Raw genomic sequence first — 114,106 nt, 5'->3', positions numbered from 1 at the left:
GATGGCAAACAAGATGCTGCTGACCCGGTAGAGGGCGCTGAACACCAGATCGTTGCCCGGCGTCAGGTATTGGCCGAACAGGATGCCGAGGGTGGTGAGGGCGCCGAAGCCGACCCCGGAACCGCTCGCCTCCTTCACGTGGGCATGGCTGAACAGCATGGCGCCGAGCCAGAGCATGGGGGCGACCAGCAACAGCAGTCCCGACCAGTCGTAGAGCACCAGCTGGCTGACCAGGCCAAAACTCACCCCGAGCAGAGTGCCCATGGCCCGTTTGCGGGCATAGCTCAGGGCGCCGTCCCAATGCATGGGGAAGAGCACCAGCAGGGTCGTGGCCTGGGCCGACATGGAGTCCCGCAGATCGAAGATCTGGAACACCATGAAGGAGAGGGTGGCGATGCTGGCGCCAAGCAGCGCCTCGTGCCGCATCCGGTGCGGTGCCTTGGGGGAGGGGGCCGGTTTGGGGCGCTCCTCTACGTCCGGGATCAATGCCGTCATCAGGTAGGCGATGAGCACCGACAGCACGCTGGCCCACAGGTTGCTGAAGATGAGGTCGTTGAGATCGGTCTGCGGGTAACTGGCAAAGTGCAGCATGATGCTGAGACTCAACACCCCGTTGGCACCGAACAGGAACAGGCTGCCCCGTGACATGGCGGCGAAGCGGTAGAGAAACAGCAGGAAGGCGATGGGAACCATCAGACCGGGATGGCCGCCAAACAGCCCCCCCAGCAGCCCCACTTCCAGCCCGCAGACCACGGCGGCGGCGATCAGCTGGCGGGCGGCATGGCCGTTCATCACCGGCACCATGCCCAGCAGCAGCACCGGCGTGACGGTGTAGAAGACGCCGTAGTTCCAGCCGAACAGTTTGCAGAGCAGAAAGCCGGTGGTGCTGCCAAAGGCGATGCGCAGGCATTGGCGCAGTTCGTTGGCGGTGAGGGGCCTGTGCCATAGCGTCATTGCCGTCACCTCAGTAGATGTAGTGCAGCAGGCTGAGCAGGCGGATCTGGGCGCGGGCCAGCAGTCCGGTCAGGGCGTTGTCGGGCAGCAGTTGCACGGTGGCGCGGGCACCGGCCGGCAGATGAGCGGGCAGCTGCTCCAGCGCCAGGTGCAGGCGCAGACGCTGGGCGTCGCGCACCCAGCGATCCGACTCGGTGGGGCTGGCCAGGAGGCCGTTGGCATCGAACTGGCCGGCGCTGACCCCGGCATCCAGGCTGGTGACCCGGGCCGGATAGAGGCGACCCGGCTCGCCATCGAAGGCGACCAGTGCCTGGCTGTCCTGATTGACGTGGCGCAGGCTCTTCTCGCGAAAATCGGCGATCACGTCCACCTGCTCGGAGACCAGCGCCAGCAGCGGTGCACCCGCCGCGGCGAAGCTGCCCGGCTTGAGCTGCAGGTTGGTGATGATGCCGTCCTGGCTGGCGTGCACCCGGCTGTAGGCGAGGTTGAGCTCGGCCTGGGCGAGGCGGTTGCGGGCCTGGCGCAGCAGCAGGTTGTCGTCGCCGGGCAGACCGCGGTTGACCCTGGCCTGGGTCATGCGAGCCTTGCTGGCCAGCAGGTTGGCCTGGGCGGTGCGAAACGCGCTGTCGGCGTCATCCTTCTGCTGTTCGGAGACCATGTGGCGGCGATAGAGGGCATCGATGCGCTCCGCTTCCCGCAGCTTGAGGGCCGCCTGGGTCTGCAGCGAACTGAAGTCGGCGCTGGCGGCATTGAGGGTGGCATCGAGCTGGCGATTCTGCTGTTCGGCCTGGGCCAGGGCGAGACGGGCCTGCTCCACCGCCAGCTCAAAGGGGGCGGGATCGAGCACGAACAGCAGGTCGCCCTGCTTGACGTGCTGGTTGTTGCCGACGGCCACCTCGACCACCTTGCCGCTGACCTGGGGCGCCATCTTGGTCACGACGCGGGTCGCCATGGCTTGCGGGGTGAGCGGCATCTTGAGGTCGGCCAGCAGGAAGTAGGCAAAGACCAGTACGAAGGCGCCCATGGCCCATTTTATCCAGCGTTTGAATTGTTGATCCGGGGTCATTTCACTCTCTCTCTTCACTCTGTGCACCTATCTTGCCGAGGGCATTGGCACAGATGCGGTGCACGATATCTTCAAACTGTTCCAGCTCCCGCTGGCTGATGCCGGCGAGCAACTCCCGGCGTATCTCCATGATGCGATCTTCAATCTGGTCGAGCAGCGCCTTGCCGGCCGGGGTCAGGGTGACGATGCGGGCCCGCTTGTCCTGACTGCAGCAGTGGCGCTCCACCAGTCCCTGCTCTTCCAGCTGGCCCAGGGTGCGCATCAGGGAGGGCAGTTCGATCTCCAGCGCTTCGGCCAGGGTCTTCTGGCTGAGGTGGCCACCGAGCCGGCTCAGCTTCCACAGCGCCGTCCAGCGGGGATGGGTGAGGCCGAGGGGGGCCAGCTCGAGATCGGCCACGGTGCGCCACAGCCGATGTAGCCGGCCGACCCGTTCGGCGAGGGACAGCTCGCGCAGCATTTCCAGATCCTTCATCATGAGGCTCTCCATTTACTTAGCTTGCTAAGCATTGTAGTTGTTTAGCAGGCTAAGTAAATAGTGTGATCGCGATCTTGTTTATGAAAATTGGAGGTAGGTTTCTTGTGGAGCTTGCTTGTTGGGTTTGAACGTCCTGTTGGCAGCCACCCGTGTCTGCCGTGAGCCAATTTGGGTGAATCATTCCCGCCATGGGGCGGTGAAATAACCAAATCATGTCACCCATCGTGCTGAAAATAGCCTTGGAATAGCCATGGCCGATCATGTTGGTGGCAGAAAAATATTATCTGAATTCGGCAGGCTGTTTTTTATCCACTAATATTGATGGGTCAGCTAAACAGGGAGACGATAGCTGTGGAACGATATGAATCGGGTGACCCCCATTTCTCCATCGAGAGCCTGTTGGTGGAGGTGGAATATGTTGCCGATGGCCATTATGGGCTCAGCCTGGAAAGTACCGAAACCTGTCATGAATTTGACCCTGCCAATATTCCACTGTTATTAGCCGAATAGTTTTTCGGTTGGTGTCATGAGGCCGTCATCATCATCTGACGGTCTGTTGCAGGGCCCGCTTGTATCGGCTAAAACGCTCCCCTGCGGCAGGCACGGCCTGCCATGGGCAGATCATCCTTGTGGGCCTCTGCGTGATCGCCTGTCCTCAATCTTCCAGTTGTCTCTTCCGGTTTGCGGCGGTTTATCCGATTGGGATTTACTGATCTTGAGATCGCCAGTCAATCCTTGCTTGTGATCAGTCGAAATAGCATCGAGTGGCGAAAGCATGGTTTCCCATTATTGAGAGGTGTGCCGCCCATTATTTAATCGTTATTTGATAATGGCCCCATCAAGAGCCTGTTGGCATTGAGGGATGAGGGCTCTCCGGTTTGATTGGCGCAGCACAATAGTGCGCCTGAATAATGCCAATGACAGGCTGGGCGACATCCTCTGCCAGTCATAACGTTTAAGAATTTAATGTTTTTATATGCCTTTGCAGACAGGCTAACCGACAGGGGTGAGAGAGATGGCTAGAGTGGCGCCACACCACACGCTGGAGCATAACAATGAAAAACCTCTCTACCCCACAGACCCGTATCGCGCTGTTTGGCGACCGGCAGATTGCCGGCATGCCCATGATGATCTTCCTCGGGCTTGCCACCTGCGTACTCTTCTCGGGCTGGAACGGCTCTCTGCCACTCGGCATGGTCGGTGCGCTGGCATTGATGTTCGTGCTCGGCACCCTGCTGACCGAACTGGGGGAGCGCATCACTCCCATCCGTGAATACCTGGGTGGCGGCACCATACTCGCCATCTTCGGCGGCGCCGCCCTGTTTGAATACCGGATCCTGCCCGTCGAGGCGGGCCAGGTGATCATCGGCTTCATGAAGGAGGGGGGCTTTCTCAACTTCTTCATCGCCAGCCTGGTGACCGGCTCGGTGTTCGGCATGAGCGGCGCCCTGCTGAAAAACGCCGCCATGCGCTACCTGCCGGTGATCCTGGGGGGCGTCGCGCTGGCGTTGCTCAGCGTCGGTCTGGTGGGCGCCCTGATGGGGTATGGCTTCAAGAATGCGGTGCTGCTGATCGGTCTGCCCATCATGGGTGGCGGCATGGGAGCCGGCGCCGTGCCGCTGGTGGAGATCCTCTCCGGGCCGCTGCAGATGTCGAGTGCCGATCTGCTGTCGCGCATGGTGCCGGCGGTGGTGATCGCCAACACCCTGGCCATCCTGGTGGGGACCTTGCTGGCCCGCCTCGGTCGCCGCTACCCCTCCCTGACCGGCAACGGCAAGCTGATGATAAAAGAGAGTGCCGCTGGCGTGGCCGAAGAGAAGGTGCAGGCACCGACGCTGGAGAGCCTCGGCCTCGGGCTCTTCATCAGCTCCAGCATGTTCGTGCTGGGATCATTGCTCGGCAACTTCATCCCCATGCACCCCTTCGCCCTGATGATCCTGGCGGTGGCCGTCATCAAGGTGAGCGGCCTGCTGCCCCGCCGTTACGAGCAGGCGGCGGCCGACTGGTACCAGTTCGTGGTGAGCAACCTGACGCCCTCCCTGCTGGTGGGGATCGGTGTCGCCTACACCAGCATTCCCGAGCTCATCAGCGCCTTCTCGGTCAGCTACTTCGTGCTGGTGCTGGTGACCGTGGTCGGCGGTGCCCTGGGGGCGGCGCTGGTGGGCCGAATGATCGGCTTCTACCCCATTGAGGCGGCCATCACCGGCGGCCTCTGCATGGCCAACATGGGGGGCACCGGCGACGTGGCCGTGCTCTCGGCGGCCCAGCGCATGACGCTGATGCCGTTTGCCCAGATCTCTTCTCGTCTCGGGGGCGCCGTCATGTTGATCCTGGCCACCCTGCTCATTTCGCTGCTGGCATAAGGAACAAGATAATGAACGACATCATGATGGGCACCAGCCTGCCCTATGCCGAGCGCAAGCGACAGGGACTGATGGGGCGCATGCCCCACAAGGAGGAGTCGCTGGCCCAGCAGCGGCGCCGCATCTACCGGCTGGTTTCGGCCATGCAGAGCCCGTTTGATCAGCACCTGCTGCTGCGCCAGCTGCAGGAGGACAACCCGGTGCTGTTCTACGAACTGGTGCGCCACCACCTGCCCGAGCTGTTGCCCATCATCTACACCCCGGTGGTGGGGGAGGCGTGCCAGCGCCACAGCGACCTTTATCTGCGCAGCCACGGCCTCTACCTCTCCTGGCACGACCGGGACGAGCTGGACGACATCTTCGCGGCGGTGGAGCAGGAGGTGGACGTCATCGTCATCTCCGATGGCGAGCGGGTGCTGGGGCTCGGCGATCTCGGCATCGGCGGCATGGGGATCTGCATCGGCAAGCTGGCGCTCTACTCCGCCGCCGGCGGCATCAACCCGGCGCGCACCCTGCCGCTGTGCGTCGATGTGGGCACCAACAACCCCGAGCTGCTGGAAGATGACTCCTACCTCGGCTGGCAGGCGCCGCGGGTGGATGGCGAGCCCTATTACCAGTTCATGGACAAGGTGGTGGCCGCCGTTCGCAAACGCTGGCCCCAGGTGGTGCTGCAGTTTGAAGACTTTGCCGGCAAGCATGCCGCCAATCTGCTGGCCCGCTACCGCGATGAGCTGTGCATGTTCAACGACGACATCCAGGGCACGGCGGCGGTGGCGTCGGCCTGCGTGCTGGCGGGCCTGCAGCAGGCGGGCAGTGCGCTGGCCGAGACCCCGGTGCTGATCGTCGGGGCCGGCTCGGCCGGCTGCGGTATCGCCGCCATGCTGGCCCAGCTGGCGGGCGGTACGGAGCGGGTGCAGCTGTTTGATCAGGATGGCCTGGTCTGCCTGGACCGCGCCGGGCTCACCCCGGCCCAGCAGCCGTTCGCCCGTCCGGCGGCGGAGGCGTGCAACTCCTTGGCCGCGCTCATCGAGCGGCTGCGCCCCGGGGTGCTGATCGGAGTGAGCGGTCAGGGCGGCCTGTTTGACGAGGCGGTGCTGACGGCCATGGGGGAGGTGTGCGAACGGCCGGTGATCCTGCCGCTCTCCAACCCCACCCGCAGCGCCGAAGCGACCCCGGCCCAGGTGTGGCAGGCGACCGGCGGGCGCGCTCTGCTCGCCACCGGCAGCCCCTTCCCGCCGGTGGCGGTGGACGGGGCGCCGCGAGTGGTCTCCCAGTGCAACAACGTCTATGTGTTCCCGGGCATTGGCCTCGGGGCCTGCGCGGTCAAGGCGCGGCGCATCAGCGACGGCATGCTGCGGGCGGCGGTGCAGGCGGTGGGCGCCTATCCGCTAGCCGAAGGGCGGCTGCTGCCCCCCATCGAGCAGGTGGGGGAGGTGGCCCGCACCGTGGCGAGAGCGGTGGCACTGTGTGCCCGTGCCGAGGGGCTGGCCGATTTTGCCGGCGATCCCGCACCTTTGATTGACCAGACCTGGTGGCGCCCGCACTATTGGTCCGCGTTCTGATGTTGCAAGGCTAATCGATGAAACTGCGTCACCAACTGGTCACCCTCTCTCTGGGCCTGTCACTGCTCCTGATCGTCATCCTGGGCAGCCTGCTGGCGCTCTTTATCCGCCACCTGCTGGAAGTGAACCTGGAGGAGAAGGGGGGCGATCTGGCGCGAGTGCTGGCGGCGGACCAGCGGGTAGTGCAGGCGCTGGAGTGGGGGAGCGATCCGGGTCTGCGCGACTATGTGCAGGGGATCTGCAGCCGCACCGACGCCGCCTACATGGTGGTGACCGACGAGCACGCCCGCCGGCTGAGCCACCCCTCCCCGGAGCTGGTGGGCGGCCTGTTTCGCGGCGAGGATATCTGGCCCTCCCTCAACGAGCGCAGCAGCTACTGCTCCAAGGACGTGGGCACCCTGGGGCCGGCCATTCGCTGCTTTGCCCCGGTGATCGGGGCGGACGGACGCGCCATCGGCGCCGTGGTGGTGGGCTATCTGATGCAGACGGTGGAGGGCATCTATCTGGATCGGATCGCCCTGCTCATCAGCGCCATCGGCGCCGTGCTGGGTTGCGGCCTGCTGCTGGCGCTCTGGATCCAGCATCGGCTGCGCCGCACCCTGCTGGATCTGGAGCCGGAGACCATAGTCAACCGCTTCGTGCTGCAGGAGCTGGTGCTTGAGCACATCTCGGAGGGGGTCATCGCCCTCGACAGTCACGGCCACATCCGCATGCTCAACAGCGCCGCGTTTTATCAGCTGCGTCTGCCCGGCACCGGCCGCCACTCCCTGCTCGGCCAGCCGCTGGCGGAGCTGTCGCCGCCGCTCGCTCCCGCCCTGACCCAGCTCGAGACCGAGCTCGGCTTCACCGTGCACGGCGAGTCGTTCATCGGGCGCTGGCAGGCGGTGGAGGGCAAGATCCCCGGTCGGCTGCTGATCTTCAGCCGCCCCGAGGTGACCGGCAGCCTCGGCATGCAGGTGACTCACCTGCGCCAGTATGCCGAGATGCTGCGGATGCAGACCCACGAGTTCGCCAACAAGCTCAGCAGCCTCTCCGGCCTGCTGCAGCTGGGTCACGTGGAGCAGGCGGTGGAGCTGATCCAGCAGGAGAGCGAGGCGTGTCAGACCATGCTGCACGATCTGCTGCGGGCCATCGAGGACAAGCCGGTGGCCGGGCTCATCCTTGGCAAGTTCAGCCGGGCCCGCGAGCTCGGGGTGGAACTGGTGCTGGATCCCGATTCGGCGCTGGGCGAGTATCCGGCGGCGGTGTCGGCGGATCTCATCACCCTCATCGGCAACCTGCTGGACAACGGCATCCGCGCCGCCTGGGCCCGGCGCAAGCAGTGTCCGCCACGGGTGCTCATCTCCCTCAACGACTTCGGGCGTCGGCTGGTGATCGAGGTGGAGGACAGCGGTGAGGGGGTGGACGAGGCGCTGGCGGACCATCTGTTTGATTACGGCATCAGTCGCCAGACCGGCGATCACGGTGTCGGCCTGTTCCTGGTCAAGGAGACGGTGGCCAGGCGAGGGGGTGTGATAGAATGGCGCCGCACCGCCGAACAGACGACGCTGTTCGGTATCTACTTGAATAAAAACCAATTGGTGTGATCTATGGAGCCCATTTTCACTCTGGTGATCGAGGATGACGAACGGATAGGATCCATTCTGGCCGAGTTGGTCTCCTCCACCCCCGGATTTTCCCTGCTGGGTCGGGCCGAGAGCCTGACCCAGGCCGATCTCATGATGCGCGCGGCCCAGCCACAACTGCTGCTGGTGGACATCTCGCTGCCTGACGGCTCAGGCCTGGAGTGGGTGAACCGGCTGCGCAGCCACAACCGCGAAGCCTACGTCATCATGGTGACCGCCTCCTGCGATGTGGAGACCATCCAGCAGGCCCTCAATCAGGGGGTGCAGGATTACATCATCAAGCCGCTGCGGCTGTTTCGCATCCAGCAGAGCCTGGACGAGATCCTCACCCTGCACCGGCGCATCTGTGAGCGCGGCTCCCTCGAGCAGAGCGACCTGGACCGCTTGATGGGCAAGGTGAGGCCCCAGGGGCGCGAGGTGCGCGACACCCCCAAGGGGATCGACGCCATCACCCTGCGCCAGGTGCTGGAGCTGCTGGCGGGCGAGCCGGACAGCGCCTTCTCCACCGACACGGTGGCGCTGCGCTTGTCCCTCAGCCGCACCACGGCGCGCCGCTATCTGGAGTATCTGGAGTCGGAGGACCGGGTGGACGTGGATCTCAACTACGGTCAGCGTGGCCGGCCCGAGCGCCGCTACCACTGGCGGCGGGGCAGTTGAGCCGTTTGCCGCACGCAGATCCATGCCAACAAAAAAGGGAGCCTGAGCTCCCTTTTTTGTGTCTTTTGTTGGTGTAAAAACCGGTACGGCAGGTCGCTCAGGCCTCTTCCTGCAGGGCCGGGCGGGCTTTCGGCTTGAACTGAGAGAGCATGACCCCCGCCAGGATGAGACCGCCCCCCAGCAGGTGGTAGTCGTGAATGGGCTCCCCCAGGCTGATGACGGCGATCAGCGCCGTGCACAGCGGCATCAGGTTCATGAACACCGAGGTGCGCTCCGCCCCCATGCAGGCGAGACCGCGCATCCAGCAGTAGGCGGCGAAGAGGGAGGAGGCGATGCCGGCAAACAGCACCAGGCCCCAGCCTTCGGCCGGCACCGCCAGCGACTCGGCGCAGAGGGCCACCGGGACCAGCAGCAAGACCGCCAGCAGGATCTGCAGGTAGAGGTTGAGCCAGGGGCCGAACGGTAGCTGCCAACGGCGGATCAAGAGGCCATAGAGGGCGTAGCTGGCGGAGCCGAGCAGCATCAGGCCGTCGCCCTGATTGATGCCGTCGTGCAGCAGTGCCAGCGGCTGGCCCAGGCTCAGCAGCCAGAACACCCCGAACAGGGAGATACTCATGCCGAGCAGCGCCTGTTTGCCCGGCCGCTGGCCGAAGAAGAGGGCGCTCTGCAGCAGGGTCAGCAGCGGGATGAGGGAGCCGATGACCCCCATGTTGGTGGCCGAGGTGGTGTGGGCTGCGTAGTAGGCGAGGCACTGGTAGAGCACCATGCCAAGGGCCGCCAGCACCAGCAGCTTGCCGAGCCAGGGGCGGATCTCGCCACGACGGCGCCACAGCTGCGGCAGGCAGAAGGGGGTCAGCGCCAGCGCGGCGATCACCCAGCGGTAGAAGGAGATGGCCGCGGGATCCAGCACATCGGCGGCGGCCTTGGACACCACGGTATTGGTGGCCCAGATCAGCACGGCGAGCAGCGGAAACATCAGCGGGTAGAAGATACGCATCAAAGACTCCTTATTATCGAGGTGACCAGTCTACCCTTGTCTTTCTGTTATCAAGTAACGTAAAACTGACAAATCATCCCGCGCAAAGGACAATCCGCCCGCCATGGCCATACGTCACTACCATCCGACGGACCTGCATCTGCCAGAGCCCAATCCGCTCTATCTGCGCTACCAGCAGATCCAGGCCGAGAGCGCATGTGCGCCCCACAGCCACCCCTGGGGCCAGCTCAGTCTCATCAGTCTGGGGGTGATGGAGATAGTGCTGGACGATCACCGGCTGGTGGCGCCGGCCGACTACCTCATCTGGGTGCCGGCGGATCTGGAGCACGCCTCTTACAACCAGCAGGCCCTCGACTACACCTCCATCTACGTCAATCACGCTCTGGCGGCGAGGCTGCCGGCCGAGCCCAGGCTGCTGCAGATGACCCCGCTGATCCGCGCCATCCTGGCGGATTTTTGCGATCGCAAGCTGGGCCACATGGCGGATGAGTGGGATGTGCGCCAGGCCGAGCTGCTGGTGGAGAAGCTGACCCGCACCCGCTGCCAGGACAGCTACCTGCCCATGAGCCAGGACAAGCTGTTGGCCCCCATGCTGGCGGCGCTCTACAGCGACCCCGCCGATCCGCGCACTTTGGCCCAGTGGGCCGAGCAGATGCACACCACCGAGCGCACCCTGGCCAGGCGCTGCGTGCGGGAATTGGGGATGAACTTCGGCCAGTGGCGGGCCCGGCTCAAGCTGCTCAAGGCGCTGGCCTGGCTCAAGGGGGAGCTGCCGGTGCAGGAGATTGGCTGGCGGCTCGGTTACGGCTCCACCTCGGCCTTCATCGCCATGTTCAATCGTGAGCTGGGCTGCTCCCCCCAGCGCTATCGCCAGCAGCTGGGCATCGGCGCCGGGCAGGCGGCGCTCCAGCAATGAAAAGGGCGCCCGCAGGCGCCCTTGTTGATCACGGGAGGGGTTTAGAAGAAGCCGAGGGGATTGATGTCGTGGCTCACCAGCAGGTTCTTGGTGTTCTGGTAGTGGTCCAGCATCATCTTGTGGGTCTCGCGGCCGATCCCTGACTTCTTGTAGCCGCCAAAGGCCGCGTGCGCCGGGTAGGCGTGGTAGCAGTTGACCCAGACCCGGCCGGCCTGGATGCCGCGCCCCATGCGCCAGGCCAGGTTGCTGTCGCGGGTCCACAGGCCCGCCCCCAGTCCGTACTGGGTGTCGTTGGCAATCGCCAGCGCCTCCGCCTCGTCCTTGAAGGTGGTGACCCCGAGCGCCGGCCCGAAGATCTCCTCTTGGAACACCCGCATCTTGTTCTGGCCGTGGAAGATGGTGGGCTGGATGTAGAAGCCCCCCTCCAGCCCGCTCACCCTGGCCGGGCCGCCGCCGATCAGCATCTTGGCCCCTTCGCCGCGGCCGATCTCCATGTAGCTCAGGATCTTGTCGAACTGCTCGCGCGACGCCTGGGCACCGACCTGGGTGGCGGTGTCGAGGGGGTTGCCCTGCACTATGGTGCGGGCGCGGGCCAGCACCTTGTCCATGAAGTCGTCATAGATGCTGGCCTGCACCAGCGCGCGGGAGGGGCAGGTGCACACCTCGCCCTGGTTGAAGAAAGTCATCAGCATCCCTTCCACCGCCTTGTCGATGTAGCTGCTCTCGTGCTGCATCACGTCGGCGAAGTAGATGTTGGGGGACTTGCCGCCCAGCTCCACGGTGGAGGGGATCAGCTTGTCGGCGGCGCAGCGCAGGATATGGGCGCCCACCTCGGTGGAGCCGGTGAAGGCGAGTTTCTGGATCCGGTTGCTGGTGGCGAGCGCCTGGCCCGCCTCGGCGCCAAAGCCGTTGACCACGTTGACCACCCCGGCGGGCAGGATGTCCTTGATGAGATCCATCATCAGCATGATGGTGACCGGAGTCTGCTCGGCGGGCTTGAGCACGCTGCAGCAGCCGGCCGCCAGCACCGGGGCCAGCTTCCAGGCCGCCATCAGCAGCGGGAAGTTCCACGGGATGATCTGGCCGACCACCCCGATGGGCTCCTTGAAGTGGTAGCTGACGGTGTTCTGGTCCAGCTCGGCGGCCGAGCCCTCCTGGGCGCGGATACAGCCGGCGAAGTAGCGGAAGTGATCCACCACCAGCGGCAGGTCGGCGGCCAGGGTCTCGCGCACCGCCTTGCCGTTCTCCCAGGTTTCGGCGATGGCGAGCACCTCGATGTTCTGTTCGATGCGATCGGCGATGCGCAGCAGCAGGTTGCTGCGCTCGGTGACGCTGGTCTTGCTCCAGCTGGCGAACGCCTTGTGGGCGGCGTCCAGCGCCAGCTCGATGTCGGCGGCGTCGGAGCGGGCCACTTCGCAGAACACCTTGCCGTCTACCGGCGAGATGTTTTCAAAGTAGCGGCCGGCGCGCGGCGCCACCCACTCGCCACCGATGAAGTTGTCGTAACGGGACTTGAAGCTGACCAGGGCACCTGCCTGACCGGGAGCGGTATAAATCATCTCATCATCCTTTATGTGTGTGGTCCTGACCGGGCTGGAGGGCAACCCGGTTGCTGCTATGTATCGCAAGGGGCGTGCCAGAGGGTCTGACCAGCACAGCAAAAGTTACAAAAACGTTATCAAACGGGGTGCGGCAGCGTATCTTGGTTAACCAATGACCAGCGCGAAGGTGAGGATACTGTGCCGATTCTGGACAGTGACCGTGACAGTCGTGCCGTTTGTGAACAGGAGGCGTGATGAGCGAATTATCTCAATCCAGTGCCAGCCCGATCGAGCGTTCCTGGCAGCGCTGCCTGCATCAGGGGCTGAGCCGCCGGCAGAGCGCCGAGCTGGACTTGCTGCCCCAGGGAGAGCTGTCGGCCCGTCAGGAGCAGCACAGGGTGCTGATCGCCAGCTTCCAGCGTTTCGTATTGCCGCTGTTTGGCCAGCTACTGGCAGGGCGCCCCTGTCGGTTGCTGCTGTGCGATGGCGAGGGTGCCATCCTGGCCGCCAGCGGTGACGACGGCTTCGCCCGCCACGCCGAGCGCATTTTTTTGCGCAGCGGCGCCCGCTGGGGGGAGGCGAGCAAGGGCACCAACGCCATCGGCACTGCGCTGGCCGAACAGAGCGAAGTGCAGGTGCTCGGCAATCAGCACTTCTTCGCCCAGCACAGCTTTCTCAGCTGCAGCGCCTGCCCGTTGCTCGGGCCAGACGGGCAACTGCTCGGCGTGCTCGACATCTCTACCGATGCGGCCCATCACGATGGCGACATGCTGGGCACGGTGCGGCTGTTGGCAATGACCCTGGAAAACGCGCTGCTGGCGCGCCAGCCGGGCTGGCTGGTGGATCTCGAGCCCCAGAGTCTCTGGTCCGCCCGTCTGCTGCTGGGGGAGGAGGGCGAGCTGCTCGGGGCCAACCGAGCCGGCCGGCTCTGGCTCGGCCAGCACCCCTTCGACGGCAAGCAGCTGCTGCGGGATCGACGCGGGCTGAGACTGGTGCCGGAGGCTCATCCCGTGGCGACCCTGCCCAGCCTGCCGGCCGATGCCGGCGATTCGCACGGCCGGCAGGTGCCGCTCAAGATGCTGGAGCGCGGCATCTCCCTGCTCATCGAGGGGGAGACCGGCAGCGGCAAGGAGCACCTGGTGCGGGCCCTGCACCGCCAGTCGAGTCGGCAGGACAAGCCCCTGGTGTGCGTCAACTGCGGCGCCCTGCCGGCCGATCTGGTGGAGGCCGAGCTGTTTGGCTATGTCGGCGGGGCCTTCAGCGGTGCCCGCAGCCAGGGCAGTCAGGGGTATCTGCGCGCCGCCCACGGCGGCATCCTGATGCTGGACGAGATCGGCGAGCTGCCACTGCTGGCCCAGACCCGGTTGCTGCGGGTGCTGCAGGAGCGCGCCGTCACCCCGGTTGGCAGCCACAAACCCGAGGCGGTGGATTTCTGGCTGGTCAGCGCCAGCCATCGGGATCTGGCGGCCATGGTGGCGGCCGGCACCTTTCGCGAGGATCTCTACTACCGCATCTGCGGTTGGCGCCAGCAGCTGGCGCCGCTGCGCGACTGGCTGCCCCGCGAGCGGCAGGCGCTGGTCCGGCGGCTGCTGGCCGAGATGGATCCTGCCCTGCGCCTGACCGATGAGGCCGAGCGCCAACTGCTGGCCCACCCGCTGCCCGGCAACGTGCGCCAGCTCAAGCAGGCGCTGGAAGTAGCCTGCGTGCTGGCGGAGGGGCAGGGCTGGATTGAGCCTGCCCACCTGCATCTGCCGACCGTGGCGGTGGCGCCGGTCGCCACCGCGGTGGTGGCGGGCAGCACATTGCGCGAGCAGAACCGGCAACGGGTGCAGCAGACCCTGACGGAGTGCGATGGCAACGTGAGCGAGGCGGCGCGCCGGCTCGGCATCAGCCGCACCACCCTCTATCGGGCGCTGCGGGAGGCCGGCTGAGGTGTTTGTTACCCGAGCTTTTTCGTGGTTAAGATGGGTCCACAAGAGACCCTTTGATGATTCTTTTGCATGGCATGGAGTGCTTTATGACGCGTACCCGATTTGATTGGCAAGACCCCTTCTTTCTCGACGGCCAGCTCAGCGAAGAGGAGCGGCTCATCCGCGACGCCGCCCGCGACTACTGTCAGGCGCGGCTGATGCCCAGGGTGCTGGAGGCGAACCGCCGCGAGCAGTTTGACCGCACCATCATGAACGAGCTGGGAGAGCTCGGGCTGCTCGGCGCCACCCTGCCGGAGCAGTACGGCTGCGCCGGGGTCAATCACGTGGCCTACGGCCTCATCGCCCGGGAGGTGGAGCGGGTCGACAGTGGCTACCGCTCGGCCATGAGCGTGCAGTCGTCCCTGGTGATGCACCCGATCCACGCCTATGGCGACGAGGCCCAGCGCCAGCGCTGGTTGCCGGGGTTGGCCCGGGGCGAGCTGGTGGGCTGCTTCGGCCTCACCGAGCCGGACGCGGGTTCCGACCCTGGCTCCATGAAGAGCCGCGCCGAGCGGGTTGACGGCGGCTACCTGCTGACCGGCAACAAGATGTGGATCACCAACTCCCCCATCGCCGATCTGTTCGTGGTGTGGGCCAAGCTGGATGGCGAGATCACCGGTTTCGTGCTGGAGAAGGGGATGGCCGGGCTCTCTGCCCCCAAGATTGAGGGCAAGTTCTCCCTGCGCGCCTCCATCACCGGCGAGATAGTGATGGAGCGGGTCTTCGTGCCAGAAGCGAACCGACTGGCGGGGGTGAGCGGCCTCAAGGGGCCGTTCGGCTGCCTCAACAAGGCGCGCTACGGCATCGCCTGGGGGGCGCTCGGCGCCGCCGAGTTCTGCTGGCATGCCGCCCGCCAGTACGGGCTGGATCGCCAGCAGTTCGGCCGCCCGCTGGCTGCCACCCAGTTGTTCCAGCTCAAGCTGGCCAACATGCAGACCGAGATTGCCCTAGGCCTGCAGGGCTGCCTGCAGGCCGGGCGCCTGATGGACGAGGGGCGCTGCCCGGTGGAGCTGGTGTCGCTCATCAAGCGCAACAGTTGCGGCAAGGCGCTGGAGATAGCCCGCGTTGCCCGCGACATGCACGGCGGCAACGGCATCAGCGACGAGTTTCACGTCATTCGCCACGTGATGAACCTGGAGGCGGTCAACACCTACGAGGGGACTCACGACATCCACGCCCTGATCCTGGGAAGGGCCCAGACCGATCTGCAGGCGTTTGAGTGATGGGGCCCCTAGCCGGCGTGCGCGTGCTGGATCTCAGCCGCGTGCTGGCCGGCCCCTGGGCCAGCCAGCTGCTTGCCGATCTCGGCGCCGACGTGGTCAAGGTGGAGGCCCCAGGGCGCGGTGACGACACCCGCCACTGGGGGCCGCCCGAGCTAGTGGCGGGGGAGGCGGCCTACTTTCATGCCGCCAACCGGGGCAAGCGCTCCATCGCCCTGGATCTAGCGCGCGACAGAGACACCCTGTTGGCATTGGTGGACTGTGCCGACGTGGTGATCGAAAACTTCAAGGTAGGGGGACTGGCGCGCTACGGCCTCGATTACCCGAGCCTCAAGGCCCGCCGCCCAGAGCTTATCTACTGCTCCATCACCGGTTTTGGCCAGGACGGTCCCTGGGCCCAGCGACCCGGTTACGATCTGCTGATCCAGGGGCTTGGCGGATTGATGAGCATCACCGGCCAGCCGGACGAGGCCCCCGGCGGCGGGCCGGTCAAGGTGGGGGTGGCGCTCGTCGACATCCTCACCGGCCTCTACGCCACCATCGGCATCCAGGCGGCCCTGCGCCACCGCGAGCGAACCGGGGAGGGGCAGCAGATCGATCTGGCCCTGCTCGACGTGTCGGTGGCGGTGCTGGCCAACCAGGCGATGAACTATCTCGCCACCGGTCAGGCGCCCGGGCGCCTTGGCAACGGCCACCCCAATATCGTCCCCTACGACGTCTATCCCACCCGGGATGGTCATCTGATCCTCGCGGTGGGCAACGACGGCCAGTTTGCCGCGCTGGCGGCCCTGCTGGGGGAACCCGGCTGGGCGACGGACCCGGACTTTGCCAGCAACAGTGGCCGGGTGCGCCAGCGCCACCGGCTCAATGCCCTGATCGCCGAACGGCTGCTGGCGCGCAGCAGCGCCGAGTGGAGTGCCATGCTGGAGGCGGCCGGGGTGCCGGGCGGTCCCATCCTCACCCTGGATGCGCTGTTCGCCCTCGAGCAGGGGGCGGTGCGCGGCTGGGTGCAGCAGGTGCAGCGCGGCGAGCAGCCCTTGCCCACCCTGGCCAATCCGCTGCATTTGTCGGCCACCCCGGTGCGCTACGGGCGCGCCTCGCCGGCGCTGGACGGGGACCGGGATAGCGTGCTGCGCGACTGGCTCGGGCAGGGCTGACCCGGTTGCTTTAGACGGGATGCACCCGTCTTCTGCCCTTTGTCCTCTCATCTGCCCCGGTGCTGGAGCCCGGGGCCGTCCCCCGCTATGATGCGCCCCGTCCATTCATCTGTTGAGGAACTTCCCATGGCACAACACATTGGCGCCCTGGCCCTGCTGGTGGCCGATTACGACCAGGCCATCACCTTCTTTACCCAGGGACTGGGGTTCGAGCTGCTGGAAGACACGCCCCTCGACGAGCCGGGCAAACCGGGCAAGCGCTGGGTGCGGGTTGCCCCCAAGGGGGCCCCGGGTTCCGCCCTGTTGCTGGCGCGGGCCGCCACTCCGGAGCAGCGGGCCGCCATCGGCCAGCAGGGGGGCGGGCGGGTGTTCCTGTTCCTCGAGACCGACGACTTCTGGGGCGATTACCAGCGCATGCAGGCGTACGGTGTCCACTTTTGTGAACAGCCGCGTATCGAGGCTTACGGCACAGTAGTGGTGTTCGAGGACATCAGTGGCAACCGCTGGGATCTGCTGCAACTCGCTGCTGCCAACTGAATCTGAAAACGTTTATCATCCCGCCTGTCATAAAGTCATAAAAGTGTCACAGAAAGTTCTAATAATTGGCGCACCCATCTTCACAGAGGAGAGAGAAGGGATATGGCTAAGCGAATTCTGGTGGTCGAGGACGAAGCACCGATCCGCGAAATGCTCTGCTTCGTGCTCGAGCAGAAGGGATATGAAACAGTAGAAGCTGAAGATTTTGCCGACGGATTGGCGAAGGTGCGCGAACCCTACCCCGAACTCATCGTGCTGGACTGGATGATGCCGGGCGGCAGCGGCATCCAGTTCATCAAGCAGCTCAAGCAGGATGAGGTGACCCGCCAGATCCCGGTGGTGATGCTGACCGCCCGCGGCGAGGAAGAGGACAAGGTGCGCGGGCTGGAGGCGGGGGCCGATGACTACATCACCAAGCCGTTCTCGCCCAAGGAGCTCACCGCCCGTCTGCATGCGGTGATGCGCCGCGTCTCTCCCACCTCGGTGGACGAGGTGATCGAGGTGCAGGGGCTCAAGCTGGACCCCGTCTCCCACCGGGTCAGCGCCGAGGAGAAGGCGCTCGACATGGGGCCGACCGAATTCAAGCTGCTGCACTTCTTCATGACCCACCCGGAGCGGGTCTACAGCCGCGAGCAGTTGCTCAACAATGTCTGGGGTACCAATGTGTACGTCGAGGACAGAACCGTGGATGTGCACATCCGTCGCCTGCGCAAGGCCATTGAAGAGACGGGGCACGATCGCTTGATCCAGACGGTGCGCGGCGCAGGCTATCGCTTCTCAACCCGTCTGTAGAGGAAGTTATGTTGCAACCTTATGCCTGGCGGCGCCAGTTGTGGCGAATGGCGTTCTTCTATGCGCCCTTCGCCTTGGTCGGCTGGTTGACGAATACCCTCGCCCTCTGCCTGCTGGCGGCCACCGTGCTGCACCTGGGCTGGCACTATCGCTTCCAGAAGCGGCTGTCGGACTGGCTGTGGCACGATCGCAGCCTGGTGCCCCCCAACGGCAGCGGCAGCTGGGAGTACATCTTCAACGGCATCTACAAGTTGCAGCAGCGCCACCGGGCCCGCCGCCGCGAGCTGGCGGGCCTCATCCGCCGCTTTCGGGAAGGGGCGGAGGCACTGCCCGACGCGGCCGTGGTGTTTCGCACCGACGGCAGCATCCTCTGGTGCAACCGGCTGGCCGAGCAGCTGCTCGGTTTTCGCTGGCCGGAAGACGCCGGTCAGCATATCGGCAACCTCATTCGCAATCCCGCCTTCGGCGCCTACCTCGGCAAGGGGCAGTATGACGAACCGTTCGAGATGACCTCGCCCATCAACGAGGAGAAGTTTCTCGAGTTTCGCATCATGCCCTACGCCGAGGATCAGGCCATGCTGGTGGTGCGGGACGTGACCCGGCTGCGCAGCCTGGAGAAGACCCGCAAGCACTTCGTCTCCAACGTCTCCCACGAGCTGCGCACGCCGCTCACCGTGCTCAAGGGCTATCTGGAGATGACCGAGGAGCCGCCGCCACCCGCCATGTGGGCCAAGGCGCACAAGGTGATGATGGAGCAGACCATCCGCATGGACAATCTGGTCAATCAGCTGCTCACCCTGTCGCGCATCGAGGCGGCGCCGACCGTGGATCTCTCCCACCTGGTGGACATGCCCGCCATGCTGGGGCTGCTGGAGCAGGAGGCGCGGGCGCTCTCCGGCGAGCGGGCCCACCAGATCGAGTTCATGGTGCAGCCCAATCTGTTGGTGCGTGGCGATCAGGATCAGCTGCGCAGCGCCGTCTCCAACCTGGTCTACAACGCCATCCACTACACCCCGGCGGGGCGCAAGATCACGGTGGAGTGGCGCAAGCAGGGGGCGATGGCGCTGTTTGCGGTGCAGGATGAGGGGGAGGGAATCCCGCCCGAGCACCTGGCGCGGCTCACCGAGCGCTTCTATCGGGTCGACAAGGCCCGCTCCCGTCACACCGGCGGCTCGGGGCTCGGGCTTGCCATCGTCAAGCATGCCTTGAGTCACCACGACTGCCAGCTCGATATCGAGAGCCGGGTTGGCCTCGGCAGCCGCTTCAGCTTTCTCATCCCCGGCCGCATGGTGGTGGTGAAATAGTCTTTTCCGGCAAGGGGTTGGCATCAAAAGAGGGCGGCGATGGCGGCCCTTTTTTCATTTGTTAAACAAGCCCGTCATGTCATTAAAGTGTCACATTAAATCCATAAATTTGTCACTGCCAGGTCAGATACTGGCGCCGTCTTGAGAACGGACCTGTCGCCGGTTTGGCGTAGGGAGAGTACAAAACGCGACCAGCCGATCGCAGTGCTCGGGATGTGACCACTTTCGGCCTCAGATTGACGCTTGCCTTCTGCCACCGCAGGACTGGGGGAAGAGGGCAGGAAATGACACTCAGCGCATCGTCCGGCGTGGCCGGCGGTGAGCCAAGTTAACCCGTGTTTTGATGGACTGCGTTCTGCAACCTTGGAGAGATTGGATGAAACTCAACAAACTGGCTGGTGTAATCGGATTCACCGCAGCTACCCTGTTTTCCGTCAGCACCCTGGCTGCCGGTGTGGATAAAAACCTGCCGGATTACACTCCGACCAGCGGCATCTCGGGCAACCTGTCCTCTGTCGGCTCGGACACCCTGGCCAACATGATGACCCTGTGGGCCGAAGAATTTAAGCGCATGTACCCCAACGTCAACGTGCAGATCCAGGCCGCCGGTTCTTCCACAGCGCCGACCGCACTGACCGAAGGTGTTGCCCAGTTCGGCCCCATGAGCCGCGCCATGAAATCTGGCGAGGAAGAGGCCTTCGAGAAGCGCTACGGTTACAAGCCGACAGCCATCCGCGTCGCGGTCGATGCCCTGGCGGTGTTCGTCAACAAGGACAACCCCATCAAGGGGCTGACCATGCCGCAACTGGATGCCATCTTCTCCAGCACCCTCAAGTGCGGCGAAGCCAAGGCCGCCACCAAGTGGGCTGATCTGGGTCTGGACGGCAACTGGTCTTCCAAGGATCTGCAACTGTTCGGTCGCAACTCGGTGTCCGGTACCTACGGTTACTTCAAGGAACACGCCCTGTGCAACGGTGACTTCAAGAGCGGCGTGAACGAGCAACCGGGTTCTGCCTCTGTGGTGCAGTCCGTCTCCTCCTCCCTGAACGGCATCGGCTACTCCGGCATCGGTTACGTCACCTCCGGCGTGCGCGCCGTACCGCTCTCCAAGGATGGCAAGACCTTCATCGAGGCCAGCGCCGACAACGCCATCACCGGCAAGTATCCGCTGTCGCGCTTCCTGTACGTTTACGTGAACAAGCACCCGAACAAGCCGCTCTCTCCGATGGAGCAAGAGTTCCTGAAGATGGTGCTCTCCAAGGCGGGCCAGAACATCGTTGCCAAAGATGGCTACGTCCCGGTACCGGCCAAGGTGGTCGAAGCCGACCTGAAGAAACTGGGCATCATGTAAGCCGGTTTCCTTTGCCAGACGGGCCCTGCGGGGCCCGTTTTGTTTTTTGGCCGCCATCCGATTGCGGTATGTGACCGCTTTCGCCAGACCGGGTGATTTGTCGACTTGCACCGGACGCCCGCATTTCCGAAAATAGGGCATCTTTATGGTGAAGGACACCTCCATGACATCTCCCCTGTTCAAGCTTGGCTTGGCGGCACTCTGTTCCACCCTGCTCGCCAGCTGTGCCCAGTCTCCCACCGGCCGCAGCCAGATGCTGCTGTTCTCGCCCCAGCAGATGAGCAAGCTGGGGGCCGACTCCTTCGAAGAGATGAAGAGGCAGGAGAAGGTGAGCACGGATGCGAAGATGAACGCCTATGTCTCCTGCGTGGCCAAGGCGGTGACCGCCCAGGTGCCGAGCCAGTACGGCATCACCAGCTGGGAAGTGGTGGTGTTTGACTCCAAGCAGGTCAACGCCTTCGCCCTGCCCGGCGGCAAGATCGGGGTCTACAGCGGCCTGCTCAAGGTGGCCAAGAACCAGGATCAGCTCGCCACCGTCATCGGCCACGAGCTGACCCACGTGCTGGCCCAGCACTCCAACGAGCGGCTCTCCCGCAGCCAGCTGACCGGCCTTGGGCTGGCAGCGGCCGATATCGCCATGGGCAGTAGCGAATACCGCGGTGCCACCATGGCGGCGCTGGGGCTCGGGGTGGAGGTCGGCGTCATGCTGCCCTATGGCCGCGAGCAGGAGAGCGAGGCGGACCGGCTGGGTCTGGATCTGATGGCCCGCGCCGGTTTCAATCCGGCCGAAGCCATTCCCCTGTGGCAGAACATGAGCGCGGCCGCGGGCGGCAATGCGCCGCCCCAGCTGCTCTCCACCCACCCCAGCAACGAGAACCGGATCGCCGAGCTGCAGGCCCAGCAGGCTGAAGCCGTGCCGCTCTACGAGCAGGCCCGCGCCTCCGGGCTGGTACCCCAATGCAAGGCATAAGCCTGCGCATGGCGCGGCCCGATGACGCCGCCGCCATGACGGTGATGCAGCGGGCCAGCTGGCTCGCCGCATACGGCGGCGTGCTCGGTGCCGACATGCTGGCCCAGCTGGCGGTCACCGAGCATCTGCAGATCTGGCAGCGCCGGCTGGCGGAGACGGGCCCAAGGCCCATGCTGCTGTGCCAGGACGAGGTGGTCATCGGCCTGCTCTACTGGCAGCCGGAGACGACGGGGGAGTACCCCACCGCCTGGATCCGCGCCTTTTACCTGCATCCCGACCACTGGCGTCAGGGCCACGGCAAGCGGCTGTGGCAGGCGGTGGCGATGCAGATGCGGCGCGCCGGCTGTGAAGGCGTCAGATTGTGGCTGCTCGATGGCAACCACATCGGCGAGGGGTTCTACTTGCGCCGCGGCTTCATGTTCGACGGTCAGGAGCGCACCCTGATGAGCCTCGGCCAGCCCTGCCTGCAGCGACAAATGTTTCGTTTGCTTTGATCTCTCTCCCGTTTTTCGCCTCCGGCCACTTTATTTTTTTTGCGAATTAATACAATGTCCCCCTCTGGACAGGCTGAGGTGAGGCGACTCATCGACAAGGGAGTGTGGCATGTATTACGGCTTTGATATTGGTGGCACCAAGATAGCGTTCGCTGTGTATGACGGCGCCTTGAATCTCTGTCACGAGGAGCGCATGAGCACTCCCGGCAATGATTATGAAGGGCTGCAGCAGCTCATCCGCGCGCGGGTCGAACAGGCGGATGCCCGTTTCGGCGCCCGTGGTGCGGTGGGCATCGGCTTCCCCGGCATTCTCAACCGGCACGACCACAGCATAGTGGCGGCCAATCTGCCCTCCATCAATGGCCGCCACCTGGGCGCCGATCTGGCCGAGCTGCTGGAGCGTCCGGTCAAGGTGGACAACGATGCCAACTGCTTCCTCTGGTCCGAGGTACATCAGGGGGCGGCGGCGGGAGCCGACAGCGCCCTCGGCGTCACCATCGGCACCGGCATCGGTGGCGCCGTCTATCTGGCGGGCAAACTGATCCAGGGCCGCAACTGGCTGGCGGGGGAGATAGGCCACTACCCGCTGCCGGCCACCATGCTGATGAAGTACCCCGACCTGCCTCGTCCCCGTTGCGGCTGCGGCCGTCTGGTCTGTTTTGAAACCTATGCCTCCGGCACCGGGCTGGAGCGGCTCTACCATCACTTCCACGGTCAGCGTGCCAGCGGCCACCAGATAGTGGGGCGCTTCGAGGCGCATGAGCCCCATGCGGTGGCCACGGTCGACTGCTGGCTCGAAATCATGGCCGCCGGGCTTGCCACCGCCATCTCGGTGGTCGACCCCGACGTGGTGGTGCTGGGGGGCGGCCTGAGCGGTCTGCCCGCGCTCTACGAACAGCTGCCGCTGCGCCTGCCTGGCCATCTGCTGCCCGGGGTCGCCCTGCCCGAGATCCGCGAGGCCCGCTTCGGCGGCGCCGGCGGGGTGCGCGGGGCCGCCTTGCTCAATTTATGAGATCAGATCCGGGGTCTGATCTCCCCAATAAAGGAGTCCATCATGACCTCTCTTGAAATCTGTATCGACAATCTGGAATCCCTGTTTACCGCCCAGGAGGCTGGCGCCGATCGCATCGAGCTCTGCTCTGCGCTGGGGCTGGGTGGCCTGACTCCCTCCTATGGCTTCATGCAGCTGGCGGCGCGCCATGCCACCGTGCCCGTCTACGCCATGATCCGGCCCCGGGCTGGTGACTTCTGCTTTGGCGACGGGGAGTTCGAGATGATGCTGCAGGATATCGCGGCGGCCCGTGCCGCCGGCCTGCAAGGGGTGGTGGTCGGTCTGCTGGACGAGCAGGGACGGGTGCCTGCCGCCAAGCTCACCCAGCTGGTGGAGGCGGCAGGGCCTCTTGGCGTTACCTTCCACCGCGCCATCGACCTCTCCTCCGACTGGCGGTTGGATCTGGAGACCATAGTCGCCGCCGGCTGCGAGCGCATTCTGAGCTCGGGCCACGCGCCGACCGCGCTGGCGGGCCTCGAGACCCTGCAGGCGATGCAGCAGGCGCTGGCGGGGCGTGCCAGCCTGATGCCGGGCGCCGGGGTCAATGCCGACAACGTGCGCACCATAGTGGAGTTCACCGGGGTGAACGAGGTGCACATGTCCGGCATGGGCTGGCGCGGCGGCATGGTGCCCCATGGCGTCAACATGGGTACCTCGGACGACGGCCGGGTCAATATCACCGACGGCGCCAAAGTCGCGGCGGTGCGGGCTCTGCTGGATAGGGCCTGATACGGGCCGTGCGGCGACATGGTGTCTCTTCATGGCGTCAACATGGGCACCTCGGACGATGGCCGGGTCAATATCACCGACGGCGCCAAGGTGGCGGCGGTGCGGGCTTTGCTGGACAAGGCCTGATACCGGCTCGGCGAAGGAGATAAGCCTACGAAACAGAAGGGCGCCGCATGTCGACGCCCCTCTGCCAGCTAGTGTGAACTCTCTCCCACGGTGGGGGAAATCAGGCGCCAGGCCGGCAGCACCCGGCGCAAAAGTCTGATATTATCCCGTCTCTTTTACCCTCAGGACCCGGAGCAACTTCTCAATGTCCCAATACGACTCTATCGAACAGAAGGCCAGCTATGGCATCGGCCGCAACATGGGTGATCAACTGGCGCAGCAAGCCTTCGCCGGTCTGGATATCCCGGCCCTGCAGCAAGGTCTGGCAGATGCCCTGAATGGTCTGGAGTTCGCGGTCAGCCGTGACGATATCAACGATGCCTTCCAGGTCATCACCGCCCGCATGCAGGAAGAGCAGGAAGCCGTCGCCAAGGCTGCCGCCGCCGAAGGCGAAGCCTTCCTGGCCGACAACGCCAAGCGCGCCGAAGTGAAGACCACCGAGTCCGGTCTGCAGTACGAAGTGCTGGTGGAAGGCAACGGTGCCGTACCAGTAGCCGGTCAGTCCGTCCGCGTGCACTACCACGGTACCTTCACCCACGGTGGCGTGTTCGACAGCTCCGTCGCCCGCGGCCAGCCGGCCGAATTCCCGGTGACCGGCGTGATCGCCGGCTGGGTAGAAGCGCTGCAACTGATGCCGGTTGGCTCCAAGTGGAAGCTCTACATTCCGCAGGATCTGGCCTACGGCGCACGCGGTGCCGGTTCCATCCCGCCATACTCCGCCCTGGTATTCGAAGTGGAGCTGCTGGACATCCTGTGATCCGGCTGGCTTGATTGATACGGACGGCGACCCTAGGGTCGCCGTCTGTTTTTTTGCGCCGCGCGCGGCGGGGCATGGGCAGCGTCTGCGCTTTTGGATATAGTCATGGCTCCTGCAGGGAGAGCGCCCATGGCTGCCATCATTGAAGTCGTCGATCTCGTCAAGCACTTCCCCGGCGTCAAGGCGGTGGATGGGCTCAGCTTTGCCATTCCCGCCGGCAGCTGTTTCGGCCTGCTCGGCCCGAACGGGGCGGGCAAGACCACCACCATCGAACTGCTGGAGGGGATCCTCACCCCGGACAGCGGCCAGATCCTGTTCCACGGTGCCCCCCGCGGCCCCGACTACCGCTCCCGCATCGGCATCCAGTTCCAACACACGGCGCTGCAGGATTTCCTGACGGTGCGCGATACCCTGCGACTGTTTGCCAGCCTCTACCCGGCCCCCTTGCCCCAGGCCCAGCTCATCGAACTGTGCGCCTTGGGGGAATTCATCGATCGGGACAGTCGCAAGCTCTCTGGTGGTCAGCGGCAACGGCTGCTGTTGGCGCTGGCGCTGCTCGGTGACCCCGAGCTGCTGTTTCTGGACGAGCCCACCACGGGGCTCGATCCCCAGGCCCGCCACCACTTCTGGCAGCGCATCGAGGCGATCAAGGCGCAGGGCAAGACGGTGGTGCTCACCACCCACTACATGGACGAGGCCCAGCAGCTGTGCGATCAGATTGCCATCGTCGATCACGGCCATCTGCTGAGCCTGGATACCCCGGTCGCCCTGCTGGCCCAGCATTTTGACGGCGTGCTGGTGCGCCTTGCGGCTCACCCGGCCCTCGCCAGTCTCGGCTATCCCCTGCGCCCGCTGGGCGAGCAGGTGGAGCTGAGCTGCCCCGACGTGGCCGCGCTGCTGCCTGCGCTGCTTGCGCTTGGCGTGCCGCTGACCGGCATGCAGGTGCGCTCCCCCAATCTGGAGGATCTCTTCCTCCATCTGACCGGCCACAGCCTGCGGAGCGGCGCATGAACGCGGCCCCGTGGCACCTCGCAGCGGCGCCTGCCAGCATGCCGTCCCAGCTTGCCAGCCCAAGGAGCACCAGATGACGGGATCTCTCAAGCGCATCGGGGCGCTCTTCTATGCCCGCAACCTGGAGTTTGTGCGGGATCGGGCGGCGCTTGTCTGGAACCTGGCCTTTCCGCTGTTGCTGGTGCTGGGGTTCACCCTCATCTTCTCCGGCCCGCCCAAGCCGCTGGTGCAGATGGGGGTGGTGGGGGAGCTGCCCGCGGCCTATGCCCCGCTGCGTGTCGTGCCGCTGCTCAAGATCATCCCCTATGACGAGGAGGAGAAGGGCCGGCTCAAGGTGCGCCACCATCAGCTGGATCTGCTGCTCTCGCCCGGCACGGGTCGTTACTGGATCAACCCGGACGCCCCCCAGGGAGCCATGGCCGAGTATCTGCTGCGCCAAGCCGTGCCGGCGCAGCTGGTGCGGGAGACCCTGAGCGGGCGCGCCATTCGCTACGGTGACTGGCTGCTGCCCGGGGTGATCGGCATGAACCTGATGTTCTCCGGCCTGTTCGGGGTGGGCTTCGTCATCGTCCGCTACCGCAAGAACGGGGTGCTCAAGCGGCTGCGGGCCACCCCGCTCTCGGCCGCCGAGTTTCTCTGCGCCCAGCTGCTGTCGCGCATCCTGATCACCCTGGTGGTGAGCCTGCTGGTATTTTTGGTGGCCTACGGCCTGCTTGGAGTGCCGCTGCTGGGCTCGGGCTGGCTGCTGCTGTTGATCGCCCTGCTGGGCGGGGCGTCCATGGCGTCCCTCGGTCTGCTGGTGGCGGCCCGCATCCAGAACGAGGAGCTGGCGAGCGGGCTGCTCAACGTCATCAGCATGCCGATGATGTTTCTCTCCGGCGTCTGGTTCTCGCTGGAAGGGGCCCCCGCCTGGCTGCAGCAGCTGGCGGCCTGGCTGCCGCTCAGCCAGATCATCGCGGCGGCCCGCGCCGTCATGCTGGAAGGAGCAGGCTGGGCCGAGGTGGCGGCGCCACTGGGCTGGGTCCTGTTGTTTACGCTCTGCTGCATCACCCTGGGCAGTGCCCTGTTCAAATGGAGTCACCGATGAAGTCACTACCGCTGGTTGGCGGGGCCCTGCTGGCCCTGCTGCTCTGTCTGCCGGCCAGTGCCGGCGCCATGCGCTGCAAGAATGCGCTGATCACCGAAGGGGACAGCACCGCCGAGATGCTGCTCAAGTGCGGCGAACCCATGCTGCGCGAGGAGCTGACCCGCAACGAGGAGAATCAGTTCGGCAACCTGATGCAGGTGAAGTATGGGGAGCGCTGGACCTACAACTTCGGCAAGAACGAGTTCATGCGCTTCGTCACCGTGCGCAATGGGGTGATCACCGACATCGAAAACGGCCCGCGCGGCGAGTAGCCGGCGGGCAAAGACGTGCATGGACGCAGACTACAAAACAGAAAGGACTATGGAAGTTACCCCAACAGCAGGGTGGTATGACGCAGGCCGCGAACCTCCAGATTGATCTGCCGGGCCAGACTCAGGGTCTGACGGCAGGTCAGGCTCTCCAGATTGATCTCGCCGCCGCTGAACTCGAACCGCCCGTGGGCCTCCACCATGAAGCTGCCGTGATGGAAGCTCTTGATGTAGCGGGCAATCTGGCGGGGAGACAAGTTCTTGAACACCTTCATCACAAAACACCTGTTGCGTGGACAGGGCACACTATGGCGTTGCCAGGTGACACGGATGTGACAGTTTGTGGAGGTTTGTATGAATCCAGTTTGTTCTCTGCCCGCACTGGCCGTCCATGTGGGGCGGGAGTGAAAAAAGGCTGCCATGACAAGCCGTTGCCCCGATATACTGCGGGCAGTTTAACGCCATGAACAAGAAGGGTCTGCGTGTGGAATGGGTGGATGTGGTGGATGGAAACAATCAGGTGGTCGGGGTTGCCGAGCGTGCCAAGGTACGGCGGGAGAACCTCTGCCACCGCGCCAGCTATATCCTGGTGCTCGACGAGGCTGACCGCATCCTGGTGCAGCGCCGCACCCTCAGCAAGGATTTCTGCCCCGGCATGCTGGATGCCTGCGCCGGTGGCGTGGTCACCACGGGCGAGCAGATGGAGCCCTCCGCCCGCCGCGAGCTGGCCGAGGAGCTGGGGATCCGCGATGTGCCGCTGCAGGCATTCGGTGACTTCTATGCCGAAGGGGAGGGGTATCGGGTGTGGGGCGGTCTCTTCAGTTGCCGCTATCAGGGGCCGTTGCGACTGCAGGCCGAAGAGGTGAGCGAGGTGTGCTGGATGAGCCAGGCGGAGATCGCCGCGCGGGCCGCCGAATTTACCCCCGACTCCCTGCTCGCCATCGCCACCTGGCAGGCGCGGCGCTGACGCGTACCCAGCATGTAAAACGGGCAGCCACTGGCTGCCCGTTTTGTTTGCAGGGTGGTGATGTTAGACCAGCCTGAGCCGGCGGTTGGTGCGCCCGCACGGACTGGCGCCGGCGAGCCAGTGGCCTTGCCACTCGGTGACCAGACGCAGCAGCGGGTATTCCAGATCGAGCCGGGTCACCACCAGCTGACCGACGCCATCGCCGATGACCGGCTCGCCGCTGGCCAGATCGATGATCTCGATGAGGCAGCTTTCGTTGACGATGAAGCCTTGGCCGGGCTGGCTCTCATAGGCGATCACCCCCGCATCCTGCAGCAACAGGCAGTTGAGCGCCCGGATGCCGTGCACCGCCTGCAACGGCCGGGTATCGGGGTGGGAGGATTCGCACAGCAGGGCGCAGCGCAGGCTGTCGCTCGGCACGTCGGCCCGCTCTGCCGCCTCCAGCAGATCCAGCAGCACCGCCAGCGGCCCGACGAACCCGGTCGGCTCATAGCGCTGCAGTGCCTCCAGCTGGCGCCCGGTATCGTGGGGGCCGCAGGGCACCACGGGTGCACCCAGCTGGCGGGCGCCGTTGTCGAAGATGAAGGCGGTGGGGCTGATGTGGTAGTCGTGGCCGTTGAGCAATACCTCCCCGGCCTTGAAACCGGCGGCGAACAGGGCGCGCGCCGCCCCCCACCAGTCGGCGCCGGCGTACTCGGGAATGGCCAGCTGGCCCGGACAGGCGAAGACCCGCAGCGCCTGGCTGGCGGGGCGGCCGGTGAGGCCGGCAAAGGGCGGGTGAGCCTGCTGGGCGGCGAACAGTTCGCTGGCGTTGAGCAGGGGCAGTGTGGTCAGCTCGCCCAGATCCTGCAGGCGACGCTGGCGGTAGGCACTGGAATAACCGGCGCAATACTGGCCGACATGGGTAAGCAGGTGATTGAGTTGATCCAGTTGTTGCTGCTCTCGCAAGGTGGAGGGGCGAATTTCCAGTCCATCGTAATAGTGCTGCATGAGGCCTCCTTGGTCGGCTGATCCTGCTCAAGGTTAGCCCAAAAGGCGAACGGGATCGGGGTCTGTGTCACATGGCGGGAGTGGGGTAGACTGGAGCCCCTGCCATCCAGTTGAGGACGAGAGATCATGATAGCGATTGGCCAAGCCCTGCCTGCGGGCGAATTCACCTTCATCACCGCCGAGGGCAAGCAGCAGCGGGATAGCCAAAGCCTGTTTGGCGGCAAGCGGGTGGTGCTGTTTGCGGTGCCCGGCGCCTTTACCCCCACCTGTTCCAACGCCCACCTGCCGGGTTATGTGGTGCTGGCCGACCAGTTGATGGCCAAAGGCGTCGATGCCATCTGCTGTTTGTCGGTCAACGACGCCTTCGTGATGAAGGCGTGGCAGGATGCCCAGAACGCCGAGGCTATCACCATGCTGGCCGACGGCGACGGCAGCTGGACCCGGGCACTGGGTCTGGCCAAGGAGACCGGGGCCTTTGGTGGCGTGCGCGCCCAGCGCTTTGCCCTCATCGCCAACGATGGCGTGGTCGAGCAGCTGTTCGTGGAGGCCCCCGGCAAGTTCGAGGTGTCGGATGCCCAGAGCCTGCTGGCGGCGCTGTAAAATATCAATCGTCGTTTGATTTTTCCTTGAAATGGAAAGTCGGCCCGCTACACTGGGCCCACTTCTGCAAAGAGCCGGGCCATCGCCTGGCTCTTGCGTTTGCTGGCGATGGAATGGAGATGTTATGACCCTGGCTTTTGTTGCCCTGATTGCCGGACTGGCGCTGCTGGTCTGGAGTGCGGACAAGTTTGTCGATGGCGCCGCCGCCACCGCCCGTTATGCCGGCATGCCGCCGCTGCTGATCGGCATGGTGATCATCGGCTTTGGCACCTCGGCCCCCGAGATGGTGGTCTCCGCGCTGGCGGCCTCCCAGGGCAACCCCGGCCTTGCGCTCGGCAACGCCTATGGCTCCAACATCACCAATATCGCCCTGATCCTGGGGTTGACCGCCCTGATCAGCCCCATCGCGGTGGCCTCTCAGGTGGTGCGCAAGGAGATCCCCATCCTGCTCGGCATCACCCTGCTCTCCGGCGCCCTGCTGCTGGATGGTCATCTGGACCGTACGGACGCCGTCATCCTCGGCGTGGTGTTCGTCGGCCTGATGGGCTGGTCGATCCGGGCCGGCATGCGCGGCAAGGGGGATGCGCTGGATGCGGAAACCGAGGAGAGCATCGACAGCGAGGGGATGTCTCTCAAGGCGGCCATCGGCTGGCTCATCGTGGGGCTGGTGCTGCTGATTGCGGCCTCCCGCCTGCTGGTATGGGGGGCGGTGACCATCGCCCAGGCGCTCGGCATCAGCGATCTGGTGATTGGCCTCACCATCGTCGCCGTCGGCACCTCGCTGCCGGAGCTCGCCTCTTCGCTTATCGCCATTCGCAAGAACGAGCACGATCTGGCCCTTGGCAACGTGCTCGGCTCCAACCTGTTCAACACCCTGGCGGTGGTGGGGATCGCGGCGGGGATCCACCCGCTCGACGTGGCACCGGAAGTGCTCTCTCGCGATTGGAGCGTGATGATGGGGCTGACTCTGTTGCTGCTGGTGATGTGCCTGGGCCGCAAGGGGCAGGGGCGGATCAACCGGCTGGAGGGGGGCCTGCTGCTCGCCTGCTTCGTCGGCTACACCGGCTGGTTGCTGGCCAGCCAGTTCATCTAGCCGTTTGAGCTGGATGAAACGAAAGAGGGGAAGCCATGGCTTCCCCTCTTTGCATTCGGCCTGTTGTCAGGCGACTGCCACCAGCTTCTGTCCCTTCTGGCTGCTGTCCAGAATCAGGATGCTCGCCTTGGGGAAGAAGTTGAAGGTGGAGGCCGAGGCCCAGGTGTAGGCCCCCATCACCCGGCCCACCACCAGCTCGCCGATGGCCAGATCCGGCAGCATGATGCCGTCACGGATCACGTCCACGCTGTCGCAGGTGGGGCCGGAGAGCACCGAGTTGTGCAGCTCGCCGCGAGCCAGCGGAGTGCTCACCGGGTAGGTGACGTGATCGTAGAGCTGGCCGTTGTAGCTGCCGTAGAGACCATCATCCAGGTAGTACCAGATCTTGTCGCCGCGATGGGCCTTGCCCATCACGCTGGAGACCGAGGTCATGGCCGGCGCGCTGATGAAGCGGCCCGGCTCGGCAATCTTCTGCACCGTGGCCGGCAGCTTGGCCAGCGCCTCACGGATCGGCGCGCAGAAGCCGTCGATGTCGAACTCGCCGCCCTCATAATCCACCGGGAAGCCACCGCCGATATCCAGTACCCAGGGCTTGAGACCGAGCTCCCAGGCCTGCTCCATGATCTCGCGGCAGGCGTCGATGGCCTGCACGTGGCGACGGGCGTGGGGCACCTGGGAGCCGACGTGGAACGACAGCCCCATCACCTTGATGCCCTTGGCGTGGGCCAGTTGCAGCAGCGGCAGCGCCTGCTCCGGGGTGCAGCCGAACTTCTTGGAGAGATCGACCTTGGTCTCGGGGTTGGGGAAGCTGACCCGCAGCAGCAGTTTCACTTCGTCCTTGTAGGGGATGAACTTCTCCAGCTCCAGCGGGTTGTCGTAGACAAACACGGTGCAGCCGTACTCCAGCGCATAGCGGATGTCGCTGTCGCGCTTGATGGGATGGGTATGAATGCAGCGTCCCGGGCGGACACCCTGACTGCGCACCAGATCCACTTCGCCATTGGTGGCCAGGTCGAAACAGGCCCCCTCTTCCTTCAAGACAGAGACCACTGCCTCGTGGGGCAGGGGCTTGAGTGCATAGTGCAATCGTACATCGGGCAGGGCGGCCGCCAGGGCCCGATACTGTTTGCGGACGGCTGCCTTGTCGAGCAGCAGCAGGGGGGAGCCGAACTGTTCAACCAGCTGACGGTAATCTTGTGCTACCAGGGTCTCGTTCATTCTCTTTTGGTCATCCTTAGGGGGCGTGATATGCCCAAGCCATATGGGGTTGAACCGGCGACGGCCGGCTCAGGCGAGCGGTCCGGAGGGACCAACCAGGCACATTGCATAACTCCATTGCAAAGTGCTTAGTTATGCGCGGAATTATCGGCTTATTGCGTTTGTGTGCAACCCTTTTGATTGGATATGTCGGCAAGTTTTTCTGATCGAGACGAAATATCATCTTGATATGGCGGCCGCATCGGCTAGTGAAGCTGGGCCATCTGTGGCAAGTGGGAATAACTTATTGATAGTTAACGAACAAATAACAGATGGTTCGGTACGAAAAAAAACGGCGGCCGGGGTGGCCGAATGGGAGACAGCTCACACTTTTTGGATTAACATGCCCGCTTCCTAATCCAAACTAGTTCGGATGAAGGTAGCAGGAGAGCGATGGGCAACCATCCACCGAAGAAGTGAATCTTTCAGGTACCGGGCAACCGGTGTGGACTGCTACTGGACGATACTCTGGAGAGACCCGTTGAATCGGGCGCCGAAGGAGCAAGGCACCGTGATTGCATCGCAATCTGGCGCCGGAAACTCTCAGGCAAAAGGACAGAGGGGATGGGATGGTTGTACCTGAGCTTGGAACTGTTCACGATCTGTAGCGAGAGGTCGTCAGCAAGGCAAAGAGCAGCGCAGGAACCGGAGTGTATGTAAATACATTAGGCTTCCGAGCCGCGCATGAGCCTTGATCACGGCCTCGCAGCAAGAGTGTGAACACGTTCTTTGCCTGCATCCGATCGCCTTTGGGGATCGCGACACCTATGGGAAGATCATCCTTCTCCTCCTTAATTTCTGTTTCTTAAGGAGGATGCATGTCATCAATTCAATCGGCGCTCGCCGCCATCGATAGCTTTATCTGGGGTCCACCCCTGCTGATCCTGCTGGTCGGGACCGGTATCTACCTTACCCTGCGTCTGGGTCTGCTTCAGGTGGTGCGCTTGCCGCTCGCCCTGCGGCTGGTCTTTGGCCGCGATCAGGGTCAGGGCAAGCAGGGGGATGTCTCCAGCTTCGGCGCGCTCTGCACCGCCCTCTCGGCCACCATCGGCACTGGCAATATCGTCGGGGTGGCCACCGCCATCAAGCTCGGCGGCCCGGGTGCCCTGTTCTGGATGTGGATGGCAGCCCTGTTTGGTATGGCTACCAAGTACGCCGAGTGCCTGCTGGCGGTGAAATATCGCCAGCAGGATGCCAACGGCCAGATGGCCGGCGGCCCCATGTACTATCTGGAGAAGGGGCTCGGCTCCAGGCCGCTGGCCAAGCTGTTTGCCCTGTTCGGCATCGGCGTCGCCTTCTTCGGCATCGGCACCTTCCCGCAGGTGAACGCCATCAGTGACGCCATGAGCCTCTCCTTCTCGGTACCCCGTGAAGTGACCGCCGTGGTGCTGACCCTGATCGTGGCGCTGGTGACCCTGGGGGGCATCCAGTCCATCTCCAGCGTGTCGAGCAAGGTGGTGCCCTTCATGGCCATCTTCTACATCGTCGCCTGCCTCGGTGTACTGGTGAACAATGCCGCCGCCCTGCCGGAGGCGATTGCCCTGGTGATCGGGAGTGCCTTCACCGGCCATGCGGCCACCGGCGGCTTCGTCGGTGCCGGCATCATGCTGGCGATCCAGTCCGGGGTGGCGCGCGGGGTCTTCTCCAACGAGTCGGGACTGGGTTCTGCCCCCATCGCGGCAGCTGCTGCCAAGACAGATTCGTGCGTGGAGCAGGGACTGGTCTCCATGACCGGTACCTTCATCGACACCATCATCATCTGCACCATGACCGGTCTGACCCTGGTGGTGACCGGGGTGTGGAGCGGCGATGTGAGCGGCGCGGCCATGACCAGTCTGGCCTTTGTCCAGGGGCTCGATGCCCATGTCGGCCAGTATCTGGTGAGCATCGGCCTGTTGTTCTTCGCCTTTACCACCATCCTTGGCTGGAACTACTACGGCGAGCGCTGCACCGAGTACCTGTTCGGGGTGAAGGCGATCAAACCCTACCGCCTCATCTATCTGGTGCTGGTGGCGAGCGGCGCCTTCCTGCATCTGGACCTGATCTGGCTGCTAGCCGACATCGTCAACGGCCTGATGGCGGTGCCCAACCTCATCGGTCTCATCGGCCTGCGCCACGTGGTGATCGCCGAGACCCGCGCCTACTTCAGCCGGGACCGGGATACGGAGTCCGAGCCCGAGCCGCAGACGGCCTGACGCTGCGATCATCCATTCCAACGAAAAGCCACGACCCGGGTCGTGGCTTTTTTTGTGGGCGTTTTTGATGAGGGGCAGGTTGTGGTGCCCGGCAGCAGGGCGTTGGGCTCACTCCTGGGTCAGCAGCGCGGTGAGCCGGGCGCGCACCCTCTCCACCAGTTCGCCCTCGCTCCCCTGCCAAGCTATGGCTTGCGCGATGGTGGTGGAGGTGGCGGGGAGAAAGCGCAGCTCGCCGCCCGCCAGCTCGTAGAAGCGGCTCGCCATCCGGGTGCCTTCATCCACATTGCCGGCCACCAGCAGCATGGCTTGGGCCAGCACGGCCCCTTGGTGATCCTGACCCGGTGCCAGCCAGCGCTGGGCGGTGCCGGTCACCTTGCGACCCCCGATCACCAGATTGTACTGGCCATCGCAAAACGAGCCGGGCACGAAGTCATAGCTGCCCGCGAGACCGTACTCCCCCAGCAGGGCGAGCAGCGGTGCCCCCAGCAGCCGGTAGTAATGAGCCAGATCCGTGGTGGTGCGAGGCAGCATGAGCGACAGATTGAGGATGCCGGCGCCGTGGGGCACGGCGGTGCCGCCGCTGTCGCGCATATGCACGGGCCAGCCCTCGGCGGCAAGCTGCTCGCAGGCGGCCTGGTAGCGGGGCAAACGGGTGTCCTTGCGGGTGACGATGAGGCATTGGGGCGCCTGCCAGAGGTGGGCACGGGGCTGGCGGTCATGGGCGCATTCTCGCAGCCAGCGCTGCTCCTCGGCCAGGATTTGGTCGGGTGTCTGGTGGGCGGCTGGCGGGGGCAGCAGGGTATAAGGCATGAAAGGCATCCTTTGGCAGAGGCTGCCCAGCACAGTACGCGCGGGGGCAAACAAGGTAAAGCCCCGCATGGCGGGGCTTTGGTACAAGGATGGCGGAGTGTCAGGCCTGTGCGGCGGCGCGCTTGGGCAGCAGCAGGTTCATGATGATGGCGGTGAGGCCGCCGGTGGCGACGCCGTAGGAGAGCACGCTCTTGGCCAGATCCGGCAGGTGCTGCAGCACTTCCGGCACCTGTGCCACCCCGAGGCCCATGGCCAGCGACACTGCCAGGATCATCAGGGCGCGGCGGTCGAGCTCCTCGCGGGAGATGATGCGCACGCCGGCGGCGGCGATGGTGCCGAACATCACTATGGTGGCGCCCCCCAGCACGGGCTCGGGGATCTGCTGCACCAGGCTGGCCACCGCCGGGAACAGGCCGAGCAGGGCCAGCATGGCGGCGATAAACAGGCCGACGTGGCGGCTGGCCACCCCGGTCAGCTGGATGACGCCGTTGTTCTGGGCGAAGGTGGACATGGGGAAGGTGGAGAAGACCGCCGCCAGCATGGAGTTGGCACCATCGGCCAGCACGCCGCCCTTGATCCGCTCCATGTAGACCGGCCCTTCCAGCGGCTCGCCAGAGATGTCGGAGGTGGCGGTCATGTCGCCGATAGCCTCGAGCGCCGTCACCACGAAGATGATGGCGAGCGGCACGAACAGCTGCCAGTCAAAGCCGAGCCCGTAGTGGAGCGGGATCGGCACCATCAGCAGCGGGCCGTCGAAGGTGGGGGCGTTGACCTTGCCCAGCAGCAGCGCCACCGCATAGCCCACCAGCATGGCGATCATGATGGCGGAGAGGCGCAGCCAGGGATTGCGGCTGCGCTGCAGCAGCACGATGAGACCGAGCACCAGCAGGGAGAGGAAGAGGTTGGTGTGGCTGGCGAAGCTGCCGTCTGACAGGGCGCCGTAGCCGCCCCCCATGCTGATGAGGCCCACCTTGATGAGGGTGAGACCGATGAGCAGCACCACTATGCCGGTCACCAGCGGGGTGATGATCCGTTTGACCAGGTGCAGGAAGCGGCTCATCACGACGATGGTCAGGGCGGCCGCCAGCATGGTGCCGAACAGGGTGCCCAGCAGATCCTCGGTGGGCATGGCCGCCTGCTTGAGGGCGAGGCCGGAGGCGATGATGGGGCCGAGGAAGTTGAAGCTGGTGCCCTGTACCGAGAGCAGGCCGGAACCGAGGGGGCCGAAGCGGCGGGTCTGGATGAAGGAGGCGATGCCGGACATGACCAGCGACATGGAGACGATATAGCGGGTGTCGGCGGCAGGGAGGCCGAGGGCGTTGGCGATGATGAGGGGCGGGGTGATGATGGCGACAAACATGGCGAGCATATGCTGCAGGGCGGCGAACAGGGTCTGGGGCAGGGGCGGGACATCCTCTATGCCGTAGACCAGTTCGCTGTGGGCTCGCCTGGGTGGATGGGCCTCTCGGGTTGCGCGTACGGCGGCAGCCTGTTCCATAAATACCTCGAATGTGTGGGGGAGGGGGCAGAAAATTGGGCGCTATTTTAGTGATTGAGAACGGGCTGACCAGCGCTAATTCGGGTTGCAACGGGTTTATTTTTTGATGGGTTGAAACGTTTGCGCGTGGCGTTTATGATCCGCCGGTTTGTGTGACGACGCTCGCCCGGAAATGGGACCGGTTGCATAGGATTTTGCCGCCGCACGGCGTAGAATGAGCCCTCTGTTGCGATTTGGAGGCTCTGGATGCTGAAGCTGTCGGAGTTCTGGAGTGCCCGTGCCCACTCCGAAGATTTTACCCTGACCCGCATGGGCTTTATGACGGTGCGTCTTCGGCTGCTCACCTGTCTGTTGATGGTGGGCCTGCCCGCCTGGGCGGTGGTGGACTGGCTGACCTTGCCCTCCGCCCAGTTCGATGAACTGCTTCAGGCCCGGATCTTCTGCCTGCTCGCTCTCTCCCCGCTCATCCCCTTCTCCTACCTCATCCATTTCAGACGCGAACGCATGAAGCTGGCGCTCGGCTACCTGATGGCGGTGATGATGCTTTTCTCCCTCATCTGCCTGCACAGTTTCGGCGCGGATCAGGAACTGCAGGCGGGCTACATGGCCTTCCCCTACCTGCTCATCAGCCTGTTCGCCATCTTCCCCATTCCGCTCTCCCTCGGCCTGCAGCTGGCGGGGGGCATTCTGGTCACCATGCTGGCCGGCAACTGGCTGCTGGTGGGGCAGCCGCTCTGGAGCGTGCAGACCCTCAACCAGATCTGGCTGCTGGGGCTGTTCGCCCTGGCCAGCAGCTGGGTGCAGTGCGGCCAGCTCAACATGCTGCTGCAGCTCTACCGGGAGTCCACCACCGACGAGCTGACCGGCATGATGAACCGCCGCCTGCTGATGAAACAGCTGGAGAAGGCGAGGATGAGCATGATCCGCAAGCAGGCGCCGTTCGCGGTGCTGCTGCTGGATCTGGACCGCTTCAAGCGCATCAACGACACCTTCGGCCATCTGGCGGGGGATGCGGTGCTCAAGGAGGTGGCGGCGACCCTGGCGGAGCAGCTGGAGCCCGGCATGGTGCTGGGCCGCTACGGCGGCGAGGAGTTTGCCATCCTGCTGCCCAACTGCGCCGAGTTGGCCCAGGCCAAGCGGGTGGCCGAGCGGCTGCGGGTGGCGGTGGAGGCGCGGCTGGTGAAGAGCCCCACCTCCGACGAATTGCTGGAAGTGACGGTGAGTATCGGCCTGACTCTGGCCCTGCGCGGCGAGGGGGTGGAGGATCTGCTCAACCGGGCCGACGAGTGCCTCTACATGGCCAAGATGGCCGGGCGCAACTGCGTGGTGGGGGAGCTGGGTGGCAAGCCGGCACAGCCTGCCGCCATACAGACAGATGCCGCCTGAGGGCGGCATCTTGCTTGAGCGGGCTCAGCCCAGCTGGTACTTGCCGGAGAGCTGCTGGGCCAGCAGCTTGAACATGTTGAACACCGCCATGGTCTTGCCGGTCGGAGTACCATCTTCGGCCAGGAAGAACTCCCCCTTGAACACCAGGATCTCCCCCTTCTGCTCCACCGAATCGGCACGCATGCCGTGGATGAAGTCTTCGTGTTCCTTGATGATCTTGTTGGCCATCTCCAGCAGGGCAGTCTCGGTGATCAGCTCTTTTTGTGGTTGCATGCTCGTCTCCTTAAACGACTACTGGGCAGGGGCATAATATCGGTGCACGCGGTGCGCCCTGCCTCTGATTGAAGAGGGGGCCAGCATACTGCAAACGGGGATTTTCTGTCATTGATATGACCCCGCATTTTCCCGCTTTGCTCTCTTCCCTTATCCCAGCACCAGATTTCTGAGCCAGCGGCGCTGGCGAATGCGGCGCTGCACCAGCAGTACCTTGCTGAGCTCTTCCAGCAACACCACCGCCACCACCCAGGAGAGGGGCCAGCCCAGCAGGTTGACCGCACCCCAGGCGAGCGGCAGGCCGATGCACCACATGCCGACGATGTCGATGAAGATGCTGTAGTTCACATCCCCGCCCGAGCGCAGCACCCCTATGATGCCCACCATGTTGAACACCTTGAGCAGCATGCCCAGACACATGATGGCGAGCACCTGGCCGGCTTCCGTCATCAGCTCGCCCGGCAGGTTGCCGACCCACTGCAGCAGGTGGGTCTGCAGCAGCCAGACCGCGATTCCCACCAGCAGGGCACCGATGGGGGCGAGCAGCAGGAACAGCTGGGAGTGCTGCCAGGCAACCTCGTACTCTTCCGCCCCGAGCCGGTGGCCGAGCAGGGTGGAGCAGGCCACTGCCAGTCCGAAGAAGAGGGAGATGAGGATGCTCTCCAGTGTGCCGAGGGTGGTCATGATGGCCAGCGAGTCGGTGCCAAGGTGGGCGTAAAGAAAGCCGTAGAGCAGCATGCCGAAGGCCCAGAGCCCGTCGTGGAACAGGAGCGGCAGGGCGATCAGGGTGAAGCGCACCACCTCCTTGCGCTTGAAGGCGGCCAGCCAGTCATCTTTTCGCGGGATCAGGCGTGCCTCGTAGCGTCTCACGTAGAGCAGCAGCAGGGTCGTTTGCAGCAGCCGGGAAAGGGTGGTGCCCCAGGCCGAGCCGGCCACCCCCATCGCCTCGAAGCCGAAATGGCCGAAGATGAGGGCGTAGTTGAGGATGACGTTGGCGATGATGGCGATGATGCCGATGCGGGTGGGGGCGGCGGCATTGCCGACCGAGCGCAGCGCCGATTCCAGCGGCACCACCACGGCGGTGCAGAGGATGGTGGCGCCGGTGATCATCAGAAACTGGTCGGCCAGCTCGCGCAGCGCGGGCTCCTGGCTGGCAAAACCCAGTACGCTGCCCGGTGAGAGCAGGTAGACCAGGGCAAACGGCAGGCTCACCAGCAGGGCCCCCACCAGCGCCAGCGCCAGCGAGCGGCGCACCCCGGCCATCTCGCCGTGACCGTAATATTGTGCCGCCAATACCGAGACCCCGCCCGAGAGTCCCGCTATCACCAGCAGATTGAAGAAGAAGACCCGGTTACCCAAGCCGACCGCCGCCACAGCCGTGGTGCCAAGCTGGCTCACCATCATGATGTCGATGAGGCCGAGCAGGGAGAACATCATGGATTGCAGCGAGACCGGCAGGGCCAGCCGCCACAATCGGGTCATGAACTCACGATCGGTGGTTTGTTTTAAAATCGCTTGCCAATAATTCATTTATGTTAACCGGGTAGATAAAAAGCAAGGTTTGTCATGGGTATGATAGGGGCAGTGGCGGGCGGCTTCACTGTGAGCCTCTCTCGGCTTTCTTGTGTAAAACTATCCTGTTGAGGTCTTATGCCATTTGTCAGCGAGTGTCTGGAAATCGCCCCGGCCTGCGAGGAGCGGATGCTGGGGCGCGAAGGGCTGCCGCTGCTCGGCGAGGCGGGCATCTTCCTGACCGGGCTCTCGAGCATCCGCGACCACTACCTGATCCGTCGCAACCGGCCGGAGTTTCACATCCTGATGGTGAGTCACGACGAGGGGGGCGCCCTGCTCACCGATGGTGGCGAGCAGCCCATCCCGGCCGGTTCGCTCATCTTCCTGCCGGCGGCAGTGCCCGGTGGTCTCAAGCTGGTGGGGGCGCAGTGGCGCACCAGCTGGATCCTGCTGGATGACGTGCCGCGCTGGCAGCACCTGCACCGGCTCGGCCACCGTATCTGGCAGGGGGAGGAGGGGGAGCAACTCTATCACCTGCTCAGCCTGATGCAGGGGGAGGGCACGCGTTCACCGCTGCAGCCCCAACTGCTGAGCCTGCTGCTGGCGCTCCTGGAGCGTACCTTGCAGGGGGAGGTGCGCGGCACCCCGGAGCTCAGGCTGCAGGCGCTGTTTCGGCGGGTGGAGGCACGCCTCGACGAGCCATGGAGCGTGGCGTTGCTGGCCGACCAGATGGCCTGCTCGGTGCCCCATCTGCATCGGCTCTGCCAGCAGGCGTTCGGCATGGGGCCCATGGCGAAGGTGACCGAACTCAGAATGAACAAGGCGCGCCAGCTGCTGCTCTACACCAACTGGCCTCTCGGCGAGCTGGCCGGCCGGGTCGGTTACAGCGACGGCGCCAACTTTGCCAACCGCTTTCGCCGGCTCACTGGTCTGACCCCCGGCGCCTTTCGTCGCCTGGGTCGCAAACCTTTTGCAACGGATGTGCAAACTCTTTGAAATTAATGGCGCAAGCCCATAGGATCGGCGGACTCCTTCGTCCAGGTCATCGTTTAGGTACCCGATCCATGTTTGAAGATAATAACCAGAAACGTCCCCTCTACATCCCCTATGCCGGTCCGGCCCTGCTGGAGACCCCGCTGCTCAACAAGGGCAGCGCCTTCACCAGCGAAGAGCGCAGCAACTTCAACCTCGAAGGCCTGCTGCCCCAGAATATCGAGACCATCGAAGAGCAGGCCGAGCGGGCATACCGTCAGTTCATGGCGTTCGGCAACGACATGGACAAGCACATCTACCTGCGCAACATCCAGGACACCAACGAGACGCTGTTCTACCGGCTGCTGACCAACCACCTGACCGAGATGCTGCCGGTCATCTACACCCCGACCGTCGGCAAGGCGTGCGAGGAGTTCTCCAACATCTATCGCCGCGCCCGCGGCCTCTTCATCTCCTATCCGGACAAGGACAGGATCGATGACATGCTGCAGAACGCCACCAAGCAGAACGTCAAGGTGATCGTGGTCACCGACGGTGAGCGGATCCTGGGCCTCGGCGATCAGGGCATCGGCGGCATGGGCATTCCCATCGGCAAGTTGTCGCTCTACACCGCCTGCGGTGGCATCTCACCGGCTTACTGCCTGCCGGTGGTGCTGGACGTGGGCACCAACAACCAGCAGTTGCTGAATGACCCCTTCTACATGGGCTGGCGCAATCCGCGCATCTCGGGTGAAGAGTATGCCGAGTTCGTCGACGCCTTCATTCAGGCGGTCAAACGCCGCTGGCCCGACATCCTGCTGCAGTTCGAGGACTTCGCCCAGAACAACGCCATGCCGCTGCTCAATCGCTACAAGAACGAGCTCTGCTGCTTCAACGACGACATTCAGGGCACCGCCGCCGTGACCCTCGGCAGCCTCATCGCCGCTTGCAAGGCCTCCGGCGCCAAGCTCTCCGAGAAGCGGGTCGCCTTCCTCGGCGCGGGCAGCGCCGGTTGCGGCATCGCCGAGCAGATCGTGGCGCAGATGAAAGCCGAGGGGCTGACCGATGCCCAGGCCCGCAGCCGGGTCTTCATGGTGGACCGGTTTGGCCTCATCACCGACAAGATCCCCAACCAGCTCGACTTCCAGCGCCGCCTCTCCCAGCCGGTGGAGCGTATCGCCGACTGGCCGGTGGGGGACAACATCTCCCTGCTGGAGGTGATGGAGCACGGTCGCCCGGACATCCTGATCGGGGTCTCCGGCCAGCCGGGGTTGTTCACCGAAGAGGTGGTCAAGACCATGCACAAGCACTGTGCCCGCCCCATCATCTTCCCGCTCTCCAACCCCACCTCCCGGGTCGAGGCAACCCCGGCAGACCTCATCCGCTGGACCGACGGTCAGGCGCTGGTGGCCACCGGCAGCCCGTTTGCACCGGTGGAGTACAAGGGCAAGCGCTACGTCATCGCCCAGTGCAACAACTCCTTCATCTTCCCGGGGATCGGCCTTGGCGTCATCGCCGCCGGTGCCACCCGGGTGACCGACGCCATGCTGATGTCGGCCAGCCGCGCACTGGCAGAGTGCTCGCCGCTGGTGAAGGGGGAGGAGGGCTCCTTGCTGCCGGATCTGGCGGACATTCACCAGGTCTCCCGCTACATCGCCAAGATGGTGGCCAAGACCGCCATGCTGCAGGGCAAGGCGGTACAGACCCCGGACGAGGTGATCGATCAATCCATCGAGGCCAACTTCTGGCGCCCCGAGTATCGTCGCTATCGCCGTACCTCCTTCTGATTTCTGCGGGAAGGCGCAAAGCAAAAGGGATGCCTCGGCATCCCTTTTTTGTGCATCGTGTTGTGGGTGGGCTTGCTCACCACCTGTTGTTATCTGCACCTCTTCACACGTCTGGCACTGTGCTCTCTTCGTGGCTGGAATTACTGCTCGGCCGGGGCGGCGGCTGCCTCGGGGGCACCCTGAGTGCCGGTGACCCTGACTTCTACCCGGCGATCCGGTGCCAGGCAGTCGATGAGGGCGGCCCTGGCCTTGATGGCATCACACTGGCTGCCGGTGACCGGGTTGCTCTCGCCATTGCCCTGGATGCTCACCTTGTCGGCGGGCAGCCCCTTGCCGATCAGGAAGTTGGCGACCGTGCTGGCGCGGGCCTCCGACAGCGCCTGGTTGTTGGCATCCGACCCGATACGGTCGGTGTAGCCCATCACCACGGCGTTGCCATCCTTGGGCTTGACGTCGGCTATCTGCTGATAGAGCGACTCCAGCGCCTGCATCCCCTCCGGTTTCAGCTCCGCCTTGCCGAACGCAAACAGCACGTCCGAACTCAGGTTGAAGGTCTGATCCACCGGCTCGGGAGCGGGTGGTGGCGGGGGAACGACCATGGGGGCGGGAGCCGGCTCAACCGGTTTGCTGCGGTTGGGGTGGATCACCAGCTCCAGGGTGGCTGTGCTGATGTCGCTGACCCAGCGCTGGGTGCCGCTGCCCACCTTGTCATTGTCGGGATCGTCGCCGACCCGGACCATGTAGCGGTAGCGGGCCTGGATGTCGACCCAGTCGTGCAGCTTGGCGGTGAGGCCGAGACCGGCCAGCGGAGCCAGGTTGTTGTCGCCGCCGTTGATGGACTTGACGTGGTAGACATAACCGCCGCCCTCGGCGAACACCGAGAAGATATCCCCCAGCGGCAGCCGACCAATCACCGACAGGGTGGCGCCCTGGCTGCTGAAGTCGTTGCCCTGCACGTCCCAGTCACCGGTCGACAGGTAGCCGAGCTCAGCCCCCAGATTCTCGGTGAAGTTGTAGCCGCCGAACAGGGAGAGCGCGGTGGCATCCTTGCTCGCATCCTTGCCAAAGTCACCCAGATCGTGAGCGATGGCCCAGCCACCTCCCACCCCGGCGTACCAGTCGTTGTCCGGCGCCGCCTGTGCGCCCGTGGCTGCCAGTGCCAATGCAATCCAAACAGGTTTTACTCTTATGTTCATCGCGTATCCTCGTCGATGTCTGGTGTAGTAGGGCGCAAGCCCTGTTGTGTACAACCACCACTATTTATAGGCGATGCAGGGTTTTTAACCACTTAGGTGGTAGCGAGGATGGCAATGAGCGGGATCTGCGGGTCAGCCGAGGTACTCAGGGTGAGCACCAGGCAATAAAAAAGGAGGCCTGACGGCCTCCTTTTCGGTCACCAAGGTGACTTACTGGGTGACTTGCTGTACGCCGGTGACGCGCACTTCTACGCGGCGATCCGGGGCCAGGCAGGCGATCAGCTGGGCCTTGGCCTTGATGCCGTTGCACTGGGTGCCGGTGACCGGGTTGGCTTCGCCACGACCTTCGATGGCTACCTTGCCGGCGGGCAGACCCTTGCCGACCAGGAAGTCGGCCACGGTGCGGGCACGGGCTTCAGACAGCTTCAGGTTGTAGGCGTCGGAGCCGATGCGGTCGGTGTAACCAACGACCACGGCGCTGCCATCTTTCGGCTGTACGTCGACGATCTGTTGATACAGGGTGTTCAGGGCGGCAACGCCTTCCGGTTTCAGGGTGGATTTGCCGAAGGCAAACAGCACGTCTGAGCTCAGGGCGAAGTTCTTGTCGACCACGACCGGCTCAGGAACCGGCTCGGGAGCCGGTGCCGCTACCGGTGCCACGTAAGTGGAGCGGTTCGGGTGCATCACCAGTTCCAGGGTGGCCACGCTCATGTTGGTTTCCCAGGTCTTCTGCTCGTCACCCAGGTTCCACATGTAGCGGTAACGGGCTTGCAGATCGATCAGGTCAGAGAGCTTGGCGGTCACGCCCAGACCGGCCAGCGGCGCGGTACCGTTGTCGCTGCTGCCGTTGCCGTTGACGTGGTTGAAGTAGGCGCCGCCTTCTGCAAACACGGAGAAGATGTCGCCGAGCGGCAGACGAGCCAGACCGGACAGGGTTGCGCCCTGGGTCTTGAAGTCAACGCCATCGACGCCACCCTTGCCGGCGTAGAGATAACCCAGCTCGGCGCCGAAGTTATCGTTGAAGTTGTAGCCGCCAAACAGGGAGAGCGCGGTGGCATCCTTGTCGGCATCTTTGCCAAAGTCGTTCAGGTCGTGGCCATAAGCCCAACCAGCACCGATACCTGTGTACCAGTCGTTGGCAGCCTGAGCGGTGGAAGTCCCCATGGCCGCGATGGCCAGAGCAATCAGGGCGGGTGCCATTTTCATTTTCATCGTTTTATCCTCGTTGAGTTTGCCGTGCTAGGGCGTACTGCGCACTCTTCAGTTATACCGGTCACAAGTGACAATTCAGCTGCGACCGCCATGGTGAACCACGGTTGGCCTGAATGAAAAAAGAGATGGTTCCTGGATACTCACGAAGCCTTGGCTCCATGGACAACTAACCGGGCCGGAAGCACTTTTAATAGTTCATCCAATGCCTTACAAGCGGGGTTACTGTATTCTTTTGACTCGCGTCGATCAAGTTTCTGTACAGATATCCAGCGCTGGCGCGGCTCTGCACGGGGTGCTAGAAAACTGGCGGAGGGAAACGATTTGACAGAAAGTGACGCGCCTTGCTGTGTTTTTGGTCAGTTGGCGGCGGGGAGACAAACAAAAGGGGATGCCGTGGCATCCCCTTTTCGCATCATCTGAACGGAGTCAGATTACTTCTGAACTTCTTGTACGCCGGATACGCGAACTTCAACGCGACGGTCCGGAGCCAGGCAGGAGATCAGCTGAGCTTTGGCTTTCACGCCGTTGCACTTGGTGCCGGTAACCGGGTTGGCTTCGCCACGACCTTCAACAGCAACCTTGCTGGCGGCCATGCCTTTGCTGACCAGGAAGTTGGCAACAGTGCGAGCGCGGGCTTCGGACAGCTTCTGGTTGTAAGCGTCGGAACCGATGCGGTCGGTGTAACCAACGACAACAGCGTTGCCATCTTTCGGCTGGAATTCAACGATTTGCTGGTACAGACCGTTCAGGGCAGCAACGCCTTCCGGCTTCAGGCTGTCTTTGCCAAAGGCAAACAGCACGTCGGAGTTCAGGGCGAAGTTCTTCTCGACAACCTGCGGAGCCGGAGCCGGAGCCGGAGCTTCTTCAACAACCGGGGCCGGAGCCGGGGCTACGTAGGAAGTGCGGAACGGGTGGTATACGGCTTCCAGGGTCGCAACGCTCTGGTTGGACTTGTAGCGTACGTCGTCCGGGGCATCGCCTGCGTGCAGGTCAGCTACGTCCCACATGTAGCGGTAACGAGCTTGCAGATCCAGCGCGTCGTTAACCTTGTAGGTCACGCCCAGGCCGGCCAGCGGGGATACTTTGGTGTCGCTGGTGCCCAGACCGTCGGTGTGAGCCCAGTAGGCGCCGCCTTCAGCGAAGGCAGAGAAGTCGCCGCCCAGCGGCAGACGAGCGATACCGGACAGGGTGGCACCCTGGTTCTCGTAACGCAGACCGTCGGTGTTGCCGCGGCCAGCGTACTGGTAGCCGAACTCGGTACCGAAGTTTTCGGTGAAGTTGTAACCGACGAAGGCGTTGGCAGCAGCAGCGTCTTCAGTACCAGCGTAACCGCCACCACCGATCTTGTTCAGACCGTTGAAGTGGGCAGCACCGGCACCGGCACCGAAGTAGATGTCGTCAGCGGCGTGAGCTGCAGTTGCACCCATGGCAGCCATGGCGATGGCGATCAGGGAAGGAGCCATTTTCATCATAAAAAAATCCTCGTTGAGATGGCACGTTGTTCACGTGCTTCGCACTTTTTAATTTATGTAAGCTGCAGGCTCTGCCGAACAACAGCGTTGAGTCTGGCAGGGATCCCGGATCCATCCGGGAGGCACACATTCCTGGTGCACAAGCGAGCGGGTGGCAGCGTAAGCAATGCCTTCAACCCTTCACGAACAGCCGATGTCATTCCGATGACGTGGCGCACTCTATGCCGATTTCAAAACATGATCAAGCTCACACATAATCCATATGGCAAATTGTGTCGTGTGGATAACTGGCTGTTTATCCAAATTAATTAGTGATCCAAATAGGCTCGGTGCAGTCTCTTCTCGAGTTTCATATAGGCCTGAACCCAGTCAGATTGCGCCATGGCGGGAAATTCCCTCGCCTGGAACACGGCCAGGTAATCGGCCTCGGTTGCTTCGCACAGTAAGGGTGTAAAACTGCACAAAAAATGACGGGCCAGATAGGGATCGAGCGGCCAGATGTTGAGGATGGCTCGCGCCACAGGCTGTACTGCAGCTGAACAGCAGAAATGCAGGTGGCCTGCTTCGAGCCAGTTGGCCATCTCGGCCAGACCGTTGACGGGGACCAGGCCGCCATCGCCCAGCTCTTTGGCCAGTACCAGATGCTGGCCATTGCCAAGCAGCAGGGTTCCATCTTCCTGCATGATGCCGTCGTGACTGCGCAATGGCAGCCCGGTTGCGGGCCGCTCAAGAAACAGGCTGCTCTTGTCATCGAGCGCAGCCAAAACTGCTGTCGCCTGATCATGCAGCACTGCGGGCAACCAGAAGGCCTCGGCACGAGTCTGCTGGCCTTGCTGCAGTTGGCGAGCGAGTTCTGCGGGGGAGGTGACTGGGTGTAAACAGGAGATTATGCCGGGAAGCGCCATGAGTTCTTACTCTTAAGGGATAGCCGGCGAATTATACGAGTTATTCCTGTGGCAACAATAAAGGTTTCTTTTCGAGACTGTTTACCTGAGGCGGTTGAGCGATTACCATCCCCGATGTTTGCAAGGGTTGTCGTCGAAAGACGCTGATTAAAGATAGAGGCTCGACCATAACGAGTCCGTTCAAAACTGATACACTTGACTACGAGTCGTCGCGAAAAATAAAGGTGGAGTCAATCCGCCGTACGGAGTATGGAACACATGAATTCAAATATCGTAACTGTTGGCAAGAAGATCCGTCAGATCCGTGAAGCGGTCGGCCTGAGCCGTCCCAAGTTTGCAGATCTGCTGGGCGTTCCCCCGACCACCCTGAAGAACTACGAACTGGGTTATCGTGAAGTTGGTGGCGCCTTCCTGGTGGCACTGGCTCATCACCCGGAACTGCACAAGTTCACCCTCTGGCTGCTGGCCGACAAAAAAGTCGCCGAAATCGGTCAGATCGGCCCGGACGATATTGCCAAGGCTTGATTTGATTGAGCTTTGACAAAAATGCCGCCATCGAGGCGGCATTTTTTTATCCATCAAATAACCAGCGAAATTAATTAAATTTGGCTAATTGTGCTCTCACCAAGGCTTTTCACGAAAATACCTTGGCAAGCCGGATTAATCCTCAGAAAATTCTGACCGCTAAAATTAGCGGTATCCCTCGCATGATGCGCACAGTGAGACAAGCATGAGTCAAATCCCTCCCAAGGCCAGAGATGGCTTTACCAGCAAATTCGGCGTCCTTGCCGCCACCCTGGGCTCAGCCGTCGGGCTGGGAAATATCTGGAAGTTTCCCTACTTGACGGGCGAAAACGGCGGCGCCGGTTTCCTGCTGGTCTATGTCATCGCGACGCTGCTGGTCGGGCTGCCGGTGATGATCTCCGAGATCATGCTGGGGCGCAAAGGCAAGTCCGATGCCGTCACCACCCTCAGCAAGCTGGCCCCCAAGGGGCAGCCCTGGTGGTTGATCGCGGCCATGGGGGTGCTGGCCGCCTTCCTTATCATGTCTTTCTATTCCGAGGTGGCAGCCTGGGTCTTTGCCTACATCTTCAAGGCCGTTGACGGCTCCATCCTGTCGACCGATCCCAAGGTGACCGGGGCGGCCTTCGGGGCGCTGATCAGCGACCCGCTGCAGAGTCTGCTCTGGCAGTGGCTGGTGCTGGCCTTGATGGGCGGCATCCTGCTGATGGGGGTCTCCAAGGGGATCGAGGCGGTCACCAAGAAGCTGATGCCGGTGCTCTTCATCCTGCTGCTTGTTATCGGCATCCGCAGTCTGACCCTGCCGGGTGCGAGCCAAGGGCTGCATTTTCTGTTCTCACCGGATTTTTCCAAGATAACGGCCGGGGTGGTGCTGACCGCCATGGGGCTCGCCTTCTTCAAGCTCTCCATCGGCATGGGTTGCATGATGACCTATGGCAGCTACTTTCGGGATGATCAGAACATCCCGCTGACCACCTTCCGGGTGATGTGCGCCGACCTGTTCGTCTCCATGCTGGCCGGCATCGCCATCTTCCCGGCGGTGTTCGCCTTCGGTTTTGAGCCCACCGCCGGTCCCTCCCTGCTGTTCATCACCATTCCGGCGGTCTTTGCCAGCATTCCGTTCGGTCACCTGTTCATGGTGCTGTTCTTCGTGCTCTCCGCCATCGCCGCCACCGGCGCCATGCTCTCGATTCTGGAAGTGCCGGTCTCGGTGGTGTCAGAGCGATTTGGCATGAGCCGCCCCAAGGCGACCCTGCTCAACCTGCTGGTGCTGGGGGCGGTGGGGTCGACCTGCGCGCTCTCCAACAGCTCGCTGGCGGACGTTCATATCGCCGGCAAGACCTTCTTCGACCTGTTCGATTTCGTCTCCTCCAACGTATTGATGCCCCTTGGCGGCATCTTCCTCTGCCTGTTCGTGGGCTGGGTGTGGGGCTTCGAGCGAATGAAGGAGGCGCTGACCAACGGTGGAGAGCTGGAGCTGGCGATCCTCAAGCCGCTGTTCTTCATCATCCGTTACGTGTCGCCGCTGCTGATCCTGATCGTGATGCTCAAGGGGTTGGGGCTGTTCTAGCCAGCCGTGCTGGGCCCACGGTTCCCACAGCGAAAGAGCGCCGCAAGGCGCTCTTTTTATTGGGGATGTCCCGTCTTGCAGATGGTGAAGCGTACTAGAGCACACCGAGGCGGCCGAGCTCATCCTTGAGCTGGTCGAGGTTGCGCTCGACGCAGGCCTCACCCTCGTTGATGGCGTCGCTGGCGCGGTGGAAATCCATGATGGAGAAGCTGCCAAGGCGCGGGCAGAGCTGGATCTCGGGCGGGTCGCCTGCCATCCGGGCACGGGTGATGCGCTCCTGCATGATGTTGATGGAGCCGGTCATCACACTCCACATGCCCGGCGTGTTGGGGCTGTCGCCCCGGTTGAACCACTGGCTGAAGCGGTTGCCGCCGCTCGGTTCATCCGGCTCGTCGGTCCAGGGCTGGTGCATGTCGGCGTTGAGGTTGACGGCGATCACCACTTCGGCCCCCATGGCGCGGGCCAGCGAGATGGGCACCGGATTGACCACGGCGCCGTCCACCAGCCAGCGATCCTCGACCCGGGTCGGAGTCAGGATGCCGGGCATGCCGCAGGAGGCGCGTACGCACTGGCGCAGCGGTCCCTGCTGCAGCCAGATCTCGCGGCCGGTATCGAGCTCGGTGGCGACGCAGGCAAAGGGGAGCGGCAGCGTCTCGATGGCGGGATCGCCCAGGTGGTTGGCGGCGATGCCGAACACCTTCTCGCCGCGAAACAGGCCGCCAGAGAGGGCCGGGTCGAGCAGGCTGACCACCTGCAAGCGGCTGAAGCCGCGTACCCAGCTCTCCAATTTATCCAGTTCACCGGCGGCATAGGCGGCGCCGACAAAGCTGCCGATGGAGCATCCCGCCACCAGATCCGGTTTGACGCCGAGCCGCTCCAGCGCCCGTATGATGCCGATGTGTGCCCATCCACGGGCTGCGCCGCTGCCAAGAGCCAGTCCCACACGGGGTTTTCGTGCCACTTTGTCTCTCCAGGAGTGAATGAGAAAACCAGCTTACCCGCAGTTGCCGGCGCCGTCATCCTGCCAGCGTTCGCTGCGATTGCGACCGTTGGTCTTGGCCTGATAGAGCGCCACGTCGGCCCGCCGAATGGCCTCCTGCAACTGGGTATCGGTAGTGCTGTGGTGATAACCCAGGCTGACGGTCACCGCCAGGGCCGGCGCCAGCTCCTGCCAGGGGTGGCGGGCGATGCGCAGACGCAGCTGCTCGGCCAGCTGGTCGAGTGGTTCCCCCCCTTTGGCCGCCAGCAGCAGAAACTCCTCGCCGCCCCAGCGGATCAGGGCGTCTTCCCGGCGCAGGTGCTGCTGGCACAGGCGCACCAACTGGATCAGCACCTGATCGCCCACCTCGTGGCCAAAGCGGTCGTTGACCTGCTTGAAGTGATCGCAGTCGAACATGATCACCCCGACGCTTCCCCCGCGCTGCTGATGGCGGCGCTCAAACTCATCGAAGTAGTGGCGGTTGAAGGCGCCGGTCAGGGCATCGTGGCGAGAGAGGTAGTCGAGCTGCCGGTTCAGGCGGCGGGACTTGAGATTGGCAAGCACGGCCCAGGCCATGAAGAACAGGGCGATCAGGGTCGGGGCGGACTGGCAGAGCAGGGCCCACAGCAGGGAGGACAGGGGGATGCGGTGGAGCAGGGTGAGCTCGGTGTCAGGAATGTCGTACTGGAACTGAAAGGCCCCCTGCTGCCAGTGGTAGCCATCCCGAGCCTTTGACGGCTTTGGGACCAGCCCCTCCTCCTGTGCGTTGCTGGCCAGGATCTGCTGATGCTGGTTGATCAGAAACAGGCAGCCGATACCTGGGGTGGATTCCCGTAGCAGCTGCTTCAGCCGGGAGAGCAGCACATCGATGCTGATGACCCCCACCAGCACCTGATCTTTCACGATGGGCTGAGACAGGGTGATCATCTGGCCTGCGCCGGCAAAGTCCTCGTAGGGGCGCGAGACGGTGGCGCGCAGGCTCTTCTCCTTCTGCTTCAGGGCATCCTGCCAGTAGGACTTGAGATAGATGTTGCGCCGAAAGTGAAACTGGCTGGTGGGAACCCAGGGGTAGAGGTAGATGAAGTCATCGACCCCGGTGAAGTAGATCCAGCCAACCTTGTCCCCCAGCAGCTTGCTGGCGGTGGAGAGCAGGGGGGAGAGGCTCAGCGCCAGGTGCAGCCTGGCGGCGCGTGGGCTGCCGGGGGCTGGCAGCGGTCCCAGTCCGGTCAGGTTGCCGCTCAGCCCCTTGGGCAGGTTGGCGGGCACCCGATCCAGCGCAAAGCCCTGGTCGCCATTCTCCCGCAGGGCGCCGTAGAGCTGCTGGGTGAGGGCGGATTGCGGGTTGCTGCGCAGCCGCTCTTCTGCCTGACCGCGCATCGCCTCGAGAAAGGTTTCCATCTGCTGAAACTGGGATTTCAAGCGGGAGGCGGTGCTGAGGGTATCGCTCTGATAATGGTCGGTGACCTGGGTCAGGGTCAGCTTGAGAGTGATGGCCAGCAGCAGGGCGACGAAGGCGCAGAGCAGCCATTGCAAACGATAGGTAACAAAATGAGATCTGGGTTCAGGCATAGGCGTTAGGCGGGATCCGGACAGGTTCGGAGCATCAGTTTAGGGCACAATCGTGAAGCCCGTCTTCTGCTACTGCTATTTCAATCAAATATCGCCGTTTCTGTTACGTTTTGTCACATTTATACATAGTCACGGCATAGTCAGGGGGTAACATGGTGACCATCATTGATGAAGTGCCCTCTTTTCTCTTAATTTCATGGATTGCTTGATGAAAATGCGTATATGGCTGGTGCTTGCCTGCCTCTCTCTGCTGATTTCCGCCGGCTGGTATTACCGCCACTCCGCCCCTGCCGGCAAACCCCAGCCACGTCAGGTCAACATCAGGGCGCAGACGGTCAGCCAGAGCCTGGCCGAACCCTCCATCAAGCTGGTGAGCAAGCTGGCCGCCAATCGCTCCGTGGTGATAAGCCCGGAGGTGACCGGCCGCATCGTCAAGATCGCGGTGCGCTCCGGCCAGCAGGTCAAGCAGGGGGACGTACTGATCGCCCTCGACGCCGGCAAGCAGCAGGCGGAGCTGGCCGAGCAGAGCGCCAGCGTGCGCGACGAGAGCCGCAAGCTGCGGGACATGCGCCGGCTGGTGGCGCGCGGTGCCATCACCACTTCCGAGCTGGAAGGGCAGGAGGCTACGGTCGCCCAGGCTCAGGCCCGCGCCGATGCCGCCAAGTACGAACTCTCCCTGCGCACCCTGCTGGCGCCGTTCGACGGCTCGGTCAGCCTCATCGATCTGAGCGAAGGGGCCCTGGTCAACAGCGGCGATACCCTGCTCCACCTGGACGAGCTGGCCAAGCTGCGGCTCGATCTGGCGGTGCCTGAGCGCTACCTCTCGCTGCTGCGCCCCGGCATGGCGGTGACGGCGACCAGTTCGGCCTGGCCGGATCAATCTTTTCGCGGCGTGCTGGAGACGCTGGACAGCCGCGTTTCCAACGATACCCAGAACATCAAGGCGCGGGTGATCATCCCCAATCCTGACGGCCAGCTGCGCCCCGGTATGCTGCTCAATGTCGAGCTCTCCCTGCCGCCACAGAAGATGACCCTGATCCCGGCCCAGTCGGTGGAGTATGCCGGCGAGCAGCGCTTCGTCTATCGTCTCGAACCCAATGGCAAGGTCAAGCGGGTGCCGGTGGTGCTGGGGGATACCCATGGTGAAGAGGTGTGGGTGACCGAAGGGCTCAAGGTGGGCGATCGCATCGTGGTCGAGGGGCTGGTCAACCTGCGTGACGGCGTCAGCGTGCACGATCTGGCGGAGGTCAAAGGCTGATGTGGCTCTCCGATATTTCCGTGCGCCGCCCGCTGGTGGCGGTGGTACTGAGCGCGCTGCTCACCGTGTTCGGTCTGGTGGCGTTTTCCAAGCTGACGGTGCGGGAGATGCCGGACGTGCAGACCCCGTCCGTCTCCATCACCACCATGTACGAGGGGGCCGCCCCCGCCGTCATGGAGAGCCAGGTCACCAAGCCCATCGAGGATCAGCTCTCCGGCATCAGCGGCATCAAGAACATCAACTCGGTGACCCGCAAGGGGCGCTCAGTCATCACGGTGGAGTTCAAGCTCGGCTGGAACATGGTGGAGGGGATCTCCGATGTGCGCGACGCCATCTCCCGCGCCCGCCCCAAGCTGCCGGACGAGGTGGATGAACCCCTGGTCACCAAGGACAACGGCAACGGCGACGTGGCGGTCTGGCTCAACTTCAGCAGCACCCAGATGGACCGCACCGCCATGACCGACTACGCCAACCGGGTACTGGTAGATCCCTTGAGCCTGGTGGACGGGGTGAGCGAGGTGTCGCTCTCCGGCGATCTGACCCAGGTGATGTACGTGCGGCTGCGCCCATCCGACATGGCGGCGCGCGGCGTCACGGTGGCGGACGTGCAGGACGCCCTCAAACGCGAGAACATCGAGCTGCCGGGCGGCGAGATCCGCAACAACAGCATGACCATGGCGGTGCAGATTGCCCGGCTCTACCACACCGCCGCCGATTTCCAGGCGCTGCAGGTGCGCACCGCCACCAACGGCCAAAGCATCTATCTGGCTGACATCGCCGATGTGGAGGTGGGCGCCAAGAACGAAGACAGTGCCTACCAGCGCAACGGCCGCGAGAGCTTGGGGATAGGCATCGTCGCCCAGTCCACCGCCAACCCGCTGGCGGTGGCGCAGGGGGTCGAGAAGAAGATGGCCGAGATGCAGCGCTTCCTGCCGGAGGGGGCAACGCTGGAGGTCGACTACGACTCCACCATCTTTATCAAGCAGGCCATCGACGAGGTGTACGAAACGCTCGCCATCTGCGCCGTGCTGGTAGTGGCCGTGCTCTACCTGTTCCTGGGGCAGGGGCGCACCACCCTCATTCCGGCCATCACGGTGCCGGTCTCTCTCATCTCGGCCTTTATCGGGGCCTGGTATCTGGGTTTTTCCATCAACCTCATCACCCTGTTGGCGCTCATTCTCGCCATCGGCCTGGTGGTGGATGATGCCATCGTGGTGGTGGAGAACATTCACCACCATCTGCAGCGCGGTGAGCCGCCCCTGCTGGCCGCCTGGCACGGCACCCGCGAGGTGGGCTTTGCGGTGATCGCCACCACCGCCGTGCTGGTGATGGTGTTTGTGCCCATTGCCTTCATGGATGGCATGGTGGGCCGGCTCTTTACCGAGTTCGCCATCCTGCTCTCCCTGGCGGTGCTCTTCTCGTCGCTGATCGCGCTCACCCTGACCCCGGCCATGGGCTCCTGGCTGATGCGTTCGGTGGATCGGCCCAACCGGTTGACGGCGGCGCTCGATCGCGGCCTCGGCTGGGTGGAGACCCACTACCGCCGGCTGCTCGGCTGGATGCTGCGCCACTCGCGCTGGACCCCTCTGGTGTTGGTGCTCTGCCTGGGCGGCATCGGTGCCCTGTTTGCCCAGCTGCCCACCAGCCTGACCCCGACCGAGGATCGGGGCGTGCTCTACGTGTTCGTCAAGGGGGCCGAGGGCACCAGCATCGAGCGGATGAAGCGCAACATGCAGCAGGTGGAGGCGGCCATCATGCCGCTGCTCGGCAAGGGGGTGGTGCAGGCCATGAGCTTCAGCACCCCGGCCTTCGGCCGCGGCGGCGATCAGACCGGCATGGCCATCATCCAGCTCACCGACTGGGCCGAGCGGGATGAGACCGCCACCGAATTTGCCAAGTCCCTGAGCGGGCGGCTGGCCGGTATTCCGGACGTGATGATCCGCACCTTCCAGCCGGGCTTTCGCGGCGGCTCCACCGCGGCGGTACAGTTCGTACTGCAGGGCTCTGATTACGCCGAGCTCTATCAGCAGGGGCTGGCCCTGAAAGAGGCGGCAGCCCAGAGCGGTCTGATGGAGACGCCGGATCTCGACTATGCCGAGAAGACCCCGGAGCTGCAGGTGACCATAGAGCGGGATCGGGCCAACCAGCTTGGCATCCCGGTCTCCACAGTGGCGAGCTCTCTGCAGGCCCTGCTCGGCGGCATCAGCCAGACCACCTATGTGGACAGGGGTGAGGAGTACGACGTCTATCTGCGTGCCAATCAGCGCGACTTCAACGGCGTCTCCGACTTGAGCCGCATCTACCTCAAGGCGGCCAATGGCGAGATGGTGACCCTCTCGACCCTGGCCACAGTCAAGCAGGTGGCGAGCCCGCAGCGCCTCAACCACTACCAGCGTCAGAAGGCGGTGACCCTGACCGCGGATCTGGCGCCGGGCCACACCCTCGGTGAGGCGCTGGATTACCTGGACCGCTGGGCCAGCGCCAACCTGCCAAGCGGCATGACGGTGGATTATGCCGGCGAGTCCAAGGACTATCGCGACAACCAGGGCGAGATGGTGATGGTGTTCGCTCTGGCCCTGCTGGTGGTCTATCTGGTACTGGTGGCCCAGTTCGAGAGCATGCTGACCCCGGCGGTGGTGATGGTGACGGTGCCGCTCGGCATCTTCGGTGGCCTGCTCGGCCTCTGGCTGACGGGGCAGGAGATGAGCATCTACAGCCAGATCGGCATGATCATGCTGATCGGCATGGTGACCAAGAACGGCATCCTGATCGTCGAGTTCATCAACCAGCTGCGCCAGCGCGGCGAGGGGTTCGACGAGGCGATCATCAAAGGTTCGGTGCGCCGCTTGCGTCCGATCCTGATGACCTCGCTCACTGCCATCATAGGGGCCGTGCCGCTGATGCTCTCCATGGGGGCGGGGTATGAAAGCCGGATGTCGGTGGGAACCGTGGTCTTCTTCGGCCTCTCCTTGGCGACTTTGGTGACCCTGCTGCTGGTGCCCGCCATCTACCATCTGCTGGCCAAACGGGCCGGCATGACCGGGGCGCGGGATCAACAGGTGGACGAGGCGCTGGCGGCCAGCGAGGCCGCCTCGCAGCAGGACAAACCGGCGGCCTGATGCCTACACCCATATAGGTGAAAAGCACTGCAAGCTGATGGCATCCTCGGGTAAGCGGGTTAATATATAGCCAGTTTAACGTTGAGGTGAGCTATGTTGCCATCAGCCATTTATGAACCGCTGCCCTTTGCCTATATGGGCAGCGGTTTGCTGTTGTTGGGGATTGCCGATCAGCCGGGGCTGTTGCTGGCCGGGTTGGCATTCTATCTGGCCGGTTCGCTGGCCTGGTTTCGACGCGGCGCCTATCGCCGGCCCGACAAGCAGCAACTGCGAAAGCAGGGTTGGCCGCTTTGGCTCTACGAGAGCCGGCCGTTCGCGCTGATCCTGCTGGGCTTGCTGATGCTGCGCCTGGCCACCCATCCGGTCTTCCTGGCGCCCGCCCTGGTCTGGTGCCTGCTGGGCGGCTATCAGTTGCTGCAGCGCCACTACAACCGCATCGTGCTGGCCCGCGTCCTGGCCTGAGCCGACAATTGACCCGCACTTTTCAGGCGAGCCCCGCTGGCTCGCCTTTTCCGCATCTATCGTAGGGGCAAAAAGCCGTCGCCCCCGCCTTGCTCTGCCGGTATAATGCGCGACCCGAATTGTTCCAGGTGGTCAAAATGCAGCCGGTTACCAACCTCTTCTCCTATCCCCGTTACTGGGCCGAGTGCTACGGCACTGCGCCCTTCCTGCCCATGTCCCGCGCGGAGATGGACAAGCTCGGCTGGGACAGCTGCGACATCGTGCTGGTGACTGGGGACGCCTACGTGGATCACCCGAGCTTCGGCATGGCGGTGATCGGCCGCATGCTCGAATCCCAGGGCTTTCGGGTCGGCATCATCGCCCAGCCGGACTGGTCATCGAAGGATGAATTCATGCGCCTGGGCAAGCCGAACCTGTTCTACGGGGTGACCGCGGGCAACATGGACTCCATGATCAACCGCTACACCGCCGACAAGAAGCTGCGCCACGACGACGCCTACACCCCGGGGGATGTGGGCGGCAAGCGGCCGGACCGCGCCACCCTGGTCTACACCCAGCGCTGCAAGGAAGCCTATAAAGAGGTGCCGGTGGTCATCGGCGGCATCGAGGCATCCCTGCGCCGCATCGCCCACTACGACTACTGGTCCGAGACCATCCGTCGCTCGATCCTGATCGATGCCAAGGCCGACATCCTCATCTACGGCAACGCCGAGCGGCCGTTGATCGAGGTGGCCCACCGCATCGCAGGCGGCGAGACCATCGACACCATGCAGGACATTCGCGGCACCGCCGTGATCCGCAAGGAGCCGCTGCCGGGCTGGCGCGGGGTGGATTCGAGCAAGCTCGACCAGATTGGCCGCATCGATCCCATCCCCAACCCCTATATGGAAGGGGCTCCCTGCGCGGACGATGAAGGTACCGCTCCGGCTGCGCAGGAGGCCAAGCCCATCCTGGTACAACCCCCTAAGCAAAAGCCGTGGGAGCTGACCTACGTCAAGCTGCCGGCGTTCGAGCGGGTGAAGGAAGACAAGGTGCTCTACGCCCATGCGTCGCGCATCCTGCACCACGAGACCAACCCGGGCTGCGCCCGCGCGCTCTCACAGGCCCACGGCGATCGCATCATCTGGGTCAACCCGCCCGCCTTCCCGCTCGAAACCGACGAGATGGACGGGGTATTCGGCCTGCCTTACCAGCGGGTGCCGCACCCGGCCTATGGCAACGCGAAGATCCCGGCCTACGACATGATCAAGACCTCGGTCAACATCATGCGCGGCTGCTTTGGCGGCTGCTCCTTCTGCTCCATCACCGAGCACGAGGGGCGCATCATCCAGAGCCGCTCGGAAGAGTCGATCTTGAAAGAAATCGAAGAGATCCGCGACAAGGTGCCGGGCTTTACCGGCGTCATCTCGGATCTGGGCGGCCCCACCGCCAACATGTACAAGTTGCGCTGCAAGAGCCCCAAGGCCGAGCAGACCTGTCGGCGCGCCTCCTGCGTCTGGCCGACCATCTGCCCGCACATGGACACCGACCACAGCCCGACCATCAACCTCTACCGCAAGGCGCGCGACCTCAAGGGCATCAAGAAGATCCTGATCGCCTCCGGCGTGCGTTACGACATCGCGGTGGAAGATCCGCGCTACATCAAGGAGCTGGCCAAGTACCACGTCGGCGGCTACCTCAAGATCGCGCCGGAACACACCGAAGAGGGCCCGCTCTCCAAGATGATGAAGCCGGGCATGGGCAGCTACTACAGCTTCAAGGAGCTGTTCGACAAGTACTCCAAAGAGGCGGGCAAGCAGCAGTACCTGATCCCCTACTTCATCTCCGCCCACCCGGGCACCACGGATGAGGACATGGTGAACATGGCGCTCTGGATTAAAGCAAACCGCTTCAAGCTCGATCAGGTGCAGAACTTCTACCCGTCGCCGCTCGCCAACGCCACCACCATGTATTACACCGAGAAAAACCCGCTGAACAAGGTGAGCCGCCAGGGCGGGGACGTGTTCGTGGTGAAAGGGGAGCGTCGCCGTCGCCTGCACAAGGCGCTGCTGCGCTATCACGATCCGGCTGGCTGGCCGATGATCCGCGAAGCCCTGCTGGAGATGGGCAAGGGCCATCTCATCGGTAACGGCCCCGACTGCCTGGTGCCGCCGGAAGGGCGTGGCGAAGCCAAGGCCGAGCGCAGCCGCAGCAAGGGCCTGAAACCTGCCCTGACCCGCCACAGTGCCATCACCCATCAGCGCAGCAATGGGGCTGGCAACAAGGCCGCCCGCAGCGAGGCCAGTGCAGGGAATGCCCCGGCAGCCAGCAGAAACGGCGGCAAGGGGGGCAATGGCAAACCCGCTCACAAAGGTAAGGCCCCGACCCGCGCAGGCTCTGCCAAGCCTGGTGCCAAACCTGCCACTCAAGGCGGCAAGCCCGCGGCAAAAGGGAATGGTGCCAAGCGACCGGCTCGGTAATATTCTTGATTGGGATATTGTTGGAAATAAACTGGCGACCAGTTGGTCGCCTTTTTCATCTTTCAAAGAAATCGGGCGAGTTGGCTAAACACTGGTACATTACTTTTTTCCAGTGATTAGGGAATTGATCTGAACTTATAATGGGTTGAAGGTTAGCTGTAACAAATGCATTTCTTATTGCTTGTGGTGTAGCACGTGCATTAAAGCTGAGAATTACATTTGTAAAAGCATTTCTTTGGTCGATTACTTCACTTAGGTGTTTTCCTGCCTCTAAGCAGTATCGGCTTGCTAAATTTAAACTATTGAAGTGGTTTGTAGCCCTATTTTTGTCTTCTAGACTCCAAGCCGCTGGGCAGCGTACGTAATAACGTAGAGCACCGTCATCTTCATTAATGTATTCTGCAAAAACCCATTGCTCTTGATAATATATGCTTTTATCAATATATGGGTGGATGGCTTGTTCATCTTCGCGAGTTGCATAATTTTCCCCCTTTTCACCCATGTTACAGTCACGACAAGAAGGAACTAGGTTAAGCGGCATAACTGAGAATTCAGGAAAATGAGCTTTGGGCAAAAAGTGGTCAAGGTTTTTCGTGTGACCAATATCGCCACAAAATGGGCAACGCTCTCCAGAAGATACTAGTAATGAATCGTAGTAATTTCTCGCAGGCTTATTCTTATTTCTCAAGTTGTTTTCATATAAGTTCAGTAGCTTTGATTTAGTAAGGTGGCCAACAACTTGTGTCGTGTCAGTTAAAGGATTAATTTTGGGGTAAGTGTATAATTTCCCATATATACTTAGCATTCTATATTGCTGCTCTTTCGCTTGGAAAATTGGAAATGCAGAAATGAAGTTATTACGAACATTTACTTGTTCCATTCCTTCAGAACACTTGGTTAACATGTCATTAAAGGATATATTAGGAAGGCTTAGTTTTTTCATTGTAATTTTCCTGCCTCCCTATTTAAAACCATAGCTTTTAAGACGGTCCGACCTTCAAGTCCAATTTGCCCGTTGTATTCAGACAAAATATCCTCATATGATGCGCCTGAATCAACAGACTTAGTTAATAAAGAATGATATCCAGAATTGGCGACCTCTAGTGCAAAAACTTCACGTGTTAATACACCCAAATTTTCTCCAAACGTTTCTATCTCTGGTCTCTGCGCACTTATGACTTCTCTTGAACGTATAACCTTCCAAACGCAAGACTTTGGTATTTCTTGAAGCACAACTGGGGAGTGTGTAGCAATTATTGCGACCCCATTTTTGATGTAAAGTAGATCGCTTAAAGTCCGCAGAAATGCGGATAGAAGAGGTGGGTGTAGATGTCCTTCTGGCTCGTCCAACAATACAAGAGATTTTTCACCTACTGTATCCACTAATTTAGTTATCGTAAATAGTACGATCGCATGTCCTGAACTCATACGACGTAAGTAATTATGAATATCATGGTAAAACAAATTTTTGAACTGTTCACTGTCAACTTGAATATCAGGATGACTCTGCTTTAAGTTCTGATACCGTGTATTAAGAATACTTAACCCCATGTTTTCGAAATTCTGGTCACTACTTAATTTGTATATCGCTTCGAGCCAAATTTTATTCTTATCTTTATTACGTAAACAGCCTGTTAGCGCAGAAACAAAATCTTTACGTAGGTCTTCTAAAGAATTAAGACCGTTGTTGTCTCTGTTTTTTAGGCCAATATAAAAGTACTTCGTACCTTTCGCAGGGTCTGTTTGTTCTTTAGGTGGTGTAAATGGGTCAAAGGCACTAAAAGATACTGATATCAGAGAGCGGAAATAACCTGTAGGGATTCTTGATCCTTCCAATAAAGAACCATACTCAGTAAAGTAGCAGTTTTCATCGTTAGGGTTAGCGATTGCATTGATCATCCCATTTAAGATAGTCGTTTTACCACACCCGTTCCGGCCAATAAATGCATGGATGTTAGTGCTTGGGATAGAACCTACGTTTACTTTAAAGGGTATTTGTAGGTTACAAAATCCCTCTAAACCATTTCGCACAAAATTGAAGTCAAAATTAGATAATTCAGCTAATCCAGCTAAAACTCGCGAAAACTGACCATGAACATCTGATAAGGTGATACCACGGAAAAGAGAAGTATTTAAAACTTCCTCATCTTCAATAGTTTTTATTTTTTCTGGTTTGTATACGATATCTTGAAGCGCTACCAAAATGGCTTCTTTAAACGCATAACTCAGCTGATTTAGGTTTTTATAGTAATCAATATCAGTACCTAAGGAAAAATATTGTTCACCTAATAAGGAAAATTGATTACCCAGTGTTTTGTGTGTGCTTATCTCGGTAGTTTGTCCCTTAAAGGCTATTTTTACGTTACCAATATCATGTTTTATTCCTTTCTCATCGAATACCATCAGATAGAACATTGTGACAAAGGAATAATCATTCCAATGATCGATTTTCAGAAAGGCAGTGTTAACTGAGTGAAATGTATTTTCATTTCTACCAAGAACTACAAATTTCATCTCTAAATCCTACTTATAAACTATCAGGAATCTGGGACACCCACCTTTCTGTATGGGGCGTAACGCCACCAAATCCCGCGCTACCGTCCGTGGATTACAGCTTCCAATATGCCTCATTGGCCGCGCTGGCAACAACCCATCGCAGCTCAACAGGTTCTGGATGGCTATGGTAAGCCAAACGAAACTGTCTGGGCGAGCCTTAAAGTGATGTAACCATCAGAATCTCATCGTTTTTTGAACAAGATCAGCAAATGGATTTGAAAGGGCATATGTGGCTATTTTCATTTCCCCAAAAGATGGCTGTCCTCATCAGGGGAGGCTTTGTTATCTTGCCGGGGATATCCAGGGGCGATAGGTGCCTCTTTATCTCATTCCAACAGGAGCAATCAGATGGCGTTAAAGGCGCGATCCCGCAGGGAGAAGGTGGGCAGCGGCCTTGGGCTGCTGCTCGGGATCATCGGCTTCAATCTGCTGGTGCCTTTTTTCTTTGAAAAACAGGTGGGTTTTGATGGCAACCAGATGCTCTGGGCCGCCGTGACGGCGCTGGTCTGCTCCGAGCTAGGAGCCAGAGTGGGCAAGTGGCTGGATCGCAGAGAGCAATCTTGACGGGGTTTCCCGAGTCATCAGGCAAACAGCTGTCACCTGGCCAGGGGGCAGCAAAGCGCTCCGCTTTATTGCCCCTTATTGCCACACTTCCTGCCCCTTGGCATTGAGCAGGGTGTGGAACAGATAGTGATCGTCCCGGTCGTAATAGACGGTGAGGGTGTGCTGCTCGGTGTAGTCCGCCGCCACGCTGGCCACCGTCATGGGTATCAGGATCAGCTCACCCAGCCCCATTGTCACGGCGCTCGCCGTGGCTTGGCCATTGCCGTCACCGCGCTTGTGGATCTTGCCGAGCACGGTAAAGCGATCGCAGCCCTGCACCTTATCCTCGGTCAGAAAGGCGGCCTGCTGGCAGAGCTGGGGGTCACCCAGCTCGGCGCGAATGGTCGCGCGGGTCTCCCCCGCTGTCAGGGTGTTGCGAAAGCGCCCCGAATAGTGATCGATGGCGGCGGCGCAGCCACTTAGCAGGCCGATCAGCAGCAGCGGTGCGAGCCGCAGACAGGCGCGTTTCATGGGCGGGCCTTGTCATCTTCCTGGGCTGCATCGCCCCGCCGCCCGGGTTCGCTGCGATGCAAAAAGGTGGTCAGGGTATCGCGCGGCGGCGTGATGCCGCACTGCACCAGGATCCGCCCGATCGCCCCCCTGTGATAGCCGCCGTGGGTCACCAGGTGCAGCAGCATCTCGGCGCGGCTCATCTGCCCCCTGTCGCCATCCACGAAGCTGAACGAGAGCACGGCCTCGCCATCTACCTGGCTCAAGTCGGCAACGTAATCCAGATACCAGGCATCCAGCTTGCCGATGGCGCTGCGCAGCATCGCCAGGGTCGGCGTTTCCGGGGTATTGGTGGCACTGAAGCCGTGGTGTTCCCCCAGCAGATTGGCCTTGAAGATGGCATCGACCACATGGATATGGTTGAAGATGCGCAGGGCCGTGTGGTGCGCCTCGCCATCTTGCGCGGCATCCAGGGTGGCGAGGGCATCCAGCAGTTCGCCATCGGCCCAGGCCTTGTAGCGAAACAACGAGAGCAGGGTTGAGCTTGGCATGGCACTCCTTGGCGCGTCTTGTGTCCAAAAGCGGGCATCTTAGCCAGATGGAGCCAAAAATGACACTCCCCGGGCAGAGGGGGCGATTGGGCCAGCCATCGGCTGTGTCCTGGTCGGCGGGGATGCTACCCTGTCAGCCGTTGCCGGATAAAACGGCGCCCATAACCCGCCGCCACAAGGAGTCCCCATGCGCATTGCCCTCGTAGGCCTTGGCGATATCGCCCAGAAGGCTTATCTGCCGCTGCTCGCGAGCGACGAGCGAGTCACCCCGCTGCTCTGTACCCGCAATCCAGCGGTATTGGCTAAGCTGGCCCGCCAGTACCGGATATCCGAGTGCTTTACCGAGGTGGAGGCGTTGCTGGCTAGCCGCCCGGATGCGGTGATGATCCATGCCGCCACCGCGGTGCACTTCGCGTTGGCCGAACAATGTCTGCGGGCAGGCATCCCCACCTTTGTGGACAAACCGCTCTGCTTTGATTACGCCGAGGTAGAGGCGCTCGCCAATCTCGCCATCGCGCAGGATTGCCCGCTCTTTGTGGGCTTCAACCGCCGCTATCTGCCCGCCATGAGCGCCGCCCGGGCGCAGCCTCTCACCGAGCTGCAGTGGCAGAAACATCGCCACGCCCTGCCTGGGCTGCCACGCCAGTTCCTGTTCGACGACTTTATCCATGTGCTCGACAGCCTCTGCTTCTACGGCGGCGTGCCGGACGGGGATCTTCATGCCGTGCTGCGGCGCAGTGCGCAGGATCCGGACATGCTGGTGAGCGCGAGCGTGGCCTGGCAGAGCGGGCAGGTGGCGGTGAGCGGCAGCATGAACCGCAGCGCCGGCATCACGGAGGAGCGCATCGACGCCTATGGCGACAACCTCTCCCTGCATATCGAGAACTGCACCCGGGGCACGTGCGCGCGGGACAAGGCCGTGCAGACCCTGGCTCCGGACGACTGGCAGCCGGTGCTGGCGAGCCGGGGTTTCGTGGCGATGCTCGATCACTGGTATGGGCAGGTTGAGCTGGGTCGGGCCGACGGGGCGTTGATTGAGAGCTATCTGCACGGCCACCGGCTGGCGGAGCGACTGGTGGCCCTGGCGGGGGAGTGACCCCGTCGCAACCGGCCGGCATAACTGGCCAGAGAAGCGGCAGACCACTGTACAAGATGGCGCATCCCTGCGCAGTCAGGCGACCTGGGCGCTGCCGCGCGAGCCAAGCGGGGGCGAGTTTGCTATCTTGGCCGCCATGAACAGCCTTCAACACAGCAGAGTCTCATGAGCATTATCTTGGGGATCGACCCCGGCTCCCGGATCACCGGTTACGGCGTCATCCGCATCGTCTCCGGCAAGGCGCAGTACCTGGGGTCGGGCTGCATCCGTACCGATCTGGGCGAGCTGCCGTCCCGCCTCAAGCAGGTTTACGACGGGGTGAGCGAGATCATCACCCAGTTCAAGCCGGACGAGTTTGCCATCGAGCGGGTCTTTATGGCCCGCAACGCGGATTCGGCGCTCAAGCTCGGCCAGGCCCGTGGCAGCGCCATAGTCGCGGCGGTCAATGCCAGCTTGCCGGTGAGCGAGTACTCGGCGACCCAGATCAAGCTGGCGGTGGTGGGCACCGGCGGCGCGGGCAAGGAGCAGGTGCAGCACATGGTGATGCACCTGCTCAAGCTCTCGGCCACCCCCCAGGCGGATGCGGCGGACGCCCTCGGGGTGGCGCTCTGCCACTTCCATACCCGTCAGAGCCTGATCCGGATGGCGGGCCAGGCCAGCGGTTCGGTGCGCGGACGTTATCGCTGAGCCCGGTGCTCCGCCTTGGCAGAGTGCGAGAGAAGGGTGAGCCAGATGCCGGCGCCTGCTGGCAAAAGCGCTGATTGAGTCACGATTTGTCGCACCTCCTCAGGGGACTCCCATGAGAAAGCCCCATGGGGCGAGACAGGTTCTTTCTACCTAATCAACAACTTGTGATTAAGATCACACATTCCCCCTGGTGTGGGCCGGCTTCGCCTTGTGCCGCCACACTCCCATAATATGGCGCCTGTTTAATAACAGTGTTCGTATGAGCCTTTCCTGGCTCCTGTGTTAGTCATCATGGGGAGAGACAAGAGTGAAACCTTTTGCTGCTGAATTTATGGGGACCTTCTGGCTGGTGCTGGGGGGCTGCGGCAGCGCCGTGCTGGCCGCCGCGTTTCCGAACGTGGGGATCGGCCTGCTGGGCGTGGCCCTGGCGTTCGGTCTGACCGTGCTGACCATGGCCTATGCCATCGGTCATATCTCCGGCTGCCACCTGAACCCGGCCGTGACCGTCGGGCTCTGGGCCGGTGGTCGTTTCCCGGCTTCCAACGTGCTGCCCTACATAGTGGCTCAGGTGCTTGGCGGGATCGCGGCGGGTGGCGTGCTCTATGTCATTGCCAGCGGGCAAGCGAGTTTTGATGTGAGCGCCGGTTTTACCTCCAACGGTTATGGCGAGCACTCCCCCGGCGGCTACAGCCTGCTGGCGGCCCTGGTGTGTGAAGTGGTGATGACCGGCTTCTTCCTGTTCGTCATCATGGGCGCCACCGACAGCCGTGCCCCGGCCGGGTTCGCGCCCATCGCCATCGGCCTGTGCCTGACCCTCATTCACCTCATCAGCATTCCGGTGACCAACACCTCGGTCAACCCGGCGCGCAGCACGGGTGTGGCGCTGTTCGTGGGTGACTGGGCCATCGGCCAGCTCTGGCTGTTCTGGGTTGCCCCCATCGTCGGTGCCACTCTGGGTGCATTGGCCTATCGTGTGATCGCCACGAAAGAGTGATGTGTTGCTAAACAACGTGTGGTATCGACACGCCCCCGGGCGTGTTTTTTCGTTTCTGGCGGGCACGAAAATGGGCCGCAAGGGCCCGCAGGGTTGTTTGGTCGTCGGCAAGAGGGGAGAGGCTTACAATCCCTTGGCGTTCAGCATGTCCTTATAGCGCTGGTGCAGCAGCGGCACCCGCTCCACACATAGGCATAGGTGCGGGTTTCGGCCATATGGGAGGGAGTGCCACCTTGTTTGTGGCTTGCCAAGGGTTTACAACCCTTTGGCGCTCAGCATGTCCTTGTAGCGCTGGCGCAGCAGTTGCACCCGCTCTACGTAGGCGCGGGTTTCGGCATAAGGGGGGATGCCCCCATGTTTTTGCACCGCGCCGGCGCCGGCGTTGTAGGCCGCAGTGGCCAGTGCCACGTTACCGCCATACTGCTTGAGCAGCCCCGCCAGGTATTTCACCCCGCCGAAGATGTTCTGCTCCGCCAGCAGGGCGTTGCCCACTCCCAGCTCCCGCGCCGTGGCCGGCATCAGCTGGGTCAGCCCCATGGCCCCCTTGCGAGACACAGCCAGCGGGTTGAAGGCGGACTCGGCGTGGATCAGCGCCCGAATGAGGGCCGGCTCCACCTGATAGGCCTTGGCCGCCGCCTGGATGGTGCTGGCGTAGTCATAGAGAAACAGCCCCGTGGTGTGCCAGTTGACCTTGGAGTCGGGGTCGCAGGCGTAGCAGTCGTTGAACAGCAGCAGCTCGTAGTGACCCTGCTCCGGCATCATGTCGGAGTAGCGCACCACGCCGTTTTTCTGTACCGACTTGTAGACCAGGATCTGGCGAGTGCCGGGCGGCAGCGAGGGGCTGGCCGGCTCGGGGGGCGGCAGCACCCCCGGGGTGTGCAGGGTGACGGGGGGCGCCGCGGGGGGCGGTGCCGGCGGCTCGGCGGTGAGGATCACCACCTCGGCCGGGGCGGGTGTCTGGCTCCAGCCGGGTGCGGAAAACAGCGGGATCAATCCCATCAACATCCATGCTTTCAACGGCTTGCTCCTTCAGCCTCGGTAGCCTTGTTGAGTAAAGCATCACGGCGTGGGCAGAACAAGCCCGCCCTGACCGACCCGTGCACTCGGCCAAGAAAATAGCGGCGACAGAGTAAATACAGAGTAAATAAAGAGGCCGCCCAGTGGCGGCCTCGCGCGGCAGTGGCCGGTTTACTCCTGCAGCCAGAGGCGGGCGCTGCGGGCGGGAATGGCGACCCGCACCCACTGGCTCTGCACGTTGACCACGGCATTTTGGTCGAGCACGTCCCGGTAGTTGCGATACCAGTTCATCTCGAATTTGGCGGTATCGAGCCAGTACTCCTGCTCGTAGTCACACTTGTTGATGCCGACCAGGCCCTGCTTGCCGCGCTTGAACAGCACGAAGCAGTCGCCGCTGCCGATCAGCTGCATGGGCTGGCCCTGCACCGCGTTGTGGAAGCGGATCATCCCCTTGAGGTCGCTGCGCAGGTAATAGTCCTGCCAGCGCAGCCCGTCCTTGGCCTGGGTCTCGCCGTGATCCGAATAGACCAGCGGCGAGCCGCCGTCGCGACCGAGCAGGTAGGCATAGGCCAGCTTCTCGTCGGTCGGGTTCAGGATCTGGTAGCGAAAGCCATCGTTGGTGGGGATGTCGTGGGTGATGGCAAAGGTGACCGCCCGGCTGCCCGGCAGCGCCTGACCGTAGGCCCCCGGATCCGCCAGCTGGTTCATGCTGCCGCCATAGCCGAGCGCCCCGCGCAGGGAGGCAAACAGCGGGAAGTCATAGGCGCCCTGACCGCTGCTGTCGAGATAGGGCTTGAGGAAGCGCTCGTAATCGTTGCTGCCGGCGCCGCCGGTGGTGATCACCTCGCCAAACACGTGCATCCCCTGCTTTATCTCGGGGGTGAACACGGCGTTGATCTGGTAATCGCTCATGTGCTTGACCGCATCGACCCGAAAGCCCTTGATCCCCATCCCCTTGAGCGCCTTGAGGTAGGCTTGCTGCTGGCTCACCACCCAGTTGTTGGGGTCAAGGTCCGGCAGCCCCTTGTCGCCCGCTCCGCCGCACAGCCGCCAGTACTGTACGTTGCCCGGATCGTTCCAGTCGCTGATGCACCCTTCCGGGTGGAAGTCCTGACTGGCGAGCAAGTTCTGGCCCAGATCGCCAAACAGCTTCTGCCGCTCGAAGTAGCCGGGGTTGGCGGCATAGCTTTGCAGCAGCTCGTTGCCGGGGTAGTTGAGATCGCTGCGTTTCCAGCTCTCGTTGGCCATGTGGTTGAGCACCACGTCCGCATAGACCGCGATGCCCCGCGCCTGCATGGCGGCGATCAGCTGTTCGAGATCCTGCTTGTTGCCAAGGGGGGTGTCGATGAGGCGCAGATCCTGGGGTTGGTAGCGTGCCCACCACTCGTTGCCCGATGACTTGAGGGGTGGCGAGATGAGCACCTGTTTGTAGCCGGCGGCCTTGATGAGATCGGCCTTGGCGGTGACTTCACTGTATTTCCAGTTGAAGGCGTGCAGTATGACGTCGGCATGTGCCAAAGGAGCGATCAGCATGCCTGCGATCGCCCAGATTCCCGCTGTGTGTTTCATTATTGTCAGTCCTTGTTTTGGGTGCCCAGATGGGCACCCAGAGCCTCACACCGGCCTGTCTGGCCAGCAATCGCCTAGCGGCGATTTTGTGAGCACTTTCAAAGCGGACTGTGCGGATCTGTGACGGCTTGCAAAAAACCGCGCAGGCCGCGTCATTACTGACTTTTCAATCACTTCACCGGGCTTTTTTCGGCTCAGTCAACCCCGTTGTTGTAGAGCGGCTGCCAGGCGCAGTAGCGCTGGCCATTGCGCTGGTTGTAGAGCCAGAAGCGGTTGCAGTTGTCGTCGTAGTTGCTGGCGCCGATGTTGACGGCATAGCTGCTCAGCCGCTGCCCCTGCAGGGACTGGAACACCCCGTTGTAGAGCAGGGAGAAGTGCAGGTGCGGGCCGGTGGAGGAGCCGCCCTCGCACAGTGCCTCGTTGCGGTTGCTGGCATAGGTGCCGATGGGGGTGTCGGCGGCCACGTAGTCGCCGCTGCGCACCGAGATCCCGCTCATGTGGTAGTAGTTGGTGGCCCAGCCGTTGGGGGCGGTGACGCGCACCTGGCAGCGGGAGAAGACGGTGACGGTGCCGCTGTTGGCGGCGGTGACCGTGTAGGTGGCGCCGCCCCAGCCCGGCCAGTCGTAGGAGACATCGATGGAGGAGTAGGGGTAGCCGGAGCCGGTATGGGAGTGGGCGCCATTGGCCTTCCAGCTATAGCCCTGGCGCCAGGGCAGCTGGAACTGGCCGCCGGCCAGCGGTGCGGCGGGCGCGGCTGCGCCGCCCCTGGGGGAGGTCATGGCATCCTGGCCGAACAGGGTCCGCCACTGCTCACCGAGCTGGCGCTGCATTGACGTGCTCAGCAGACTGGCAATGGCGGCCTGGTGCGCGGCCTGCGGCGCCAGGGCGGGGGCGCTGCGCTGCATGAGGTTTTGTTGGGCGCGGGCCTGATAGAAGCGCTCGGAGAGCTGGCGCGCCATCAGCTCCAGCTGGTTGTCAAAGCCCCTGGCCTTGACCAGCCTGGCGAACGGCGCCGCCATGGCCTGCTCGGAGGGAGCCGAAATGAGCTGGCTGCTCGCCTCCATCAGGGCCAGCAGCAGCTGGGGGTTGAGGCTGGTGATGCCGCTCCAGTGCAGGATCACCTCCTCTTTGGGCAACAGGTGGGGCGCCTGTTGCAGCAAAAAGTCGTGCAGATCGAAGGCCATGGCCGCCTCGCCGAACACGAAGTGGGCCTCATCCAGGGGGAGGGCCGGGGTCTGACTGGCGGCAAGCTGCTGCGCCGTGAAGTGATAGGGGGCAAGCGGGGCATGGATGTCGCCGGCCCAGCCAGCGGCGGGAAGCAGGGCCAGCATCAGCAGGGAGGGGATCGGTCTGGACATGATAACTCCTTGGCAAAGTGGTGAGGTGTCGGTGTGGGGGTGGACCCATGCGGGCAACAACAGCGCGAGGCTATGCCAAGGCTTCACCATAGGGGCAAATACCAAGGTTGCTATTCAAATGGGGCTTTTTATACAGGGGGATAGCGGCATTTGTTTGTTAACAAATGTTTACGAAAATGGTTTGTAGAGCCAAATCAGTGAGTTGCGGGCCAAGAAATGGCGGGCAGCCGTAAAGGGCGGGGAAGAGGCGCAAACAGTGTCTGCCACTGGCTTGCCGTGATAGGATCGCCACTGGCCAGACCGGCTGACGGCATGTTAAAAATTATGCAACTCGGTGTGGTTATTGGCTTTTTTGTTATTAAAAGCCGTGATATCGTCAATCTGGTCGGATCTCTGCGACCGACATCAATGTATGAGGACCGGGCCGAATGGCCATGGATGGAACGGGTGTGATAGGCAAGCGGGCGATGGAACTCACGTTCGAAGAGTACTGTGATGCAGACCTTTCCCTGATCAGGGATTACTACGAAACCACTTTCTCCCACTATGTGCCGGATCTGGCCGAGCGGATCTTCGTGGTGCGCGACGCCCACTGGCTGGTGGGAGCCGTGCGCCTGCGCGACGAACAGGATTACTACCACCTGTGCGGTTTTCGTCTGCTGCCCCACTACCAGTCGCTGGGACTGGGCTCGCGCCTGTTGCAGCACGCCTGCAACGATCTGCAGGACAAACCTGTGGTGTGTCAGGCCTTGCCGTTTGAAAAGCCGTTCTACCTCAAGGCCGGCTTCGCCGACCTGCCCTTGCATGAACTGGAGGGGCCGCTCTTCTCGCTGTATGACCAGCAGCGCGAACAGGGTTACCAGATCGAGCTGCTGGTGCGCCAGGCCAAGGCCCCGGTCTACAACTGACGACTCACTGGGGCTTGGTCAACAGATGGATCTTGCCCGGTGACAGCTCCAGCCCCAACAGATTCTCCTTCAGCCAGGCCTGGTTCGGATCCTTGTCGTTGAGCCGATAGACCGGCTGGGTCTCCAGCCGCTTCTCCATGCTCTGCAGCAGCATGCCGAGCATGAAACCGAACTTCTGCTGCGCCGCCTCCGGCTCCAGCTTGTATTCAATCAATTTCATGTTGTCGAGGAACAGCGCGCTCTGCGCCTTGTCGTAACGCGGTCTCGCCTCATAGGTCATGTTCAGCCGCGCGTCGTACTCGGTCTGATCCGGCAGGGCGATCTTGAGCTTGCCCTTGCCATAGACCCGGGCGGTGTCCGGGCTCTGGCGCCCGATCTGGACATCGCTCTGTTCTAGTTGCACATGAGCCTTGATGATGCCGGGCAGCTCCAGCTGTTTGTTCACTTGCACCTGGGATTGCAGGTACTGGTTTATCTGTTGCTCATTGATGTCATATGAGCCTTGACCTAGCATGGCCAGACTGAGCAGCATAGATTGCAGGATCATGCTAACGACCTGATAGAATGGGTGTGTTTTACAGCATACCATCCTGGCTTCGCGGGATCTGCCCACCGCATTTCACTCGTCTGTAAAAGGAGTTCTCGTGATCAACGGTCTGGAGCACGACATCCAACTGCTGTTTTCCCAGTTCCTCGGCTGGTTGCTGCTGCTGTTTCACACCGTGATCGTGGCGGGGGTCTCCTTTCGGGTGGTGATGAAGCGGCGCCCCATCGGGGTCTCGCTGGCCTGGCTCGCCCTCATCTATGCCATCCCGTTTGCCGGGGTCGGCTTCTACGTGTTGTTCGGCGAGATCCGCCTCGGCCGGCGCCGCGCCGAGCGGGCGCAGGCCATGTACCGCCCTTACGCCATCTGGATCCGCCAGCTGGCCCGGCTCTTCCCCCAGCACTGCTGCGAGGTGGGGGAGAAGGCCCAGCCGCTGCACGATCTGATCCAGGGCCGGCTGGCCATGCCCATGCTCTCCGGCAACCGGATGACGCTGCTGAGCAAGCCGGAAGCCATCCTGCGCGAGATAGTGCGCGACATCCGCCAATCCTCCCAGTCCTGCTACCTGGAGTTCTACATCTGGCACCCGGGCGGCGACACCGACGAGGTGTGTGAAGCCTTAATGGAAGTGGCGGCGCGCGGCGTGGATTGTCGCTTGCTGCTCGATTCCATGGGCAGCAAGACCTTCTTTCGCTCGTCCTGGCCGAAAAAGCTGCGCAAGGCCGGGGTCAAGCTGGTGGAGGTGCTGCCGGTCGGGGCCTGGCGCATTCCGTTCCAGCGCCAGGACCTGCGCATGCACCGCAAGCTGGTGGTGATCGACGACCGGGTCGGTTACACCGGCTCCATGAACATGGTGGATCCCCGCTTCTTCAAGCAGAACGCCGGGGTCGGCCAGTGGGTCGACATCATGATCCGGGTGCAGGGGCCCATGGTGCCGCTGATGTGGTCCATCTTCGTCTGGGACTGGGAGATGGAGACCGGCGAGCGGCTGCTCGACAGCCTGCAGCACGAGCCGGAGGCCTGGCCCCAGAGCAACTACCGGGCCCAGCTAATTCCATCCGGCCCCTTCGTCGGCGGCGACTGCATCCAGCAGAGCCTGCTGCTGGCCATCTACCAGGCCCGCCACCATCTGGTGCTGACTACCCCCTACTTCGTGCCGGACGATCCGCTGGCGGCGGCGCTCTCCTCGGCGGCGGCCCGCGGCGTGCAGGTGCAGCTGGTGCTGCCGGCGCGCAACGACTCCCTGATGGCCAATTACGCCTGCAACGCCTTCATGGAGGAGCTGCTGGAGGCGGGGGTGGAGGTCTATCGCTACGACGCCGGCCTGCTGCACACCAAGAGCGTGCTGGTGGATGACGACTTCGCCCTGGTGGGTACGGTCAACCTGGACCGGCGCAGCCTCTGGCTCAACTTCGAGGTGACCCTGCTCATCGACAACCCGGTGTTCGTCGCCGAGATGACCCAGCTGGTGCAGGGCTACATGATAGAGGCGACCCCCATGTCGCTGGCCAAGTGGCGGGCACGTCCCTGGTACAAGAAGGTGATGGAGAACATGTTCTACCTGTTCAGCCCCTTGTTGTGACATCACTTAATTGCGGCAGGCGCCGAATTGCGCTTGCCTAGCCCCAAGCTGGCCCCGTAGAGTGCGGCAATCACTCCCTGGAGAAACAGAAGAAGATGAAGAAGCGAGTAGCGCTGGCCGTCACGGCGGCCTTGGTGGTGGGTGGGCTGGGTGCCTGCTGGTACACGGGCAACACGTTCGATCGCATCATGGCCGAGCAGATCGCCAAGGTGAAGCAGGAGAGCGGCGTCGAACTGAGCTGGCAGCCGAGCTCGAGCAACCTGTTCGCTCGCGATGGCGTGCTGAAGGTGGTGGTCACCCCGCAGACCCTGGCCAGCCTGGATGGTCAGCTGGAGGGGAGCGAGCCGGTCGAGGCGCAGTTCATCGTCACCAGCCGCATCCTGCCGCTCTACATCAAGAGCCACATGCTGCTCGACACCAAGCAGGGTTCGCTGGCGCCGGTGTTCAACGCCTTCAAGATGGAGCAGTGGCAGTTCGGCATCGAGTCGGTCAGCAGCCTGTGGACCGCCAGCAACAGCAGCCGCTTCTGGGCCAACGAGTTCAAGATCAAGCAGGGGCTCGACGAGTTCAACTTCCTGCCGATGAAGGGCGACTATCACGGCGATCTGGAAGGCAATGGTCACGTCACCTTCCACTGGCAGGGCATGACGGTGCATGAAGAGCAGAACAAGATGGACATGGTGCTGGCCGAGCTCAAGGGCAGTGCCGACATGGCCGAGATCAGCGGGATCTGGCTCTCTCCCCGCAGCGACATGACCCTCTCCGCGCTGTCGGTACAGCTGCCGGACAGCGTCAAGGTCTCCCTGCAGGGGCTGACCACCGAAACCCAGCTGGCGGGGGATAATGCCCAGACCCTCTCCAGCAGCTACCAGATGAAGGTGGACACCCTCAATCTGGAGAACGAGACCGACAACCTGGCACTGACCCAGAGCAAGCTGGCCCTCAATCTGAAGGGGCTTGATCTGGAAGGCTATCAGGCGCTGCAGGCCTCCAGCGGCCAAGGCGTGGAAGAGGAGGCGATCCAGCAGGCGCTGGACAAGATGCTCAAGCGTGGCGCCACGCTGGAGCTGGTGGACTTGAGCTCCCACCTCAATGGCGAGCCGGTGGCCATGAAGGGCGACATCAAGCTGGCGGCCACCTCGCTCGAGCAGCTGTTCAACAGCGAAGAGGGGATGCACGCGCTCTCCGGCCTGCTGCACGCGAACCTGAGCGGCAAGCTGGGCAAGGCGGTGCCGCAGCTGGCGCCCATGCTGGATCAGTTCGCCGCCATGGGTTACCTCAAGGCGGACAAGGAGCAACTGACGGCCGAGCTCAAGCTCGACAAGGGGGCCATGACCGTCAACGGTCTGCCGCTCTGATTGACGTTGCTTTAGTGCACATACAACAAAGGCTCCCGCGGGAGCCTTTGTTGTTTTCAGTGGCCGGGATTACTTGAATACCACCGTCTTGTTGCCGTAGACGAACACCCGCTCGTTCAGCACCAGCTCCAGTGCCCGGCTCAGCACAGATTTCTCCACGTCGCGGCCAGCCTTGGCCATGTCGTCGGCGCTGAAGGTGTGATCGACGTGGATCACGTCCTGCTCGACGATGGGGCCCTCATCCAGATCGTCGGTGACGAAGTGGGCGGTGGCGCCGATCAGCTTGACCCCGCGATCGAACGCCTGGCGATAGGGGCGGGCACCGATGAAGGCGGGCAGGAAGGAGTGGTGGATGTTGATGATCTTGCGCGGATAGGCCTCGACGAAACTCGGGGTCAGCACCCGCATGTACTTGGCCAGCACCACGTAGTCGGGCTGGTAGCCGTCGATGATGGCGCGCACCTGCTCTTCGTGCTCGGTGCGGCTCAGATCCTCGTGGCTGACGGTGTGGAACGGAATGTCGAACTTGCCGGTCAACTCGGCGAGGGTGTCGTAGTTGCCGATCACCGCTACTATGTCCATGTCCAGCGCACCGGCGTAGTTCTTCATCAGGATGTCGCCGAGGCAGTGGGTCTCCTTGGTCACCAGGATGACGATGCGTTTCTTGCCGGCCTTGACCAGGCGGCGCTGGGCACCGGCGGGCAGGGCATCATCCAGATCCGCCAGCAGGGTCTCGTCGTTGAAGCGTCCCTCCAGCTCGGTGCGCATGAAGAAACGGCCGTTTTCGTGATCCACGAACTCGTCGTTCTTGTTGATGTTGAGCTGGTGCTTGTAGCAGATGTTGGTGATCTTGGCGATGAGGCCCTTGGCGTCCGGACAGTCCGTCAGCAGTATTTTCTTTTCCATCTCTGTCATGATTCCGTTTGTGTTGTTGGCGCCTGAGTCTGCGCAGGCTGCGCGTTTTTTCAGGCACTATGCCACAAACAAAATCAGAAAAGACAGTGCGCCGTGCGCCCTGATGCAATGCGGCCACAAGCGGTACGCTATTCATCTTTGATGGGTTTTGGGCTGGTATCCGGCGTTTTTTTTCTTTACGCTGTCTGCGCTTATTCTCAGGGCGGGGTGAAATTCCCCACCGGCGGTATCCCGATGTGACTCGGGGAGCCCGCGAGCGCCCGACCCGGTATTGCACCGGGACGGGGTCAGCAGATCCGGTGAGATGCCGGAGCCGACGGTCATAGTCCGGATGAAAGAGGATAAGACAGATATTGCAGGTAAGCCCCATGGGCCGGCCGCTGCATACCTATCTCTGTCTGCCTTTCCATGCCCTGATTCTGGTCCTTGTCTTATTTAGGAGTCTTACCATGAATCAGTCTCTTCTCAGTGAATTTGGTGATCCCATTGCCCGTGTCGAAGCGGCGCTGGCAGCCCTGCGTGCAGGTCGCGGCGTGCTGGTGGCCGACGATGAAGATCGGGAGAACGAAGGGGATCTCATCTTCGCCGCGGAATCCATGACCAATGAACAGATGGCGATGATGATCCGCGAGTGTTCCGGCATCGTCTGCCTCTGCCTGACCGACGAGCGGGTACGCCAGCTCGAACTGCCGATGATGGTGGAGGCCAACTCCAGCCATTATCAGACCGCCTTCACCGTGACCATCGAAGCGGCGCAGGGGGTGACCACCGGCGTGTCGGCGGCCGATCGCATCACCACCATTCGGGCCGCCATCGCCGACGGCGCCAGACCATCCGACCTGCACCGCCCGGGTCACGTCTTCCCGCTGCGGGCCCGCACCGGCGGGGTGTTGACCCGTCGTGGCCACACCGAAGCCACGGTCGATCTGATGCAGCTGGCCGGACTCAAACCGTTCGGGGTGTTGTGCGAACTGACCAAGGAAGATGGTTCCATGGCGCGGCTGCCGGATCTGGTGGCATTCGGTCGTCAGCATCAGATGCCGGTGCTGACCATCGAGGATCTGGTGCAATATCGTCAATTGCTGTCAGAACGTTCAGCCTGAGCCTCATACGAAATTGTAATAAGCCCAAAATTTGGTTACGCTTTGTGCGAACCTCATCCAGAGACCCTCATTTTTGGCTTAACTTTGCACAAAAAGTGTACGTTTAAAAAAAAATGAGGGTTTTAATGCATTTATCTGTGATGGGGCCTATCCAAACTATGATTTTTTTGTGCCATAATCACGCCGCTTGCTAAACGTCTGGCGAGTTAAAGGGAGCTTTTAAAATGAAAAAAATGTTGTTGGTAGGTGTTGTTGGTCTGTCCGCTCTGCTGGGCGGTTGTGCAAACACCAGCGAACTGGAAACTTCCGTTCAGAATCTGTCTAACAAAGTTGACCAACTGGCTCAAGATGTTAGCGCTGTTCGTGCTGATCAATCCAAGATCGCTGCTGATGTTGCAGAAGCCAAGCAAGAAGCTATGCGTGCTAACCAGCGCATCGACAACATGGCTACTTCCTACAAGAAGTAATCCATGCGAAAAAAATGGCGCAGTTATGCGCCATTTTTTTTTGCCTGAAATTCGTCAAATTCCCGCGTTTTCCCCGCTGATACCCGCCTGACAAGGCAATACCGAACACTCGGCATCACCCCGTTTTTCATTCCCGCATCGATCAGTAGAGCAGACTGTAGAGCTTGCGACGGTAGCTCTGCGCCGCCGGGTTGCTGCCCATGGTGGTCAGGATGTCGAGATAGGTCTTCTTGGCATCACCGAAGGCGAGATCGCGCTTGAGGATGGTAAACAGCAGCGTCAGCGCCTCTTCCTGCCGGCCAGCCTGGCTGTATTGCACCGCCAGCTCCTGAGCCAGGGCAAAGTTGTCCGGCTCCTGCTGGTGACGGGCTTCCAGCGCCCGCAGCTCCGGGCTGTCGGCGGCCTGTTGGGCCAGTGCCAACCGGGATGTCAGGGTCTGGTAGTGATCGTCCTGGGCGATCATCGGGATCTTGCCCAGCCGTTCCTGCGCTTCGTCCAGCAGATTGAGATCGAGCGCCGCCTGAATGAGCCACAGGCTGATGTCGTGGCGCTCCGGTGCCAGCTGATGGGCCTTGCCGAGATGGGCATAGGCAAGGTCCGCCTGACCCTCCGCCAGCGCCTGCTGTCCCTGTTCGAACAGCAGCTCCTCCTCCTTGGGGGCGAAGGCGGCAAAGTAGTGGCGCAGGGTGGCTTCGTCCTGTGGGCCTTCCAGAATGGCCTGCTCGTCAGGGCGGCCCTGGTGGAACAGCACCAGCGCCGGCAGGGCGCGCAGGCCGAGCTGGCCTGCCAGCGGCTGCAGCTGCGGATCGTTCATGTCCACCCTGGCCAGGGTCACCTGGGGATTGGCCGGGCCGACCAGCGCTTCCACCTGCGGGGTCATGGCCTGACACTCCGGCATCTGGGGGGCGTGGAAATAGATGACGATCGGCTTTTTCATGGAAGCATCGATCAGGGCGCTTTGGAAGTTCTGGGGATGGATGTCGACGATCATGAGGCTGACTCTTGGAAAATGGTGTGAGTTAACATGGGGTTGATGGGCACAGAATTCAAGCTGCCATCGAGCAGCCAGCCGTTGACGGCAAGGGTCGGTGCGGCCAGGCTGAGCCAGCCCCGGCCGATGGGCCAATCCTGTACCTGGTAATCCTGTTCATCGAGTTGGTTGTCGAGCCGCCAGGCTTCCTCTGGCACGAAGAGCACCTTGTCGAGACCGGCGGCGATGCCGGCGCCGTGAGCCTTCAATACCGCCTCCTTGCGCGACCAGAATCGATAGAAGGCCGACTCTTGCTCCGCCTCTGGCAGGGCGAGCAGCCACTCATATTCACTCTGCGCATAAAAACGGCGGGCCAGTGGCAGAGTCTGGCGGCGCCGCTGGCCCATCTCTATGTCCACTCCGAGCGGGCCGGCGGCACAGAGGGCGATCGCCAGCCAGTCACCGCTGTGGCTGAGGTTGAACTGCCAGCGCCCGTCGCTCAGTGCCGGCTTGCCGTGCGGATTGCTGCAAAACTGCAGCGCATCGGGCCGGCACTGCAGGCGCTCGGCCAGCAGCCGTCGCAGCAAGCCACGGCTGAGCAGGTACTCCTGGCGGCGTGCCAGCTGACCGATGGACTGCCATGTCTGCCGTTCTTCGAGGGAGAGCAGGGTTTGCAGCAGGCTCAGCTGGTCGGCGTCCGTGTTTGCCGGTTTTAACAAATAGAGATCCACAGAGATCATAATTTTTCACTTAAAAAGCATGCTGAAACAGCGATAAAAGTCAGTTTGATCCGGCCTGGGTGGCCCCTTTCGAGATTGTATATTGTTTGGCCACGATCACATTAATCAGGAAAAATAATGCATTTCCTTGCAAAAATGTGAGGTCGATAGGGATTTTCGCTTGCCTCGATAGAATTCTTGGATATAGTCGGGTGCTGTTGCCTTATAAATTGCCCGTTCGGGCCGTATTTTAACAAGTTTTACTATTTTGCGGGGATAAAGGATTGCGCCACCTGATGCTACTGCTGGTCGCGCTCGGAATGGTGGGTTGTGCCTCGGCACCCCAGCCCGAGGTCGCGAGCAAGATCGAAGTTTCCATGATGGAACCCGTTATTGAACCGGAAGCTTCGCAAACCCCAGATGTAAACGAAATCCTGACAGTATACAAAGAGTGGCGCGGTGTTCCTTACCGCATGGGCGGCAGCAGCCAGCGCGGCATCGATTGTTCCGCCTTCGCCCGTGAAGTGTTCCGCAACGCCGTCGGCATCGAACTTCCCCGTGATACCCGCTCCCAAGTCCATGAAGGCACTCGCGTTTCCAAGCAGGATCTGGTCGAAGGTGACCTGGTGTTCTTCAAGATCAATCGTCGTCTCAATCATGTCGGCATCTATGTGGGCAATGGTGAATTCATTCACGCCTCCACCCGCGCCGGGGTGACGCGCTCCAAGCTCGACAGCTCTTACTGGCGCAGCAAATTCTGGCAGGCACGCCGGATCGACATCTGAGTCAGGCTGGACAAACGGCTCGCAGTACGGACTGTTTTTCCAACCTCACTTGAACCGGGCTCGACAGCCCGGTTTTTTATGGCCGTCATTTAGACTTTCCGGGGCCAAGTCACTATAGTGTGGGCCCGTTTTCCTCGGCAGGCCCAGCATGAAGACCCATTCCGACCGCAAATCTGGATTGCATCCACGCAATCGCCATCAGGCTCCCTATGATTTCGATGCGCTCTGCCAGCGTACCCCCGAGCTGCAGCCCTTCGTGTTCGTCAACGAGCACGGCACCCAGACCCTGGATTTTGCCGATCCGGCCGCCGTCAAGGCGCTGAACAAAGCGTTGCTGGCGCTGCACTATGGCATTGCGCACTGGGATCTGCCGGCCGGCTATCTCTGCCCGCCCATCCCGGGGCGGGTGGATTACCTGCATCGGGTGGCCGATCTGCTGGCCGAGAGTGCCGGCAAGGTGCCGACCGGCAAGGGCGTGCGGGTGCTGGATATCGGGGTCGGTGCTAACTGTATCTATCCGCTGCTGGGGGCCCGCGAATATGGCTGGCGCTTCGTCGGCTCCGACATCGATCCTGTGTCGGTCAAGGCCGCTACTCTGCTGGCCAAGAGCAACGGGCTGGGCAGCCAGATCGAATGCCGTCTGCAGGGCAAGGCTGGCGACATCTTTCAGGGGATTGTGGCGCCGCGCGAGCGTTTTGCGCTGACCCTCTGCAATCCTCCCTTTCATGCTTCACTGGCAGAGGCGAGCAAGGGTACGGAGCGCAAGCTGCGCAACTTGGGCAAGGATGCGACGGCCAAACCGGTGCTCAATTTCGGCGGCCAGAAGGCCGAGCTCTGGTGCGAAGGGGGGGAGGCCGCCTTTCTGGCGAGCATGATCACTCAAAGCAAAGCATTCGCCAGCCAGTGCCTCTGGTTCAGCTCGCTGGTGTCAAAAAAAGAGAACTTGCCGGCGGCGAAGCAGGGGCTGAGCCGGGTCGGGGCCCGTCAGGTGCGGGTGCTCGAGATGGCCCAGGGCAACAAGGTGAGCCGGGTCCTGGCCTGGTCTTTCCAAGACGAGGCGGCCAGCAAACAGTGGTGGTCGCCAATGGCGCACGATAACGCCTGAGCCGGCTGAAGCGGGACGACGACAAGGGGCATACCGATGGTATGCCCCTTGTTTTTAGGGGGGGTCAGTGGCCAGTCTGGGTCGATACCCGGCACCCATGACAATCGTTTCTCCCCTTGTGGCATCTGGGCTGGCGCCCGCATGTTAGTGATTACTTTCACTCTCGGTACAGTTGTACGCTGAGATTTTTTTGCACTTGCAGTTGAAACTTTCATAAAATAGGACTGGTTAGACCTCTTTACAGGCTTTGAATCGAATAGGGATCGGTACATGAAAGTTGTCGATTTTCTGAAGCGCAAGCGCGAAATACTGGCGCAGCACCCCTTTGAGCTCAAGGATTGGCTCTCTCCGGCGATCCGCGACTACTGGCGTGAGTTTCAGCAAAAGGCACACCTCCACCCTCTGCTGGGCCGGGTGCTGGATTTGCAGAGCGACAGCCAGTCCACGCAGCAACAGCAGGGCGTGGCGCAAGCCGTCAACGGTCAGCCCGTGCCGCTGGATACCCCTGCCGTGGAGCTCAGCGGCGAGGCAGCAGCCTTGTTTTCCACCTTGCAGGAGCGCATCGGCGAAGAGACCCATGTCGGTGAGTGGTTGCTGGTCAGCCAGCAGATGATCAACGAGTTTGCCGCCGTGACCGGCGACAACCAGTGGATCCACACCGATCCGGAGCGCGCGGCAGCCGAGTCACCGTTCAAGACCACCATTGCCCATGGCTTCCTGACCCTGGCGTTGTTGCCACGGTTGACGGGCAGCATCAACGAGGCCACCCCCGAGTTTCCGACCGCCCGCATGGTGGTGAACTTCGGCCTGGATCAGGTGCGTTTCCCGTACCCCATCAAGGTGGACAGCAACATCCGCGCCCGCACCAAGCTGGCTCGGGTTACCCCGATCAAGGGGGGGCTGGAGCTGCTCAAGGAGATCAAGGTCGAGATCGAGGGCATTCGTCGCCCAGGCTGCGTCATTGAATCGGTCACCCGTATCTACTTCTGACGGGGTGACGGTGTCACCCGCTGGCATGAATCGTATTGAAAAAAACAGGCTCACCTCGGTGAGCCTGTTTTGTTTATGGCGTTTGTTGCACTTGCCTATGTTGCCTCTATGTAGGCGCCACTCACGGATCCATGGCTTGCCCCGAGTGCTAGAAGCTGGCCCCCAGGCTTATCAGGTGGCGCCACTCTTTGTCTGATAAGGGGGTCTGAACACCTTGATAGTCCAATCTGGCATCTTCCCAATCGAGCTCGCTCGACCAGGAGAGGCGCAGGTGGTCGTTGAAGTAGTAGCGCATCCCCAGGCTGCCTTTTACGGCCTGCTCCCGAGTGATATAGGGCGATGGCTGGTCCAGATAGCGCTTGTAGGTGCCCTTGCTGAACAGCTCCAGTTGCTCCGACCAGAGCGCGATGGGTTGGCGGTAGTCCCAACCAAGGCCCATCAGGGGATAGCTAATGATCCTGTCATTGAAAATATCGGGGATGATGAAGTTGTCCCAATAACCCGGCCTGACGTAGGAACGCTCCAATCCGGCCTGGCTGATCAGCTCCAGCCGTCGCCGCTTGTCGTTCCAGAACCGGTAACCAGGTCCGGCCACATAACCTACATCCATGTATTCGGGGCTCAGCATCTGGTATTCAAAGTCGACGGCGGAGCGCAGAAACCAGCGCTGGTCGAAGAAGAAGTCCAGCATGGGCTTGAGCCGGTACTCATGGCTGTTGGTGACGTTGTTGGCGGTCTCGTAGATGTACTCCCCATCCAGCGTATAGCGCCAGTCGAGGTTGGCCACCTCGGTGGAGGCCTTCAGGTTGACGTTGTTGGTCTGCTTGTCGCTGTGCTTGAGCTTGACGTTCAGATCGCTGCTGCCACTCCACAGCCAGGCTTTCTGGTCATCCGGCGTCAGGGCCAGCAGGGTAATGCCGGTCTTGACGGTCGGTTTGGGTTTGTCCTGCTTCTCGATGCGCCAGCGCTTGACCGCCTCGCGCTTGACGGTGACGGGGGCGCTGTAAGGGAGCGCGATGCGCACCTGCTGGTCACCTATTTCCTCTATGGTGCCGGTCAGCCGGTCACCGTTGTCCATCCAGAGGATGTCGGCCGATACCGCCGGGCTCAGCAGCAGGGCCAGCAGACAAAAAACGCGGTAGCTCATGAAGATCCTCGTGAACATGGTTGGCCATCAGCCGCTGACGGGACGGGGGATACCGTTCTTGCTGTTTAGCACGCTGGCGGCCTTGTCACCATCGACTTCCGGTTTGGCGATGAAGGCTTCCACCTCGGGGGAGAGGATCAGCGGGGCGCCCTGCTCCAGCTCCAGTTCGGTACGGGAGAGCGGGGAGTGTACCTCCAGCCAGTGGCGGCCATCGGGCTCGATGGCGGTTTTGACCGGCTGGTTGATCACCCTCACCTGAGTGCCGATGGGGACAATCTTGAACAGGGCCTCGATGTCGTCGGGGCGCAACCGAATGCAGCCGGCGCTGACCCGCAGACCGACGCCAAAATCCTTGTTGGTGCCGTGGATGAGGTAGTCCTGCTTGCCATAACCGAGGCGCATGGCGAACTTGCCGAGGGGATTGTCGGGACCGGGCGGCACCACCGCCGGCAGGGTGATCCCCTTTTGCTCGAGCCAGGACTTGCGCACCATGGGGCCGGGCACCCAGGTCGGATTGGGGTTCTTGGCGATGACCGTGGTGGTCATCTCCGGCGTCTCCCGCCCTATGTCACCGATCCCGATGGGCAGCACCATCACTTCGTTTTTGCCTTTCGGGAAATAGTAGAGGCGCAGCTCCGGCAGATTGATGACGATGCCCTCGCGAGGCACATCCGGCAGCAGCATCTGGGTTGGCAGGGTCAGCCGGGTGCCCGGCTTGGGCAAATAGGGGTCCACCCCCGGATTGGCTTCGAGCAGCGCCAGAAAACCAATCTGGGTGTGCTTGCCGATGAGCTCAAGATGTTCATCTGGCTGGACTATGTAGTCCTCCAGTTCGCCGATCAGGCGGCTGCCAGCCGGGGGCAGCGGATAGGTGGTGGCGAGGACCGGAGCCGTCAGCAGGCTGGCGGTCAGCGCCAGCAATGAGAGGGTTCGTGCTATGAACATGTACTTCCTGTCTGATTGAGATGAGGGGGGCGCGAGGCGACCGCCTTGGGTAAAAGGGGGAAATTGTCAGTCAAACGGGTGACGATTGCCAGCTTGGCCGACCAGGGTTACAGCCGGGTCCCGACGTGGCAATCCATCATTTTGACTGTTTCTTGCCCGTTTTTAATGCAAGGCAGCATAACCTGCAATGAACAGCATGCTTGGAGGGCGGTAGGAGAGGGGATGAGTGGTGAGTAACGCTGGCGGCACCCATGCAGGGGGAGTGTCTTGGCGTCGGTACTGCATCGACAGCAGGCACGACGGCGGGGAACATCTCGCCACCGGGCATGCGCTCATCTGCTGGTTTTATGTGCAGTTGTTTGATCTTTAAAGAGATTCAAGTTGATTTCCAGAGGCGGCTCCGGTAACAATGATGCCCCGTGGAGAGATGCCGGAGTGGCCGAACGGGATTGACTCGAAATCAATTGTGGCAGCAATGCCACCCAGGGTTCGAATCCCTGTCTCTCCGCCATTCATTCTTATCAAGCCCGCGCCAGTCGCGGGCTTGTCATTTAAAGCTTATGCCAGCCCATACTTTGGCCCATACATCTGTACAGGAAAAGCCAACTTCCCCAGTTCTGTTTTGCGTAATTAGGGTTAAGGGTGGGTAACCCATGTCCGTCACCTCACACTTCAGTCATTGTGTACCTGTCTACCCCACTGAAATGCTGGGTCAGGTTACCAGTGATGCCAAGAGCTATTGCCCTCACATTCCTAGTTCTATACTCACGACAATTCTACTGCGTACCGATGCATTTCGTTTTGCTCAGTTCTGCGCAATTGCGCACTTTCCAAGTGTTCTACTTCCTCTCCAGGCCTTGTCGCATTGGAATCCACAATATTTCGTTACCATTGTATTTCGATTTTGCGCAGTTTCCTGTGTGCAGAAAAGTGCTAAATTTGCGCAGTTTGTCGTACACAATACGCATACGCTCATAGGGTAAGTGACCGGCCAGGATGAAGGCTAGAAAACTTCCCACCAGCTTTCATATCTCGTTGGGAATAGGTGAAATATCTTCAACCATCCCAAGCACTGCTCTACCACATTTCGCCTGTGATAACGTGTGTTATCAGTTGATTTAGGCATCATCCGCAGAAACACGCCCTAACTTGTACCATAAAGGGTTGAGCAGGGTTGGCAATACCTCGGCGTTGTGCTCCCTGACTTTCTACTCGCCTTCATCAAGTACCTTGAGACCCGTCGAAATGATAACTATGTCGGTGATACGAGCCCTAAAGGGTTGCCGATAAACTACTTTCTTGCTGACGCAACTATAGTCCGGTGTGTACAACAGCACCTTCATCAACTCAAACAAGGAGTCGAGTAGCCCTAGGGTTACTCTCAAGGTGATAGAGGCAATTCAGCTCGCATGCAGAACATTGCAGTGAACAGTCGATGATAATGATTTGCATTTTATGACGACCATCATTATAAAGTGTTATGATATAACATAATGGAGATTCATCTTGTCACTGTTTCAAATCACCAGCCTATTGCTGGCATTTCTTTTGTCCCCGTTTGCCCTTGCCAAGCCATTGCATGTGGTATCGCCACTGGAAGTTAGCTCACTCGAGCCGGACCAGAATGGTTATCTATTTACCCGGCTGCAAGTCGCGGAAACCCTCGTCACGGTTGACCGTAATGGTAAGTTGACTCCGTTACTGGCCACTGGCTGGACTATCTCCAGGGATGGTCTCGCCTGGCATTTCGACGTGCGCAAAAATGTGTTGATGCACGATGGCTCACAACTTAATGCAGGTGTGGTACAGCGTGCGCTTGAGCGGGCCCATAAGGGCTCCGGTGTGCTGTCACAGGCGCCGATTTCTCATATAGAGACTAAGGACAGTGAGGTGGTGATCCTGCTCTCACGCCCGTTTGCGCCGCTTGCGGCATATCTTGCCAACTACAGCACCCAGATTCTGGCCGACAGTTCATTCGATAAGAGTGGTAAGGCGGTTGCTGTTATTGGCTCTGGCCCATATCAAATCAAACAGGTCCTTACTCCACTAAAAGTCAGCATGGTGCGGTTTGATCACTATTGGAAGACTCCGGCGCACATCAAAGAAGTTGAATATCTGGCCGTTGGCAAAGGAGAAACTCGTGCCCTGATGGCCCAAAGTGGGCAGGCTGATCTGGTTTTTTCCTTGTTGCCACTGTCGGTGAATTCGGTGAAACGTGTGCCGAATGTATCATTGGATATTGTGACCCTGCCGCGTACTCGCCTACTTAAGCTCAACGCAGGCTCTCCCTTCTTTAGCGATGTACGCGTGCGTCAAGCACTGAGCCTGGCCCTTGACCGCCCGGCGCTTGCAACAGCTATCTTACGAAACTCCAGTTTAGCCGCGACCCAGTTGTTCCCGCCGTCGGTTGTTGCCTGGCATGACCGCGACCTCCCTGCACTAACTCGCGATCTCGATAAAGCGAGAGCTTTGTTGCGTGAGGCTGGTTGGCAACTTGGAGCAGATGGAATTTTGCAAAAAGGCGGCCAAGCGTTTCACGTGACCCTGACAACTTTCTCAACTTGGCCAGAGCTGCCAGTGCTAGCCACCGCAATCCAGGCTCAGTGGCGTGAAGTAGGTGTTGATCTAGCGGTCTCGGTTGGTAACAGCTCCGAGATTGTCAGCAAGCATCGTGATGGGTCGCTTCAGGTAGGGTTACTGTCGCGCAATTTCTCTCTGACGCCTGACCCGCTGGGTGTCCTCAGTAGTGACTTCGGCCCCAAAGGTGGGGACTGGGGCGCTATGAATTGGTCCAATAACGAGCTGACCTCTGCATTACAGGCACTCGAGAGTGGTCAGGCTAAGCAGAGCGAGAATCAGCAACTGCACAGGGTTATCTTGCGTCATCTGCAACAGGAGTTGCCCGTGATCCCCATCGCGTGGTCTGAGTTGGTTGTAGCCAGCAACAAACAGCTTTCCCATCTTTATGTTGACCCGTATGAGCTGAGTTACCACCTGGCCGAACTGGAGTGGAGGCCATAATGAGGCGAGGTAGTCCCTGGTTGTCACGACTGGTTCAACTGGTTGCAGTCAGTTTGGTGGTTGCGACCCTCTGCTTTGCACTCTTGCACACCCTACCGGGTGACCCGGCGATGCGTATTGCTGCTGGTCGCTATGGCCCTGACGGCATGAGTGCGCTAGCCGCCGAGCAGGTGCGCAACGAGCTTGGTCTGGATAAGTCATTATCAATGCAATACCTGGCTTCACTCGGACAGTTGCTGACTTTGGATCTGGGTTACTCCCTGGTAACTGGCGAGGCGGTTAGCTCGGCGCTCGCAAGCCAGCTGGGACACAGTGTTCTGCTGGCCAGCTGTGCCTGGCTATTCTCGCTGCTATTGGCAATTCCCCTTGGAGCCATAACGGGTTGGCGTCACGGTGGGATAATCGACCGCACTTCACTGGCCGGGTCGGTGCTACTGCGCTGCATACCGCCATTTATCATTGCCTTGTTTCTGATGTGGCTGTTTGGCTATCAATTGGGATGGTTCCCTGTGGCAGGATTTGGCTCTGTGCAGCATCTGGTGTTGCCCTCTCTAACACTATCGTTGGGACTCGCGGCGGTATCGTCAAGGGTGATCCGTAACGCCGTTCGCGAGGTGAAGACCAGCAGTTATCTCACCTTCGCCCGCTATAAAGGGTTACCGCTGTCGGCTCTTTTGGTCAGCCACACTGCACGCAATGGGGCGATCCCTGCGATTGCTTATCTCAGTGTGCAACTGGTCACCTTAATTGAAGGAGTGGTGGTCGTCGAATCCCTGTTTGCCTATCCCGGTATTGGACACGCGCTGGTGCATGCCATCATCGACCGTGATGTACCCATGTTGCAGGGGGCAGTGCTGGTGATGTGCCTGCTTTTTATTGCCATATCCCTGCTTACCGATATGGCTAGTCGTTGGCTGAACCCACTGGAGGGGCGTGAGCATGGCGAATAACCCCATGACGGTGGCCCGATTACTGGGGTGGGGACTATTGCTTCTCACGCTCTGCATCACCTGCTTTGGCCCGCTTTGGTTGACACACGACCCTATCAGTCAGGATCTGTTGGCCATTTTGCTTCCCCCTGGCAGCAGTGGTCATTGGCTGGGCACCGATCACTATGGGCGTGATGTCTTGAGTCGTCTGGTACATGGCAGCCGGCTCTCAATTGGACTGTCGTTGCTGACCGTCGCCTGCGCCGCTGTGCCGGGTATGCTGCTCGGGATAGTGGCAGCCTGGCGCGGTGGCTGGCTGGATCGCTCGCTGGGTTATCTTACCGATACCATGATGGCGCTGCCGGGTCTGCTGTTGGTGCTGTTGGTGATGGCTTTTGCTCCGGGGCAGGCCCTGACACTGTTTCTTGGCCTTTCACTGACTCTATGGGTTGAGTTCTTTCGAGTCAGCCGCAGCATGACCCGCACCAGCCTAGCCACGTCGCAGGTTGAAGCTGTACGCCGTCTTGATTTTGGACCGCTGTATGTATTGCGCCGGATCGTACTGCCGTACTTGTTGCCGCAGATGGCACTGTTGGCCGGATTTGCAATCACCACCGCTATCGTGGCAATTGCGACCCTGAGCGCCATCAGTGTCGGGTTACAACCTCCCACTGCCGAGCTGGGAACCCTGATCGCAGAGGCAATGCCCTATTACGCAGATGCCCCCTGGTTGGTACTTGCTCCCTCTCTCGTGATCTTGATGTTTGTGTTGTCGATTCAATTGCTGTCCGGAGAGCGCCCTCATGAATGAGTTGCTGAGAGTTGAACACTTGATCATCCGCCACGGTGAACGGGTGCTAGTAGATGACGTATCGTTTACGCTGCTCCCAGGTAGACCTTTTACCCTGCTCGGGCGCTCGGGGGCGGGTAAATCTCTCACCATGCAGGCGATCATGGGGACGTTGCCGCCCTCGCTCTCGATGGAGGGTTCCATTTGGCTGGGAGAGCGATGCTTATCGACATTGCCGGCGACAGCGCGGCGGGCACTGTGGGGACGAACTCTGGCCATGTTGCCGCAAGAGCCATGGCGTGCTCTCGACCCGACCCGTCACGCCGGATTGCAGATCCGTGACGTGTTTCACTGGGTACGTGGCTGGCGTCGCAGTACGGCGAGAAAGGGAACAGATAAGCTGCTTGAACGCCTTGCACTCACTTCCCACCAGTACAAATACCCAGGGGAACTCTCGGGAGGCATGTGCCAGCGTATCACCGTGGCGATGGCGCAAGCAGCCGGTGCACAGCTACTGTTGGCTGATGAGCCTACTAAGGGACTTGATGAGTCGATGAAGCAGGAGGTGGCCTCGCGTCTACGCGAGGCCTGTGGCGAGGAACGCCTGCTGCTGACCATCACCCACGATGTGGCGTTGGCAGACGTGCTGGGCGGTGATGTCGGGATCTTGTGCGAAGGAAGACTGGTTGAGTGTGGTGAGGCTTCACAGGTGCTGGTCAACCCGGCGCAGGATTATACCCGTACTTTGCTGCGTGCCGAGCCGCGCCATTGGCCGAATTGGCACAAGGTGGCTCGCAGCCAGCCATGGTTGATCCGCGCGGAACAACTCGGTCATCGTATCGGTGAACAGACCTTGTTTGACGGAATAAACCTTACTCTTGCTCCGGGTCAGGTGACTGTGCTGACGGGTCCGAGTGGTGGTGGCAAGACCACCCTTGGCAATCTGGTCACCGGGTTCAGGCCATTGCAACAAGGGGCGATTATACGTCAGCCATTGCTGTGCGATGAGCAAATACAGAAGCTCTATCAGGATCCGCCAGCAGCCTTTATTAACCGTCTACCGCTAGCGGTACAATTTGCTGACCTGCAAAAACGCCACGGTATCGAACGATCTCGTGTGGATCATTGGCTGGAACAGCTTGGCTTGTCTCCAGATTTGCTGGTGAATACCCCAGAGCAAGTATCGGGCGGTGAGCTGCAACGTTTGGCTCTAGCTCGGGCCATGCTGCTCAATCCCAAAGTGTTATTTGCTGATGAGGCAACGTCGCGGCTCGATCCTATCAGCCAGCAACAGGTGATATCAGTGCTCAAACAATGCGTCGAGCGTGACGGTTTGTCCTTGTTGTTAGTAAGCCATGACACACACTTGGTGAAGCATATGGCCGATGAGGTAGTAACCGTCGGTATGAACTGACGCAAACTTGATGCGGTGTATTGTCAGAGGGGCGCGATAAGTGCAGCCCCCTCTGTCAGGGGGCATATCTATTTAGGTGCGGTATTCGTACCTTTGTAGTGTTGTTACTTGGTTTTAGCTGTTATGGCCCGACCGAACCAGCTAGGGAGATGGTTGTCCAGCAGATAACATGTGCTCTGGAGTAAGGATCGCTAGCGATATGAAATTACATTGCCAAGGCATAAAGGTGTTCTACCTGTTTGGCATCTGCAGTTCTGGGATTACCTGGCGCACAGGGGTCCGCCAATGCTTTGTTGATCCAGCCATCGATATCGCTCTCCTTGATCCCCAGTAGACCGAAACCGGCAGGGATCCCAACCTTGGCAGAGAGTGCCTTGATGGCATCAATGGCCGCCATGCTCGCGGCCTCTTCACTCATCTGTCGGGTATCAACCCCCATGGCCTGAGCGATACGGGCGAAGCGAGCAACACAAACAGGCCGATTGAACTCGCAAATTACAGGTAGCAATATCGCATTGCACACGCCATGGGGCAGGTTGTGGGTGGCTCCAGGCTGATGGGCCAGCGCATGTACCAATCCCAGCCCGGCACTGTTGAACGCCATGCCAGCCAGATATTGTCCAAACGCCATCATTTCACGCCCTTCGATGTCATCGCCATGCATGACCGCCTGAGGCAGGTAGCGACTGATCAGACGGATCGCTTCCAGTGCAGAATGGTCGGTCAGGGGATGAGCCCCTTTTGCCACATAAGCCTCTATCGCGTGGGTCAGCGCATCCATGCCGGTTGCCGCCGTCACCGACTGCGGGATGTTGAGCATGATGGCCGGATCATCCACTGCGATATCCGCAATGATCCGGGTATCAATGATCACCTCTTTCACTTGGCGTACCGGATCGGTAATGACGGCATTGCTGGTGACTTCTGCCGCTGTCCCCGCGGTGGTATTGATCGCCACCAGAAACGCCCCTTCACGCTCAACCTTGCCTACCCCGCTGTAGCGGGTAATGGGACCCGGATTGGCTGTCAGGATCTTGATCCCCTTGGCCGCATCAATGGCGCTGCCACCACCGATAGCGATCAGGTAATCGCAGCCATTCTCACGAAATGCCTGATACCCGGCATCGACGACGGCTACTGTCGGATTGGGCGTCACCTCGTGGTAGAGGGCATAATCCATCTCCTTCGCTGCCAGCACATCGAGCAAGGGGGTGAGTAGACCAAGGCGATACAAATCGCGATCCGTGACGACTAACGCCTTGTTCAGGCTGTGTTGCTGCAGATAGGTCAGGGCGTCTGCAATGGCGCCTTGACCATGAAAACTGATTTTTGGCATTGCCAGCATAAAACTCATCTTGATTCCCTCAATGTTGTATCGATAGCCAAGAGCAGCCGTCTCTTGGCTATCCACACATTTGTGCGAAAGAAGGGGAGGCGGCTCTACTGCGCCGCCTCCCAGTGTTAACTGGTGGGAGTGACCCCTTTTTTAAGCAGGATGTTGCCGTACTTGGCACACTCGCCAGTGACGACGATGGCAAATGCCTTGTTGGCGCGTTCATAGAAGGCAAACCTATCGATCCGCTCTACCTGCAGACCGATGCGAGCATCGGCCAAGGCTGCGAGATAGCGTCGCTCCACAGTCGGGTCCAACTCATCGCCCGCAACCGCCGCCATCATCACCAACGGCGGCGCATAGCTGTCGAGCTCAAACAGCGGCGCCATTGCCTTGAGCAAGGGATCGACACCCAGGCCATCCATCCGGATCACCTGTGGTCCCATGCTGTGGGCCGGAAAATGGGCGTCAGCCAGAATGATTTCATCGCCATGCCCCATCTGGGCCAATACCTTCAGCAGATCAGGGCTGATGAGAGGAGAAATACCTTTCAGCATCATGGTTCCTTAGCGGGTCTGTAACGGGCGACCGGCAAACTCGTTGGCATTGAACAGTTCATCGTCACTGCGGTTGGCTCGCGCATCAGGCATGCCCAGGGCGATCCGGATATTGATGAAGTCTCGCATCGAGGCGGCATCCACCCGGGTGATGGGTTTTTGCAGTTCGGTGGCCAGCAGCAGAATGCGGCAATAGGCATCGACGTTTTCCAGCTTCCAATAAGCATCTTCCACATGATCCCCCCAAACGATGACGCCATGGTTCTCCATGAAAATGCATTGATGGTCGAGGGAAGTCTCGCCCACATTATGGGCATTCTGCTCGCTACCTGGCGTGGCATAGGCTGCCAGCCCTACCTCACCGAAGAAGATGTCAGGTTCAGGCATGATGCCGGTGGGAGGCACGGACCCGGTGATCAAGAAGGCATTGGCGTTGGCCGGATGAGCATGAACACACGAGCGGGCACCGCTGGTTTTCATGATGGCGAGATGGGTTTTGATCTCGCTGGTTGATGGGCGAACCCCCGCCTTCTGACGACCTTCCATATCAACCAGACAGATATCTTCCGTCGTCATGAATCCTTTGCTGATCAGGGTCGGGGTGCAGAGCACCAGATTGTCACCGACACGCACCGAGATATTGCCGCCATTGCCATCGACATACTCTTTTTGCCACAAGCGGCGGCCGATATCGCAGATACGCTGCTTGATGAGTTCGATACCGTCGCTGTAGAAAAAGGCATGTACCTCCTCCGGCGTAACGGGATCAGACCCCTCCTTCCATTGGTAGATGAAATTGGGCAAGGGGGGATTAATGCTCCACTCCTGACGGATATCGTTATGTGCGTTCATAGTGCAAATTCCTTATAGATGGCTTGATAGCGCGCACTGTCTGCTGCGGGCTCAAAAGTAGTGAACTGGGCAATGATGGCCTGGCGGGCGGCATCCACATGGGGATGTACGCCAGAGCCGGCCATGGCATAAATGGCGGCTCCCAGCACGGTGGTTTCTGACTCATCGATGGCAAGTACCGGAATGCCGAGCACATCAGCCTTGATTTGGTTCCAAAGCGGGTTGCGTGAACCGCCCCCCACTAGCAACAGGCGATCGGTATTGAACTGGCCTATTTGTTCGAGTTGGCCCAACTGTTTTTTCAACACCATGGCCAAGGCTTCCAGGGCCGCGCGATAAAAGTGACCACGCGTGGTATTCAGCGATAGACCTGAAAAGGCCCCCTGACCAATCCCCTCGGCATTGGCCAGCAGATTGGGGGTCATTCGTACGCCGTCGCAACCTGCAGGAATGGCCGTTGCTTCACGGATCATCTGTTGATAGTCGTTTGTCCCCGGCCAATAGAGCTGACGTATCCACTCCAGCACGCCGGAAGCCAGCCATTGCAAACCCGGATTGAACAGACCGGCCTGGGCATCCAGTTCACAGGTTGAACCCGCAATGGCAGGCAGGGTCGCAGTATCGACGGCTTGGCTGCGGACCATCAGGATTTCCCAGGTCCCGGATGAGAGAACCGGTTGGTTGACGGCGGCCCCTGAGCCTACCAGCGCAAACTGGGTGTCATGGCCTGCTGCAATGACCGGAATACCCTCAGGCAACCCCAAGAAAGTTGCTAACGCTCCTTGCAATGGGCCAATGACCTCACCAGCCTCAACCATGGTCGGAAACAGGCTGGCAGGCACATCGATGGCATCCAAAATGGTGGAGCTAAAGCACTCCCGCTTGAGATCAAGCAGTTGGCTGGTGCCCGCCATGGTGCGGTCCGTTGTAAAACGGCCGGTCAATCTGTGATTGATCAGAGAAGAGATAAACAGCCAGGCATGAGCCTGTGCAAACAGCTCGGGCTGATTCTCTTTAAGCCAGATCAGTTTGTAGAGGGTATTGAAACTGAAATGGCCGATACCGGACTCCCGTTGCAATAGTTCGGGGTCAAGATAGCGATGGACTTGCTCCATCACCGCCACGGTACGTGGACATTTCCAGCTGATAACGGGGTAAAGCAACTGTCCCTGACGATCGACCAGCGCACCGTCGACGCCAAATGTGGTGACCGTGACGGCCCGGATAGTGAAGTCCGCCAATTGGGGGACAAGCTGCTCACAGCAAACTTGAAAGCGTTGGAGAATTTCATCGAGTGACCATTGGTGCCAATGGCTATCTTCGACAGCCGCCTGAGTGGCATTGGCAACTGCAGCCTTGGCAATAATCTGGCCTTGATTTCCTACCGCAATGGCCCTGACGTTGGTCGCACCGCAGTCGAGAACAATGACAACATCTTGTGACATAACAGATCCTTACAACGAATCACCAAAGGATGGGGGTGGTGACAAGCCACCCCCTGTCACGGGGTATTAACGGTAGAGCGGGCCGTAATTTTGGCAAGCGCGGTAGTCCTGACCCTCGACATCCATGCCATGTGCCCCCCAGGCGGATGGGCGCAGCAAGGCCGCCTCGTCCAGGTTGTGCATGCAGACAGGGATGCGCAGCATGGCTGCCAGGGTGACCAATTCATGACCCACATGACCAATGGTCAGTACGCCGTGGTTGGCTCCCCAGTTGGCCATGACCGAATAGACATCACGGAAGGGGCCCTTGCCAGTCAGGCGAGGAGCAAACCAGGTAGTGGGCCAGGTCGAGTTGGTGCGCTCATCCAGGGTGTTATGCACCTCGGTGGGCAACTCGACACTCCACCCCTCGGCAATCTGCAAGACAGGGCCAATCCCCTTGATCAGGTTGATGCGACTCATGGTGAAGGGCATGCCACCCTTGGTCAGATAACGGGTGGAGAAACCACTGCCCCGGAAGTACTCATCGATAGCCGGGCACCACTGGGTTGCCCCCAGACAGGCTTTGATATCCTCAGGAGTGACCTCCCAATGAGGTTTGATGGTGGGCATGCCTTTGGCATCTTTCTGCTGGCCAGTGCCATCGAGCGCGGCAGAGCCAGAGTTAATCATGTGAATGATGCCGTGCTCGGCGGCACCTGCGAGCTGATGGCCAGTGACGCGCTGCACGGCATCTGGTGACCAGTAGGTGCGCACGTCACAGAAGATCTGGGCCGTGCCGGTCAGGCCATAACCCAGCAGCATAGTCATGGCGTTGAGGCTGTCGTTTTCGGTGCCCATGATGAGTGGTGCGCGGGCACCATTCCAATCGAAAGAACTGTTGAGCAAGGTCTCCGCGGTATCCCCGTTGGGATATTGATCCGTCCAGTGACGCTGGCCCTGGAAGCCCCCCACAATTGCGTTGTAACCCAGCGCTTCTTCACCAAACCCCAGCTCCGCCAGTTTGGAATTGCCCTGCATCATGTCGCGCATGCAGATCGCCATCAGCAGGCTCTCGCGTAATACGCCCTTCTTCTGCTGTGGAGAACTCTGCCGTTCCTGCGGGTTGAGATCCGGCCCTTCATTGAAGTGTTGGCCAGCCCATTCCATGGCGAAGTCCAGCTCCTGCGGGTCATAGATACCCTTGTCCATCCGGCGACGCAGTTCAGTCATATCGACTGCCTGCACCTTCATGCCGAAAAACTCTTCAAAGAAGGTGTGATCCACGATAGAGCCGGCAATCCCCATGGAAACGCCACCCAGGGAGAGATAACTCTTGCCACGCAGGGTGGCGACCACCAGGCCAGCACGGGCAAAGCGCAATAACTTATCCTGTACATCTTGCGGGATGGTTTTGCAATCCGCGTCCTGTACATCCTGTCCATAGATGGAGAATGCGGGCAGCCCTTTCTGATTGTGACCGGCCAACGCCGCTGCCAGATAAACAGCTCCCGGTCGTTCAGTACCGTTGAAACCCCAAATGGCTTTCGGGCGGAACGGATCCATATCGATGGTCTCACTGCCGTAACACCAGCAAGGGGTCACTGTGATAGTGAGGCCAACATTGTGCGCCTTGAACTTCTCCTCACAGGCGGCTGACTCTGCCATACCGCCAATGGTGCTGTCGGCAATGACGCAACTGACACGCTCACCACTGGGGTGGCGCAGATGCTCGCTAAGGAAATCAGCTGTCATGCGAGCCATGGTCATGGTCTGATCTTCAAGGGACTCACGAACTCCCATGCGACGACCATCAATGGTGGGACGAATGCCGATAGTGGGTAATGCGCCAATTAATTTGTTCATGTCTGATCCTTATGCCTTGTGGCCTTTGAAACCGAAGTGGATGAGGTAGATAAAACCGATAAGCGGAATGGTGAATGCCATGCGGATGCCAGCCATGTCTGAGATTTGCCCCATGACGGCGGTCAAGACGGCGCCTCCCAGGATGGCCATGATGAGACAGCTGCCACCAAATTGGGTGTCCTTGCCAAGACCATGTACCGAGAGTCCAAAAATGGTGGGGAACATCAGTGACATACAAGCCGACACGCCAATCAGGCCGTAGACACCGGCCATACCGCCGACCATCATCACCACCAGCAGGCAAAGCACTGCGCCAGCGGCAAGCAGACCCAGCAACCGGGCGGGAGAAATAAATTTCATCAGTGCAGTGCAAACGAAGCGACATGCCGAGAAGAGCACAATGGACGCAAGCAGGTAGGTAGACGCGTCGGCTTCATTACCGCCGACCTCTGTCATGACATAGCGGATAGTGTAAGACCAGCAGCCGATCTGGGCGCCGACATAGAAGAACTGTCCCAGTACCCCGCGTACAAAGTGCCGCTTGGCTAACAGGCGGGCAAAACTCCCCTTAAGATCAAGACCGTTGTTGCTGTCATCATGGGCAATAGGCATGCGGGTGAAGGCGATAGCCAGCCAAACAGCAACGATGACCAGCGCCACCACTACATACGGCCCCATCACTGCCGCCAGCTCACCGGTCTGGATTTGACCAAGCTCATCGGCTGACATCAGGGATCGTTCTGCATCAGTGGCCGAATTGAGTTGCGAGAGAATATAGAACTTGCCGATCAGTACCCCAGTAATTGAGCCTATAGGGTTAAACGATTGCGCGAGGTTCAACCGACGAGTGGCTGTCTCTTGTGGGCCCATCGCGATGATGTAGGGGTTTGCACTGGTTTCCAGAATCGACAGTCCGCCAGCCAGCACAAACAGGGAAGCAAGGAAGGGCCCATAAGTCATGATCTGGCTGGCGGGGTAGAACATCAGTGCACCAGTACAAAACAACCCCAGCCCCAGCAGTACACCGGCTTTATAGCTGAATCGTTTAATAAATAGTGCGGCAGGCAGTGCCAGACAAAAATAAGCACCATAAAAGGCTGTTTGCACCAGGCCAGATTGCATATCCGTCAAGGTAAATACCTTTTTGAATTGTGCAATCAAAACATCCGTCATGTTATTTGCTAATCCCCATAGAGCAAAACAACTGGTCAGCAGCATGAACGGTATCAATATACTCCTGGGTACCACCTGATGAGATATACCTGTGCTTTCGGGCGCAATATCATCGCGACTGTTTTCACAAACAGCGGCTTGGGATGAATTAGCCATAATGTAAACTCCATGTATTTTTATTGCGTAGGATATGAGGTTCTATTTTTTGTTATATCTGTTTAATTGTCTTACATTACTTTCCTGTTTTTCTGTCAGGATGATGTCCAATTCATTGAACTGGCAGATCCTGACAATACCGGAACGATTTTCTTTATGAGAGTCAGCCAGTAGCACCTTTTGTTTGGCGGAAACCAGCATCACCTTCTTGGTTGAGGCGTTAATCTCATTGTTTTCCCAAATACCGCTGGTGGTGCTGTATGCGGAGCAGGAGAGAAACAGGGTGTCCACCCGGTACTGGCTGATATTGCCACTAGCAATCGAACCTACAAAGGCTGCATATTTTTCTGAGTACTCACCACCGATGGCGATGGTTTTTATATTTTTTTTGACCGCCAGACTCAGCACATTTCTGAATGAATTCGTTATTACTGTCAGTGATATATCTGGTAGTGCCTCTGCCAGATACCAGCACGTCGAGCTGGCATCAAGCATAATCATGTCGCCCGGTTTAATCAGAGTCAATGCTTTATAGGCGATCAGTTTTTTTTCTATCGAGCGCTCATGTTTACGTTTATTAAATGCCAATCCAGCATCTGCATTATCAAGAGATATTGCCCCACCATGAACTCTTTTTATGGAGCCATTGGATTCCAATTCTTGCAGATCACGTCGAATTGTTTCCAACGATACAGAAAAACGGTCTGAAAGCTCCTTTACTGTGACTGAACCAGCCTGGATAACATATTTTTCTATATCAACAACACGAGGTGACAACATAATTGGCCTTGGCTTGTTAGGGTGCATTGATTATAAGGGGATGGCTATTGGTATATATGTGATCTGGCGCAGACTTTCCCAGTTGTGAAACGGGTGTAATCTAGTCAAAACGGGCATAAAGTCACGGGGGAGATACTTCCATCTTATTGAAAATAAATAGTTTGAATGAAAAGTGGTCGCGCCCGATTGCATGGTAAACGCACATAATCAGGCAACTTTCAAATGTAGAATATTGAATTGGCTCACAGCTGATGGGGTAGTCAATAGGTGGCAGGATTAATAAAGTAGAAAAGAGAAAGTCCGTCATCAGTAACAGAGAGCTAGGAGGGCTATTTCATCTCGTTGGAATGCAGGATTTGGGGCTGCGTTTGTGGCTTGCGATACCACAGGTCTGGGTGTGTTAGATTGCAACCAAGTGAAGGGGGAGTTAGTGTCATGGTTACTAGGATACAATTTGATAAACCGTGACTCTCTCACAGGAGAGTTTCACTTAGTGACACAGTTATTGGCTAGAGAATTGCGCCGCATCAACAAAGCCTCCTAGGTAATGCTATGTGGTGTTCAACTAAATTCGGACTCTTGTTTAAGGCGATTTTTGGATGCTGCTGGCGGTAGCCCATCATTGAGGCTATATGAAAAAAGGAACTTGATAAGCCCCTGTTGAACATTGGGTAATTAAATACGATAGGAAACAGTATAGGTCTTAAACTGTTGAGAAGACATGAGTACACATTACTCACTTTATGAAAATACCCAAAAAATCTTCCACATATTTACTCCGATATCCCCCCCAACTGAAGGGGGGATATCTTAGAGAATAAATGAAATTGGTTTATATGGAGCCAATTCCTCCTTGCTTCATATCAAAGCGGTCGTTGTTCATCACCTTGACCCAGGCCTTGACGAAGTCACGGACGAACTTCTCCTTGCCGTCTTGCTGGGCATAGACCTCGGCGTAGGCACGCAGCACCGAGTTGGAGCCAAACACCAGATCAACCCGGGTGGCAGTCCACTTCACCGCACCGCTCTGGCGATCCACGATCTGATAACTGTTGCGGCCAGTCGGCTGCCAGCTATAAGCCATGTCGGTCAGGTTGACGAAGAAGTCGTTGCTAAGCACCCCGACCCGGTCGGTAAAGACGCCGTGGGCAGAGCCACCGTGGTTGGTGCCAAGCACCCGCATACCGCCGACCAGCACTGTCATCTCGCGGGCGGTGAGGCCCAGTAACTGGGCACGGTCGAGCAGCATCTCCTCCGGCTGCACCTTGTAGTGCCCCTTCTGCCAGTTGCGGAAACCATCGTGCACCGGCTCGAGGAAGGCGAACGACTCGGCATCGGTCTGCTCGGCGCTGGCATCGCCGCGGCCCGGCGCAAAGGGGACGACGATATCAACGCCGGCCAGCTTGGCCGCATGCTCCACCGCTGCGCTACCACCCAGCACAATCAGGTCGGCGATGCTGACCGGCTTGCTCAGGGTGGCCTGCAGGGCGATCAGGGCGTTGAGCACCTTCTTGAGGCGAGCAGGCTCGTTGCCTTCCCACTCTTTCATCGGCGCGAGGCGGATGCGGGCACCGTTGGCCCCGCCGCGATAATCGGAGCCACGGAAGGTGCGGGCACTGTCCCACGCGGTAGCGATCAAATCGGCTGGCGCCACGCCGCAGGCCAGCAGTTTGGCCTTGAGCTCGCTCACCTCCTTATCGGAGAGCTGGTAATCCACCGCAGGTACCGGATCCTGCCATACCATGACTTCGCCCGGCACTTCCGGCCCCAGATAGCGGCTGCGCGGCCCCATGTCGCGGTGAGTCAGCTTGAACCAGGCGCGGGCAAAGGCGTCGGAGAAGAGGTCTTGATCCGCAGCGAAGCGCTCGGAGATCTCCCGGTATACGGGGTCAAAGCGCAGCGCCATGTCCGCATCAGTCATGATGGGATTGCAGCGGATGGAGGGGTCTTCCACGTCCACCGGACGATCTTCCTCCTTGATGGCGACGGGCTCCCACTGCCAGGCGCCGGCCGGGCTCTTCTTGAGCCACCAGTCGTGGCCCAACAGCATCTTGAAGTAGCCGTTGTCCCAGCGAGTCGGGTTGCTGGTCCAGGCCCCTTCAAGGCCACTGGTCACAGTGTCACGGCCGATACCGCGGCTCTCGTGGTTGATCCAGCCCAGTCCCTGCTCGTGCACATCGGCCCCTTCTGGTACTGGCCCCAGTTTGGCTGCACTGCCGTTGCCGTGGGCCTTGCCGACGGTGTGGCCACCGGCAGTCAGGGCGACGGTCTCTTCGTCATTCATCCCCATGCGGGCAAAGGTGACGCGCATGTCGTGGGCGGTCTTCAAAGGATCCGGGTTGCCATCCACCCCTTCCGGGTTGACGTAAATCAGCCCCATCATCACCGCCGCCAGCGGGTTCTCCAAATCCCGTTCGCCACTGTAACGGCTCCCTTCGCTGCCGCTCGGCGCCAGCCACTCCTTCTCGGAGCCCCAATAGACATCTTTTTCCGGATGCCAGATGTCCTCGCGGCCACCGGCAAAGCCGAAGGTCTTGAGCCCCATGGATTCATAGGCAACGTTGCCCGCTAGGATCATCAGGTCAGCCCAGGAGATCTTGTTGCCGTACTTCTGCTTGATCGGCCACAGCAGACGGCGCGCCTTGTCGAGGTTGCCGTTGTCTGGCCAGCTGTTGAGGGGAGCGAAGCGCTGGTTACCGGTGTTGGCACCACCGCGACCGTCAGTGGCGCGATAGCTGCCGGCGGAGTGCCAGGCCATGCGTATCATCAGGCCTCCATAGTGGCCCCAATCTGCCGGCCACCAGGGCTGGCTGTCGGTCATCAGGGCATGGAGATCAGCCTTAAGGGCATCGTAATCGAGGCTGTTGAAGGCGTCGGCATAATCGAAAGTCTCGTCCATCGGATTGGTCTTGCGGTCATGCTGATGCAGAATATCGAGGTTGAGGGAGTTGGGCCACCAGACTTGATGCTCCTGGCTAGCAGAGGTATTGGCCCCGTGGGCAAAAGGGCACTGACTGGCCCCATGAATGTGTTTGTCCATTAACTATGTCCTCTTAATAACTTAACGTGATGGCGGTGAAACAGTGCTCTTTGTTCTTAGGATCAATCTAACTCTGAAATAGTGTTACTGAACATAAGATTAAAACGCTGACATCCATAGTTCATGACGATGGAAAAGCCATTTTTACGCTAATGGTATGTGACTCACCTTTGAAAAGGATAGACTTGGTATGCAGAATTCTTCGTCTCCCTTGGCTCGTATCGTCAGTGCCAGCTTATCGCTGAACATCGTTGTAGATATGACGGGGTGTACTTAGATAGCGACATAGTTATTATCTATTGAATAGATGTTATAGAAATAGTTCTGCTCATTCTTATGTATGAAATAATGTTTTTGTTGAAAGGTATTTTAATATTGGTGTGGTGAGTTGGGCCAGCGTGGCATAAAGGTTGGGTGGACTGCCCATACGCTCCTCCTATGCTAAAACTCTAGGGCAGGATCGTCTACTGGGGCGGGGTCAGTCCATTTTCAGCAACATAGTGTCTAGAAAATTCGGGGCGATTCATACAAACCAATAATCCCAGCATTGCCGGGATTATTGGTACGTTTATCTGAAATTTTCATCTTATTGCTGGCAGGAAGTTATAAGCATTATTTCGTCTTTAGGCTCTCAGCGCTTAACCAAAAAACCCGCGCTACGCATTCTTTCGACCACGATATGCTTTTGCTGGGCGGTCAGCGCACGCAGTGGCAGACGTGGGTCACCAGCATCGATGTCATGCAGCTCCATCGCAGCTTTACCGGCGGCGACACCGCCGAATTCCACCAAGATGCGGATCAGTTCGATCACGCTGTTCATACCGCGGTAAACCGCATCGTGATTGCCGCTTTGGTAGTCTTCGATGATTTTCAGGAAGTGTGGTGCTGCGTAGTTATACGTACTGCCAACAGCACTAGTCGCTCCCACGGCTAAAGCACCAGGTAAGTGCTCATCCACCCCAAATGGAATGTCAAACTTGCCGTCGCATACGCGCAGACAGCGTTGGTATTCGTACAAGTCAGGGCTGTTAAACTTCAGGCCAGACAAATTAGGGATACGTGCATCGGCTTTGATCAGGAATTGCTCCATATCGAAGCTGACTCCTGACATGCCGGAGTGGTAGTAGTAGAAACCTTTAGACGGTGCTGCCGCTGCAACTGTTGCACAATAGGTAACCAAGTCATCCAGTGAACCTGGCTTGAAGAAGCAAGGACCAATCACCGAGGTGGCAAAAATATCCAAAGTTTCAGCATGACGGGTCAGCTCCAGCGTATCGACAATGCTCAGTGCTCCGGTGTGGACAATCAACTTCAGCTGACCTTGCGTTGCGCTAACCCAACGTTCGGCGATGGCTTTACGTTCGTCAACCGAGCAATGGATCCCTTCACCGGTGGTACCACAGATGTAGGCTCCACTCACACCATCACGGATCAGGTGGGCGGCAATTTTATCGATGCTATCGAAATTTACGTTGCCGTTAGTATCAAAAGGGGTATGTGGGGCGGCAATCAGTCGGGAGAGTTTTTCCATCGTTTAGATCTCCGTGAAGTAAAACTTCACATTTTTGGTTTATGTTGGAGTTTTATTGATGTTATGGAGTAAAGCTTCATCACGCAATGGGTATTCATCAAGAGCGTTGGGCAGATACGCAAACTGTGATTGGGATAACATCTTCCCTCATTGGGCGTAGTGGAGATGGGGGCGGTAGATCAAGGCTACTCTCATTCTTCTCATTGGAGCTTTACTTCACAAGTGCGATGCGAAATGTAAGAATTGGAGCAGAGATTTGGATTCATGTATGGAGCATTTTATGGTCGCCAAACACTTGCCGATAAAAACAGGAAAAGTTCTGGATATGATGGGAAGCCTGTTTGAAAGCATGACGCCATCAGCTCGCCGCATTGCTGATTTTGTGCAGCGCAATCCAGAAGAAGTGACCAAGCTATCCATTGCTGATCTCTCGTATAAGGTGAATGCTGGCGAAGCGACCATTATCCGTTTTTGTCGTGTGCTCGGTTTTAAAGGCTTCCATGATTTCAAGATGGATTTAGCTATTGAGCTTTCCTCTTTGAATCATAGTGATCGCTCGCTTTTGGATACTGACATTGGTCCACAAGACAATGTGGAATTGATTGGGCAAAAACTTCAGCAGGGCATTAACAATGTACTTTCGGAGACGTTGAATCTACTCAGCTTTTCAACCTTGGAAACAGTGGCACGCCAGATCCGCGAAGCGCGTGGGATTTATATCTTCGGCGTGGGTTCATCGGGTATCACTGCTGAGGATGCTAAAAACAAATTCATGCGTATCGGCTTTAATGTTGATGCACTTACCAATAACCACTTTATGTACATGAAAGCGACATTGTTACAACCCGGTGATCTAGCGCTCGGAATCAGCCATTCCGGTGCTTCAATAGAAACCACCAAGGCGCTGCGTTTGGCCAAAGAGGCTGGAGCCTATACTATTGCGTTGACCCACAATCCGAAATCCACCTTGTGTGAGTATGCTGATGCAGTGCTGTTAAACGGCAACCGACAAGGGCAGATGCAGGGTGACTCTATCGGTACCAAAATTGCCCAACTGTATGTGTTGGATCTGCTCTATACCCTGTTGGTGAAAGACGATATTAGTGGCTCTATGGACAAGAAGCAGCGTACTACCCGTGCCCTGGGGGTTTAAGGAGCAACGGTCATCACTAGGTTACTGTTGCCTTGATGTTCGAGTTTGTATTGTCGCTGCTATCTACTTTCATATTTCATACCTTTGGTGAGCATCAGGCTGTTTCTCTGGTTCTTGCTTCACATCTACGCTCCCGCATCGGGAGTTTTCCTTCCTAACACAGTGTTCTCTGGCCGGTGTTCGTCTGGAATGACGGTCAAAATCCAACTGGCTTCTCATTTTTTTGCTTCGGGCTGACCAAAAATGAGGCGTTGATCTCCATTCTGACTTCAATTGTTTGAAGTTTAACTCCACTGATAGTAGCTTGAATTAAAACTTCACAGTTTGTCATTTTTATGGAGTTAAACTTTATGTCGGTTTATGCACACTCCGTTCTAGCTTGGCTAAGAACTGGTTTCGTTTCTTCATGTCAACCGGTGGATGATGGTCCGATGGACTCGCCAACAATTATTACTGCGATGGCAAAAGCTTCAATTGCTGGTGGGGCGGTGGCGGTACGCATTGAGGGTGTAGAGAACGTTGAGGTTGCCCGAGCAGAAGTCGCGGCTCCGATAATTGGGATTGTGAAGCGTAATTTAGTCGACAGCCCAGTACGTATTACGCCGTATCTGGAGGATGTTAATGCACTAGCTGAGGCGGGGGCAGATATCATCGCGATTGATGCTACTGCGCGCCAGCGTCCGGTTAGTGTCGAGGCATTGGTCGCAGCGATCCATGATGCGGGCTGTATTGCGATGGCAGACTGTTCTAACTATGCCGAGGGAATGGATGCATTTCAGCAGGGTGTGGAAATCATCGGTACGACCATGTCCGGTTATGTTGGTTCAGCAACGCCGGTAGAGCCTGATTTGGCGTTGGTTACTGCGCTTAAGCAAGCCGGGTGCTTTGTAATGGCGGAAGGGCGCTATAACAGCCCCAAGCTAGCGGCCCAGGCTATTTTGGCCGGTGCAGATTGTGTCACGGTCGGTTCGGCAATCACGCGTATCGAGCATATTTGCAGCTGGTTTGCTGAAGCCGTGGATAGTGCGAAAAGCAAACGTCACGGAGCTGTAGCATGACCATCTGTCTTGCCGTTGATATTGGTGGCACCAAGATAGCTGCTGCTTTGATTGAAATGTACTCTGCGGCCAAATCTAATATTGTAGCGCGTCACCTGATCGAAACGCGCTCTTCTGGTGATCCCCTATTGCTCACTGCAGCATTAGCCGAACTACTCGGACCGTTGGCTGCATCCGCAGATTATGTGGCAGTGGCCTCTACCGGCATCATCGATAATGGCGTCTTGACCGCCTTAAACCCACAAAATTTGGGTGGATTGGATCACTTTCCTCTACATAACGTGATTGCTCAAATCACCGATCTTCCCGTTTACCTCATCAACGATGCTCAAGCGGCAGCTTGGGCTGAATATCTGGCTTACCGACAGGAGTTTGCCGATCTGGCATTTATTACGGTGTCGACGGGAGTGGGCGCTGGACTGATTCTTAACCACAAGTTGATCACAGGTTCGCGGGGGGTTGCTGGCCATGCTGGTCATATGCTGGTGGATCCTCAAGGCCCACAATGTGGTTGTGGTCGTCGTGGTTGCGTTGAAGTTATTGCCTCCGGTCGTGCGATTGCGGCTGCCGGACAAGCCGTATTCGGTGGTACATGTAGTGGTATGCAGGTATATCAGCTTTATTTACAAGGTGATGCACGAGCACAGGCTATTATTCGGCGTTCTGCTGACGCAGTCGCTGAGTTAATCGCCAATCTCACCATTACCCTTGATCTTGATGCAATCGTTATCGGTGGTGGTGTCGGTTTAGCAGAAAATTATATCGGGTTGGTGAAGCAGGCTCTGGTGAAAATGCCTGACGTGTATCGACCTCAGGTATTACCCGCACGTTGTGATATCGATGCCGGTCTACTGGGCGTTGCGCAGTGGGTGGCGAAGATAGATGGGCAAGGAAAAAACAATTTTTCCCTTTAATAAATTACTCTATTAAGCACAGAGGAAGACTCATGGAGACGCATCCGTTTGGTACGCTGAACTATCTGGTTTTGGCAGTCTATCTTGCCATCATTATGTTGGTCGGAGTGTATTTTGCGAAACGTCAAAAATCAGCGGATGATTATTTTAAAGCTGGTGGACGTATTCCAGGTTGGGCAGCGGGGGTAAGTGTATTTGCAACTACATTGAGCTCGATTACGTTCATGTCTATTCCGGCGAAAGCCTATACTAGTGACTGGACATTTTTGATTGGCCAATATATTACAATTGCCATTTTGCCGTTCGTGTTTATGTACTATATTCCATTTTTCAGAAAGCTGAATCTTACCTCGGCATATGAGTATTTGGAAAAACGATTTGATATTCGAATGCGATTGTTCGCAAGTATATCATTTATGCTGTTTCATATTGGTCGCATTGCAATAATAACTTATTTAACTGCGCTTGCACTGATGCCGTTCGTTGATATGGATCCATTGATGATTGTCTTCCTAATTGGAGTCCTGTGCATCATTTATACCTTTCTCGGTGGTATTGAAGGTGTTATCTGGACTGATGTTATCCAAGGGATTATGTTATCTGGGGCTGCAGTATTAATTTTCATTATGATCTGCTTTAAGGTAGACGGCGGGATCACTGAGATATTTGCTGTATCAGCATCAGCAGATAAATATTTCCCGGCTAGTCAAATGAGCTGGAGTTGGACCAGTAGCACTGTACCTGTGCTTATGCTTGGGTTCTTTTTCTCCGGCTTACAACAATTCACTGCCAGCCAAGATGTGGTACAGCGTTATATCGTGACAGACTCAATAGCAGAAACTAAAAAAGCGCTGATCACCAATGCTAAACTAGTAGCTTGTATTCCGGTGTTCTTCTTTGCGATTGGAGCTGCTTTATATGCTTATTACGGACAGAATCCTGAGCTGTTACCGAAGGACTTCAATACCGGTGGTATTTTACCATTCTTCATTATCTCAGATATGCCTGCAGGTCTGGCTGGATTGATTATTGCTGCGATTTTTGCTGCATCTCAATCCAGTATTTCAAGTAGTTTAAATAGCATATCTGCTTGCTACTCTTCAGACATTTACAGCCGTTTTGGTAAAGCGAAATCTTCTGAACAGAATCTGAAAAGCGGGCGAATGGTGACCGTCATTGCTGGCGTGCTAGGTGTGGTGGCCTCCACTTATCTCATCATGTCCAACGAAAGCGAATTATGGGATGCATTCAATAGCCTGCTAGGTCTGATGGGGGGGCCAATGACCGGCCTGTTCATGCTGGGGATTTTTGTTCGTAAAGCGAATGCAAACAGTGCATTGATTGGTGTCGTTGCTGCAGTCGCGTCTATCTTGTGGGTGCGTTCGTTCACTGACCTTAACTTCTTCTTTTATGGTGCGATAGGCACCATGATGGTGGTCTTGGTAGGCTATCTTACTGCACCATTATTCAAAAACAGTCAACGTCAGGAAAATGTGGAAGCCTTATCTTTATAAGGTTAAAAACGGGGAGCTCACCATTCTTAATTTGTACTTTTTGCTGGCTCGATAACACATTTTTGGCATGGTTAAGAGCTCCTGTTTTTTATTATACCAACCAGTGATGCACACCACGGAATATTAATTATGATTTTTGGAAATGTCCATCAGCCGCAGACTTACAATTATTTTCCGCCGATCTTAAAACAGGCTGTTACCTATTTTAAGCAAACCAATATGCTCGATATTCCCGTTGGGCGCTACGAGTTGGAAAAAAACTTGTTGTATGTCAATGTTATGGAGTTTGATACGGGATTAGCCGAACAAAAACAAGCAGAAGTACATAAGGAGTATATTGACATTCAATTCCTTATTAGCGGTGAGGAACGTATTTTTTTTGGGCTTGAGAATAGTAAAAATATGACATCCAAGGAGTATGATGTAATTAATGATTACTATCTCGTATCTTCGATCTCTAGTGAGTCTGAATTGTTATTGTTACCAGGGATGTTTGCGATATTTCTGCCTGAACAACCACATAAACCTGGATGCTGTATTGATAATTCAATGCCGCTCAAAAAAGCTGTAATGAAAATGCATAGGTCATTATTGGTCTAATTATGATCTTTTATTGTGGCTTATGTATTTCTGATTAAACATAGTGAATGTTACAGTGTGGTAATGTTTTATAAGGTGATTGACAGATTATGATTGCAGCTAAATTTTGATAAATATGATGGTTGATCTCTGGAAAGTAGTATTTATCATGATGTTAAAGCCTTTGCGAAAACGCAAAATAGGATAGAAGTTGCTGATGTAATAGATATATATTAAGGCCATTAATTTATGAGGGAATTATTTATGAAATGGAATGCAAAAAACTCTTTAATTTCATCAGGTCTATTAGCCTTTAGTTTACTAGGAATGCCTTTCGGCGTAGAGGCAATTGCATCAAACATTCGAGATGTTATTGTATTTAAAGGTGGGGAAGGAGGAAGTAGTAATTATCGTATCCCATCCATTGTGAGTACTGATGACGGTACATTGGTTGCATTCGCGGAAGGGCGAGCCTCAAGTCACGATCCTGGCAGTGGCTATCCTACTAGCATAAAAAGCCGGCGTTCAACGGACAATGGTATCACATGGAGTGATTATTATGTTATCCATGAGGGAGTTAATGAAGCATATTCTGATCCACGACCATTTATAGATAAAATCAACGGAAGGATGTTTGTTTTTTATACTAAGTGGGATAACCGATGTGCTCAGAATGGTAATTGTGTACCATTCGATGACCCACAACATAAGTTATTATATCGTAGCAGCGATGATAATGGGAAAACATGGTCATCTCCCGTTGATATTTTAGCGAAAGTCAGAGACACCAACTGGATGGCTAATGGTATATCAGGGCTGGCTACTTGGTCTCTGACACCATCACAAACTCAGATTGAACAAGCAAGAAATATGGGTTGGAGTTTGAATTGGGTATCCCGTGTTGCTGATGGAAGATGTAATGTACAGTATTACGGGGATGGTAATAAACGATTCTTGGCTGATTTACAAGTCAATGCAGATAAATCAGTAAAGGCAGTTCTCTATACTGACACTGGAACTCTGGAGCACCCTCTTGCTTTGGATGTTTCGGGATACCATAGCTATCAAATAAAAGGTTCAGGGGGGACAGCTAGTTTTTATGTTGATGGTCAACTGGTTGCTTCAAAATGGCTTGGACAAACTCATGCTAGTAAAACAGTAACATGGGGTAATGGCTGTTCAAACACCGCAGGCGCAATTGCTTATCAAAGCGTTGATTTTAGAATTGGTAATAGTTCACAGCTTGCTTTTAATGCAAATTTGATGAAGCGAGTTAATGGAACGGTCGTTAATACTCCAACCGATCAAGGCTGGTCACAAATACTTACATCAAGTGGTAAAGGTGGACCAGGTTGGAAAAGCATCAACGCTGGCCCAGGACAAGGCATCCAATTGTCCAATGGAAGGTTGATATTCCCAGCGATTGTGCTCGATGCATTTGCACAGTTATCTGTAGTTTCAATTTATAGTGATGATCATGGCGAAACTTGGAAAGCTGGTACTCAAACGCCAACTTATGCACATGAACCGAGTGAAGCCGATATGGTTGAGTTAAATGACGGACGACTTTTATTGTCAGCACGAAATGATGGGGTTACGGGGGTTGGTAATTTTAATCGCTACCAATTTATCAGCTCAGATCAGGGTATAAGCTGGAAAATGATATTGGAAGACAGAAACTCAATTAATGGTTCGCTGTTCTTCAAACTGAATCCAGTTGATATAGGTTTGTTGAACTATGATGGTAACCGATTACTAATGTCTGGCCCACAAGGAAATACAGCAGTGAGCTCTGACAGAAATGACCTCGCTATTTGGAGTGCCACTGACGATGGTACAGGAAGCTATAACTTTACTAAAAGAACCCAGGTGAGAGATGGGTATAGTGCCTATTCTGATCTTGTAAAGCTTCAAAGCCAAGGAGCTAATGGTAATGAAGATATAGGTGTTATATATGAGGCTTCTCCGAGCACTGAAATTAGGTTCATGGTACTCGATATTAACGAAGTAGAGTAATTGTTTATCTTCGTCCTCAGTAATTTTGATAACCATAAAATTATTGAGATGAAGAGCTGAAAGAACCTCTCATTTGACGCCAGTGCTAAGCTGGTGTCTTTTTTATTTCCTGATTAATTAGTGCCCTTCTTACAAGTGATTATAAATTCGGCTTTACATGCTGTACTCTTTGAGTGAGGTTGACTTTTTTCGAAGTTGGCATCACGAAATCTATTAATAGTTTGAGTCGTCGCCATTCCCATGTACGTTTGGAATAGTTTTAATTAATGGAAGTTCTTTAGCAGATAACAGATATGGTTTCAGAAGGTTAGATTAAACGTGTGATATATAACTCGGCAGGTTGCACTGTATATCTATGTAATAATTTAGGAAAATGGGGTAATGGGGTAATGGGGTAATGGGGTAATGGGGTAATGGGGTAATGGGGTAATGGGGTAATGGGGTAATGGGGTAACTTGGGTCTGAGAGCCATGCCACGATTGACATTGACTGGTTACCTGTGCCAGAAAAACTGAGGTAACCAAGGTAACAGGACGACATAACAAGCATGAGTATCTCATGAGGTTACCTCCGGTTACCTCAACACTTTTACTCAGAGGTAACCAATAAACCCATTCGTTGCGAACCCTACAGAGGCTTTTACCTTAGCTACCTCTATTACCCCAGCTTTTTCCATTATGCGCGCGATGCTGTTTCTCCTAAGGAAGGGCTTATTCACTCACCTCCATTCTTTTCATATAGCTATCGGATTATGCATTATTAGCTGTTGTATCTCCTGGTTCTCCAGCATCGTCAGCGAGCACTCTATCAGATAGGACATACACTTTAACCGCCTTCCCTACACAGGGTATCTTCACTGTCTTCTGCGTCTTGCCCTTATCTCTACACCCTATCCAGCCGTTCTCAACTGCTAGCAATGCAGCCTTCCTATAGTCACGACCTACGGTTATTTCGCGCCACCCTTCTGGCAAGACAAAAAAGGTCACCCCCGTTTCACTATTCGTCTTGGGATTGCGCCGGTACCCTACCATGTTTGCGGCTCGGTGATTCGGATCGTCCCAATCAGCAAAGCGAGTGTACTGATGTGCGGTAAAGAACTGGCGGATTTGGCGCAAAGTAGCTGCGTCTTCTTTGTTACCCAGGTGCCCCCTTTCTGCCAGCCATGCCTTGAGGCAGATTCTCACCGCCCGGATGGCTTCGCCCGCTGACCAGCCTGTCACCCCTAATCGGGTGGCCAGCTCCCCAGCTGCTGCTACCAGCGCAAACCGGTTGATGGCCCGCCCAACCTGATTGCCGGCACCCTTGGGTGTCAGTTCGGCAGCTAATTGTTTAATGTCTTCCCTCAACCGCTCACGGTGTTCATCCATGGCTTGGGCCAGGGCTTGGGCATAGGTACGAAAGGCGATGCCGTGATGTTCTTCTGAGTTGGCTTTCAGGGCATCGGCAAAGCTGCGGCCTCCATCCAGGCCATGCAGCCACTCAAAGGCGCCATGGTGCCCGGTATCACTGGGGATCTGGATTGTCCGCACCTCCATTCCGGCCTGGGTACTCTTCCCGGCACTGGCGGCATGATCTTCAAGGCTCAGCTCACCGGTGGAGAGGAATAGCAACCGCCACGCCTTGCGCTCTCTCAGCTCACCATCCTGCTTGCTGCGGCCCTTGCCTTGGCCGTTGGCCAGCATATAGGCGGTCTGGCCTGCTTCCCGGCCATCCAGCTCGCCCAGTTCATCCAAGCAGAGTAGGGCATCATTGCGCCGGCTGGCGATCCCCTCGATGGCGTTACCGGTAGCCCGCCAAGTCTGGGCATAGCGGTCCGGATGACCGTAGACACTGGCGGCTGCCTTCATCACCGTGGTTTTACCGTCGGTACTCTCTCCCTTGAGGTGAAAGCCACCGCCTTCCATGCCTACCAAGGAGAGAAGGGGGGCGGCAAAGGCGAGGGACAGCGCGAAGCAGAGACGGGAGTTGCCCACCGCTAGTTCTGCAACCCCTTGTTGCCATCCGGTCAGGGTACCACGCTCGGTAAAGTCGCCTGCTGTGTAGCCGGCGGTCTGAAGAATGACTCCCTCAGCATCTGGACCGATGGCCCCACCAGGCAACACATAGGCATGACCATGCCACCCTGTGCGCTCGACACAGGTGATCCGCCGCTTGGGCTGGCAGTTCATCAGGTAGGCCGCCAGCCTGCGTTTATGACTCAGCTCGATGAAGGGCAGTCCCGCATCCAGCAGTGCGGCAAACACCTCTTCACCATTGCGCGGGACTAGGGCGCGTACCGGCATGGCCCACTGATGCACCCGCATGGCACTGTCCCGCCATTCCAATAGGCGGCCATAGCCACGGCCTTGTTCATCAGCAGTCTCCGCCAGCACCTGAACTGGGCTGGAAATGGGGATCCACTCTTGCCGGGCATCCTCACCCCGGCCCACCGTGGTCAGAGCACACAGACGCGAACCCCGCACCTCAAACCCTGCTGGCAGATCTGGCCCTTGCTCTGAGCTGCCTTTCTCCAGATGGAGTGGCGCCACATTGCCTGACCCGGGCACCTCGTCCGATTGGGGGCCTGCCGCCAGTGTCTGTTCAAAGTCCAGCACATCCACCAGTTGCCAGGGTTGGGCATTCTGGCCCGGGATGCCGCAGTAAAGCTGGGCCTTGGGGGCTTGCTTGCGTAATGCCAGGATCAGTCGCTTTGCTTTCTCTGTTGGCAGGTTACCCAGCTGGTGAACGATGACCCGCTGGGTCGCATCCCGATCGGCCATCTTGTAGAGCTTGCCTCCTTCGTCCAGTTGGGCCGGTCCCACATAGAGTGTTTGCTCAGGCTCGAACTCCGGATCTATCGGGTTCTCTGCCATGATGGCGTCGTTATGGGCGCGCTGTAGCGTAGCCCGGATCGCCGCATCTCGGTTGGCTTGCTCACCGGCGTGGATGACGATCACTTGCAGCTTGTCGAGGTCTGCAAACTTGAGGAAGGTGCCAGCCCGGGATGGCGAGCTGTTTTGATGACCGGGGCCTGCTGCCCCTTGATGTATCGCAGTCATTGCATCGCTCTCCGCTTGCTCTCACTCGCCAGCTCAACCACGGGGTCCTTTCCCCCTTCCTGCATCTGGTGAGCATCGGCGCAAAATGCGCAGTACATCTGATCCACTACCAAGGCCCCCTGCGTGGTCAAAGTCCCGTTCACCACCATGTGCCGCAGCATAAGCAAGGCATCGGCCGGCCCCTGATGCGCCCCGGTATTTTCGAGGTGAGCGCCCACGATGTTGTTATGAATGGCCATCGTCAGTGACTCAGCAGCAAGGGGAAGCTGGATCCCCAGGTGAGTAAACACATTGCCCCGGGCGGCTAGATAGGCCTGCGCCAATTGTCTTACCAGCTTATTTATCTCGGTCATGGCAGCCTCCCTATACTACTGCGCTTGAAACTTGGTGTTCGAGCCACTCAATAATGTCTCGTTCCCGCCATGCAACACGTTGAGCTCCAAGCCGGATGGGTTTTGGGAACTGCCCTTTGCTCATCATGTCGTAGATAGTGCTACGAGACAGACTGGTTGCTGCCTCGACTTGTTGGCGTTTCAACAAGGTTACTTGGCTCAAGTCGATGCTCATTTGCTGATCTCCTGAAACGAAAAAACCCGCACGATGGCGGGTTATGGGTAGGGTAAAGCTGTTCACTTGCTCGCTATTGATAGCAAGTCGGGGGGAGGGTCTCCATATAAAAAATCCCGGCTCAGTGGCCGGGTCCGGAAATGAAAAAGGCCCAATCTCTCAGAGCATGGGCCATTATGGGGAAATCCTAACGCTGGAACAATTCGGCGTCAATAGGTGTGGTTTGGACAATCAGGCTATCTTGATCACAGCACCCTCAGCGTCATCCGTTAAATACTGTCCCCATAGCCCCATTAGTCCACGACGTTTATCTAACACATCTCCGCGCCAGTAGGCCGCCTCGGCCCCCTGCGCTACTACGTGGGCGAGGCACATTTCACATATTTCTCTTGGGTAGCTGGTACGTTCGGCGGCCCAATCTCGGAACGACGATCTGAAACCGTGAACCGTGAATTCACCTACTCCGTGTCGCCGCATACACATGGTGAGCGACATGTCTGACATAGGGCGGCCCGACCTTTTGCCTGGGAAAACAAAGGGTGACTCTTGAAGTCGTGGCAGGCTTTCAAGTAAGCAGACCGCCTGCTTGCAAAGCGGTACTCGGTGTTCTCTCCCAGCTTTCATTCGTTCAGCTGGAATCACCCATTCTTGTCTCTCCAGGTCGATCTCATTCCATGTTGCCTCTAGCACCTCACTGGTTCGCCCGGCGGTGAGAATAAGCAACTCAAGTGCTCGGCTACTCATGCCTTCCACTTTAGCGAGCTGGGTGATGAAAGCTGCGACTGGATTTGACCCCATAGGTCCAGACACTTTTCCCGCTTAGGGTTGTGATACCCGACTGCGCAGAAATTCCCGTGGTG

The 114,106-nt window shown here is 59.5% G+C and carries 101 protein-coding genes, 1 tRNA gene, 1 pseudogene and 2 riboswitches (1 of these 105 cut by a window edge); of the genes and pseudogenes, 58 read left to right on the top strand and 45 right to left on the bottom strand.

The annotated features are described in order from the left end of the window. The 3 genes in view from OKB87_RS10775 to slyA are tightly spaced (at most 10 nt apart) and all read right to left on the bottom strand, a layout consistent with a single transcriptional unit that may run on beyond the window. Positions 1–954, bottom strand: the 5' portion of a protein-coding gene (locus tag OKB87_RS10775; RefSeq protein WP_011705154.1) for a DUF2955 domain-containing protein. 75 nt of this gene lie to the left of the window's left edge; only the first 954 of its 1,029 coding nucleotides appear in the window; the start codon lies at positions 952–954; the stop codon falls past the left edge of the window. 10 nt (positions 955–964) lie between these two features. Beyond that, positions 965–2,020 carry an HlyD family secretion protein gene (locus OKB87_RS10770; protein WP_016349913.1) on the bottom strand — a complete coding sequence of 352 codons (1,056 nt, stop codon included), beginning with the start codon at positions 2,018–2,020 and terminating at the stop codon, positions 965–967. Between the two features lies 1 nt (position 2,021). Beyond that, on the bottom strand, positions 2,022–2,495 hold the full coding sequence (slyA, locus tag OKB87_RS10765) for a transcriptional regulator SlyA (RefSeq protein ID WP_010634735.1): 474 nt from the start codon (positions 2,493–2,495) through the stop codon (positions 2,022–2,024). Between the two features lie 318 nt (positions 2,496–2,813). Between slyA and OKB87_RS10760 the strand changes: the two genes are divergently transcribed. The 5 genes from OKB87_RS10760 (at position 2,814) to OKB87_RS10740 (ending at position 8,702) form a co-directional block, all read left to right on the top strand. Next, entirely contained in the window at positions 2,814–3,005 is a 192-nt protein-coding gene (locus tag OKB87_RS10760) for a hypothetical protein (RefSeq protein WP_073349272.1), read from the top strand. Between the two features lie 545 nt (positions 3,006–3,550). Next, positions 3,551–4,858 carry a 2-hydroxycarboxylate transporter family protein gene (locus tag OKB87_RS10755; protein ID WP_039213362.1) on the top strand — a complete coding sequence of 436 codons (1,308 nt, stop codon included), beginning with the start codon at positions 3,551–3,553 and terminating at the stop codon, positions 4,856–4,858. 11 nt (positions 4,859–4,869) lie between these two features. After that, a complete protein-coding gene (locus OKB87_RS10750) occupies positions 4,870–6,420 on the top strand; it encodes an NAD-dependent malic enzyme (RefSeq protein WP_270827402.1) in 1,551 nt (516 codons plus the stop codon). A gap of 17 nt (positions 6,421–6,437) precedes the next feature. After that, complete coding sequence (locus tag OKB87_RS10745) at positions 6,438–8,006, top strand: ATP-binding protein (protein ID WP_024944745.1); 1,569 nt, start codon at positions 6,438–6,440, stop codon at positions 8,004–8,006. Positions 8,007–8,009: 3 nt separating this feature from the next. After that, a complete protein-coding gene (locus OKB87_RS10740; protein ID WP_011705161.1) occupies positions 8,010–8,702 on the top strand; it encodes a response regulator in 693 nt (230 codons plus the stop codon). A gap of 97 nt (positions 8,703–8,799) precedes the next feature. Here the strand turns inward: OKB87_RS10740 and OKB87_RS10735 are convergent, their stop codons facing one another. Beyond that, on the bottom strand, positions 8,800–9,699 hold the full coding sequence (locus OKB87_RS10735; RefSeq protein ID WP_270827400.1) for a DMT family transporter: 900 nt from the start codon (positions 9,697–9,699) through the stop codon (positions 8,800–8,802). Positions 9,700–9,802: 103 nt separating this feature from the next. On the opposite strand from OKB87_RS10735, the gene OKB87_RS10730 reads away from it, so the two are divergent. Continuing rightward, the gene (locus OKB87_RS10730) at positions 9,803–10,615 is read left to right on the top strand and encodes an AraC family transcriptional regulator (RefSeq protein ID WP_270827398.1); all 813 of its coding nucleotides are present in this window, start codon (positions 9,803–9,805) and stop codon (positions 10,613–10,615) included. A gap of 41 nt (positions 10,616–10,656) precedes the next feature. On the opposite strand, the gene exaC is transcribed toward OKB87_RS10730, so the two are convergent. Then, positions 10,657–12,174 (bottom strand): acetaldehyde dehydrogenase ExaC, encoded by a 1,518-nt coding sequence (exaC, locus tag OKB87_RS10725; protein ID WP_171282382.1) that lies wholly within the window; start codon positions 12,172–12,174, stop codon positions 10,657–10,659. A gap of 236 nt (positions 12,175–12,410) precedes the next feature. On the opposite strand from exaC, the gene OKB87_RS10720 reads away from it, so the two are divergent. From OKB87_RS10720 to OKB87_RS10645, 16 genes are all read left to right on the top strand, one after another. Then, entirely contained in the window at positions 12,411–14,087 is a 1,677-nt protein-coding gene (locus OKB87_RS10720) for a sigma-54-dependent Fis family transcriptional regulator (protein ID WP_270827396.1), read from the top strand. An 86-nt stretch (positions 14,088–14,173) separates the two neighbouring features. Continuing rightward, entirely contained in the window at positions 14,174–15,349 is a 1,176-nt protein-coding gene (locus tag OKB87_RS10715) for an acyl-CoA dehydrogenase (RefSeq protein ID WP_270827394.1), read from the top strand. Then, the gene (locus OKB87_RS10710; protein ID WP_270827393.1) at positions 15,349–16,503 is read left to right on the top strand and encodes a CaiB/BaiF CoA transferase family protein; all 1,155 of its coding nucleotides are present in this window, start codon (positions 15,349–15,351) and stop codon (positions 16,501–16,503) included. The genes OKB87_RS10715 and OKB87_RS10710 overlap by 1 nt, the downstream gene beginning before the upstream one ends. 126 nt (positions 16,504–16,629) lie before the next feature. Beyond that, on the top strand, positions 16,630–17,040 hold the full coding sequence (locus OKB87_RS10705; protein ID WP_042065394.1) for a VOC family protein: 411 nt from the start codon (positions 16,630–16,632) through the stop codon (positions 17,038–17,040). A gap of 102 nt (positions 17,041–17,142) precedes the next feature. Next, entirely contained in the window at positions 17,143–17,832 is a 690-nt protein-coding gene (phoB, locus tag OKB87_RS10700; protein WP_005298527.1) for a phosphate regulon transcriptional regulator PhoB, read from the top strand. An 8-nt stretch (positions 17,833–17,840) separates the two neighbouring features. After that, a complete protein-coding gene (phoR, locus tag OKB87_RS10695; protein ID WP_011705169.1) occupies positions 17,841–19,136 on the top strand; it encodes a phosphate regulon sensor histidine kinase PhoR in 1,296 nt (431 codons plus the stop codon). Between the two features lie 376 nt (positions 19,137–19,512). Then, positions 19,513–20,487 (top strand): PstS family phosphate ABC transporter substrate-binding protein, encoded by a 975-nt coding sequence (locus OKB87_RS10690; RefSeq protein WP_017408555.1) that lies wholly within the window; start codon positions 19,513–19,515, stop codon positions 20,485–20,487. Between the two features lie 163 nt (positions 20,488–20,650). Further along, positions 20,651–21,457, top strand: a complete 807-nt coding sequence (locus OKB87_RS10685) for a M48 family metallopeptidase (RefSeq protein ID WP_270827391.1) — start codon at positions 20,651–20,653, stop codon at positions 21,455–21,457. Continuing rightward, positions 21,445–21,951 (top strand): GNAT family N-acetyltransferase, encoded by a 507-nt coding sequence (locus OKB87_RS10680; RefSeq protein WP_011705172.1) that lies wholly within the window; start codon positions 21,445–21,447, stop codon positions 21,949–21,951. Before OKB87_RS10685 ends, OKB87_RS10680 begins: the two co-directional genes overlap by 13 nt. Positions 21,952–22,060: 109 nt before the next feature. Then, positions 22,061–22,963 carry an ROK family protein gene (locus OKB87_RS10675; RefSeq protein WP_017408554.1) on the top strand — a complete coding sequence of 301 codons (903 nt, stop codon included), beginning with the start codon at positions 22,061–22,063 and terminating at the stop codon, positions 22,961–22,963. Between the two features lie 42 nt (positions 22,964–23,005). Next, complete coding sequence (locus tag OKB87_RS10670; RefSeq protein WP_039216055.1) at positions 23,006–23,731, top strand: copper homeostasis protein CutC; 726 nt, start codon at positions 23,006–23,008, stop codon at positions 23,729–23,731. A gap of 18 nt (positions 23,732–23,749) precedes the next feature. Further along, a complete protein-coding gene (locus OKB87_RS10665) occupies positions 23,750–23,857 on the top strand; it encodes a copper homeostasis protein CutC (RefSeq protein WP_391484804.1) in 108 nt (35 codons plus the stop codon). Positions 23,858–24,041: 184 nt separating this feature from the next. Then, the gene (locus OKB87_RS10660; protein ID WP_005298548.1) at positions 24,042–24,653 is read left to right on the top strand and encodes an FKBP-type peptidyl-prolyl cis-trans isomerase; all 612 of its coding nucleotides are present in this window, start codon (positions 24,042–24,044) and stop codon (positions 24,651–24,653) included. 129 nt (positions 24,654–24,782) lie between these two features. Then, positions 24,783–25,664: an ABC transporter ATP-binding protein gene (locus tag OKB87_RS10655; RefSeq protein ID WP_252376707.1), complete on the top strand. Its 882-nt coding sequence runs from the start codon at positions 24,783–24,785 to the stop codon at positions 25,662–25,664. Positions 25,665–25,737: 73 nt separating this feature from the next. After that, a complete protein-coding gene (locus OKB87_RS10650; RefSeq protein ID WP_270827390.1) occupies positions 25,738–26,751 on the top strand; it encodes an ABC transporter permease in 1,014 nt (337 codons plus the stop codon). Next, positions 26,736–27,062: a DUF2845 domain-containing protein gene (locus OKB87_RS10645; protein ID WP_161785110.1), complete on the top strand. Its 327-nt coding sequence runs from the start codon at positions 26,736–26,738 to the stop codon at positions 27,060–27,062. The genes OKB87_RS10650 and OKB87_RS10645 overlap by 16 nt, the downstream gene beginning before the upstream one ends. Before the next feature lie 56 nt (positions 27,063–27,118). Here OKB87_RS10645 and OKB87_RS10640 read toward each other — a convergent pair whose 3' ends face one another. After that, positions 27,119–27,334 (bottom strand): DUF1107 domain-containing protein, encoded by a 216-nt coding sequence (locus tag OKB87_RS10640; protein ID WP_016349931.1) that lies wholly within the window; start codon positions 27,332–27,334, stop codon positions 27,119–27,121. Between the two features lie 188 nt (positions 27,335–27,522). Between OKB87_RS10640 and yfcD the strand changes: the two genes are divergently transcribed. Next, a complete protein-coding gene (gene yfcD, locus OKB87_RS10635; protein ID WP_041218243.1) occupies positions 27,523–28,026 on the top strand; it encodes an NUDIX hydrolase YfcD in 504 nt (167 codons plus the stop codon). 63 nt (positions 28,027–28,089) lie between these two features. On the opposite strand, the gene OKB87_RS10630 is transcribed toward yfcD, so the two are convergent. Continuing rightward, positions 28,090–29,016 carry a phenylacetate--CoA ligase family protein gene (locus OKB87_RS10630; protein WP_270827389.1) on the bottom strand — a complete coding sequence of 309 codons (927 nt, stop codon included), beginning with the start codon at positions 29,014–29,016 and terminating at the stop codon, positions 28,090–28,092. Between the two features lie 126 nt (positions 29,017–29,142). Here OKB87_RS10630 and OKB87_RS10625 point away from each other — a divergent pair, with 126 nt between their 5' ends. Together OKB87_RS10625 and OKB87_RS10620 are read left to right on the top strand one after the other, a co-directional pair. After that, a complete protein-coding gene (locus tag OKB87_RS10625) occupies positions 29,143–29,616 on the top strand; it encodes a peroxiredoxin (protein WP_024944732.1) in 474 nt (157 codons plus the stop codon). Positions 29,617–29,740: 124 nt separating this feature from the next. Next, complete coding sequence (locus OKB87_RS10620; protein ID WP_039216106.1) at positions 29,741–30,709, top strand: calcium/sodium antiporter; 969 nt, start codon at positions 29,741–29,743, stop codon at positions 30,707–30,709. A gap of 66 nt (positions 30,710–30,775) precedes the next feature. Here the strand turns inward: OKB87_RS10620 and OKB87_RS10615 are convergent, their stop codons facing one another. Then, positions 30,776–31,927 carry a type III PLP-dependent enzyme gene (locus tag OKB87_RS10615; protein WP_011705184.1) on the bottom strand — a complete coding sequence of 384 codons (1,152 nt, stop codon included), beginning with the start codon at positions 31,925–31,927 and terminating at the stop codon, positions 30,776–30,778. A gap of 497 nt (positions 31,928–32,424) precedes the next feature. Further along, positions 32,425–32,535, top strand: a riboswitch (glycine riboswitch). A 249-nt stretch (positions 32,536–32,784) separates the two neighbouring features. Between OKB87_RS10615 and OKB87_RS10610 the strand changes: the two genes are divergently transcribed. Next, on the top strand, positions 32,785–34,161 hold the full coding sequence (locus OKB87_RS10610; RefSeq protein ID WP_270827388.1) for an alanine/glycine:cation symporter family protein: 1,377 nt from the start codon (positions 32,785–32,787) through the stop codon (positions 34,159–34,161). Positions 34,162–34,269: 108 nt separating this feature from the next. On the opposite strand, the gene OKB87_RS10605 is transcribed toward OKB87_RS10610, so the two are convergent. Beyond that, a complete protein-coding gene (locus OKB87_RS10605) occupies positions 34,270–34,971 on the bottom strand; it encodes a lipoyl protein ligase domain-containing protein (RefSeq protein WP_270827387.1) in 702 nt (233 codons plus the stop codon). A 100-nt stretch (positions 34,972–35,071) separates the two neighbouring features. After that, the gene (locus OKB87_RS10600) at positions 35,072–36,469 is read right to left on the bottom strand and encodes a nucleobase:cation symporter-2 family protein (protein WP_041218248.1); all 1,398 of its coding nucleotides are present in this window, start codon (positions 36,467–36,469) and stop codon (positions 35,072–35,074) included. A gap of 246 nt (positions 36,470–36,715) precedes the next feature. Between OKB87_RS10600 and OKB87_RS10595 the strand changes: the two genes are divergently transcribed. Then, complete coding sequence (locus OKB87_RS10595) at positions 36,716–37,855, top strand: GGDEF domain-containing protein (protein ID WP_236766010.1); 1,140 nt, start codon at positions 36,716–36,718, stop codon at positions 37,853–37,855. Positions 37,856–37,879: 24 nt separating this feature from the next. Here OKB87_RS10595 and OKB87_RS10590 read toward each other — a convergent pair whose 3' ends face one another. Together OKB87_RS10590 and OKB87_RS10585 are read right to left on the bottom strand one after the other, a co-directional pair. After that, on the bottom strand, positions 37,880–38,128 hold the full coding sequence (locus OKB87_RS10590; RefSeq protein WP_005298586.1) for a YciN family protein: 249 nt from the start codon (positions 38,126–38,128) through the stop codon (positions 37,880–37,882). A gap of 150 nt (positions 38,129–38,278) precedes the next feature. Further along, positions 38,279–39,658: an MATE family efflux transporter gene (locus tag OKB87_RS10585; RefSeq protein WP_270827384.1), complete on the bottom strand. Its 1,380-nt coding sequence runs from the start codon at positions 39,656–39,658 to the stop codon at positions 38,279–38,281. A gap of 120 nt (positions 39,659–39,778) precedes the next feature. Between OKB87_RS10585 and OKB87_RS10580 the strand changes: the two genes are divergently transcribed. Together OKB87_RS10580 and OKB87_RS10575 are read left to right on the top strand one after the other, a co-directional pair. Continuing rightward, entirely contained in the window at positions 39,779–40,636 is an 858-nt protein-coding gene (locus OKB87_RS10580) for a helix-turn-helix transcriptional regulator (protein WP_024944726.1), read from the top strand. A 68-nt stretch (positions 40,637–40,704) separates the two neighbouring features. Continuing rightward, complete coding sequence (locus OKB87_RS10575; RefSeq protein ID WP_011705191.1) at positions 40,705–42,399, top strand: NAD-dependent malic enzyme; 1,695 nt, start codon at positions 40,705–40,707, stop codon at positions 42,397–42,399. Between the two features lie 140 nt (positions 42,400–42,539). Here OKB87_RS10575 and OKB87_RS10570 read toward each other — a convergent pair whose 3' ends face one another. The 4 genes from OKB87_RS10570 to OKB87_RS10555 all read right to left on the bottom strand — a co-directional run bounded on the left by OKB87_RS10570 (position 42,540) and on the right by OKB87_RS10555 (position 47,184). Further along, positions 42,540–43,595 carry an OmpA family protein gene (locus OKB87_RS10570; RefSeq protein WP_011705192.1) on the bottom strand — a complete coding sequence of 352 codons (1,056 nt, stop codon included), beginning with the start codon at positions 43,593–43,595 and terminating at the stop codon, positions 42,540–42,542. Positions 43,596–43,805: 210 nt separating this feature from the next. Continuing rightward, the gene (ompA, locus tag OKB87_RS10565) at positions 43,806–44,807 is read right to left on the bottom strand and encodes a porin OmpA (RefSeq protein ID WP_016349943.1); all 1,002 of its coding nucleotides are present in this window, start codon (positions 44,805–44,807) and stop codon (positions 43,806–43,808) included. Positions 44,808–45,238: 431 nt separating this feature from the next. After that, a complete protein-coding gene (locus OKB87_RS10560; protein WP_065476379.1) occupies positions 45,239–46,279 on the bottom strand; it encodes an OmpA family protein in 1,041 nt (346 codons plus the stop codon). 308 nt (positions 46,280–46,587) lie between these two features. Beyond that, positions 46,588–47,184 (bottom strand): hypothetical protein, encoded by a 597-nt coding sequence (locus OKB87_RS10555; protein ID WP_270827379.1) that lies wholly within the window; start codon positions 47,182–47,184, stop codon positions 46,588–46,590. Between the two features lie 258 nt (positions 47,185–47,442). Here OKB87_RS10555 and OKB87_RS10550 point away from each other — a divergent pair, with 258 nt between their 5' ends. Next, the gene (locus tag OKB87_RS10550; RefSeq protein WP_005298604.1) at positions 47,443–47,709 is read left to right on the top strand and encodes a helix-turn-helix domain-containing protein; all 267 of its coding nucleotides are present in this window, start codon (positions 47,443–47,445) and stop codon (positions 47,707–47,709) included. A gap of 205 nt (positions 47,710–47,914) precedes the next feature. Continuing rightward, complete coding sequence (locus tag OKB87_RS10545) at positions 47,915–49,276, top strand: sodium-dependent transporter (RefSeq protein WP_039215335.1); 1,362 nt, start codon at positions 47,915–47,917, stop codon at positions 49,274–49,276. Positions 49,277–49,370: 94 nt separating this feature from the next. Here OKB87_RS10545 and OKB87_RS10540 read toward each other — a convergent pair whose 3' ends face one another. Next, positions 49,371–50,237 (bottom strand): patatin-like phospholipase family protein, encoded by an 867-nt coding sequence (locus tag OKB87_RS10540; RefSeq protein WP_011705198.1) that lies wholly within the window; start codon positions 50,235–50,237, stop codon positions 49,371–49,373. 33 nt (positions 50,238–50,270) lie between these two features. Beyond that, the gene (locus tag OKB87_RS10535) at positions 50,271–51,824 is read right to left on the bottom strand and encodes a sensor domain-containing diguanylate cyclase (protein WP_270827378.1); all 1,554 of its coding nucleotides are present in this window, start codon (positions 51,822–51,824) and stop codon (positions 50,271–50,273) included. 208 nt (positions 51,825–52,032) lie between these two features. Here OKB87_RS10535 and OKB87_RS10530 point away from each other — a divergent pair, with 208 nt between their 5' ends. The 4 genes from OKB87_RS10530 (at position 52,033) to OKB87_RS10515 (ending at position 59,122) form a co-directional block, all read left to right on the top strand. Further along, positions 52,033–53,082, top strand: coding sequence for an efflux RND transporter periplasmic adaptor subunit (locus tag OKB87_RS10530; RefSeq protein ID WP_024944721.1), 1,050 nt, complete (start codon positions 52,033–52,035; stop codon positions 53,080–53,082). Then, complete coding sequence (locus OKB87_RS10525) at positions 53,082–56,201, top strand: efflux RND transporter permease subunit (protein WP_270827377.1); 3,120 nt, start codon at positions 53,082–53,084, stop codon at positions 56,199–56,201. The genes OKB87_RS10530 and OKB87_RS10525 overlap by 1 nt, the downstream gene beginning before the upstream one ends. 93 nt (positions 56,202–56,294) lie before the next feature. Further along, on the top strand, positions 56,295–56,663 hold the full coding sequence (locus OKB87_RS10520; RefSeq protein WP_011705202.1) for a hypothetical protein: 369 nt from the start codon (positions 56,295–56,297) through the stop codon (positions 56,661–56,663). 137 nt (positions 56,664–56,800) lie between these two features. Continuing rightward, positions 56,801–59,122 carry a YgiQ family radical SAM protein gene (locus OKB87_RS10515; protein WP_270827376.1) on the top strand — a complete coding sequence of 774 codons (2,322 nt, stop codon included), beginning with the start codon at positions 56,801–56,803 and terminating at the stop codon, positions 59,120–59,122. Between the two features lie 55 nt (positions 59,123–59,177). Here OKB87_RS10515 and OKB87_RS10510 read toward each other — a convergent pair whose 3' ends face one another. Both OKB87_RS10510 and OKB87_RS10505 read right to left on the bottom strand, forming a co-directional pair. Beyond that, positions 59,178–60,065, bottom strand: a complete 888-nt coding sequence (locus OKB87_RS10510; protein ID WP_270827375.1) for an HNH endonuclease — start codon at positions 60,063–60,065, stop codon at positions 59,178–59,180. Beyond that, complete coding sequence (locus OKB87_RS10505; RefSeq protein ID WP_270827373.1) at positions 60,062–61,636, bottom strand: AAA family ATPase; 1,575 nt, start codon at positions 61,634–61,636, stop codon at positions 60,062–60,064. The genes OKB87_RS10510 and OKB87_RS10505 overlap by 4 nt, the downstream gene beginning before the upstream one ends. A 390-nt stretch (positions 61,637–62,026) precedes the next feature. Here OKB87_RS10505 and OKB87_RS10500 point away from each other — a divergent pair, with 390 nt between their 5' ends. After that, positions 62,027–62,242: a hypothetical protein gene (locus OKB87_RS10500; protein WP_270827371.1), complete on the top strand. Its 216-nt coding sequence runs from the start codon at positions 62,027–62,029 to the stop codon at positions 62,240–62,242. Positions 62,243–62,317: 75 nt separating this feature from the next. Here the strand turns inward: OKB87_RS10500 and OKB87_RS10495 are convergent, their stop codons facing one another. Together OKB87_RS10495 and OKB87_RS10490 are read right to left on the bottom strand one after the other, a co-directional pair. Then, on the bottom strand, positions 62,318–62,752 hold the full coding sequence (locus OKB87_RS10495) for a hypothetical protein (protein ID WP_270827370.1): 435 nt from the start codon (positions 62,750–62,752) through the stop codon (positions 62,318–62,320). Next, positions 62,749–63,282, bottom strand: a complete 534-nt coding sequence (locus OKB87_RS10490; protein WP_270827369.1) for a DinB family protein — start codon at positions 63,280–63,282, stop codon at positions 62,749–62,751. The genes OKB87_RS10495 and OKB87_RS10490 overlap by 4 nt, the downstream gene beginning before the upstream one ends. A 187-nt stretch (positions 63,283–63,469) precedes the next feature. Between OKB87_RS10490 and OKB87_RS10485 the strand changes: the two genes are divergently transcribed. The 3 genes from OKB87_RS10485 (at position 63,470) to aqpZ (ending at position 66,059) form a co-directional block, all read left to right on the top strand. Beyond that, positions 63,470–64,378, top strand: coding sequence for a Gfo/Idh/MocA family protein (locus OKB87_RS10485; protein WP_270827367.1), 909 nt, complete (start codon positions 63,470–63,472; stop codon positions 64,376–64,378). Positions 64,379–64,543: 165 nt separating this feature from the next. Further along, positions 64,544–65,065 (top strand): crossover junction endodeoxyribonuclease RuvC, encoded by a 522-nt coding sequence (gene ruvC / locus OKB87_RS10480; RefSeq protein ID WP_270827366.1) that lies wholly within the window; start codon positions 64,544–64,546, stop codon positions 65,063–65,065. A 307-nt stretch (positions 65,066–65,372) separates the two neighbouring features. Continuing rightward, positions 65,373–66,059 carry an aquaporin Z gene (gene aqpZ / locus OKB87_RS10475; RefSeq protein WP_270827365.1) on the top strand — a complete coding sequence of 229 codons (687 nt, stop codon included), beginning with the start codon at positions 65,373–65,375 and terminating at the stop codon, positions 66,057–66,059. A 255-nt stretch (positions 66,060–66,314) separates the two neighbouring features. Here the strand turns inward: aqpZ and OKB87_RS10470 are convergent, their stop codons facing one another. The 3 genes from OKB87_RS10470 to OKB87_RS10460 all read right to left on the bottom strand — a co-directional run bounded on the left by OKB87_RS10470 (position 66,315) and on the right by OKB87_RS10460 (position 70,003). Then, a complete protein-coding gene (locus tag OKB87_RS10470) occupies positions 66,315–67,064 on the bottom strand; it encodes a lytic transglycosylase domain-containing protein (RefSeq protein WP_270827517.1) in 750 nt (249 codons plus the stop codon). Positions 67,065–67,247: 183 nt separating this feature from the next. Continuing rightward, positions 67,248–68,645, bottom strand: a complete 1,398-nt coding sequence (locus OKB87_RS10465; RefSeq protein WP_242522839.1) for an alpha-amylase family protein — start codon at positions 68,643–68,645, stop codon at positions 67,248–67,250. Between the two features lie 194 nt (positions 68,646–68,839). Next, a complete protein-coding gene (locus OKB87_RS10460) occupies positions 68,840–70,003 on the bottom strand; it encodes a M23 family metallopeptidase (protein ID WP_270827364.1) in 1,164 nt (387 codons plus the stop codon). A 428-nt stretch (positions 70,004–70,431) separates the two neighbouring features. On the opposite strand from OKB87_RS10460, the gene OKB87_RS10455 reads away from it, so the two are divergent. Then, a complete protein-coding gene (locus OKB87_RS10455) occupies positions 70,432–70,911 on the top strand; it encodes a GNAT family N-acetyltransferase (RefSeq protein ID WP_011705218.1) in 480 nt (159 codons plus the stop codon). 4 nt (positions 70,912–70,915) lie between these two features. Here the strand turns inward: OKB87_RS10455 and OKB87_RS10450 are convergent, their stop codons facing one another. Further along, positions 70,916–71,458, bottom strand: coding sequence for a DUF1439 domain-containing protein (locus OKB87_RS10450; protein WP_026080151.1), 543 nt, complete (start codon positions 71,456–71,458; stop codon positions 70,916–70,918). Positions 71,459–71,555: 97 nt separating this feature from the next. Between OKB87_RS10450 and cls the strand changes: the two genes are divergently transcribed. Next, complete coding sequence (gene cls, locus OKB87_RS10445) at positions 71,556–73,037, top strand: cardiolipin synthase (RefSeq protein ID WP_011705220.1); 1,482 nt, start codon at positions 71,556–71,558, stop codon at positions 73,035–73,037. 95 nt (positions 73,038–73,132) lie between these two features. Continuing rightward, positions 73,133–74,395, top strand: coding sequence for a DUF945 family protein (locus OKB87_RS10440; protein ID WP_252376731.1), 1,263 nt, complete (start codon positions 73,133–73,135; stop codon positions 74,393–74,395). A gap of 69 nt (positions 74,396–74,464) precedes the next feature. On the opposite strand, the gene purU is transcribed toward OKB87_RS10440, so the two are convergent. After that, the gene (gene purU / locus OKB87_RS10435) at positions 74,465–75,301 is read right to left on the bottom strand and encodes a formyltetrahydrofolate deformylase (RefSeq protein WP_011705222.1); all 837 of its coding nucleotides are present in this window, start codon (positions 75,299–75,301) and stop codon (positions 74,465–74,467) included. A gap of 198 nt (positions 75,302–75,499) precedes the next feature. Further along, positions 75,500–75,657: riboswitch (FMN riboswitch) on the top strand. A gap of 102 nt (positions 75,658–75,759) precedes the next feature. Here purU and ribB point away from each other — a divergent pair. Both ribB and OKB87_RS10425 read left to right on the top strand, forming a co-directional pair. Further along, positions 75,760–76,413 carry a 3,4-dihydroxy-2-butanone-4-phosphate synthase gene (gene ribB / locus OKB87_RS10430; protein ID WP_011705223.1) on the top strand — a complete coding sequence of 218 codons (654 nt, stop codon included), beginning with the start codon at positions 75,760–75,762 and terminating at the stop codon, positions 76,411–76,413. A gap of 224 nt (positions 76,414–76,637) precedes the next feature. Then, positions 76,638–76,880 (top strand): Lpp/OprI family alanine-zipper lipoprotein, encoded by a 243-nt coding sequence (locus OKB87_RS10425; RefSeq protein ID WP_010634682.1) that lies wholly within the window; start codon positions 76,638–76,640, stop codon positions 76,878–76,880. A gap of 142 nt (positions 76,881–77,022) precedes the next feature. Here OKB87_RS10425 and OKB87_RS10420 read toward each other — a convergent pair whose 3' ends face one another. Beyond that, the gene (locus OKB87_RS10420; protein WP_270827363.1) at positions 77,023–77,871 is read right to left on the bottom strand and encodes a tetratricopeptide repeat protein; all 849 of its coding nucleotides are present in this window, start codon (positions 77,869–77,871) and stop codon (positions 77,023–77,025) included. Further along, positions 77,868–78,590: a 4'-phosphopantetheinyl transferase family protein gene (locus OKB87_RS10415; protein WP_270827362.1), complete on the bottom strand. Its 723-nt coding sequence runs from the start codon at positions 78,588–78,590 to the stop codon at positions 77,868–77,870. The genes OKB87_RS10420 and OKB87_RS10415 overlap by 4 nt, the downstream gene beginning before the upstream one ends. Positions 78,591–78,865: 275 nt before the next feature. Here OKB87_RS10415 and OKB87_RS10410 point away from each other — a divergent pair, with 275 nt between their 5' ends. The 3 genes from OKB87_RS10410 to OKB87_RS10400 all read left to right on the top strand — a co-directional run bounded on the left by OKB87_RS10410 (position 78,866) and on the right by OKB87_RS10400 (position 81,449). Next, on the top strand, positions 78,866–79,354 hold the full coding sequence (locus tag OKB87_RS10410; protein WP_005298673.1) for a C40 family peptidase: 489 nt from the start codon (positions 78,866–78,868) through the stop codon (positions 79,352–79,354). Between the two features lie 148 nt (positions 79,355–79,502). Beyond that, positions 79,503–80,459: a 23S rRNA (adenine(1618)-N(6))-methyltransferase RlmF gene (gene rlmF, locus OKB87_RS10405; protein ID WP_270827360.1), complete on the top strand. Its 957-nt coding sequence runs from the start codon at positions 79,503–79,505 to the stop codon at positions 80,457–80,459. A 270-nt stretch (positions 80,460–80,729) separates the two neighbouring features. After that, complete coding sequence (locus OKB87_RS10400) at positions 80,730–81,449, top strand: MaoC family dehydratase (RefSeq protein ID WP_270827359.1); 720 nt, start codon at positions 80,730–80,732, stop codon at positions 81,447–81,449. Positions 81,450–81,597: 148 nt separating this feature from the next. Here OKB87_RS10400 and OKB87_RS10395 read toward each other — a convergent pair whose 3' ends face one another. Then, positions 81,598–82,596, bottom strand: coding sequence for a DUF481 domain-containing protein (locus OKB87_RS10395; protein WP_270827357.1), 999 nt, complete (start codon positions 82,594–82,596; stop codon positions 81,598–81,600). Between the two features lie 27 nt (positions 82,597–82,623). Beyond that, a complete protein-coding gene (locus OKB87_RS10390; RefSeq protein WP_270827356.1) occupies positions 82,624–83,541 on the bottom strand; it encodes a L,D-transpeptidase family protein in 918 nt (305 codons plus the stop codon). A 421-nt stretch (positions 83,542–83,962) separates the two neighbouring features. Between OKB87_RS10390 and OKB87_RS10385 the strand changes: the two genes are divergently transcribed. Further along, positions 83,963–84,052, top strand: a tRNA-Ser gene (locus tag OKB87_RS10385). A gap of 610 nt (positions 84,053–84,662) precedes the next feature. On the opposite strand, the pseudogene OKB87_RS10380 reads toward OKB87_RS10385, so the two are convergent. After that, positions 84,663–84,941 (bottom strand): annotated as a pseudogene (locus OKB87_RS10380) (transposase); the annotation flags it as partial. Positions 84,942–85,047: 106 nt separating this feature from the next. Between OKB87_RS10380 and OKB87_RS10375 the strand changes: the two are divergent. From OKB87_RS10375 to OKB87_RS10360, 4 genes are read left to right on the top strand one after another with little or no spacing between them, the layout of a single operon-like run. Then, positions 85,048–86,562 carry an ABC transporter substrate-binding protein gene (locus OKB87_RS10375; protein WP_016349998.1) on the top strand — a complete coding sequence of 505 codons (1,515 nt, stop codon included), beginning with the start codon at positions 85,048–85,050 and terminating at the stop codon, positions 86,560–86,562. After that, positions 86,562–87,512: an ABC transporter permease gene (locus tag OKB87_RS10370; RefSeq protein WP_016349999.1), complete on the top strand. Its 951-nt coding sequence runs from the start codon at positions 86,562–86,564 to the stop codon at positions 87,510–87,512. Before OKB87_RS10375 ends, OKB87_RS10370 begins: the two co-directional genes overlap by 1 nt. Further along, entirely contained in the window at positions 87,502–88,302 is an 801-nt protein-coding gene (locus OKB87_RS10365) for an ABC transporter permease (protein WP_016350000.1), read from the top strand. Before OKB87_RS10370 ends, OKB87_RS10365 begins: the two co-directional genes overlap by 11 nt. Continuing rightward, positions 88,295–89,695: an ABC transporter ATP-binding protein gene (locus tag OKB87_RS10360; RefSeq protein ID WP_016350001.1), complete on the top strand. Its 1,401-nt coding sequence runs from the start codon at positions 88,295–88,297 to the stop codon at positions 89,693–89,695. The genes OKB87_RS10365 and OKB87_RS10360 overlap by 8 nt, the downstream gene beginning before the upstream one ends. Before the next feature lie 205 nt (positions 89,696–89,900). Here the strand turns inward: OKB87_RS10360 and fucO are convergent, their stop codons facing one another. The 9 genes from fucO to OKB87_RS10315 form a co-directional block, all read right to left on the bottom strand. After that, positions 89,901–91,049, bottom strand: a complete 1,149-nt coding sequence (gene fucO / locus OKB87_RS10355) for a lactaldehyde reductase (RefSeq protein WP_016350002.1) — start codon at positions 91,047–91,049, stop codon at positions 89,901–89,903. Between the two features lie 107 nt (positions 91,050–91,156). Further along, positions 91,157–91,585 (bottom strand): L-fucose mutarotase, encoded by a 429-nt coding sequence (gene fucU / locus OKB87_RS10350; protein WP_016350003.1) that lies wholly within the window; start codon positions 91,583–91,585, stop codon positions 91,157–91,159. A 9-nt stretch (positions 91,586–91,594) separates the two neighbouring features. Continuing rightward, a complete protein-coding gene (locus tag OKB87_RS10345; RefSeq protein ID WP_016350004.1) occupies positions 91,595–92,437 on the bottom strand; it encodes a class II aldolase/adducin family protein in 843 nt (280 codons plus the stop codon). Beyond that, entirely contained in the window at positions 92,434–93,882 is a 1,449-nt protein-coding gene (gene fucK / locus OKB87_RS10340) for an L-fuculokinase (protein WP_016350005.1), read from the bottom strand. Before fucK ends, OKB87_RS10345 begins: the two co-directional genes overlap by 4 nt. A 66-nt stretch (positions 93,883–93,948) precedes the next feature. Next, the gene (locus tag OKB87_RS10335) at positions 93,949–95,727 is read right to left on the bottom strand and encodes an L-fucose isomerase (protein WP_016350006.1); all 1,779 of its coding nucleotides are present in this window, start codon (positions 95,725–95,727) and stop codon (positions 93,949–93,951) included. Between the two features lie 9 nt (positions 95,728–95,736). After that, complete coding sequence (fucP, locus tag OKB87_RS10330) at positions 95,737–97,056, bottom strand: L-fucose:H+ symporter permease (protein ID WP_043159120.1); 1,320 nt, start codon at positions 97,054–97,056, stop codon at positions 95,737–95,739. A 42-nt stretch (positions 97,057–97,098) separates the two neighbouring features. Continuing rightward, positions 97,099–97,836 (bottom strand): DeoR/GlpR family DNA-binding transcription regulator, encoded by a 738-nt coding sequence (locus OKB87_RS10325; protein ID WP_075384366.1) that lies wholly within the window; start codon positions 97,834–97,836, stop codon positions 97,099–97,101. 832 nt (positions 97,837–98,668) lie between these two features. Continuing rightward, complete coding sequence (katG, locus tag OKB87_RS10320) at positions 98,669–100,876, bottom strand: catalase/peroxidase HPI (protein WP_016350009.1); 2,208 nt, start codon at positions 100,874–100,876, stop codon at positions 98,669–98,671. Positions 100,877–101,507: 631 nt separating this feature from the next. Continuing rightward, complete coding sequence (locus OKB87_RS10315) at positions 101,508–102,407, bottom strand: dihydrodipicolinate synthase family protein (RefSeq protein WP_016350010.1); 900 nt, start codon at positions 102,405–102,407, stop codon at positions 101,508–101,510. Between the two features lie 280 nt (positions 102,408–102,687). Between OKB87_RS10315 and OKB87_RS10310 the strand changes: the two genes are divergently transcribed. From OKB87_RS10310 to OKB87_RS10285, 6 genes are all read left to right on the top strand, one after another. Next, positions 102,688–103,560 (top strand): MurR/RpiR family transcriptional regulator, encoded by an 873-nt coding sequence (locus OKB87_RS10310; RefSeq protein WP_016350011.1) that lies wholly within the window; start codon positions 102,688–102,690, stop codon positions 103,558–103,560. A gap of 350 nt (positions 103,561–103,910) precedes the next feature. Next, on the top strand, positions 103,911–104,618 hold the full coding sequence (locus OKB87_RS10305) for an N-acetylmannosamine-6-phosphate 2-epimerase (protein WP_041218476.1): 708 nt from the start codon (positions 103,911–103,913) through the stop codon (positions 104,616–104,618). Continuing rightward, positions 104,615–105,532: an N-acetylmannosamine kinase gene (locus tag OKB87_RS10300; protein ID WP_041218477.1), complete on the top strand. Its 918-nt coding sequence runs from the start codon at positions 104,615–104,617 to the stop codon at positions 105,530–105,532. The genes OKB87_RS10305 and OKB87_RS10300 overlap by 4 nt, the downstream gene beginning before the upstream one ends. A gap of 32 nt (positions 105,533–105,564) precedes the next feature. Continuing rightward, a complete protein-coding gene (locus tag OKB87_RS10295) occupies positions 105,565–107,046 on the top strand; it encodes a sodium:solute symporter (RefSeq protein ID WP_016350014.1) in 1,482 nt (493 codons plus the stop codon). 129 nt (positions 107,047–107,175) lie between these two features. Then, complete coding sequence (gene nanQ, locus OKB87_RS10290) at positions 107,176–107,646, top strand: N-acetylneuraminate anomerase (protein ID WP_016350015.1); 471 nt, start codon at positions 107,176–107,178, stop codon at positions 107,644–107,646. Positions 107,647–107,889: 243 nt separating this feature from the next. Then, positions 107,890–109,641, top strand: coding sequence for an exo-alpha-sialidase (locus OKB87_RS10285; RefSeq protein WP_075384365.1), 1,752 nt, complete (start codon positions 107,890–107,892; stop codon positions 109,639–109,641). A 749-nt stretch (positions 109,642–110,390) separates the two neighbouring features. Here the strand turns inward: OKB87_RS10285 and OKB87_RS10280 are convergent. The 4 genes from OKB87_RS10280 to OKB87_RS10265 form a co-directional block, all read right to left on the bottom strand. Continuing rightward, positions 110,391–112,679 carry a DUF927 domain-containing protein gene (locus tag OKB87_RS10280; protein ID WP_016350017.1) on the bottom strand — a complete coding sequence of 763 codons (2,289 nt, stop codon included), beginning with the start codon at positions 112,677–112,679 and terminating at the stop codon, positions 110,391–110,393. Next, positions 112,676–113,032, bottom strand: a complete 357-nt coding sequence (locus OKB87_RS10275) for a hypothetical protein (RefSeq protein ID WP_016350018.1) — start codon at positions 113,030–113,032, stop codon at positions 112,676–112,678. Before OKB87_RS10275 ends, OKB87_RS10280 begins: the two co-directional genes overlap by 4 nt. Positions 113,033–113,042: 10 nt before the next feature. Next, positions 113,043–113,246, bottom strand: a complete 204-nt coding sequence (locus OKB87_RS10270) for a helix-turn-helix transcriptional regulator (protein ID WP_016350019.1) — start codon at positions 113,244–113,246, stop codon at positions 113,043–113,045. A 231-nt stretch (positions 113,247–113,477) separates the two neighbouring features. Beyond that, on the bottom strand, positions 113,478–113,990 hold the full coding sequence (locus OKB87_RS10265; RefSeq protein ID WP_254902047.1) for a tyrosine-type recombinase/integrase: 513 nt from the start codon (positions 113,988–113,990) through the stop codon (positions 113,478–113,480). Positions 113,991–114,106 lie beyond the last annotated feature (116 nt).

The sequence above is a fragment of the Aeromonas sp. Y318-1 genome (assembly GCF_027706125.1).
Lineage (GTDB): Bacteria > Pseudomonadota > Gammaproteobacteria > Enterobacterales > Aeromonadaceae > Aeromonas > Aeromonas hydrophila.
Note: the sequence above shows the minus strand (reverse complement) of the source record. Positions and strands in the feature narration are given on the sequence as shown.

Excerpts from the sequence above, each read along its gene's own strand:
- OKB87_RS10770 (WP_016349913.1), bottom strand. The coding sequence starts at position 2,020 with ATGACCCCGGATCAACAATTCAAACGCTGGATAAAATGGGCCATGGGC.
- slyA (WP_010634735.1), bottom strand. The coding sequence starts at position 2,495 with ATGATGAAGGATCTGGAAATGCTGCGCGAGCTGTCCCTCGCCGAACGG.
- OKB87_RS10755 (WP_039213362.1), top strand. The coding sequence starts at position 3,551 with ATGAAAAACCTCTCTACCCCACAGACCCGTATCGCGCTGTTTGGCGAC.
- OKB87_RS10750 (WP_270827402.1), top strand. The coding sequence starts at position 4,870 with ATGAACGACATCATGATGGGCACCAGCCTGCCCTATGCCGAGCGCAAG.
- OKB87_RS10745 (WP_024944745.1), top strand. The coding sequence starts at position 6,438 with ATGAAACTGCGTCACCAACTGGTCACCCTCTCTCTGGGCCTGTCACTG.
- OKB87_RS10740 (WP_011705161.1), top strand. The coding sequence starts at position 8,010 with ATGGAGCCCATTTTCACTCTGGTGATCGAGGATGACGAACGGATAGGA.
- OKB87_RS10735 (WP_270827400.1), bottom strand. The coding sequence starts at position 9,699 with ATGCGTATCTTCTACCCGCTGATGTTTCCGCTGCTCGCCGTGCTGATC.
- OKB87_RS10730 (WP_270827398.1), top strand. The coding sequence starts at position 9,803 with ATGGCCATACGTCACTACCATCCGACGGACCTGCATCTGCCAGAGCCC.
- exaC (WP_171282382.1), bottom strand. The coding sequence starts at position 12,174 with ATGATTTATACCGCTCCCGGTCAGGCAGGTGCCCTGGTCAGCTTCAAG.
- OKB87_RS10720 (WP_270827396.1), top strand. The coding sequence starts at position 12,411 with ATGAGCGAATTATCTCAATCCAGTGCCAGCCCGATCGAGCGTTCCTGG.
- OKB87_RS10715 (WP_270827394.1), top strand. The coding sequence starts at position 14,174 with ATGACGCGTACCCGATTTGATTGGCAAGACCCCTTCTTTCTCGACGGC.
- OKB87_RS10710 (WP_270827393.1), top strand. The coding sequence starts at position 15,349 with ATGGGGCCCCTAGCCGGCGTGCGCGTGCTGGATCTCAGCCGCGTGCTG.
- OKB87_RS10705 (WP_042065394.1), top strand. The coding sequence starts at position 16,630 with ATGGCACAACACATTGGCGCCCTGGCCCTGCTGGTGGCCGATTACGAC.
- phoB (WP_005298527.1), top strand. The coding sequence starts at position 17,143 with ATGGCTAAGCGAATTCTGGTGGTCGAGGACGAAGCACCGATCCGCGAA.
- phoR (WP_011705169.1), top strand. The coding sequence starts at position 17,841 with ATGTTGCAACCTTATGCCTGGCGGCGCCAGTTGTGGCGAATGGCGTTC.
- OKB87_RS10690 (WP_017408555.1), top strand. The coding sequence starts at position 19,513 with ATGAAACTCAACAAACTGGCTGGTGTAATCGGATTCACCGCAGCTACC.
- OKB87_RS10685 (WP_270827391.1), top strand. The coding sequence starts at position 20,651 with ATGACATCTCCCCTGTTCAAGCTTGGCTTGGCGGCACTCTGTTCCACC.
- OKB87_RS10680 (WP_011705172.1), top strand. The coding sequence starts at position 21,445 with ATGCAAGGCATAAGCCTGCGCATGGCGCGGCCCGATGACGCCGCCGCC.
- OKB87_RS10675 (WP_017408554.1), top strand. The coding sequence starts at position 22,061 with ATGTATTACGGCTTTGATATTGGTGGCACCAAGATAGCGTTCGCTGTG.
- OKB87_RS10670 (WP_039216055.1), top strand. The coding sequence starts at position 23,006 with ATGACCTCTCTTGAAATCTGTATCGACAATCTGGAATCCCTGTTTACC.
- OKB87_RS10665 (WP_391484804.1), top strand. The coding sequence starts at position 23,750 with ATGGTGTCTCTTCATGGCGTCAACATGGGCACCTCGGACGATGGCCGG.
- OKB87_RS10660 (WP_005298548.1), top strand. The coding sequence starts at position 24,042 with ATGTCCCAATACGACTCTATCGAACAGAAGGCCAGCTATGGCATCGGC.
- OKB87_RS10655 (WP_252376707.1), top strand. The coding sequence starts at position 24,783 with ATGGCTGCCATCATTGAAGTCGTCGATCTCGTCAAGCACTTCCCCGGC.
- OKB87_RS10650 (WP_270827390.1), top strand. The coding sequence starts at position 25,738 with ATGACGGGATCTCTCAAGCGCATCGGGGCGCTCTTCTATGCCCGCAAC.
- OKB87_RS10645 (WP_161785110.1), top strand. The coding sequence starts at position 26,736 with ATGGAGTCACCGATGAAGTCACTACCGCTGGTTGGCGGGGCCCTGCTG.
- OKB87_RS10640 (WP_016349931.1), bottom strand. The coding sequence starts at position 27,334 with ATGAAGGTGTTCAAGAACTTGTCTCCCCGCCAGATTGCCCGCTACATC.
- yfcD (WP_041218243.1), top strand. The coding sequence starts at position 27,523 with ATGAACAAGAAGGGTCTGCGTGTGGAATGGGTGGATGTGGTGGATGGA.
- OKB87_RS10630 (WP_270827389.1), bottom strand. The coding sequence starts at position 29,016 with ATGCAGCACTATTACGATGGACTGGAAATTCGCCCCTCCACCTTGCGA.
- OKB87_RS10625 (WP_024944732.1), top strand. The coding sequence starts at position 29,143 with ATGATAGCGATTGGCCAAGCCCTGCCTGCGGGCGAATTCACCTTCATC.
- OKB87_RS10620 (WP_039216106.1), top strand. The coding sequence starts at position 29,741 with ATGACCCTGGCTTTTGTTGCCCTGATTGCCGGACTGGCGCTGCTGGTC.
- OKB87_RS10615 (WP_011705184.1), bottom strand. The coding sequence starts at position 31,927 with ATGAACGAGACCCTGGTAGCACAAGATTACCGTCAGCTGGTTGAACAG.
- OKB87_RS10610 (WP_270827388.1), top strand. The coding sequence starts at position 32,785 with ATGTCATCAATTCAATCGGCGCTCGCCGCCATCGATAGCTTTATCTGG.
- OKB87_RS10605 (WP_270827387.1), bottom strand. The coding sequence starts at position 34,971 with ATGCCTTATACCCTGCTGCCCCCGCCAGCCGCCCACCAGACACCCGAC.
- OKB87_RS10600 (WP_041218248.1), bottom strand. The coding sequence starts at position 36,469 with ATGGAACAGGCTGCCGCCGTACGCGCAACCCGAGAGGCCCATCCACCC.
- OKB87_RS10595 (WP_236766010.1), top strand. The coding sequence starts at position 36,716 with ATGCTGAAGCTGTCGGAGTTCTGGAGTGCCCGTGCCCACTCCGAAGAT.
- OKB87_RS10590 (WP_005298586.1), bottom strand. The coding sequence starts at position 38,128 with ATGCAACCACAAAAAGAGCTGATCACCGAGACTGCCCTGCTGGAGATG.
- OKB87_RS10585 (WP_270827384.1), bottom strand. The coding sequence starts at position 39,658 with ATGAATTATTGGCAAGCGATTTTAAAACAAACCACCGATCGTGAGTTC.
- OKB87_RS10580 (WP_024944726.1), top strand. The coding sequence starts at position 39,779 with ATGCCATTTGTCAGCGAGTGTCTGGAAATCGCCCCGGCCTGCGAGGAG.
- OKB87_RS10575 (WP_011705191.1), top strand. The coding sequence starts at position 40,705 with ATGTTTGAAGATAATAACCAGAAACGTCCCCTCTACATCCCCTATGCC.
- OKB87_RS10570 (WP_011705192.1), bottom strand. The coding sequence starts at position 43,595 with ATGAACATAAGAGTAAAACCTGTTTGGATTGCATTGGCACTGGCAGCC.
- ompA (WP_016349943.1), bottom strand. The coding sequence starts at position 44,807 with ATGAAAATGAAAATGGCACCCGCCCTGATTGCTCTGGCCATCGCGGCC.
- OKB87_RS10560 (WP_065476379.1), bottom strand. The coding sequence starts at position 46,279 with ATGATGAAAATGGCTCCTTCCCTGATCGCCATCGCCATGGCTGCCATG.
- OKB87_RS10555 (WP_270827379.1), bottom strand. The coding sequence starts at position 47,184 with ATGGCGCTTCCCGGCATAATCTCCTGTTTACACCCAGTCACCTCCCCC.
- OKB87_RS10550 (WP_005298604.1), top strand. The coding sequence starts at position 47,443 with ATGAATTCAAATATCGTAACTGTTGGCAAGAAGATCCGTCAGATCCGT.
- OKB87_RS10545 (WP_039215335.1), top strand. The coding sequence starts at position 47,915 with ATGAGTCAAATCCCTCCCAAGGCCAGAGATGGCTTTACCAGCAAATTC.
- OKB87_RS10535 (WP_270827378.1), bottom strand. The coding sequence starts at position 51,824 with ATGCCTGAACCCAGATCTCATTTTGTTACCTATCGTTTGCAATGGCTG.
- OKB87_RS10530 (WP_024944721.1), top strand. The coding sequence starts at position 52,033 with ATGAAAATGCGTATATGGCTGGTGCTTGCCTGCCTCTCTCTGCTGATT.
- OKB87_RS10525 (WP_270827377.1), top strand. The coding sequence starts at position 53,082 with ATGTGGCTCTCCGATATTTCCGTGCGCCGCCCGCTGGTGGCGGTGGTA.
- OKB87_RS10520 (WP_011705202.1), top strand. The coding sequence starts at position 56,295 with ATGTTGCCATCAGCCATTTATGAACCGCTGCCCTTTGCCTATATGGGC.
- OKB87_RS10515 (WP_270827376.1), top strand. The coding sequence starts at position 56,801 with ATGCAGCCGGTTACCAACCTCTTCTCCTATCCCCGTTACTGGGCCGAG.
- OKB87_RS10510 (WP_270827375.1), bottom strand. The coding sequence starts at position 60,065 with ATGAAAAAACTAAGCCTTCCTAATATATCCTTTAATGACATGTTAACC.
- OKB87_RS10505 (WP_270827373.1), bottom strand. The coding sequence starts at position 61,636 with ATGAAATTTGTAGTTCTTGGTAGAAATGAAAATACATTTCACTCAGTT.
- OKB87_RS10500 (WP_270827371.1), top strand. The coding sequence starts at position 62,027 with ATGGCGTTAAAGGCGCGATCCCGCAGGGAGAAGGTGGGCAGCGGCCTT.
- OKB87_RS10495 (WP_270827370.1), bottom strand. The coding sequence starts at position 62,752 with ATGAAACGCGCCTGTCTGCGGCTCGCACCGCTGCTGCTGATCGGCCTG.
- OKB87_RS10490 (WP_270827369.1), bottom strand. The coding sequence starts at position 63,282 with ATGCCAAGCTCAACCCTGCTCTCGTTGTTTCGCTACAAGGCCTGGGCC.
- OKB87_RS10485 (WP_270827367.1), top strand. The coding sequence starts at position 63,470 with ATGCGCATTGCCCTCGTAGGCCTTGGCGATATCGCCCAGAAGGCTTAT.
- ruvC (WP_270827366.1), top strand. The coding sequence starts at position 64,544 with ATGAGCATTATCTTGGGGATCGACCCCGGCTCCCGGATCACCGGTTAC.
- OKB87_RS10470 (WP_270827517.1), bottom strand. The coding sequence starts at position 67,064 with ATGTTGATGGGATTGATCCCGCTGTTTTCCGCACCCGGCTGGAGCCAG.
- OKB87_RS10465 (WP_242522839.1), bottom strand. The coding sequence starts at position 68,645 with ATGAAACACACAGCGGGAATCTGGGCGATCGCAGGCATGCTGATCGCT.
- OKB87_RS10460 (WP_270827364.1), bottom strand. The coding sequence starts at position 70,003 with ATGTCCAGACCGATCCCCTCCCTGCTGATGCTGGCCCTGCTTCCCGCC.
- OKB87_RS10455 (WP_011705218.1), top strand. The coding sequence starts at position 70,432 with ATGGCCATGGATGGAACGGGTGTGATAGGCAAGCGGGCGATGGAACTC.
- OKB87_RS10450 (WP_026080151.1), bottom strand. The coding sequence starts at position 71,458 with ATGATCCTGCAATCTATGCTGCTCAGTCTGGCCATGCTAGGTCAAGGC.
- OKB87_RS10440 (WP_252376731.1), top strand. The coding sequence starts at position 73,133 with ATGAAGAAGCGAGTAGCGCTGGCCGTCACGGCGGCCTTGGTGGTGGGT.
- purU (WP_011705222.1), bottom strand. The coding sequence starts at position 75,301 with ATGGAAAAGAAAATACTGCTGACGGACTGTCCGGACGCCAAGGGCCTC.
- ribB (WP_011705223.1), top strand. The coding sequence starts at position 75,760 with ATGAATCAGTCTCTTCTCAGTGAATTTGGTGATCCCATTGCCCGTGTC.
- OKB87_RS10425 (WP_010634682.1), top strand. The coding sequence starts at position 76,638 with ATGAAAAAAATGTTGTTGGTAGGTGTTGTTGGTCTGTCCGCTCTGCTG.
- OKB87_RS10420 (WP_270827363.1), bottom strand. The coding sequence starts at position 77,871 with ATGATCGTCGACATCCATCCCCAGAACTTCCAAAGCGCCCTGATCGAT.
- OKB87_RS10415 (WP_270827362.1), bottom strand. The coding sequence starts at position 78,590 with ATGATCTCTGTGGATCTCTATTTGTTAAAACCGGCAAACACGGACGCC.
- OKB87_RS10410 (WP_005298673.1), top strand. The coding sequence starts at position 78,866 with ATGCTACTGCTGGTCGCGCTCGGAATGGTGGGTTGTGCCTCGGCACCC.
- rlmF (WP_270827360.1), top strand. The coding sequence starts at position 79,503 with ATGAAGACCCATTCCGACCGCAAATCTGGATTGCATCCACGCAATCGC.
- OKB87_RS10400 (WP_270827359.1), top strand. The coding sequence starts at position 80,730 with ATGAAAGTTGTCGATTTTCTGAAGCGCAAGCGCGAAATACTGGCGCAG.
- OKB87_RS10395 (WP_270827357.1), bottom strand. The coding sequence starts at position 82,596 with ATGAGCTACCGCGTTTTTTGTCTGCTGGCCCTGCTGCTGAGCCCGGCG.
- OKB87_RS10390 (WP_270827356.1), bottom strand. The coding sequence starts at position 83,541 with ATGTTCATAGCACGAACCCTCTCATTGCTGGCGCTGACCGCCAGCCTG.
- OKB87_RS10370 (WP_016349999.1), top strand. The coding sequence starts at position 86,562 with ATGAGGCGAGGTAGTCCCTGGTTGTCACGACTGGTTCAACTGGTTGCA.
- OKB87_RS10365 (WP_016350000.1), top strand. The coding sequence starts at position 87,502 with ATGGCGAATAACCCCATGACGGTGGCCCGATTACTGGGGTGGGGACTA.
- OKB87_RS10360 (WP_016350001.1), top strand. The coding sequence starts at position 88,295 with ATGAATGAGTTGCTGAGAGTTGAACACTTGATCATCCGCCACGGTGAA.
- fucO (WP_016350002.1), bottom strand. The coding sequence starts at position 91,049 with ATGAGTTTTATGCTGGCAATGCCAAAAATCAGTTTTCATGGTCAAGGC.
- fucU (WP_016350003.1), bottom strand. The coding sequence starts at position 91,585 with ATGCTGAAAGGTATTTCTCCTCTCATCAGCCCTGATCTGCTGAAGGTA.
- OKB87_RS10345 (WP_016350004.1), bottom strand. The coding sequence starts at position 92,437 with ATGAACGCACATAACGATATCCGTCAGGAGTGGAGCATTAATCCCCCC.
- fucK (WP_016350005.1), bottom strand. The coding sequence starts at position 93,882 with ATGTCACAAGATGTTGTCATTGTTCTCGACTGCGGTGCGACCAACGTC.
- OKB87_RS10335 (WP_016350006.1), bottom strand. The coding sequence starts at position 95,727 with ATGAACAAATTAATTGGCGCATTACCCACTATCGGCATTCGTCCCACC.
- fucP (WP_043159120.1), bottom strand. The coding sequence starts at position 97,056 with ATGGCTAATTCATCCCAAGCCGCTGTTTGTGAAAACAGTCGCGATGAT.
- OKB87_RS10325 (WP_075384366.1), bottom strand. The coding sequence starts at position 97,836 with ATGTTGTCACCTCGTGTTGTTGATATAGAAAAATATGTTATCCAGGCT.
- katG (WP_016350009.1), bottom strand. The coding sequence starts at position 100,876 with ATGGACAAACACATTCATGGGGCCAGTCAGTGCCCTTTTGCCCACGGG.
- OKB87_RS10315 (WP_016350010.1), bottom strand. The coding sequence starts at position 102,407 with ATGGAAAAACTCTCCCGACTGATTGCCGCCCCACATACCCCTTTTGAT.
- OKB87_RS10310 (WP_016350011.1), top strand. The coding sequence starts at position 102,688 with ATGGTCGCCAAACACTTGCCGATAAAAACAGGAAAAGTTCTGGATATG.
- OKB87_RS10305 (WP_041218476.1), top strand. The coding sequence starts at position 103,911 with ATGTCGGTTTATGCACACTCCGTTCTAGCTTGGCTAAGAACTGGTTTC.
- OKB87_RS10300 (WP_041218477.1), top strand. The coding sequence starts at position 104,615 with ATGACCATCTGTCTTGCCGTTGATATTGGTGGCACCAAGATAGCTGCT.
- OKB87_RS10295 (WP_016350014.1), top strand. The coding sequence starts at position 105,565 with ATGGAGACGCATCCGTTTGGTACGCTGAACTATCTGGTTTTGGCAGTC.
- nanQ (WP_016350015.1), top strand. The coding sequence starts at position 107,176 with ATGATTTTTGGAAATGTCCATCAGCCGCAGACTTACAATTATTTTCCG.
- OKB87_RS10285 (WP_075384365.1), top strand. The coding sequence starts at position 107,890 with ATGAAATGGAATGCAAAAAACTCTTTAATTTCATCAGGTCTATTAGCC.
- OKB87_RS10280 (WP_016350017.1), bottom strand. The coding sequence starts at position 112,679 with ATGACTGCGATACATCAAGGGGCAGCAGGCCCCGGTCATCAAAACAGC.
- OKB87_RS10275 (WP_016350018.1), bottom strand. The coding sequence starts at position 113,032 with ATGACCGAGATAAATAAGCTGGTAAGACAATTGGCGCAGGCCTATCTA.
- OKB87_RS10270 (WP_016350019.1), bottom strand. The coding sequence starts at position 113,246 with ATGAGCATCGACTTGAGCCAAGTAACCTTGTTGAAACGCCAACAAGTC.
- OKB87_RS10265 (WP_254902047.1), bottom strand. The coding sequence starts at position 113,990 with ATGAGTAGCCGAGCACTTGAGTTGCTTATTCTCACCGCCGGGCGAACC.